Annotated in this window: 103 protein-coding genes and 6 pseudogenes (1 of these 109 cut by a window edge); 65 read left to right on the plus strand and 44 right to left on the minus strand. The window is 70.1% G+C overall.

Translation table 11 applies throughout. From position 1 onward, the window contains the following. Positions 1-110: 110 nt before the first annotated feature. The 13 genes from ACFU5O_RS05080 to ACFU5O_RS05140 all read right to left on the minus strand — a co-directional run bounded on the left by ACFU5O_RS05080 (position 111) and on the right by ACFU5O_RS05140 (position 13,694). A complete protein-coding gene (locus ACFU5O_RS05080) occupies positions 111-986 on the minus strand; it encodes a hypothetical protein (protein ID WP_384236554.1) in 876 nt (291 codons plus the stop codon). Positions 987-1,104: 118 nt separating this feature from the next. Continuing rightward, positions 1,105-1,656, minus strand: coding sequence for a hypothetical protein (locus ACFU5O_RS05085; protein WP_384236555.1), 552 nt, complete (start codon positions 1,654-1,656; stop codon positions 1,105-1,107). After that, on the minus strand, positions 1,653-2,936 hold the full coding sequence (locus ACFU5O_RS05090) for an MCE family protein (protein ID WP_384236557.1): 1,284 nt from the start codon (positions 2,934-2,936) through the stop codon (positions 1,653-1,655). The genes ACFU5O_RS05085 and ACFU5O_RS05090 overlap by 4 nt, the downstream gene beginning before the upstream one ends. Continuing rightward, positions 2,933-4,267, minus strand: a complete 1,335-nt coding sequence (locus ACFU5O_RS05095; protein ID WP_384236559.1) for an MCE family protein — start codon at positions 4,265-4,267, stop codon at positions 2,933-2,935. Before ACFU5O_RS05095 ends, ACFU5O_RS05090 begins: the two co-directional genes overlap by 4 nt. Further along, positions 4,264-5,397: an MCE family protein gene (locus tag ACFU5O_RS05100; protein WP_384236560.1), complete on the minus strand. Its 1,134-nt coding sequence runs from the start codon at positions 5,395-5,397 to the stop codon at positions 4,264-4,266. Before ACFU5O_RS05100 ends, ACFU5O_RS05095 begins: the two co-directional genes overlap by 4 nt. A gap of 17 nt (positions 5,398-5,414) precedes the next feature. Further along, on the minus strand, positions 5,415-6,392 hold the full coding sequence (locus ACFU5O_RS05105; protein WP_384237729.1) for an MCE family protein: 978 nt from the start codon (positions 6,390-6,392) through the stop codon (positions 5,415-5,417). 20 nt (positions 6,393-6,412) lie between these two features. Beyond that, positions 6,413-7,429 carry an MCE family protein gene (locus ACFU5O_RS05110; RefSeq protein WP_384236561.1) on the minus strand — a complete coding sequence of 339 codons (1,017 nt, stop codon included), beginning with the start codon at positions 7,427-7,429 and terminating at the stop codon, positions 6,413-6,415. Continuing rightward, positions 7,426-8,670: an MCE family protein gene (locus ACFU5O_RS05115; RefSeq protein ID WP_384236562.1), complete on the minus strand. Its 1,245-nt coding sequence runs from the start codon at positions 8,668-8,670 to the stop codon at positions 7,426-7,428. The genes ACFU5O_RS05110 and ACFU5O_RS05115 overlap by 4 nt, the downstream gene beginning before the upstream one ends. Before the next feature lie 5 nt (positions 8,671-8,675). Then, positions 8,676-9,494, minus strand: a complete 819-nt coding sequence (locus tag ACFU5O_RS05120; protein WP_384236564.1) for an MlaE family ABC transporter permease — start codon at positions 9,492-9,494, stop codon at positions 8,676-8,678. A gap of 11 nt (positions 9,495-9,505) precedes the next feature. Then, the gene (locus ACFU5O_RS05125) at positions 9,506-10,276 is read right to left on the minus strand and encodes an MlaE family ABC transporter permease (RefSeq protein WP_384236566.1); all 771 of its coding nucleotides are present in this window, start codon (positions 10,274-10,276) and stop codon (positions 9,506-9,508) included. Further along, a complete protein-coding gene (locus ACFU5O_RS05130) occupies positions 10,273-11,232 on the minus strand; it encodes an ABC transporter ATP-binding protein (protein ID WP_384236568.1) in 960 nt (319 codons plus the stop codon). Before ACFU5O_RS05130 ends, ACFU5O_RS05125 begins: the two co-directional genes overlap by 4 nt. A gap of 178 nt (positions 11,233-11,410) precedes the next feature. After that, the gene (locus tag ACFU5O_RS05135) at positions 11,411-12,508 is read right to left on the minus strand and encodes a sigma-70 family RNA polymerase sigma factor (protein WP_384236570.1); all 1,098 of its coding nucleotides are present in this window, start codon (positions 12,506-12,508) and stop codon (positions 11,411-11,413) included. A 133-nt stretch (positions 12,509-12,641) separates the two neighbouring features. Next, positions 12,642-13,694 (minus strand): lytic transglycosylase domain-containing protein, encoded by a 1,053-nt coding sequence (locus ACFU5O_RS05140; RefSeq protein WP_384236571.1) that lies wholly within the window; start codon positions 13,692-13,694, stop codon positions 12,642-12,644. Between the two features lie 218 nt (positions 13,695-13,912). Here ACFU5O_RS05140 and ACFU5O_RS05145 point away from each other — a divergent pair, with 218 nt between their 5' ends. The 7 genes from ACFU5O_RS05145 (at position 13,913) to ACFU5O_RS05175 (ending at position 20,052) form a co-directional block, all read left to right on the plus strand. Next, positions 13,913-14,218 (plus strand): hypothetical protein, encoded by a 306-nt coding sequence (locus ACFU5O_RS05145; protein ID WP_384236573.1) that lies wholly within the window; start codon positions 13,913-13,915, stop codon positions 14,216-14,218. Continuing rightward, complete coding sequence (locus tag ACFU5O_RS05150) at positions 14,215-14,592, plus strand: helix-turn-helix domain-containing protein (protein WP_384236574.1); 378 nt, start codon at positions 14,215-14,217, stop codon at positions 14,590-14,592. The genes ACFU5O_RS05145 and ACFU5O_RS05150 overlap by 4 nt, the downstream gene beginning before the upstream one ends. Before the next feature lie 165 nt (positions 14,593-14,757). Then, positions 14,758-15,270 carry a 2-oxo-4-hydroxy-4-carboxy-5-ureidoimidazoline decarboxylase gene (uraD, locus tag ACFU5O_RS05155; RefSeq protein ID WP_384236576.1) on the plus strand — a complete coding sequence of 171 codons (513 nt, stop codon included), beginning with the start codon at positions 14,758-14,760 and terminating at the stop codon, positions 15,268-15,270. Beyond that, a complete protein-coding gene (gene uraH / locus ACFU5O_RS05160) occupies positions 15,267-15,695 on the plus strand; it encodes a hydroxyisourate hydrolase (RefSeq protein WP_384236579.1) in 429 nt (142 codons plus the stop codon). Before uraD ends, uraH begins: the two co-directional genes overlap by 4 nt. A 6-nt stretch (positions 15,696-15,701) precedes the next feature. Next, positions 15,702-16,649: a factor-independent urate hydroxylase gene (gene pucL, locus ACFU5O_RS05165; protein ID WP_384236582.1), complete on the plus strand. Its 948-nt coding sequence runs from the start codon at positions 15,702-15,704 to the stop codon at positions 16,647-16,649. A 285-nt stretch (positions 16,650-16,934) separates the two neighbouring features. Then, entirely contained in the window at positions 16,935-18,326 is a 1,392-nt protein-coding gene (locus tag ACFU5O_RS05170) for an 8-oxoguanine deaminase (RefSeq protein WP_384236585.1), read from the plus strand. A gap of 376 nt (positions 18,327-18,702) precedes the next feature. After that, a complete protein-coding gene (locus ACFU5O_RS05175) occupies positions 18,703-20,052 on the plus strand; it encodes a nucleobase:cation symporter-2 family protein (protein WP_384237731.1) in 1,350 nt (449 codons plus the stop codon). 131 nt (positions 20,053-20,183) lie between these two features. Here the strand turns inward: ACFU5O_RS05175 and ACFU5O_RS05180 are convergent, their stop codons facing one another. The 5 genes from ACFU5O_RS05180 to ACFU5O_RS05200 form a co-directional block, all read right to left on the minus strand. Beyond that, the gene (locus tag ACFU5O_RS05180; protein WP_384236587.1) at positions 20,184-22,067 is read right to left on the minus strand and encodes a serine/threonine-protein kinase; all 1,884 of its coding nucleotides are present in this window, start codon (positions 22,065-22,067) and stop codon (positions 20,184-20,186) included. Positions 22,068-22,331: 264 nt separating this feature from the next. Further along, positions 22,332-23,180, minus strand: coding sequence for a chitosanase (locus ACFU5O_RS05185; protein WP_384236590.1), 849 nt, complete (start codon positions 23,178-23,180; stop codon positions 22,332-22,334). Between the two features lie 136 nt (positions 23,181-23,316). Then, positions 23,317-24,417, minus strand: a complete 1,101-nt coding sequence (locus tag ACFU5O_RS05190) for a catalase family protein (protein WP_384236593.1) — start codon at positions 24,415-24,417, stop codon at positions 23,317-23,319. Between the two features lie 248 nt (positions 24,418-24,665). After that, complete coding sequence (locus ACFU5O_RS05195) at positions 24,666-25,106, minus strand: MarR family winged helix-turn-helix transcriptional regulator (RefSeq protein WP_384236594.1); 441 nt, start codon at positions 25,104-25,106, stop codon at positions 24,666-24,668. 10 nt (positions 25,107-25,116) lie between these two features. Then, entirely contained in the window at positions 25,117-25,728 is a 612-nt protein-coding gene (locus ACFU5O_RS05200) for a 3'-5' exoribonuclease domain-containing protein (protein ID WP_384236598.1), read from the minus strand. A 263-nt stretch (positions 25,729-25,991) separates the two neighbouring features. Between ACFU5O_RS05200 and ACFU5O_RS05205 the strand changes: the two are divergent. Further along, positions 25,992-27,164, plus strand: a pseudogene (locus ACFU5O_RS05205) (MFS transporter); the annotation flags it as partial. A 295-nt stretch (positions 27,165-27,459) separates the two neighbouring features. On the opposite strand, the gene ACFU5O_RS05210 reads toward ACFU5O_RS05205, so the two are convergent. Together ACFU5O_RS05210 and ACFU5O_RS05215 are read right to left on the minus strand one after the other, a co-directional pair. After that, positions 27,460-28,161: a trimeric intracellular cation channel family protein gene (locus tag ACFU5O_RS05210; RefSeq protein ID WP_384236600.1), complete on the minus strand. Its 702-nt coding sequence runs from the start codon at positions 28,159-28,161 to the stop codon at positions 27,460-27,462. Between the two features lie 196 nt (positions 28,162-28,357). Continuing rightward, the gene (locus ACFU5O_RS05215; RefSeq protein WP_384236603.1) at positions 28,358-28,963 is read right to left on the minus strand and encodes a TIGR03086 family metal-binding protein; all 606 of its coding nucleotides are present in this window, start codon (positions 28,961-28,963) and stop codon (positions 28,358-28,360) included. Between the two features lie 214 nt (positions 28,964-29,177). On the opposite strand from ACFU5O_RS05215, the gene ACFU5O_RS05220 reads away from it, so the two are divergent. The 3 genes from ACFU5O_RS05220 to ACFU5O_RS05230 all read left to right on the plus strand — a co-directional run bounded on the left by ACFU5O_RS05220 (position 29,178) and on the right by ACFU5O_RS05230 (position 33,076). Then, positions 29,178-31,328: a hypothetical protein gene (locus tag ACFU5O_RS05220; protein WP_384236605.1), complete on the plus strand. Its 2,151-nt coding sequence runs from the start codon at positions 29,178-29,180 to the stop codon at positions 31,326-31,328. Positions 31,329-31,498: 170 nt separating this feature from the next. Then, entirely contained in the window at positions 31,499-31,960 is a 462-nt protein-coding gene (locus tag ACFU5O_RS05225) for a hypothetical protein (protein ID WP_384236607.1), read from the plus strand. A 150-nt stretch (positions 31,961-32,110) separates the two neighbouring features. Beyond that, positions 32,111-33,076: a fibronectin type III domain-containing protein gene (locus tag ACFU5O_RS05230; RefSeq protein WP_384236610.1), complete on the plus strand. Its 966-nt coding sequence runs from the start codon at positions 32,111-32,113 to the stop codon at positions 33,074-33,076. A gap of 300 nt (positions 33,077-33,376) precedes the next feature. Here the strand turns inward: ACFU5O_RS05230 and ACFU5O_RS05235 are convergent, their stop codons facing one another. The 4 genes from ACFU5O_RS05235 to ACFU5O_RS05250 form a co-directional block, all read right to left on the minus strand. Next, positions 33,377-33,952 (minus strand): TetR/AcrR family transcriptional regulator, encoded by a 576-nt coding sequence (locus ACFU5O_RS05235; protein WP_384236614.1) that lies wholly within the window; start codon positions 33,950-33,952, stop codon positions 33,377-33,379. Positions 33,953-34,096: 144 nt separating this feature from the next. After that, positions 34,097-34,486, minus strand: a complete 390-nt coding sequence (locus ACFU5O_RS05240) for a hypothetical protein (protein ID WP_384236617.1) — start codon at positions 34,484-34,486, stop codon at positions 34,097-34,099. Beyond that, a complete protein-coding gene (locus ACFU5O_RS05245) occupies positions 34,483-35,322 on the minus strand; it encodes an NAD(P)H-binding protein (protein WP_384236620.1) in 840 nt (279 codons plus the stop codon). The genes ACFU5O_RS05240 and ACFU5O_RS05245 overlap by 4 nt, the downstream gene beginning before the upstream one ends. Then, complete coding sequence (locus ACFU5O_RS05250) at positions 35,319-35,744, minus strand: nuclear transport factor 2 family protein (RefSeq protein WP_384236622.1); 426 nt, start codon at positions 35,742-35,744, stop codon at positions 35,319-35,321. Before ACFU5O_RS05250 ends, ACFU5O_RS05245 begins: the two co-directional genes overlap by 4 nt. Before the next feature lie 537 nt (positions 35,745-36,281). Between ACFU5O_RS05250 and ACFU5O_RS05255 the strand changes: the two genes are divergently transcribed. From ACFU5O_RS05255 to ACFU5O_RS05275, 5 genes and pseudogenes are all read left to right on the plus strand, one after another. Further along, complete coding sequence (locus ACFU5O_RS05255; protein ID WP_384236625.1) at positions 36,282-38,030, plus strand: ABC transporter substrate-binding protein; 1,749 nt, start codon at positions 36,282-36,284, stop codon at positions 38,028-38,030. A 251-nt stretch (positions 38,031-38,281) separates the two neighbouring features. After that, positions 38,282-39,172, plus strand: a pseudogene (locus ACFU5O_RS05260) (ABC transporter permease); the annotation flags it as partial. After that, the gene (locus ACFU5O_RS05265) at positions 39,169-40,155 is read left to right on the plus strand and encodes an ABC transporter permease (protein WP_384236627.1); all 987 of its coding nucleotides are present in this window, start codon (positions 39,169-39,171) and stop codon (positions 40,153-40,155) included. The pseudogene ACFU5O_RS05260 and the gene ACFU5O_RS05265, both read left to right, overlap by 4 nt. Next, the gene (locus ACFU5O_RS05270; protein WP_384236630.1) at positions 40,155-41,168 is read left to right on the plus strand and encodes an ABC transporter ATP-binding protein; all 1,014 of its coding nucleotides are present in this window, start codon (positions 40,155-40,157) and stop codon (positions 41,166-41,168) included. Before ACFU5O_RS05265 ends, ACFU5O_RS05270 begins: the two co-directional genes overlap by 1 nt. A gap of 83 nt (positions 41,169-41,251) precedes the next feature. Then, positions 41,252-42,208 carry an ABC transporter ATP-binding protein gene (locus ACFU5O_RS05275; protein ID WP_384237733.1) on the plus strand — a complete coding sequence of 319 codons (957 nt, stop codon included), beginning with the start codon at positions 41,252-41,254 and terminating at the stop codon, positions 42,206-42,208. Positions 42,209-42,240: 32 nt separating this feature from the next. Here ACFU5O_RS05275 and ACFU5O_RS05280 read toward each other — a convergent pair whose 3' ends face one another. The 4 genes and pseudogenes from ACFU5O_RS05280 to ACFU5O_RS05295 all read right to left on the minus strand — a co-directional run. After that, positions 42,241-42,822: a hypothetical protein gene (locus ACFU5O_RS05280; RefSeq protein WP_384236631.1), complete on the minus strand. Its 582-nt coding sequence runs from the start codon at positions 42,820-42,822 to the stop codon at positions 42,241-42,243. A gap of 47 nt (positions 42,823-42,869) precedes the next feature. Next, a pseudogene (locus tag ACFU5O_RS05285) lies at positions 42,870-43,229 on the minus strand (TetR family transcriptional regulator); the annotation flags it as partial. Between the two features lie 105 nt (positions 43,230-43,334). Next, on the minus strand, positions 43,335-43,535 hold the full coding sequence (locus ACFU5O_RS05290) for a DUF397 domain-containing protein (RefSeq protein ID WP_384236633.1): 201 nt from the start codon (positions 43,533-43,535) through the stop codon (positions 43,335-43,337). Next, a pseudogene (locus ACFU5O_RS05295) lies at positions 43,532-43,960 on the minus strand (DUF5753 domain-containing protein); the annotation flags it as partial. The pseudogene ACFU5O_RS05295 and the gene ACFU5O_RS05290, both read right to left, overlap by 4 nt. Before the next feature lie 74 nt (positions 43,961-44,034). Here ACFU5O_RS05295 and ACFU5O_RS05300 point away from each other — a divergent pair. Then, complete coding sequence (locus ACFU5O_RS05300) at positions 44,035-44,802, plus strand: type 1 glutamine amidotransferase domain-containing protein (RefSeq protein ID WP_384236635.1); 768 nt, start codon at positions 44,035-44,037, stop codon at positions 44,800-44,802. Between the two features lie 423 nt (positions 44,803-45,225). Here ACFU5O_RS05300 and ACFU5O_RS05305 read toward each other — a convergent pair whose 3' ends face one another. Then, the gene (locus ACFU5O_RS05305) at positions 45,226-45,660 is read right to left on the minus strand and encodes a hypothetical protein (RefSeq protein WP_384236636.1); all 435 of its coding nucleotides are present in this window, start codon (positions 45,658-45,660) and stop codon (positions 45,226-45,228) included. Positions 45,661-45,729: 69 nt separating this feature from the next. Continuing rightward, entirely contained in the window at positions 45,730-46,731 is a 1,002-nt protein-coding gene (locus ACFU5O_RS05310; protein WP_384236639.1) for an amidase domain-containing protein, read from the minus strand. A 471-nt stretch (positions 46,732-47,202) separates the two neighbouring features. Between ACFU5O_RS05310 and ACFU5O_RS05315 the strand changes: the two genes are divergently transcribed. Beyond that, positions 47,203-47,586: a PIN-like domain-containing protein gene (locus tag ACFU5O_RS05315; protein ID WP_384237736.1), complete on the plus strand. Its 384-nt coding sequence runs from the start codon at positions 47,203-47,205 to the stop codon at positions 47,584-47,586. A 6-nt stretch (positions 47,587-47,592) separates the two neighbouring features. Here the strand turns inward: ACFU5O_RS05315 and aceB are convergent, their stop codons facing one another. Both aceB and ACFU5O_RS05325 read right to left on the minus strand, forming a co-directional pair. Then, the gene (gene aceB, locus ACFU5O_RS05320) at positions 47,593-49,224 is read right to left on the minus strand and encodes a malate synthase A (protein ID WP_384236641.1); all 1,632 of its coding nucleotides are present in this window, start codon (positions 49,222-49,224) and stop codon (positions 47,593-47,595) included. A gap of 221 nt (positions 49,225-49,445) precedes the next feature. Then, positions 49,446-50,057, minus strand: coding sequence for an NTP transferase domain-containing protein (locus ACFU5O_RS05325; protein WP_384236644.1), 612 nt, complete (start codon positions 50,055-50,057; stop codon positions 49,446-49,448). A gap of 223 nt (positions 50,058-50,280) precedes the next feature. Between ACFU5O_RS05325 and ACFU5O_RS05330 the strand changes: the two genes are divergently transcribed. The 4 genes from ACFU5O_RS05330 (at position 50,281) to ACFU5O_RS05345 (ending at position 52,461) form a co-directional block, all read left to right on the plus strand. Then, entirely contained in the window at positions 50,281-50,634 is a 354-nt protein-coding gene (locus ACFU5O_RS05330) for a DUF5955 family protein (RefSeq protein ID WP_384236647.1), read from the plus strand. 11 nt (positions 50,635-50,645) lie between these two features. After that, positions 50,646-51,374, plus strand: coding sequence for a class I SAM-dependent methyltransferase (locus ACFU5O_RS05335; protein WP_384236650.1), 729 nt, complete (start codon positions 50,646-50,648; stop codon positions 51,372-51,374). Positions 51,375-51,553: 179 nt separating this feature from the next. Continuing rightward, a complete protein-coding gene (locus ACFU5O_RS05340) occupies positions 51,554-51,973 on the plus strand; it encodes a phage holin family protein (RefSeq protein WP_384236653.1) in 420 nt (139 codons plus the stop codon). After that, positions 51,970-52,461: a DUF3618 domain-containing protein gene (locus tag ACFU5O_RS05345; RefSeq protein WP_384236656.1), complete on the plus strand. Its 492-nt coding sequence runs from the start codon at positions 51,970-51,972 to the stop codon at positions 52,459-52,461. Before ACFU5O_RS05340 ends, ACFU5O_RS05345 begins: the two co-directional genes overlap by 4 nt. Before the next feature lie 79 nt (positions 52,462-52,540). Here ACFU5O_RS05345 and ACFU5O_RS05350 read toward each other — a convergent pair whose 3' ends face one another. Beyond that, a complete protein-coding gene (locus ACFU5O_RS05350) occupies positions 52,541-53,350 on the minus strand; it encodes an IclR family transcriptional regulator (protein WP_384236659.1) in 810 nt (269 codons plus the stop codon). Between the two features lie 337 nt (positions 53,351-53,687). On the opposite strand from ACFU5O_RS05350, the gene allB reads away from it, so the two are divergent. Both allB and alc read left to right on the plus strand, forming a co-directional pair. Further along, a complete protein-coding gene (gene allB / locus ACFU5O_RS05355; RefSeq protein ID WP_384237738.1) occupies positions 53,688-55,076 on the plus strand; it encodes an allantoinase AllB in 1,389 nt (462 codons plus the stop codon). Positions 55,077-55,080: 4 nt separating this feature from the next. Next, positions 55,081-56,202, plus strand: coding sequence for an allantoicase (alc, locus tag ACFU5O_RS05360; RefSeq protein ID WP_384236662.1), 1,122 nt, complete (start codon positions 55,081-55,083; stop codon positions 56,200-56,202). A 149-nt stretch (positions 56,203-56,351) separates the two neighbouring features. Here alc and helR read toward each other — a convergent pair whose 3' ends face one another. Together helR and ACFU5O_RS05370 are read right to left on the minus strand one after the other, a co-directional pair. Further along, the gene (gene helR, locus ACFU5O_RS05365) at positions 56,352-58,505 is read right to left on the minus strand and encodes an RNA polymerase recycling motor ATPase HelR (protein ID WP_384236664.1); all 2,154 of its coding nucleotides are present in this window, start codon (positions 58,503-58,505) and stop codon (positions 56,352-56,354) included. A gap of 481 nt (positions 58,506-58,986) precedes the next feature. Continuing rightward, positions 58,987-59,208 carry a hypothetical protein gene (locus tag ACFU5O_RS05370; RefSeq protein WP_384236667.1) on the minus strand — a complete coding sequence of 74 codons (222 nt, stop codon included), beginning with the start codon at positions 59,206-59,208 and terminating at the stop codon, positions 58,987-58,989. 112 nt (positions 59,209-59,320) lie between these two features. Here ACFU5O_RS05370 and ACFU5O_RS05375 point away from each other — a divergent pair. Together ACFU5O_RS05375 and ACFU5O_RS05380 are read left to right on the plus strand one after the other, a co-directional pair. Further along, a pseudogene (locus ACFU5O_RS05375) lies at positions 59,321-59,680 on the plus strand (response regulator transcription factor); the annotation flags it as partial. Positions 59,681-59,912: 232 nt separating this feature from the next. Further along, positions 59,913-61,493: a serine/threonine-protein kinase gene (locus ACFU5O_RS05380; protein WP_384236670.1), complete on the plus strand. Its 1,581-nt coding sequence runs from the start codon at positions 59,913-59,915 to the stop codon at positions 61,491-61,493. Positions 61,494-61,652: 159 nt separating this feature from the next. On the opposite strand, the gene ACFU5O_RS05385 is transcribed toward ACFU5O_RS05380, so the two are convergent. Then, positions 61,653-62,036 (minus strand): cupin domain-containing protein, encoded by a 384-nt coding sequence (locus tag ACFU5O_RS05385; RefSeq protein WP_384236673.1) that lies wholly within the window; start codon positions 62,034-62,036, stop codon positions 61,653-61,655. A gap of 144 nt (positions 62,037-62,180) precedes the next feature. Continuing rightward, positions 62,181-62,621: a 4-oxalocrotonate tautomerase family protein gene (locus tag ACFU5O_RS05390; protein WP_384236675.1), complete on the minus strand. Its 441-nt coding sequence runs from the start codon at positions 62,619-62,621 to the stop codon at positions 62,181-62,183. Positions 62,622-62,726: 105 nt separating this feature from the next. On the opposite strand from ACFU5O_RS05390, the gene ACFU5O_RS05395 reads away from it, so the two are divergent. Both ACFU5O_RS05395 and ACFU5O_RS05400 read left to right on the plus strand, forming a co-directional pair. After that, a complete protein-coding gene (locus ACFU5O_RS05395) occupies positions 62,727-63,314 on the plus strand; it encodes a TetR/AcrR family transcriptional regulator (protein WP_384236677.1) in 588 nt (195 codons plus the stop codon). A gap of 175 nt (positions 63,315-63,489) precedes the next feature. Continuing rightward, positions 63,490-64,683 carry a cytochrome P450 gene (locus ACFU5O_RS05400; RefSeq protein WP_384236680.1) on the plus strand — a complete coding sequence of 398 codons (1,194 nt, stop codon included), beginning with the start codon at positions 63,490-63,492 and terminating at the stop codon, positions 64,681-64,683. A 7-nt stretch (positions 64,684-64,690) separates the two neighbouring features. On the opposite strand, the gene ACFU5O_RS05405 is transcribed toward ACFU5O_RS05400, so the two are convergent. Then, positions 64,691-65,695: a Gfo/Idh/MocA family oxidoreductase gene (locus ACFU5O_RS05405; protein WP_384236682.1), complete on the minus strand. Its 1,005-nt coding sequence runs from the start codon at positions 65,693-65,695 to the stop codon at positions 64,691-64,693. Between the two features lie 155 nt (positions 65,696-65,850). On the opposite strand from ACFU5O_RS05405, the gene ACFU5O_RS05410 reads away from it, so the two are divergent. The 5 genes from ACFU5O_RS05410 to ACFU5O_RS05430 all read left to right on the plus strand — a co-directional run bounded on the left by ACFU5O_RS05410 (position 65,851) and on the right by ACFU5O_RS05430 (position 70,824). Further along, positions 65,851-66,570 (plus strand): GntR family transcriptional regulator, encoded by a 720-nt coding sequence (locus ACFU5O_RS05410; protein WP_384237740.1) that lies wholly within the window; start codon positions 65,851-65,853, stop codon positions 66,568-66,570. A 118-nt stretch (positions 66,571-66,688) separates the two neighbouring features. Beyond that, positions 66,689-67,684, plus strand: a complete 996-nt coding sequence (locus tag ACFU5O_RS05415) for a sugar ABC transporter substrate-binding protein (RefSeq protein ID WP_384236685.1) — start codon at positions 66,689-66,691, stop codon at positions 67,682-67,684. Positions 67,685-67,827: 143 nt separating this feature from the next. Further along, positions 67,828-68,841 (plus strand): sugar ABC transporter substrate-binding protein, encoded by a 1,014-nt coding sequence (locus ACFU5O_RS05420; protein ID WP_384236688.1) that lies wholly within the window; start codon positions 67,828-67,830, stop codon positions 68,839-68,841. After that, positions 68,838-69,905 (plus strand): ABC transporter permease, encoded by a 1,068-nt coding sequence (locus ACFU5O_RS05425; protein WP_384236691.1) that lies wholly within the window; start codon positions 68,838-68,840, stop codon positions 69,903-69,905. The genes ACFU5O_RS05420 and ACFU5O_RS05425 overlap by 4 nt, the downstream gene beginning before the upstream one ends. A 106-nt stretch (positions 69,906-70,011) precedes the next feature. Further along, positions 70,012-70,824 (plus strand): ATP-binding cassette domain-containing protein, encoded by an 813-nt coding sequence (locus tag ACFU5O_RS05430; protein WP_384236693.1) that lies wholly within the window; start codon positions 70,012-70,014, stop codon positions 70,822-70,824. A 65-nt stretch (positions 70,825-70,889) separates the two neighbouring features. On the opposite strand, the gene ACFU5O_RS05435 is transcribed toward ACFU5O_RS05430, so the two are convergent. Beyond that, positions 70,890-71,684: a YhjD/YihY/BrkB family envelope integrity protein gene (locus ACFU5O_RS05435; protein ID WP_384236695.1), complete on the minus strand. Its 795-nt coding sequence runs from the start codon at positions 71,682-71,684 to the stop codon at positions 70,890-70,892. Positions 71,685-72,160: 476 nt separating this feature from the next. On the opposite strand from ACFU5O_RS05435, the gene ACFU5O_RS05440 reads away from it, so the two are divergent. The 10 genes from ACFU5O_RS05440 to ACFU5O_RS05485 all read left to right on the plus strand — a co-directional run bounded on the left by ACFU5O_RS05440 (position 72,161) and on the right by ACFU5O_RS05485 (position 83,265). Further along, positions 72,161-72,808 (plus strand): GAP family protein, encoded by a 648-nt coding sequence (locus ACFU5O_RS05440; RefSeq protein WP_384236697.1) that lies wholly within the window; start codon positions 72,161-72,163, stop codon positions 72,806-72,808. A gap of 174 nt (positions 72,809-72,982) precedes the next feature. Then, complete coding sequence (locus ACFU5O_RS05445; protein WP_384236700.1) at positions 72,983-73,444, plus strand: DUF6325 family protein; 462 nt, start codon at positions 72,983-72,985, stop codon at positions 73,442-73,444. A 51-nt stretch (positions 73,445-73,495) separates the two neighbouring features. Beyond that, a complete protein-coding gene (locus ACFU5O_RS05450; RefSeq protein ID WP_384236703.1) occupies positions 73,496-73,774 on the plus strand; it encodes an SHOCT domain-containing protein in 279 nt (92 codons plus the stop codon). Between the two features lie 118 nt (positions 73,775-73,892). Beyond that, positions 73,893-75,284: a chloride channel protein gene (locus tag ACFU5O_RS05455; RefSeq protein ID WP_384236705.1), complete on the plus strand. Its 1,392-nt coding sequence runs from the start codon at positions 73,893-73,895 to the stop codon at positions 75,282-75,284. 11 nt (positions 75,285-75,295) lie between these two features. Continuing rightward, positions 75,296-76,210, plus strand: coding sequence for a cyclase family protein (locus ACFU5O_RS05460; RefSeq protein ID WP_384236708.1), 915 nt, complete (start codon positions 75,296-75,298; stop codon positions 76,208-76,210). A gap of 88 nt (positions 76,211-76,298) precedes the next feature. Continuing rightward, complete coding sequence (locus ACFU5O_RS05465) at positions 76,299-77,882, plus strand: GMC oxidoreductase (RefSeq protein WP_384236711.1); 1,584 nt, start codon at positions 76,299-76,301, stop codon at positions 77,880-77,882. A 187-nt stretch (positions 77,883-78,069) separates the two neighbouring features. Then, positions 78,070-78,864 (plus strand): SDR family oxidoreductase, encoded by a 795-nt coding sequence (locus ACFU5O_RS05470; RefSeq protein ID WP_384237742.1) that lies wholly within the window; start codon positions 78,070-78,072, stop codon positions 78,862-78,864. 42 nt (positions 78,865-78,906) lie between these two features. Continuing rightward, positions 78,907-80,412, plus strand: a complete 1,506-nt coding sequence (locus ACFU5O_RS05475; RefSeq protein WP_384236713.1) for a cytochrome ubiquinol oxidase subunit I — start codon at positions 78,907-78,909, stop codon at positions 80,410-80,412. Further along, positions 80,409-81,461 (plus strand): cytochrome d ubiquinol oxidase subunit II, encoded by a 1,053-nt coding sequence (locus ACFU5O_RS05480; protein WP_384236715.1) that lies wholly within the window; start codon positions 80,409-80,411, stop codon positions 81,459-81,461. Before ACFU5O_RS05475 ends, ACFU5O_RS05480 begins: the two co-directional genes overlap by 4 nt. 13 nt (positions 81,462-81,474) lie before the next feature. Next, positions 81,475-83,265 carry a cation:proton antiporter gene (locus tag ACFU5O_RS05485; RefSeq protein ID WP_384237744.1) on the plus strand — a complete coding sequence of 597 codons (1,791 nt, stop codon included), beginning with the start codon at positions 81,475-81,477 and terminating at the stop codon, positions 83,263-83,265. A gap of 4 nt (positions 83,266-83,269) precedes the next feature. On the opposite strand, the gene ACFU5O_RS05490 is transcribed toward ACFU5O_RS05485, so the two are convergent. Next, positions 83,270-85,150, minus strand: a complete 1,881-nt coding sequence (locus ACFU5O_RS05490; protein ID WP_384236718.1) for a glycoside hydrolase family 15 protein — start codon at positions 85,148-85,150, stop codon at positions 83,270-83,272. Positions 85,151-85,237: 87 nt separating this feature from the next. Here ACFU5O_RS05490 and ACFU5O_RS05495 point away from each other — a divergent pair, with 87 nt between their 5' ends. From ACFU5O_RS05495 to ACFU5O_RS05525, 7 genes are all read left to right on the plus strand, one after another. After that, positions 85,238-86,599 carry a DUF2254 domain-containing protein gene (locus tag ACFU5O_RS05495; protein ID WP_384236721.1) on the plus strand — a complete coding sequence of 454 codons (1,362 nt, stop codon included), beginning with the start codon at positions 85,238-85,240 and terminating at the stop codon, positions 86,597-86,599. A gap of 140 nt (positions 86,600-86,739) precedes the next feature. Further along, entirely contained in the window at positions 86,740-87,945 is a 1,206-nt protein-coding gene (locus ACFU5O_RS05500; RefSeq protein ID WP_384236723.1) for an ROK family glucokinase, read from the plus strand. After that, on the plus strand, positions 87,942-88,517 hold the full coding sequence (locus tag ACFU5O_RS05505; RefSeq protein ID WP_384236726.1) for a hypothetical protein: 576 nt from the start codon (positions 87,942-87,944) through the stop codon (positions 88,515-88,517). Before ACFU5O_RS05500 ends, ACFU5O_RS05505 begins: the two co-directional genes overlap by 4 nt. A gap of 28 nt (positions 88,518-88,545) precedes the next feature. Then, entirely contained in the window at positions 88,546-89,841 is a 1,296-nt protein-coding gene (pcaC, locus tag ACFU5O_RS05510; RefSeq protein ID WP_384236728.1) for a 4-carboxymuconolactone decarboxylase, read from the plus strand. A 120-nt stretch (positions 89,842-89,961) separates the two neighbouring features. Further along, complete coding sequence (locus ACFU5O_RS05515; RefSeq protein ID WP_384236731.1) at positions 89,962-90,594, plus strand: MBL fold metallo-hydrolase; 633 nt, start codon at positions 89,962-89,964, stop codon at positions 90,592-90,594. Positions 90,595-90,680: 86 nt separating this feature from the next. Next, complete coding sequence (locus tag ACFU5O_RS05520; protein WP_384236734.1) at positions 90,681-91,460, plus strand: exodeoxyribonuclease III; 780 nt, start codon at positions 90,681-90,683, stop codon at positions 91,458-91,460. Between the two features lie 88 nt (positions 91,461-91,548). Further along, a complete protein-coding gene (locus tag ACFU5O_RS05525) occupies positions 91,549-91,992 on the plus strand; it encodes a DUF6278 family protein (protein WP_384236737.1) in 444 nt (147 codons plus the stop codon). Positions 91,993-92,231: 239 nt separating this feature from the next. On the opposite strand, the gene ACFU5O_RS05530 is transcribed toward ACFU5O_RS05525, so the two are convergent. After that, positions 92,232-93,809, minus strand: a complete 1,578-nt coding sequence (locus tag ACFU5O_RS05530) for a CocE/NonD family hydrolase (RefSeq protein ID WP_384236739.1) — start codon at positions 93,807-93,809, stop codon at positions 92,232-92,234. Between the two features lie 112 nt (positions 93,810-93,921). Next, positions 93,922-95,172 (minus strand): Ig-like domain-containing protein, encoded by a 1,251-nt coding sequence (locus tag ACFU5O_RS05535; protein ID WP_384236742.1) that lies wholly within the window; start codon positions 95,170-95,172, stop codon positions 93,922-93,924. Positions 95,173-95,380: 208 nt separating this feature from the next. Here ACFU5O_RS05535 and ACFU5O_RS05540 point away from each other — a divergent pair, with 208 nt between their 5' ends. Together ACFU5O_RS05540 and ACFU5O_RS05545 are read left to right on the plus strand one after the other, a co-directional pair. After that, the gene (locus tag ACFU5O_RS05540) at positions 95,381-96,151 is read left to right on the plus strand and encodes an alpha/beta fold hydrolase (RefSeq protein ID WP_384236744.1); all 771 of its coding nucleotides are present in this window, start codon (positions 95,381-95,383) and stop codon (positions 96,149-96,151) included. Further along, positions 96,148-97,437: pseudogene (locus ACFU5O_RS05545) on the plus strand (cytochrome P450); the annotation flags it as partial. The gene ACFU5O_RS05540 and the pseudogene ACFU5O_RS05545, both read left to right, overlap by 4 nt. Here ACFU5O_RS05545 and ACFU5O_RS05550 read toward each other — a convergent pair. Continuing rightward, positions 97,421-98,200 (minus strand): hypothetical protein, encoded by a 780-nt coding sequence (locus ACFU5O_RS05550; RefSeq protein WP_384236747.1) that lies wholly within the window; start codon positions 98,198-98,200, stop codon positions 97,421-97,423. The pseudogene ACFU5O_RS05545 and the gene ACFU5O_RS05550 overlap by 17 nt on opposite strands. 105 nt (positions 98,201-98,305) lie before the next feature. On the opposite strand from ACFU5O_RS05550, the gene ggt reads away from it, so the two are divergent. The 5 genes from ggt (at position 98,306) to ACFU5O_RS05575 (ending at position 103,873) form a co-directional block, all read left to right on the plus strand. Then, positions 98,306-100,111 carry a gamma-glutamyltransferase gene (ggt, locus tag ACFU5O_RS05555; RefSeq protein ID WP_384236750.1) on the plus strand — a complete coding sequence of 602 codons (1,806 nt, stop codon included), beginning with the start codon at positions 98,306-98,308 and terminating at the stop codon, positions 100,109-100,111. Positions 100,112-100,237: 126 nt separating this feature from the next. Continuing rightward, positions 100,238-100,870, plus strand: a complete 633-nt coding sequence (locus tag ACFU5O_RS05560) for a hypothetical protein (RefSeq protein WP_384236751.1) — start codon at positions 100,238-100,240, stop codon at positions 100,868-100,870. 124 nt (positions 100,871-100,994) lie between these two features. After that, a complete protein-coding gene (locus ACFU5O_RS05565) occupies positions 100,995-101,228 on the plus strand; it encodes a ferredoxin (protein ID WP_384237746.1) in 234 nt (77 codons plus the stop codon). Further along, complete coding sequence (locus ACFU5O_RS05570; protein ID WP_384236753.1) at positions 101,218-102,612, plus strand: NAD(P)/FAD-dependent oxidoreductase; 1,395 nt, start codon at positions 101,218-101,220, stop codon at positions 102,610-102,612. The genes ACFU5O_RS05565 and ACFU5O_RS05570 overlap by 11 nt, the downstream gene beginning before the upstream one ends. A 28-nt stretch (positions 102,613-102,640) precedes the next feature. Next, positions 102,641-103,873 (plus strand): cytochrome P450, encoded by a 1,233-nt coding sequence (locus tag ACFU5O_RS05575; RefSeq protein ID WP_384236755.1) that lies wholly within the window; start codon positions 102,641-102,643, stop codon positions 103,871-103,873. Between the two features lie 25 nt (positions 103,874-103,898). Here the strand turns inward: ACFU5O_RS05575 and map are convergent, their stop codons facing one another. Next, on the minus strand, positions 103,899-104,666 hold the full coding sequence (gene map / locus ACFU5O_RS05580) for a type I methionyl aminopeptidase (RefSeq protein WP_384236756.1): 768 nt from the start codon (positions 104,664-104,666) through the stop codon (positions 103,899-103,901). Between the two features lie 41 nt (positions 104,667-104,707). On the opposite strand from map, the gene ACFU5O_RS05585 reads away from it, so the two are divergent. The 8 genes from ACFU5O_RS05585 to ACFU5O_RS05620 form a co-directional block, all read left to right on the plus strand. Then, positions 104,708-104,959, plus strand: coding sequence for a helix-turn-helix domain-containing protein (locus ACFU5O_RS05585; protein ID WP_384236758.1), 252 nt, complete (start codon positions 104,708-104,710; stop codon positions 104,957-104,959). Positions 104,960-105,058: 99 nt separating this feature from the next. Then, positions 105,059-105,448, plus strand: coding sequence for a PPOX class F420-dependent oxidoreductase (locus ACFU5O_RS05590; protein ID WP_384236760.1), 390 nt, complete (start codon positions 105,059-105,061; stop codon positions 105,446-105,448). Between the two features lie 94 nt (positions 105,449-105,542). Beyond that, on the plus strand, positions 105,543-107,039 hold the full coding sequence (locus ACFU5O_RS05595; RefSeq protein ID WP_384236762.1) for a UL36 very large tegument protein: 1,497 nt from the start codon (positions 105,543-105,545) through the stop codon (positions 107,037-107,039). A gap of 169 nt (positions 107,040-107,208) precedes the next feature. Next, positions 107,209-108,051, plus strand: a complete 843-nt coding sequence (locus ACFU5O_RS05600; protein ID WP_384236764.1) for a nitrilase-related carbon-nitrogen hydrolase — start codon at positions 107,209-107,211, stop codon at positions 108,049-108,051. Continuing rightward, positions 108,048-109,355, plus strand: coding sequence for an aspartate aminotransferase family protein (locus tag ACFU5O_RS05605; RefSeq protein WP_384236766.1), 1,308 nt, complete (start codon positions 108,048-108,050; stop codon positions 109,353-109,355). The genes ACFU5O_RS05600 and ACFU5O_RS05605 overlap by 4 nt, the downstream gene beginning before the upstream one ends. A 28-nt stretch (positions 109,356-109,383) precedes the next feature. Beyond that, positions 109,384-110,787: a dihydropyrimidinase gene (gene hydA / locus ACFU5O_RS05610; protein ID WP_384236768.1), complete on the plus strand. Its 1,404-nt coding sequence runs from the start codon at positions 109,384-109,386 to the stop codon at positions 110,785-110,787. Between the two features lie 27 nt (positions 110,788-110,814). Continuing rightward, a complete protein-coding gene (locus ACFU5O_RS05615; protein WP_384236770.1) occupies positions 110,815-111,816 on the plus strand; it encodes a TIGR03842 family LLM class F420-dependent oxidoreductase in 1,002 nt (333 codons plus the stop codon). Positions 111,817-111,849: 33 nt separating this feature from the next. Continuing rightward, positions 111,850-112,869, plus strand: partial view of an NCS1 family nucleobase:cation symporter-1 gene (locus tag ACFU5O_RS05620; protein ID WP_384236772.1) — the 5' portion only. The gene runs 600 nt beyond the window's last position; 1,020 of the gene's 1,620 nt are visible here — the first part of the coding sequence; the start codon lies at positions 111,850-111,852; its stop codon lies off the right edge, out of view.

The following is a 112,869-nucleotide window of genomic DNA, read 5'->3' on the forward strand; positions in this document are numbered from 1 at the left end:
ACGAAGCCGCCACGAAGACGACAAAAAGGCGCCTCCCGAGCGTGGGACGGGGGCCGTGTCCGGCTCTCTCGTCCCGGCTCGGGAGGCGCCAGGGCGCGTCCCGCGGCGGACTACAAGGCGTCGACGGCTGCCACCTTCCAGCCGCCGGAGGTCGGCTCGAGCGTCATCCGCACCCGGTTCAGGTCGACGCGGGGCCCCTCGACCTGAGTGCTCCGCGTCACCTGATTGACGAAGAGCAGCACCACCGCCTTGTCCGGCGAGGCAGACACCACCGATGCGGCAGGGGCGCCGCCTCCGGGTGGTGTCACGACCGTCGCCTTGACCACCCCCTGGTACTTTCTCGCGGTCGGAGCCACCACGGCCTTGGTCGTCCTGAGGTACTCGTCACGGAAGGACCCGGTGAGATGCCCGCGCGCCGCGGCGAAGTCGCGGTCCAGATGCCGGTAGTCGTACGACAGGACGACAGGCGCCGCCTCCCGCGCGGCCGCCAGCGCCTGGTGCCGTGCCTGCTCCGCCTGCCGCCCGTGCTGGTGGTCCAGCCCGAGCACGACGGCCCCGACCAGGCCGGACAGCGCCAGGACGGCAAGCAGGGCGATCACCAGCAGGCGCCGCCGCACGCCCGAAGGCGCCCCGTCGGCCTCTGCCTCTGCCTCCGCCTCCGAGGCGTTCTGCTCCGCCTCCGGTGTTCCTTCACGGGCCGGATCTGCCAGGTCCGGATCCCCGAGGTCCGGATGCTCCAGGTCCGGGTCCTTCCAGTCCGGCGCCTCCCAGTCCGGCTCGCCGGTGTCCTCGACCCGCTCCTCAGCGCGCAAGGTCCGTCCGGAGACCGGCCCGAGGGGCAACTGTCCGGTCGGCTGGTTCTCGGGTGTTTCCGGGGCGGGGCTGCCGACGCGCGCGGTGCGCTTTGCCGCCGCTCGGGCGGCCGCGGTCATCGAGCGGCGAGCGGGGGAGCCGACGCCGCGGCCTCGGGTGATCGGGTTCGCCACGGGTTTTCTCCTCACTGGTGGTACGGGTGTGCGGGGGCGCGGTGCGGGGCCGGGGCCTCTCGGCCGGCAGCCGGAACGCCTGACGATTCCCCGCCTGCGGCGGGCTCCGGGGCGCCCGTCAGCCCACGAACTCGACGTTGGACGTCAGCCAGCGACCGCCCTCGTGCACGAGGTCGAGCTGCAGTCGGTAGGTGCGGGCCTGGCCCTCGGGGGACGCGGTGTTGGTCACCTTGCTGTCGGCGACCACGAGGACCCGGGCCGTGCTGTCGTCGGCCCGGGTGATGCCCGCTTCGAGCACCTGCCCCTCGGAGACCGACTTGTTCGCCGCGACCAGCTTGGTCAGCTCCGCCGTCTGGGCAGCGAACTCCTTCTTGAAGTCGCCGGTGGCGCCCTTCAGCACGTTCTCGCTGTCCTGCTTGTAGTGCCGGTGGTCGAGCGAGGTGAAGTTCAGGGCCGACTGGCGGGCCGCCGCCAGGATGTCCTGGCGGCGCTGTTCCTCGGCTCGCTGCTCCTGCACCTGAAATCCCAGCCAGACGGCGAGGACTGTCGTGACGACGGTCGCCGTCGCCAGCGACACGGGCATCGCCCTGCCACGGACGGCGGCTTCCGTCGCCCTCGACCACAGCCCGCGCAGCCGCTGCGTCGCGCGTGCCGCGAGACTTCCGGTCATGCCATCGGTCCGACGAGCAGCCATTGCCACGAGTCCTTTCCGAATACGCTCTGTTCGCCGCCCGTCGAGCCGATCTCGACAAGCGTTCCGTCCGGTCCGGCGGCTGTGCCGGTCTCGGGGTCGTACGGGGTGACGTGTGCGGTCCGGTCCGCGCCGCCGGAACCGGTGCGCGACGAGGAGCCGGGGACGTTCTGCGCCCCCCGCACCGAGGTGGGGCCGCCGCGCGGGGCCGCACAGCGCGCCTCGGTGTTCGCGGGCCGCTCGCTCGTGTCCGCCGGGTCGCGCCGCTGCGTCCCGTATCCCTGTCGGCACGGCGGCGGTTCGTCGGCGTTGACGACCATCCCGAAGTGGGTGGTGCCGTCGCCCGGGATCACGGTGTAGCTGCCCGCCACCACCACGGGGAAGGTGACCAGGGCCTGCTCCACACCGGGCAGCCTTGCCACCGTGATCTGGCCGCCGCTGATCAGATTGCCGAGTAGCACGGGCAGATGGGGCCGCGTGTCCGTCAGCAGTGAGTTGACCTCATGGGCGGCAGGGGCGCCCGAGCCGACCAGCCTGCGGATGTCACCGTCACTGGACTTCAACTCGGCGGTGAGAGCCGCCAGATCGCGCGAGAAGGACGTGATGGCCGAGCCCTGGTCGGTCTGTGTCTTCAGGACCTTCCGTGAGTCCTCGATCAGCGAGACCGTCTGCGGCAGCGAACGGGAGGCCGACTCGACCAGTGCGTTGCCCGAGTCCACCAGGCGGCTCAGCTCGGGCCCGGTGCCGGCGAACGCCTTGCCCAGTTCGTCGACCGTGATCCGCAGGTCCTTCTTGCCCACGGACGTCACCAGCCGGTCCAGGCCCAGAATGAGATCCGTGGTGGGCAGTGGCACCCGTGTGTCGTTGCGGGCGATGGTGCTGCCGTCCCGCAGATACGGTTCCCCGGCGGTGCGCGGCTGCAGATCCACGTACTGCTCGCCGACCGCCGAGCGGTTCGCCACCACGGCCACGGTGTCGGCGGGGATCCCCGGCCCGTCCTCCTTGATGTCCAGCGCCACGGAGACCCCGTCCCGGCCGGTGAGCCGCAGCTCCCCGACGCGGCCCACCGGCACACCGCGGTAGGTGACCTCGGCCCCCGGGAAGATCCCCCCGGAGTCCGCGAAGTCCGCCCGCACGGTGTAGTCGCGGTCGAAGAGGATGTCGGCCAGCGCCGTGTAGCGGGCGCCGACGTACGACACACCGACGGCGGTGACAGCGGCGAAGGCGAGCAGCTGGGCCCTGACCGTACGTGTGATCATGGCTGCATCCCCTTCAGCATCAGTTCCGCGAGAGCGAGATCGACTCCGGTCGGATAGCGGCCTTCACTCCCGGTGTCGTACGACACCTGACTGCCGGTGCACACCGGCGGGCACAGCGGCGCGTTGCCGCCAGAGGGAGGCGAGGGGGTACCGGGCGCGTCCGGCGTGCCGGGCTTCGGCAGGGACGTCGGGCGGGGGATCCCGGGCACCTCGGGTACTCCGGGAATCCCGGGCACGGGAACGTCGGGGATTCCGGGCTTCTTCGGGCCGCCCGGCTTCCCGGGCCTGCCGCCTGGACTGCCGTAAAGGCTCGCCAGATCGAGATCGGCGGTGATCTTGAGGTTGACGTAGTCGCCCTTGACGGCGTCCGTCGCGTTGCGCGGGAACGGATACGTCGTCAGCAGTTCCAGAGCGCCCGGGAGATCGTTGCCGGCCTTGTTCAACTGCTGGAGAACCGGCTGGAGACTGCGCAGATTGGCGATGACATCGTCGCGCGAGGCGTTGACCACTTCGGTGCCGGTCCTGCCGAACTCCGAGAGTGCGGTGAGCATCGACGTCAGCTTCCGGCGCTGGTCGGCCAGTACCTTGAGGGCGGGCGGCATGGTGTCGACGGCCTGGGCGATCGTCTTCTTCTCCTGGCCGAGACGCTTGGTGAGCCGGTCGATCCCGTTCAGCGCGCGGATGATCTCCTTGCGCTGTCCGTCGAGCCCGCCGACGAAGGTGTTCAGCTCCGTCAGCAGGGACTTGACGCGGCTCTCGCGCCCCTCCAGAGCGTTGTTGAGTTCCGTGGTGATCGTCTTGAGCTGGGCCACCCCGCCGCCGTTGAGCAGCGCCGACAGCGCGGACAGCACCTCCTCGATCTCCGGGTTGCGACCGCTGCGTGACAGCGGGATCGTGGCGCCGTCGCCGAGCCGGCCGACGGGCGCGGTGTCCACCGGCGCCGACAGCGCGACGTACTTCTCGCCGAGCATGCTGGTCTGCCGCAGCTCGGCGACCGCGTTGCCCGGCAGTTTCACCGAGTCCGAGATGCGCAGCCGTACCCGGGCGTGCCAGCCGTTCAGCTCCACGGACTCCACCGAGCCCACGGTGACGTCGTTGGCCTTCACCGAGGACTGCGGCACCAGGTCCAGGACGTCCCTGAACTCGACGGTGACCCGGTGGGCATGGCCGTCGGTCGCCGCGCCGCCGGGCAACGGGACGTCGTACAGACCCTCGAAGTCGCAGCCCGCCAGCAGCAACGAGCCGGCCGCCGCCCACACCGCCGTGCTCATACGCAGCACGCTCCTGCGCTCCACGCTCCTGCGCTCCACGCTCCTGCGCTCCGCACTCATGCGCCGGCCTCCAGGATTCCGCCCAGGGTCCGGTCGGCCGGACCGGACCCCGATACCGGCCGCGCGGCACCAGGCCCGAGCTCCGGCAAGGAGTCGAACAGCTTCTGCCAGTCACGGCAGTCCCCGGCCTTGCCCTCGCCGGTCGTCCTGAGCAGCGAGCACAACAGGGCTCCCGGGTCCTGCGGCTGTTCAGGGTTGTTGCGGGTGTCGAGGGTTCCGGAGGACGGGTTGTAGGCGTTCTGCAGATTCGACAGCCCCGCCGGGGCGACCTCCAGGAGCTCGGCCAGCGCGGCACGCTGGGTGACCAGCACCTTGGTGACCTTGCTGAGGCCCTCCACGTTCGACGTCAGTGACTTCTTGTTCTTCCTGACGAAGTCGGACACATCGGCGAGTGCGATCCCGAGATGCCGCAGCGCGGCCGCCAGGTCCTTGCGCTCCCCGGCGAGCTGTTCGGCCACGTTCGCCAGACTGTCGTTGAACGAGCGGACGTTCTTGTCGTCGGCGGCCAGTACCGCGGTGAACACCTGAAGATTGCGGACGGTGCCGAACATGTCCTGCCTGCCGTCGGCCAGGGTGGTCACGGCCAGTGAGAGATCCTCCACCGTCCGGTGCAGGTTCTCGCCCTGTCCTTCGAGGTTGTCCGCGCTCACGCCCAGCAACCGGGACAGCGAACCCTCCTTGTTCGCACCGCGTGGACCGAGCGCTTCGGACGTCGTGTGGAGGCTGTCGAAGACGCGGTCCAGTTCGACCGGTACGGCTGTGCGCTTCTCCGGGATGACGTCGCCGCTGCGCAGGGCAGGCCCGTTCCGGTAGACCGGCAGCAGCTGGAGGTAACGGTCGCTGACCACGGAGGAGTTGATGATCGCCGCCTTGGCGGCGGCGGGGACCTTGCGCCCGGCGTCGTACTCCAGCTCCACCCGCACCCGGCCGCCCTCCGGAGTGATCTCCTTGACCTCGCCGATCCGCACGCCGAGCACCCGCACGTCGGAACCGGGATGGATGCCGACCGTCCGGGGGAAGTACGCCGTGACCCGGACCGGTTCCGGATGGGGCCGGAGCACCACGGCGACCGCCGCGACGACGGCTATTGCGGTGACCACCGCGGCCCGCCGCAGCAGACGCCTGCTCATCACGAACCTCCCTTCCATCACGAACCTCCCGTTCGCGGGACCACCGGAGTGGCGACCATGTTCTGGATGTAGCTGTCGAACCAGCGGCCGTTGCCGAGGGCGTTGGTGAAGACCCGCACATAGGGCGCGAGAAGCCTGACGCTGCGGTCGAGCGCGGACTGATTGCGTTCCAGCATCGTGACCACCGTGTTCAGGCCCTTGAGCGCCGGACCGATCTCCGCGCTGTTGTCCTCGACCAGGCCGGAGAGCTGGATCCCGAGCGCGGCCGAGCTCTTGAGCAGCGCGTGGATCGCCGCCCTCCGCCTGGAGATCTCCTTGAACAGCGCATCGCCGTCCTTGACGAGCGTGGAGAACTCCCCGGAACGCGCGGCGAGGACTCCGCTGACCCCGTTGGCGTGGTCGAGGAGTTCACGCAGCGCCTGGTCGCGGGAAGCGACCGTACGCGAGATCTTCGACAGGCCCTTGATGGAGGCCCGCACCTCGTCGGGGGAGTCCTCGAAGGTGGTGGAGATCGTGTCCAGGGCTGTCGCGAGCCGCTCCGTGTCGACCTTCTCCGTCGTGGTGGTCAGATCGCTGAAGGCCGCCACGACGTCGTACGCGGGAGTCGTCCGGTTCAGTGGGATCTCGCTGCCCGGCTCCAGCCGACCGGATCCCTTCGGCTCGAGTGCCAGGTACTTCGCGCCCAGGATCGTCTTGACGCGGATGGCCGCGCCCGTCCTGGTGCCGAAGCCGGGCTCGCCCTTGACCCGGAAGACCACCTTGACGTGGTCTCCGTCCAGGTCCACCTCGTCGACCTTGCCGACCTTCACCCCGGCGATACGGACCTCGTCGCCGGCCTTGAGACCGCCCGCCTCCGAGAACGCCGCGCTGTACGTCTCTCCGTCGCCGATCAGCGGGAGACTGTCGGCGTTGAACGCGGCGACGGTCAGCAGCCCGAGCGTGGTGAGGCCGACCGCCCCGATCACCACGGGGTTCCGCTCCCGGAACGGCAGCATGCGCGCCTTCATACGGGGCTTCACGCGCACCTCGCACGGGCGACATGGAGCTCGGGAGTGAGCACCTCCCTGGTCTTCGGCAGCACGACCCGGCCGTCGAAGTCACAGAGGTAGAAGTTGAACCACGAGCCGTACGAGGCGGTCCCCGTCAGCTTGTTGAGCTTGTTCGGCAGCCGCTTCAGCACACCCTCCACCGTCTTCTCGTTCTTGTTGAGCGTTCCGGTGAGATCCCTCAGCCCGGCGATGTCGTCGCGCAGCGGCGGGCGGGCGTCCTTCAGCAGGCCCGAGGTGGCCTGCGTCAGCTCCCCGATGTTCACCAGCGAGTCACCGATGGGCTTGCGGTCGGCCGAAAGGCCGGAGACGACCCGCTGCAACTGCTTGAGCAGCTCCGAGAAGCGGGCGCCCCGCTTGTCGAGCGTTCCCAGCACCGTGTTGAGGTTGTCGATCACGGAGCCGATCAGCTGGTCGCGGTCCGCGAGCGTGGTGGTGAGCGAAGCGGTGTGCGCGAGCAGGCTGTTCACCGTTCCGCCCTCGCCCTGGAGCGTCTTGACGATCTCGGTGGCGAGCTGGTTCACGTCCTTGGGGCTCAGCGCCGCGAACAGGGGCTTGAAGCCGTTGAGCAACGCGTTCAGATCCAGTGCCGGCTGTGTCCGGGACAGGGGGATCCGGCCGCCGGGCGGCAGCCTGGTGCCGTCTCCCGCGCCCTCGGTCAGCGCGATGTACCGCTGGCCCACCAGGTTGCGGTAACGGATGACGGCGCCGGTGCTGGTGAGCAGCGGCCGGTCGCGGGAGACGGCGAAGGTGACCTCCGCCAGCGTCCGGTCCTTGATGCGGATGTCCTCCACCTCGCCGACCCGTACCCCGGCGACCCTGATGTCGTCGCCCTTCTCGAGGCTGGTGACGTCGCTGAACACGGCGCGGTACGTGTGCTCCGGAGTGAAGGAGATGTTGACGATCGTGGCCGCGAGCAGGGTGGTCGCCAGCACGGTCACCACTGCGAAGAGGCTGAACTTGATCAGAGGGGCCGCTGCCTTCATGCGACGCTCACCGCCGTTCCCCGGACCATCGGACCGAAGAGCAGCGTCGCCACCGCTGGCACCTCATCGGCCGGTACACCCATGACAGGGGCCACGAGAGAGCCGACAGCACGCTGCTCGGACTCGGTGGCGGACACCTCGGTGGCGGACCCCTGGGAGGTTGCCCTGGACGTACCGTCGTCCAGCTTGGTGGCAGGTGCCGGGACCTGTGGACGTGGCATGCCGTGGCAGTCGGGACCCGAGCGCTCGGCGTAGCGCGGTTCCTCGCCCGGCCGGTACGCGGGCCGCGGGCGGACGACTTCGAGGGTGATGCGCATCTCCCCACCTCTGAAGGCCTGTTCGGAAGCCGCCTCCTGCCTGACCAGGCCGTTGAGGAGGCAGGGGTACTCCGGCGCGTAACGGGCGAAGAGCGCCAGCGTGGGACGTGAGACACGACCGAGGGTGATGATCCGCCCGGCGTTCTCGTCCAGGACCGCGTCGGCGGTCCCGGCGACGGTGGCCGTGGAGGTGAACAGCGCGGAGAGTTGCTCCCGCTTCTCCACGACCGTGCGGCTCGTGGTGATCGTGTTGCGCAGGATCCGCATCAGATCGGGTGCGGCGTCCCCGTACACCTCGGCGGTGTCGGCGAACCGCGAGATGTCCTCCTTGATCGAGGGCATGTGCGGGTTGAGCCGGCTCAGATAGTCGTCGACGCGGGTGAGGTTGCCTCCGATCCGGTCGCCGCGGCCCTCGAGCGCCGTCGCGAACGCCGACAGGGTGGCGTTCAGTTCGGCCGGCCGTACCGTACGCAGCAGCGGCAGCAGGTCGTTCATCAGATGCTGCACCTCGATACCGGCCCTGGTGCGGTCCTGCGTGATCACCTCCCCGGCACGGATGTGCCGCCCCGACGGCTGCGGGGGCGGGACCAGGTCGACGTACTTCTCGCCGAAGAGCGTCTTGGGCAGCAGTCGCGCCCTGACATCGGACGGGATACGGGAGACATGCTCCGGCTTGAGCGCCAGGACGAGCGTCGCCTTCGCGCCGTCGGCGCGCACCTCGCGCACCTCGCCGACCAGCAGCCCGCGCAGCTTGACGTCGGCCCGCGGCTCCAGCTGGTTGCCGAGTGTGTCGGCCTCCAGCGTGATCCTCACGACGGAGACGAACACCTGCTGGTACACGGCGACGGAAAGCGACAGCAGCAGCGCGATGACGACGATGAAGACGATCCCGTACACCCTCAGTCTGACGACCCGTGTCCGCATCGGCCCTACCCCGCAATCCGTACGGTCGTGTTGGCGCCCCAGATCGCCAGGCTGAGGAAGAAGTCCAGGACGTTGATCGCGACGATGGAGGTGCGCACCCCACGGCCGACCGCGACGCCGACGCCGGCCGGCCCGCCGCTCGCGTGGTAGCCGTAGTAGCAGTGCACCAGAATGATCACGACGGCGAAGACGATCACCTTGCCGAAGGACCACAGCACGTCGACCGGCGGCAGATACTGCTGGAAGTAGTGGTCGTAGGTGCCGGTGGACTGCCCGTAGTAGCCGGTGGTGATGGTCCGGGCGGCGAAGTACGAGGACAGCAGCCCGACCACATAGAGCGGGATCACGGCGACGAAACCGGCGATCATCCGGGTGGTCACCAGGAACGGCAGCGAGGGAACGCCCATCACCTCCAGCGCGTCGGTCTCCTCGCTGATCCGCATCGCGCCGAGCTGGGCGGTGAATCCGGCCCCGACCGTCGCGGACAGCGCCAGCCCGGCCACCAGCGGTGCGATCTCGCGGGTGTTGAAGTACGCCGAAAGGAACGCCACGAAGTTCGAGGTGCCCAGCTGGTTGAGGGCCGCGTAGCCCTGGAGGCCCACCTCGGTGCCGGTGAAGAACGACAGGAAGGCGATGACCCCGACGGTTCCGCCGACCACGGCCAGCGCGCCCCGCCCGAAGCTCACCTCGGCCAGCAGCCGGAGGACCTCCATCTTGTAGCGGCGAAGAGTGCGGCCGGTCCAGGCCAGTGAGCGTCCGTAGAAGGACAGTTGGGTCCCGAGCTCCTCCAGGGAGCGGAGCGGGCGCCCCACGAAACGGTTCATCAGAGCCACGGTCAGCCCCTCTGCGGAACGACTTGGAAGTACACGGCGGTCATCACGAAGTTCGTCACGAACAGCAACATGAAGGTGATCACCACCGACTGGTTCACGGCATCGCCCACGCCCTTCGGCCCGCCCTTGGCGGTCAGCCCCTTGTACGAGGCGACGACGGCCGCGACAGCGCCGAACACCAGGGCCTTCAGCTCGGCCGCCCACAGGTCGGAAAGCTGGGCGAGGGTGGTGAAGGAGGCGAGATACGCCCCCGGTGTGCCGTTCTGCAGGACCACGTTGAAGAAGTAGCCGCCTGCCACGCCGACCACCGACACCAGGCCGTTCAGCAGCACCGCCACCACCATCGAGGCCAGCACCCGTGGCACGACCAGCCGGTGGATCGGATCGATGCCCAGCACCTGCATCGCGTCGATCTCCTCACGGATCTTGCGCGCCCCGAGGTCCGCGCAGATGGCCGTGCCGCCCGCCCCGGCGATCAGCAGCGCGGTGACGATCGGCGAGGCTTCTCGCAGCACCGCGAGCACCGAGGCCGCGCCCGAGAACGACTGTGCACCCAGCTGACGGGTCAGGCTGCCTATCTGGAGTGCGATGACCGCCCCGAAGGGGATGGAGACCAGCGCCGTGGGCATGATCGTGACGCTCGCGATGAACCACGCCTGCTGGATGAACTCCCGCAGCTGGAACGGACGCCTGGGCAGCGTCCGTGCGACGTCCAGGGCCATCGCGAACAGGCTTCCCGTATGCCGCAGCGCCGCGTTCGGTGACAGGCTCATACCTCCGCCGCCCTTCCGCGGACCGCGGCCCGCACCTGCCGCAGTGACTCCCGGTCGGCGATCGCCTCCCAGCGCGGCGGCCGGGTGATCCCCGCGCTGGGCAGCAGACGCGGGGGCAGGTCGGGTATCCCCGGTGGCGCCGCGTCCGCGCCTGCCTCGAGTTGCGCCAGCTCCTGCTCGACCTGGGCCGCGTCCTTCTCCTCCGCCATTCCGATCGGGCCCTGCATACGGCCGTTCAGGAACTGCCGCACGACCGGCTCCTCGCTGGTCAGCAGCTCCTCCCGGGGACCGAACATCACCAGTTCCCGCCGGAAAAGCAGCCCGATGTTGTCCGGGACCTGCCGCGCCGATGCAATGTCATGGGTGACGATCAGAAAGGTGGCGTCGATCTGCGCGTTGAGGTCGACGATCAGCTGGTTGAGATAGGCCACCCGGACCGGGTCGAGTCCCGAGTCCGGCTCGTCGAACAGAATGATCTCCGGATCGAGCACCAGCGCGCGCGCCAGCCCGGCTCGTTTGCGCATACCGCCGGATATCTCTCCGGGCAGCTTCTCCTCCGCCCCGATGAGCCCGACCATGTCCATCTTCTCGAGGACGATGCGCCGGACCTCGCTCTCCGGCTTACGGGTGTGCTCACGCAGCGGGAAGGCGATGTTGTCGTACAGATTCATCGACCCGAACAGCGCGCCGTCCTGGAACAGCACTCCGAAGAGCTTCCGCACCTCGTAGAGATCGTGTTCGCGCAGGGTGGTGAGGTCCGTGCCCGCGATCCGCACCGACCCGCGGTCGGGCCGCAGCAGCCCGACGAGCGTCTTCAGGAACACCGACTTGCCCGTGCCCGAAGGGCCGAGCATCACCGAGACCTCCCCGGCGGGCAGCGTCAGGGAGACGTCCTGCCAGATGACCTGGTGGCCGAAGGACTTGGTCAGTCCTTCCACACAGATCTCGACACCCATACCGGTTCACCCTTCAGCCGTGGAGCGGTCCGACATCTGCTCTACGGGGAGGGAGGGCCCGTCCGTCGCTGCTGGGTGAGGAATTTTTTGCCAGCCCGGAACCGGGAGGCAATGAGCGCGCAATCAGGCGGTCAACCGGGCGAAGCCGTTGCCGAGCCCGGCGACGCGCGCCGGAAACTCAGGGGGTCGGAAGCACCCGGGGCTGCGCGGGCGTCTGCACCCCGGATGCGCTCGTGTCCGGCGCCCGGCGGGGCAGCGGCTGCTCCCGCACCGGCTCGGAAGCCAGATCCGGCGCCGACGTAGGGGCAGGCACCCCGGCCACGTCCTGTGCATCGGGCACGTCCGGTACGTCAGGCAGATCCGGGGCGGAGGTGAGGCCGGGGACCGAGGATAGGCCGTCCAAGGGGACCTCCGGCACAGCCGTCACCTCCGGGACGTCCGGCACGGCGGGCGGGGACAGCGGCAGTCCGGGCAGCTCCGGCAGTGCGGGCACCACGGCCCCCGGAGCGCCGGACTGCGTCCAGGCGGTGGCGGCCGGTCCGGAGGTCTCACGGCTGCCGGGCGCAGACGCTGTGGTGCCCGCACGCGGTGACATGCCGTCCGACGCCCGCGACACCGCGGGGGACGGGGGCCGGGAGGAGGGGGCGTCCGCGTCCTGGGCGTACGGCAGGATCAGCCCGGCCACCGCCAGAGTCGCCGCGGTCGAAGCCACCGCCACCGCCTGGGCGTTGCCGCCCTGCGGCCGGCCGCGTCCGATCACCCAGAGCGCCAGGCCCAGTGTGGCGGCCAGCGAACTGCGGAGCGTCCGGCGGGCCCGCGCCAGCAGGGACTCGACGGTCCGATAGCTCAGTCCCATCTTCGTGGCGACCTCGCTGACGTCCAGGTCCTCCGACTTGAGCCACAGGGCCTCGGCCTGTCGGGCGGGCAGTTCCTCGCTCCGTACGGCCAGCCACATCGCCTCTGCGCGGTCGCAGACCGCCTCCTCCACCGGCACCGGAACCGGCGCGACGAGCGTGGGGCTGCTGCGTACCTCGGTCTCACGATGCACCTGCCGGTAGCGGTCCACGCACAGCCGCATCGTCACGGTCGTCAGCCAGGCGCCGAGCCGCTCGTCGTCGAGATGAGGGTGCTCGGCGGCACGGAGCATCGCCTCGTGCACGGCGTCCTCGGCGTCCTCCATGCTCATCGACCTGCGGCGCGCCACTTTGAGCAGCTGCTCGCGGTGGCTCCATGCGCGCTGCCACCGTTCGCGGGCCGCGTCAGTGTCCGTCGTCATGAGGGCCCCTTCGCTCTCACTCGTCCGGGCAGGTGCTGGGCCCGGCGCGGGGGAGATTACCGTCGGGTATCCCGGCTTGTGGAGGGGGAGACGCTTATCGATTCCTTTCCGTTGCCGACCTGTCCGCCGCTGGTCAGCGTGCCGGTACGGTCAGGGTGCCGACGACGGGCACGCCGGACGGCCCGGCGACGGGCCCTGGGACGGGAAGCCGCGGCGCCCCGGGCACCACGCCACCGTCCCCGCTCTTCGAGGGCGAGGGCGAGGCCGAAGTGGTGGGGGCCGGCGCGGGGGCGGGCGGGGGAGAGCCCCCGTCAAGGCCGCCCGCGGGGGCGGATGGCTCGGATCGCTTCGAAGGCCGCGGCGTACGCGGCGTATCCGGTGTCCCGGGTTCCGGGCCGTCGGCCGGTCCGGAGCCGAGGTCCGGCACCACCCGGTGGCCCCCGAGGAAGTGGGCGAACCAGGCCAGCACCGTGCGCAGATACGCCATGGAGTGGTTGTAGCCGAGGATCGCCCGGTCCAGGTCGGCCGGGTCGGAAAGGTCCCTGCCGCCCGCGCACAGATAGCGGGCGGCGGCGAGTGCCGCGTCGTGGATGTTGCCGGGATCGCTGTGGCCGTCGCCGTTTCCGTCGGCTCCCCAGACGGCCCAGGTCGAGGGGATGAACTGCATGGGGCCGACGGCGCGGTCGTAGACCGTGTCCCCGTCGTGGACGCCGCCGTCGGTGTCCGTGATCGTGGCGAACCCGTCGCCGTCCAGCCGCGGACCGAGGATCGGGCTGAGGGTCGTGCCGTCCGCGGTGAGCCGGCCGCCACGCGCCTGCCCCGACTCCACCTGGCCGATCGCGGCAAGGAGCTGCCAGCGCAGCCGGCAGTCCGGGGTGCTGCGGGCGAGCTCCGCCTCCGCCCGTCGGTAGGCGGCCAGCACCGTGGCGGGCAGGACGCCGCCGGCCGTCACGGCGGACCCGCCCGAACCGGGGTCCGCTTCGGAGACCGCCGCGTCCCTCGTCCGCAGCGGCGGGAGTTCGGTGCGGTAGAGGGAGTCGCCGGAGACGCTCGGTCCGGGGGCCGCCCGAACCGGTTTCGCGGGTGCGGAGGCCAGGGCCCCCGGTGCCTGCGACGCGGTCATGGCCGCCATGGCCACCGCCGCCACAGCAGTTCGCTTGACAGCCCTGTGCGTGTGCCCTGTCATGCCGTGCACCCCTCCCTGTCGCTGCGCCGTACCGGGACCGAGGTTCCTGGACGGCTTCCGTCAACCGCTCTACGCGGGAGGGCGGTCCGTCCGTCGCGCGGATCGGGAGGAAGGCGGAACGAGGGCGGAACGGGAGGACGGCGGAACGGGGGGGCGGAGCGGGAGGAAGGGACGGGCCGAGCGGCGGACGGCGGCACGGGCAGGCTTAACGTGAGGGCATGCGATTGCGAGTGGAGTTCACGACGGAGCCCTTCGACCTGGACGAGGCGCCCGCCCATGCCCTGGTGGCCCGTGAGGTCATCCAGGCGGCCGATCTGGACGACGTGGACGTCGGGCCCTTCGGCAATACGGCGGAGGGCGAGGCGGACGCGCTGCTCACCGCGGTCGATTCGCTGCTGCGGCAGGCGCTGGGGGCCGGCGCCACCCGGGTGTCGCTTCAGGTCAATGTGATCGGGGACGGCCAGGGTGGCGGAGACGCCGCAGAGGTCGCGGACGGTCGGGGCAGCGGGGAGGGCGAGCAGTGACCGAGCCCGGGGACCACCCCCTCGTCGCCGCGGTGAAACCGCTCGTGGACGCCATGGGCGCGCAGATTCTGCTGCCGGAGGCGGCGAAGGCCGACGATGTCGTCCTGGCCTGGGAGGGCGAGGAGGTGCTGGCCGTACGGCTGCCCCAGCTCTCGGACTCCCTGGACCACATTCTGGCCGCCATGGAGCGCACGTACGGCATGCCGCTCTCCGCGCTGGACCGCAAGACGAAGCAGTCGGTCGTACGGACCCTCGAGGCGCGCGGGGCGTTCTCCGTGAGGCACGGTGTGGAGACCGTGGCCGGCGCGCTCGGTGTCAGCCGCTTCACCGTCTACAACTATCTGAACCGGGACAACGGCACCAAGAGTGATTGACCAGTAACTCTCCGGGGTGAGCCGCCGTCCGGATGCCGGGACAGCGGCTTTTGTGCCGACTTCCGCCCGCTGGATTTCAACAAAGTGTTGACGGGGTGTCGGTGGAAGGCGTTAGCTGTCCGCAGCCCGTCCGACGCACAGTGCAGAACAGCCACGGAGGCTCCCGTGACTTCGACTTCCGTACCGGGCCTCGCCCGGTTCAACACCTCGGCGGACAGTGAGGCCCAGGCCGCACTGCACGAGGTGTGTGCCAGTTCCGCGTGGGGGAGCAAACTGCTCGCCCAGCGCCCGTACGCCACCGTGGAGGCCCTCTTCGCCGCGAGCGACGCCGCCATGGCCGAGCTGACCGAGGACGATCTGGCCGAAGCGATGGCGGGGCACCCGCCGATCGGTCGCCCGAAGCCGGGGGATCCGACCTCCTCACGCGAGCAGAGCGGGATGGCCGGCGCGTCAGACGAGCTCAAGGCCGAGATGCTGGAACTCAACCTGGCCTACCAGGACAGGTTTGGCCATGTCTTCCTGATCTGCGCCACCGGAAGGACGGCCGGGCAGATGAGGGATGCCGTCCGCGAGCGGATCCACAACACCCCCGAGCAGGAGCGCGAGATCGTCCGCACCGAACTGGGCAGGATCAACCGCATCCGGCTGAGCCGTCTCGTGGAGGAAGAGAGCGCATGAGCACCGGGACTGCGGCATCGCCGCACACCTCCGTGTCCACCCACATCCTGGACACCAGCATCGGACGCCCCGCCGCGGGTGTCGCCGTCTCGCTGTCGGCCCGCAAGGGACCTGGCGGTGAGTGGGTGGCGCTCGGAGGATCGGCCACCGACGCGGACGGGCGCTGCAAGGACCTGCCGTCGCTGCCGGAGGGCACGACCCATGTACGTCTCGACTTCGAGACCGAGGCCTATTTCCTCGGTTCCCCCGAAGTCGGCAAGAAGCAAGCCGATGCGCAGCAGGACGCCCCCGCGAATCGGGACAGCGGTGCGCCGGGTGTGTTCTTCCCCGAGGTGGCGATCACGTTCGCCGTCGTTGCGGGCGAGCACTACCACGTACCGCTGCTGCTCAACCCGTTCGGCTACTCCGTTTACCGAGGGAGCTAGCAGACAATGACAGCCCATTCCCGGCCCGCCCGTCCTGTGATTCTCGGCCAGAACCAGTACGGCAAAGCAGAGAACCGCGTCGTCAGGATCACGAGGGACGGCGCAACCCACCACATCAAGGACCTCAACGTCTCGGTCGCCCTCTCCGGTGACATGGACGACGTGCACTACTCGGGCTCGAACGCCAACGTCCTGCCGACGGACACCACCAAGAACACGGTGTACGCGTTCGCCAAGGAGCACGGCATCGAGTCGGCCGAGCAGTTCGGCATCCACCTCGCCCGGCACTTCGTGACGTCGCAGGACCCGATCCACCGTGCGCGTATCCGTATCGAGGAGTACGCGTGGGAGCGCATCGAGGCCTCCGACGCCAACTCCAGGTTCATCGGTGCGGACGAGGTCAAGCACTCCTTCGTCCGCAAGGGCCAGGAGACCCGGGTCACCCAGATCACGTACGACGGTGCGGAGTGGGAGGTCGTCTCCGGCCTCAAGGACCTCACCGTGCTGAACTCGACGAACTCCGAGTTCTGGGGGTACGTCAAGGACAAGTACACGACACTCCCGGAGGCGTACGACCGCATCCTGGCCACGGAGGTGTCCGGCCGCTGGCGGTTCAACTGGACCGACGACGAGCAGCGGATGCCGAACTGGGAGAAGTCCTACGAGCAGGTCAGGAAGCACATGCTGCAGGCCTTCGCGGAGACCTACTCCCTCTCCCTGCAGCAGACGCTGTACCAGATGGGTGCACGCATCATCAACAATCGCTCGGAGATCGACGAGGTCCGCTTCTCCCTGCCGAACAAGCACCACTTCCTCGTCGACCTCGAGCCCTTCGGCCTCAAGAACGACAACGAGGTCTACTTCGCGGCCGACCGCCCGTACGGCCTGATCGAGGCCACGATCCTGCGCGACGGCGTCGAGCCGAGGATCCCCGTCGACACGACCAACCTCTGACGTCGGGCCGGCACGCGGCCCCGCCACCACCCCTGGCGGGCGACGGCCGGGGCCCGTGGACCGGCGAAGGGCGGGTCCGGACACCGGAGTGGTTTGCTTGATGACAGATGTATGCCGCACACAGCCGCCGAGGTGTACGCCGCACCGGTCGCCACGGCGTACCCCCGCACCGGTTCCGCCCCCAGCTGTACCCCTCTCGGCACCCACGGCCCCCGGCCGTGGCACTCAAATCCCCCGGGTCCTGCCGTGCCCTCACCGCCACTGAAAGACAAAGGACGCACCGCCATGGCAGCTTCGGCAGCAGCCCCGCGCATCGTCATCGAGAACTGTGCGATCGCGACCGTGGACGCCGACGACACCGAGTACGCCGACGGCCACGTGGTCGTCGCCGGCAACCGGATCGAGTCGGTCGGCGCGGGCAAGGCCCCCGAGAACCTGGAGAACGTGGTCCGCCGCGTCGACGGCACCGGTCACCTCGTCACCCCCGGCCTGGTCAACACGCACCACCACTTCTACCAGTGGATCACCCGCGGCCTCGCCACGGACCACAACCTCTTCAACTGGCTGGTGGCGCTCTACCCGACGTGGGCGCGCATCGACGAGCAGATGGTCCACTCGGCCGCCCAGGGCTCGCTCGCGATGATGGCCCGCGGCGGTGTCACCACCGCGATGGACCACCACTACGTCTTTCCGCGGGGTTCCGGAGACCTCTCCGGCGCGATCATCCGCGCCGCGTCCGGGATGGGCGTCCGCTTCACCCTCGCCCGCGGTTCCATGGACCGCAGCGAGAAGGACGGCGGCCTGCCGCCGGACTTCGCCGTGGAGACCCTCGACGGCGCGCTCGCCGCCACCGAGGAGACCATCGACCGGCATCACGACGCCTCCTTCGACGCGATGACCCAGATCGCCGTCGCCCCCTGCTCCCCCTTCTCGGTCTCCACCGAACTGCTCAAGCAGGGCGCCGAGCTCGCCCGCCGCAAGGGCGTGCGGATGCACACCCACGGCTCGGAGACGGTGGAGGAGGAGAAGTTCTGCCACGAGCTGTTCGGCATGGGCCCGACCGACTACTTCGAGTCCACCGGCTGGCTCGGCGACGACGTGTGGATGGCCCACTGCGTCCATATGAACGACTCCGACATCGAGGCCTTCGCCCGTACGAAGACCGGTGTCGCCCACTGCCCGTCGTCGAACGCCCGCCTCGCCGCCGGCATCGCCCGCGTACCGGACATGCTCGCCGCCGGTGTTCCGGTCGGCCTGGGCGTCGACGGCACCGCCTCCAACGAGTCCGGCGAGCTGCACACCGAGCTGCGCAACGCGCTGCTGATCAACCGCCTCAGCACGGTGCACCGTGAGTCCGCGCTCAACGCCCGCCAGGCCCTTCGCCTCGGCACGTACGGCGGCGCCCAGGTCCTCGGCCGCGCCGACCAGATCGGCTCGCTGGAGCCCGGCAAGCTCGCCGACCTGGTGCTCTGGAAGCTGGACACGCTGGCCCACTCCTCCATCGCCGACCCGGTGACCGCTCTGGTCTTCGGCGCGGCGGCCCCGGTCACGCTCTCGCTGGTGAACGGCCGGCCGGTGGTCGAGGACAGCCGCCTGCTGCATGTCGACGAGGACGCCGTCGCCCGTTCCACGCGGGCGGAGGCCCAGCGTCTGGCGCGGATCGCCGCGCAGGCCTGACACCCCCGGAAGTCCGGCAGAGGGGGACGGCCCTCGGCCGGCGGCCGTGGACCCGAGCGGGGTCCACGGCAGCCGTCACCGGAGGGTGCGTGCGCCAAAGGTACGTACCCTCCGGGGCGGTGACTCGTGTCGTCACTCGCACCGGCACATGCTCATGGGCGCACTTCAGCACATCACCTGCACCACGCATCACTTCGCAGCACCTCCCTGACACCCACGTCACCGCCGACGTGTTACCAGACCGGAGGAACAGCCCGTGGCCGCACAGCCCAGGATCGACACCGACACCGACACCGACACCGACACCGACACCGACACCGACACCGTGCCCGAGGGCCGGAAGCATCCGGTCGACGAGACGCTCCCGCCCTTCAGGATGTTCACCAGCGGCCTGCAGCACGTGGCCGCCATGTACGCGGGCGTGGTGGCCCCGCCGATCGTCGTCGGTGCGGCCGTGGGCCTCTCCGGCACCGAACTCACCTTTCTGACCGGCGCCAGCCTCTTCACCGCCGGTCTCGCGACCTTCCTCCAGACGCTCGGGGTGTGGCGGATCGGCGCCCGCCTGCCGTTCGTCAACGGCGTCACCTTCGCGGGTGTCGCGCCCATGCTCGCGATAGTCGACACGACGAAGGACAAGGCCGACGCGCTCCCCGTCATCTTCGGGGCGATCATCGTCGCGGGAGTTCTGGGCTTCGTTGCCGCCCCCTACTTCAGCAAGCTGGTGCGGTTCTTCCCGCCGGTGGTCACCGGAACCGTCATCACCCTCATCGGCATCTCGCTGCTGCCCGTCGCCTTCGGCTGGGCCCAGGGCCCCGACCCCGCGGCGGACGACTACGGTTCGACCACCCATCTCACCCTCGCGCTCATCACGCTGCTCGTCGTCCTGGCCCTGCGCCGCTTCACCCGCGGCTTCCTGAAGCAGATCGCCGTACTGCTCGGCCTCGTCCTCGGCACGCTGATCGCGATCCCGTTCGGCGTCACCGACTTCGACCCGGTCGCCGACGCGGCTCTCATAGGCTTCCCTGCTCCCTTCCACTTCGGCGCCCCGCAGTTCGCGCTTGCCGCGATCGTCTCCATGTGCGTCGTCATGGTGGTGTCGATGACCGAGTCGACCGCCGACATGCTGGCGCTCGGTGAGATCGTCGAGCGGCCCGCCGACGAGCGGACCATCGCCGCCGGACTGCGCGCCGACACTCTGGGCTCTGCGCTCAGCCCGCTGTTCAACGGCTTCATGTGCAGTGCCTTCGCGCAGAACATCGGTCTGGTGGCGATGACGAGGATCCGCAGCCGCTACGTGGTCGCCTGCGGTGGAGGCTTCCTCGTCCTGATGGGCCTGTGCCCGATGGCCGCATCGCTGATCGCCGTCGTACCGCGCCCTGTTCTCGGCGGCGCGGGTGTCGTGCTCTTCGGTTCGGTCGCGGCGAGCGGCATCCAGACGCTGGTCAGGGCCGGCCTGGAGAAGGACAACAACGTGCTGATCCTGGCCGTCTCGCTGGCCGTCGGCATCGTTCCGATCAGCGCGCCGGAGTTCTACCACGCCTTCCCGGAGACCGCGAAGATCATCCTTGACTCGGGCATCTCGACCGGCTGTGTCGCCGCCGTGCTGCTGAACCTCGTCTTCAACCACCTGGGCAGGGGCCGTGACACGGACGACGTCACGGCCCCGATGGAACCGGGCGAGGAACTCTCGCAGACGCGGTCACCGAAGTCGCTGCCCGTGCACTGACCGTCGGGTCGGGCGGGCGCCCGGAGCCGACGCTCGGAAACGCGCCTCCTCACCAAGCGCGCCGCCGTACGAAACGCGCCCCGTACGAAACGCGCCCCGTACGAAACGCGTCGCCTCATCGATGTCCGGCCTCAGGAACGCGACACGGAGAAGCTGCTGCAGCCGGGTCCTTGCACGGCGCCGTCAAGATGCTCCGGTGTGCCGGGGTCGTACCGGGCGGCCAGGCCGACCATCAGGAAGTCGGGGGGCTGTTCGATCCAGTAGTCGCCGGCGAGCGACAGCTCACCGTCCAGATACGTCCCGGTCATCGCGAACGAGCCTCGGGGCACCAGTGGATTGGAGGGGGCGGGGAAGAAGCTGAAGACGGCAGAGACATCTCCGTCGCCCTGGTCCTCGATGGTCAGCGACAGGCCGGTGATGCCCTGGTTGCAGACATAGCTGCCGAGCCATCGCCCGGTGACCGCCTCGACGCCGTTGTCCTGGGACGGCTCGGGCTCGGGCTCGCTGCTGCTCGTCTCCGCCAGGGAGGTCTCGGACGCACCACTGTCAGGAACGGACTCCTCTGTCGCGCTCTCCGTCGGTGAGGGTGCGTAGGAGGAGGTCTGCGACGGGGTGGCCGAGTACTCCGTCGCCGAGGAGTAGGGGGAGGCGCCCGCCGAGTCATCGGGGGAGTTCCCTGAGCCGAAGATCGCCTCCGCCTGCCATGCGAAGACGCCGATGAGCACCACCGCCGCGGCGGACGCGAGGGCCAGGCGCCGCCGTGTCGGGTGAGGGGAGGGAGAGGTCCCAAGGCCGCCGGATCCGGGGCCCACCGTGCCGGTTCCCGACCCATGACCGTGCGGCGGCTCGGCCGCGGGTGACACGGAAGGTGCCGAAGCCGGCGGTGGTGCGGGCGGTGGTGCGGGCGGTACGGACGGTGGAGGCGTGGGCGGTACCGAGGGCGTCGGCGGTACGGGAGGGGGCGACGAGGTCCGGCCGCCCGGCAACGCGGTGCGCGTCTCCGCGTCGGCCTGCTGCGAGCCCGAGCCCGAGCCCGAGCCCGAGCCGGAGGCCGAGCCCGAGCCCGAGCCGGAGGCCGGGACGGCGCCACCGGCACCGGCGCCCGCCTCCTCGGCGACGGTCTGTGCGTACTCCCGGACCGTGCGGGCGACGGACTCCGGCAGCCATGAGGCACTGGTGAACAGCAATGTGGTCTGCGAGGCTCCCGCGGCGTCGGTCAACTCCGAGAGCAGTTCCCCGACCGGGGGCCGCTCGCCGGGCTCCTTCGCCAGGCAGCGTGCCACGAGCGGACGCAGCCCGGGCGCCACGGCGTCCAGCTCCGGCTCGGCGTACACGATCCTGAACATCAGGCCCTGGGCCGAGCCTGTGCCGAAGGGACCCGTGCCCGACGCGGCGAAGGCCAGCACGGCCCCCAGCGCGAACACATCGCTCGCCGGGCCGACATGACCACCGGTCAACTGCTCGGGCGACATGAATCCCGGTGTGCCGATCACGGCGCCGGTACGCGTGATGGCACTCAGCTCGCTCGCGACGGAGATCCCGAAGTCGATCACCCGCGGGCCGTCCGGCGCCAGCAGGACGTTGGACGGCTTCAGGTCGCGGTGAACAAGTCCCGCCCCGTGGATCGCCTCCAGTGCCTCCGCCAGCCCGGCGGCCAGGGAGGTCACCGGCCCTTCGGGCCACGCACCCGAACGTGCCACCGCCACATCGAGGGACATGCCCGGCACATACGCGGTGGCCAGCCAGGGCGGATCGGCGTCGGGGTCGGCGTCCACGACGCCCGCGGTGAACACACCGTTCACCCGTCTCGCCGCCGCCACCTCGCGCGCGAAGCGCTGCCGGAACTCGTGATCCTCGGCGAGTTCGGGCCGTACCACCTTGACCGCGACGGCCCGTCCACCGCGCGAACGGCCCAGATACACCCGGCCCATTCCCCCCGCTCCGAGCCGCGCCACCAGCCGGTACGGGCCCATCTCGCGCGGATCGCCCCCGCCCAGCGGTTTCAGCGATTCCATCGCCCCACCCCCCAAGTCCGCGTGTGCGCACCGCAGATGGCTGACATGGTGCAGCAGGCAAGCGCTCACATGGGCAGTTATGCGGAAATGAGGCACCCGACCGGGATCCGGCCCCGGACGGGACGGGTCGGCACCGGCCTCGTCGCGTCGGCGTCCGGTCAACGCAAGGGCGTGCGGGCGGACATGGGGCCACGGGACCGGAACGCGCCGTGAGCGCGCGCACGGCGCCCCTCGAGTGCCGTACGCGCGCTCCGGGGCGCCGGATCAGTCGATGTGGAAGCTCTCCCCGTACACCTTCCAGTCCAGAGGCGTGCGGAGGTCGAGATTGCGCTTGTCGAGGAACACCCGCTGGGCCGTGTCCACGCGGCTCGTGTCCTCGTGGGCCTCCTCCTGCTTCATCGCCCAGACACGGGCGTCGAGGAAGGCGTGCAGATACGTGACCTCGTCGCCGCCCTGGGCCGGCGGCCTGGCCTTCGCGAGGGCCTTCCTGCGGATGCTGCCGAAGCTGGTGCTGTCGCCGCCGTCACCGTGCATGACGATGGCGTCGTAGTAGATGAACTGGCCGAGGGTGCCGATCCCGTCGTCCTTGCCGCGCCTGACGGCCGGGTCGAAGTAGACGCGGTCGCGCTCGTCGTTCTGCGCCCGTTGGAACTCCGGGTCCTGGGCCGCCCTCTTCCAGTCCCTGGTGAAGTTCGGGTCGAGCCCCTGGTGCGAGTCGGTTCCGTCGACCTCGCGCAGCGCCGGTAGGTACCTGGCGAGGACGTTGCCGGGCCTGCGGTCGGTGTAGAGCTCGACCAGGTCGAGCATGTCACCGGTGCCGGAACAGAATCCGATGATGCCGGCCGTGTAGCCGCGGCCGTCGTCGATGTCCTCGATGTACTGGTACTGGGCCTTCCAGTCCAGCGAGGAGTTCTCGGCGCTGGACACCAGTTGCATGGCGATCTCCTTCTTCGCCGGGTCGTCGAGACCGGTGGCCCGTGTCTGCGGGGCCTGCGTCACTCCTGCCTCCGGGGCCGCGCCCGCCGTGCCCGGCAGGGCCGTGAGGCCGAGACCGAGCAGCGCGGCGGCGAGGACCGTACGTCGTGCGGTGGTGCTTCGGTGGGGGACGTGCACCTGTGACCTCCAAAGGGAGTTCAGTGTTCCGCGGTTCTGTTAGGAAGCTTTCCTATCAGAGCCTCCCCGGCCCGTACACCCCCTCTGCCCGCCCGAATCGAGCGGCGCGCCCGTGAGCGGGCCGAGGGTGTGACGCTCAGCCCAGGAGCTCGGCGCTGCCCGTCGGCTCCTGGCGCCGCTGGCCGTTGAGACGGTGGCGCTCGATCGAGGAGCGGCGGTAGACCTCCTCGCGCACGCGCTGGATCTCGCCGATGGGGCGGTGGTCCTCGCGAGTGCGCCAGGGGGTGATCGAAGTGCCGTCCGCGGCGGTGAGGTTCTCCTCGCCGCCGATGTCCTGGCGGGGAAGGTCTATCCGGGCCACCGTCACCCAAGGGGAGAGCTGCTCCGGCCACTCCACGGAGGTGTTGTCCACGGGCATCCGTGCGAGGTCGGCGTTCAGCTGCACCTGCAGCTCGAAGGCGTGGTCGCGCGCGGCGGCCTCTGCCACGAGGGTGTTGCGGAAGGCCTCACCGTCGGTGCGCACATCGACGTCGAGGTGCGCGACGGATGAGACCGGGACCGTACGGATCTTGGCGATGTGGTCGCCGTAGCGGAACGCGCCCATGCTGTTGTAGGTGTACGAGAGCAGGTTCCGCCGAGGCACCTGGGTGAACGACAGCATCGCGAACAGCTCGTCCCACAGCCACTCGTCCGCGGTCGCCAGTGAGCCGCGCCGGGTCAGGAACTCTCCCATCCAGGACTTCCGCCGCGCCGGGTTCACCAGGGCGTCGGGAAGCTCGGCGAAGAGCTCCTCGATGACCATGTAGTCGTACGCCGTGTTGGCGAAGAACACCTTGTTGTTGATCAGGTTGAGATCGAAGGTGCCGGCGTCCGGCTCGTCCGCCAGCAGGGAGGTGCCGGGCACCCCGAACATCTTGATTCCCATGCCGCAGGCCGCGCCGAGCAGGGAGTCCGCCCGCAGGTGGCCGAGCCCGTTGGAGTAGCGCACGACCGCGTCGTAGGTCGCGGGACGGGCGAAGAGTCCCTGGGCGTACGGGTCCGGGATCTCACCCACCGTGACGGTGGCCTTCATCAGGCCGTAGGTCTTGCCGTGCGCCGTGCGGACCGCGCGCCCCACGCCCTGCCGCTCGACGGACTCCTGTGTCCGCTGCGCGACACTGCGCACGACCTCGTCCAGCTCCTGCTGGTAGCCGGGGCGCTCGGCGGGGGTGTACGTGTCGTACCTGACGAATGCCATCGCAGGCCCTCCTTCTGGCTCGCTGTGAACGGTGCTTGTCGACGAGTTCGAAGGTAGCGCACAACTTAATTGTGCACGATGTAACTGCATGTGAGGATTCCCACTCGGGGTGGAGGCGGGGCCACCCGGGCTGCCGCCGTTTCACCGGCGTGGGGGCTCGGGTCAGAAGGGTGGGTGGCTCGGGTCAGAGGGGTGGCGGTCAAGGCCGGCGAAGTGGGGCGGCTCGGGCCGGTCGCTCGCCTCGCGGATCAGCTCAGCCGGTCCATCAGGGCGCGGAGCTGCTGCCGCAGCTGTCCCGCTTCGGCGGCCGTCATCCCGTACATCCGCCCCATCGTGCCCGGTACACCCGCGGCTCTCTCCCGCAGAGCCCCGCCCTTTTCCGTCGCCTCCACGGTCACCGCGCGCTCGTCGTCGGCCTGGCGCTCCCGGCGCAGCAGCCCAGCACCCTCCAACCGCTTCAGCAGCGGAGACAGCGTGCCGTAGTCGAGACCCAGCATCGGGCCCAGCTCCTTCATCGGCACCGGGCCGCGGTCCCACACCGCGAGCATCACCAGATACTGCGGATACGTCAGCCCCAGCTCGGCCAGCACCGGCCGATAGGCCGCCGTCACCGCCCGCGAGGCGGAGTACAGCGCGAAGCACAGCTGATCGTCAAGCGTCATGGACGCCGGGGTGTCGTTCTCTCCCATGCCCTCATTCTCACTCCGCCACGGCGGGGTCCCAGGTCATGAGGTTGCTGAACAGCTCCGCCTGCTCAATGGCGTCGTCCAGGGCGTGATGTGTGTGCCGCCGCCGGGAGAGCAGCTCCTTCGGCATCGCTCCCTTGGCGACGGCCCGCAGCGGCAGCCGTGCCTTCGTCGCGTACAGGGTCTTCATGTCGAGACAGCCCGAGTGCCCGAAGGGGCTCGCGCCGGTGAAGCGGATCAGATACCAGTACAGGAACGTCCAGTCGTACGAGGCCGGATAGCCGCACATCACCGGCTGCGCGGTCCCGGCCACTTCCCGCACCCATGCCGTGAACTCGGTCATGGCGGCGACAGGGTCACAGCCCTCACGGACCAGCCGGTCACGGTCGAGGCCGCTCACCGCGAGCGCTTCCGGTACGAACTCCTCGCTGATCGGCCGCAGCTCGCGGTAGAACGTGTGCGCCTCGGGATCCCCGGCCGGGACGTACCCCTGCTCGTCCTGCCGCCCGGCGACCGCCGCGCCAAGACTGATCATCGAATACGGACCCGGGATCGGACCGTCGGCCTCGATGTCGACGGAGATGTACAGGCTGGGCTTGACACGACGTGCCGTACGTGGAGACATGGGACGAGCCTGACAGGCCGACAGCCCCCGAAGCACCGGGTTTTCCGGCCGCCGGGCCTTCGGCGGACTCGCCGCACACCCGGGAACGACCCGCTCTGCCGGTACCCCGGAGCACCGGCGGGGGCACCTTTGGGCCCTCCCGGGGACCGGTCGGCGGCGTCACCCGGGCGGCCCGCAGTCGGCTGCGCGGTACCCCGTGGCCCGGGACACTGGCCGTTGACATGGGCAGTCTCGGGGAACTGACGCCGCGCCAGCGTGCGGCCATGGCCGCCACCGTGACGGCGAGCGCCTTGCTGTTCTCCAGTCTGACCAGCGTCGTCGTCGCTCTGCCCGCGATCCAGCGGGACTTCGGCATCAGCAGCTCCACGCTGCACTGGGTGATCGTGGCGGCACTGCTGCCCCTGTGTGCCGTGGCCGTGGTGAGCGGTCGGCTCGGCGACGTGTGGGGGCGTCGGCGGGTGTTCCTGCTCGGCATGCTCTGTTTCGGCGTGGGCTCGACACTGTGCGCCGTCGCCCCCGACGGGTACTTCCTGGTGGCGGCGCGCGCCGTGCAGGGTCTGGGGATCGCGCTGGCCGTGCCGCTCGCCCTGGCGAATCTGACGGCCGCACTGCCCGGGCACAGGCTCGGCTGGGCGATCGGCGTACAGACCGCTGTGTCGACCCTCTTCGGCATCGTCGTACCGCTGGGCATCGCCGTGCTGGTGGAGTACGGGAGCTGGCGGTGGGCGTTCGCGGCGACCGTCCCCGTCACCGTGCTCGTCGTCGCCCTGGCCCGGCGATACCTGGAGGAGACCCGCGGGCCGGCCGGGGCCTCGACGGACGTGGCGGGATGCGTCCTTCTGGGCACCGGGCTCACCCTGGTGGTCCTCGCCTGCGAGCGGTCGTCGGACTGGGGCTTCGGCGGGACCGGCACCCTGCTCCCGCTCGCCGCGGGCATCGCGCTGCTCGGCGTTTTCGTCCGGGTCGAGCGGCGGGCCGCCGACCCGCTGCTCGACCTGCGCCCGCTGCGGCGCCCCGAGGCCTCCGTACCGATGGCCGCCCTCGTGCTCGCCCAGTGCGCAGCTCTCGGCCTGGTCGTCTATGTGACGTTGTATCTGCAGCATGTGCTCGACTTCGGCGCGCTGCGTACGGGCCTGCTGCTCGTCAGCACCAGCCTGGGCACCGTCGCGCTCTCGCCGTTCGTCGGACGGCTGACCGACCGCGGCCACGGCCCCTGGCTGATCGTCACCGGCCTGGCTGTGCTGGGTCTGGGCCTGCTCTGGCTCGCCTACGGGGTGACGCACCGCCACGACATGCTGCTCGTACCGGCACTGGTGCTGTTCGGTCTCGCGCCGCCCCTGGTCTATCCGTCGTCGACCGGGCTGATCATGGCGGCGGTGCCCGACTCCGCGCGGGGCGTGGGGGCGAGCCTGTCGGTGCAGAGCCGGCAGATCGGCGCGACACTGGGGCTCGCGCTGATGAACGCGCTGTTCACCACCGTCGAATGGCAGCAGCGCAACAGTCTGCTGAAGGGCCCGGGCGCCGCCTTCACCGCGGACGAACAGGACGCCTTCGACGACGCCCTGTCGCAGGAGCAGGCGGGAGGCGACCTGCTGGTCCGGCTGCCCGGTGAGTCCCAGGACCGGGTCCGTGCCGCGGCCGACAGCGCCTTCGTCACGGCGATCGAGGTCAGTTTCCTGGTGCTCGCCGGACTGCTGCTGCTCGGAGCCCTGCTCGCGTGCGCCGTCTTCCTCAGCCGGTCCGCTGCCTCCGCTGCCTCCGCTGCCCGGCCCCGGGTGAAGCCGGGGAAGCCTCGCTCCTCCAGGCGAGCGGGCCGCACCAGCCGTAACGGAGAGCCAGCAGCCGGAGGCCGAAGGTGGCGAGCATGGCGGCGCCGCTGCTGATCGGTCCCAGCAGACCGAACTCGAGGAGCACGGCCACGGTGCCCGCTCCGAGGACGGAGGGCAGCGCGTACATCTCGCGATCGCGCCGTAGGAGAGAGGGGATCTCCCCCGCGAGGAGATCCCGTAGGACGCCGCCACCCACGGCGGTCGCGACACCGATGGCGGCCGCGTGGAACGGTTCGATGCCCCACACGGCGGCCTTCACGGTGCCCGACACGGAGAACAGCCCGAGCCCGGCCGCGTCGACGACCTGGACCGCGCCGCCGATGCGGTTGATCGTCGGGTGCAGGAAGAAGACCACCGCGGCGGCGACGAGCGGCGTCATGAAGTAGCCCATGTCCTTGAAGGCCGCGGGCGGTACGTCACCGATGACGAGATCGCGGAACACCCCGCCGCCCAGAGCGGTGATCTCCGCCAGGGCAGCGATGCCGAAGATGTCGAAGCCCTTGCGGACGGCCACCAGTGCCCCGGTGACGCCGAAGATGAAGATGCCCGAGAGGTCCGCCACCGTGTGCACCGAGTGCTCGAAGATCTCGTAGACATTCGACACTCGGGATGTCTTCCTGGCGTACGCGGCCGGGAAGCTCCGCCATTGGGGCGGCAGGCGGCAGGCGGCAGGCGGCACACGGCGGGGAGCGGCGGGCGGCAGACGGCGGGGAGCGGCACACGGCAGGGAGCGGGGCCCCCGGTCGCCCCTCCGTCCCTTCGTCGCGAGCCCCGCCGCCTCCTGCGTCACCGCTCCTGCGTCACCGCGCGGAGTCAGGTGCCCAGTCGGGCCTCCGCCCGCTCAGCCCGATCACCCGGTCGAGCAGCGGAGCCTGCTCGGGGACCTCCACGACCGGCCCGAAGGGGCCTCCGCGCCCCCCGTCGTCCACCGTGGCTTCCAGCAGGCCGTACGACACCCGGAGGCTCGCCCCGTCCGGGTCGTAGTCCTGGCCCGTGGCACGGGCCAGGTCCCAGCCGTGGACGAGCAGTTCGTTCAGCGCGAACCGGCCGGCGATCGCGGCGGGCAGAGCGACTCCGCCCGCCCGCGTCCCGCCCTCCCAGGCCGCCGGGACGCTCCACGCCGTGACCAGCTCCTCCAGCCTGCGCGGCAGCGCCGTGCGCCAGTCGTCCCGCAGCACCAGGGTGGCCTTGCGGGGGTCCGTGTCCGTCGTCGGGCCGAGGTCCTTGCGCGCCGCGTCGCGGAAGGCCGTGGACAGCCCGATGACATGGGCGAGCAGGTCCCGTACCGCGTACTCGGGGCAGGGCGTCGGATCCCCGAGCCTCACGTCGCCGACTCCCTCCGCGAGGCGCGCCATGCCGGCGGCGGCCGGCCCCAGGTCCACAAGGTTCATCCTGTTCGTCTCCATGACCGGCAGACCTTCCACGGTGCGAGAACTCATCGCTCACCGGCCGGGACGGGGCCGTGGCGTGGCGTGGCCGGCCGGGAACGGCCGGCGACGTGGTGTTGCGGCCGTGCAGCGTGGCGTGTCGACGGCGACCCGGCGCGACCGTACGCCCGATCGGGCTATGCGCACGTGGCAGGACGCGCCGGGCGTGCCCGGCCCCCATACGCTCCCGTGGGTGACCCGTACCACCCGTACCAGTGCCCTGAACACCGGCCTCGGCGACTTCCTCGCCTGGGCGGAGGCGGAGCGGGGTGCCGTGCTGCCCCCACGTCCCGCCGACGCGGTGCTGACGCTGCTCGCCCTGCGCGGCGCGGACCGCAGGGCGGGCGTGCCCGAGCCGACACCGGAGCTCGTGCGCCGCGTGCTCTTCGAGGACCTGCCGCTGCTCCTCCACGCGACCGCGGACGAACTCGCGGCCGTGCCGAGCGTCCTCACCGCCCTCGCCGACCGTGTCCGCGCGGCGAACCGGCTCAACGCCAAGCGCCACGAACGGCTGCTCGCCGCCGTTCAGGACGCCCTCCACGAGTTCGGGCGGGCCATGAACGACCCGCGCAATCTGACCTGGCACCGCTGGTACGCCTCGCTGATGCGCGCGGACGGGGTCGATGCCGACGACGCCCGGGCTGTACGCGACTGGCTCGCGGCGCTTGACGCATCGGCGCACGAGGAACGGCCCGGCCTCCCGTCCCCGCTGCACCGTTCCGACGTCACGGCCGCCACCTTCGCAGCCGGCGTCCGGCTCACCGAGGCGCTCCTGGGCGCCTTCGCCCGTGACGTCGAAGGCCCCACGCCGTCCGGCCCCCTGCTGCCCGCCACGCCCGCGCTGTCCGCGGACCGCCCTGAGGAGGCGCTCACGGACGAACTGGAAGGCCTTGCCGCCGACCTGACCGACCGCTGGACCGCCGCGGGTCTCAGCGCCGCTCTCAGCGGTCCCTACGAGGGTCTCGCCCCCGGCCCCGAGGCGCTGCCCCACGTCGTCCTGGCCGACCGTCTGCTCGACGAACACCTCGATTACTACGGCGACCCCGCCGTCCCGCTGCCACCCCCCGCCGTCCTGCCGTCACCCGACGAGATCAAGGCGCTCCTCCACATCGCCCCGCTGCCCGCGGCGCTGGCGGCCGGATCCGACGACGCACACGAACTCGCGGAGCTGTGCGGCTTTCCCGGCCCGGCCGCCGCCGTCTGGACCGGTGGTACCCCGGGGGAACTGACCGAGCTTGCCGCCGACATCCTGGCCGCAGAGGTCGAACGCATCGCCGCCGGTTCCGGCCCCGACGAGGAGGATGCCCTCGACGCGGCCCATGTCCTCTACGCGCTGTACGAGCGCGGATGCACACCCGACTCCGTGGCAAGGAAGGCCTCCGACCACTCCGACTGGCTGGTCGCCCCCGAACTGGAGGACGCCCCGGTACGGGTCCCCGACACCGCGCCCGCCGCGTACACGACTCCCACGCCCGCCGAACTCTCCGACCTGCTGGGCCTGCCGGGCCTGACCGAGGACGACCGAACCGAGCTCGACGGCCATGCCCGCGCCCTGGCTGCCGTCATCGACCGCCTGGCCGGGACGGGGTGCGTCTTCCGTACCGGTGACACCTACGGCCTCACTCCGCTCGGCGGCGCCGTCCTGCGGCACGTACTGGCCGTGGGCCATGTCGCCGCGCCCGACGACACGACGGCATCCACCTGGGACGCCGCGGGGACCGTCGCCGCCGTTCAGCACTGGCCCGAGCACATCGCTGCTGTCACCCTGAAGAAGTGGGCCGAGGCGCGCGGCGGCACCGAGGAGGTCTGGAGCGAGCTCCTCGAGGCGGCCTCCGCCGGCCACCCGTCGATCGGCCTGTCCGACACCTTCGACCGGCTCGCCCGCGCCGGCATCCCCGCCCCGCCGCTGCGTGCAGCCCTCAGCGATCCCGTGACCGCCGCCTACGCACGCCGTACCCTCTCCGGGCGCGGCGAGGACGTGCCGTGGGAGAACATCCCGCCGACGGCCCGGGCGACACTGGTCCTCGACGAGCTCTCCGCCCGCGCGGCCGAGGACATGCGAGCCTTCGTGGACGCCGCCGCAGAGGACCGCGAACCGGCCCGGGCCCCGACCGCCCTGCTCGACGCCTTCGACCGGACCGCGTCCGACTGGCCGGGCGGTGCGTCCGCTCTTCTCACGGCCCTCGCCGGCGCGGATCCGTCCTCGTCACTCCGCGTCCTCGAGGACCTGCGCGACCGTCATCCGGAGATCGGGGTGGCGGACCTGGCGTCCCACGCGGCGAAGACGGCACGGGCGGCGGGGCGTTCACGGGAGGGCGGGCGTACCGGGAAGCGGCGCGGCTGAGTCCGCCGAAGGGCGGCCGCCCTCCCGGCCCGATGGCGGCGCGCAAGCCGGGCGGGGCGGTTTACTCTCTGCTGCCCTCGGCAAGGGTATGCGCGACAAGGGCGTTGGCCTGGCCATCACCCGGTCCGGCCAAGGCGGGTTGTCCGGGCCGCAGTTGTCAGGGGGGCACAATGGAGCTCTGGACGGGAATCATCGCGGTCTCCGGCACACTGCTGGGCGCAGTCGTCTCGCACGTCCTGCAGACCCGCACGGCCAACCGGCTCCACACGGGTGTCCTCGATGCCGAGACCCGGAGGGAACTCCGCCAGGCGACCGCCCGGCTGCTCGCCTCCGAGACCGTGTTCCGTCGGCTCCAGTACGACCGGTGGGGGCAGCGTGACGCCCCCGTCCGGGACAAGGAGGCAGCAACGGCCGCCGCGCTCGAAGCTCGCTCCGGAGTCATCGCAGCCCTCGCCGAGGTCCAACTGCTCACCGAGGACAGCGGGATACGCAGGCGGCTCGCCGAACTGGCCGACGCGACTTTCACCCTGCACCATGCCACCGACCAGGAGGACCTGGCGACCCGCTCCACCCGGACCCGGGCCGCAGCCGATGCCGTGGTCGACGCGGTCGGGCGCGTGGTGCGTTCCTGACGGAACCCGCCCGGCCGGAAGCACCCTGTTGCGCGCCCGCGCCTTGCGTGCCGCGCATCGGTGGACAGTGACTGCACGGACTCTTGCCGAGCGGTCCCGACTGTGCCATACAGGTCTGGACCATTGCCCGGCTGGGACGGAGGCGGTCCGGTGCAGCGCTCCCTGCGAATGCCCGTAGTGATGTGCGCGGCCGCCCTGCTTCTCTGCGCCTGCGGTGACAAGGAGGCCAAGGACACCCGCAGCCCCTCCGTGCCGCGTGGTGTCAGCGTCCATGCGAGCAGTGCCGGCTCGGTGCATGTGATGTGGGAACGGGCCGACGACGACAGGGGAGTGACGACTTATGAGGTCTTCCGCGCCGATGCGAAGGTGAAGTCCGTCCCCGCCGCCAAGTACATGATCGATGTCGACGGGCTGTCCGCCTCGACCGCGTACTCCTTCACCGTCCGCGCCCTGGACGCCGCGGGCAACGCCTCGCCCCACAGCGCACCGGTCGCCGTCACCACGCTTCCCACCGCCGTCGAGGACCACCGCGCGCCGACCCGCCCGGGCAGCCCGAAGGGCCGCGTCGACGGTACGAGTTCGGTCACGCTCATGTGGGGCGCGTCCACCGACGACACGGCCGTGACCGCGTACGACGTGTACCAGGCCGACTCCCGGATACACACCGTCCCCGGCACCACGAACACCGCGCGCCTCAACGGTCTGCGTGCGGGGACGGTCTACTCCTTCACGGTCCGGGCACGGGACGCGGCCGACAACTCGTCGCCCGACAGCCCCGCGCTCGACCTCACGACCGAACCCGCCCCGGGCGAGGGCCCGAGCACCGCCCCTACGGCACTGAAGGTCGCCGTCCATGCCCACGGCGCCGCCCACACCGTCGACCTCACCTGGGCACCGCCGAAGACGGGCGCCCCGGTCAAGGAACACCAGCTGTTCCTCAACGCCGAGCTCGCCACCACCATCGTCTGGGGTACCCAACCCCCGCCCGGGCGTGTCCGGTACAGCTTCTCCGTCACGGACAAGCCCGGCACCCGCTATTCGGTCAAGCTCCGTGCCAAGCTCCCCGACGGGAACTGGGGCGACTTCTCGGCGCAGCGCACGGTCGTCGTCCGTTGATGCACCGCGGAGCGCGATTCGCCCGGAGGTTCGACCCGGCAGAAGGTTCCGTGAGGGAGCCGCCATGGCCGACGTACACAGTGGGCGGTATGCGCTCGGCGACGGCACGCACGCGATCTTCGGGCCGTAGCGGGGCCGGCAGGCTTCGAGGACGTGCCTGCGGGGAGGGCCCGCCGACGGTCCGGTGGTCCGGTGGTCCGGAGGTCCGGTGAGCCGACGGTCCGACGGTCCGACGGTCCGGTGAGCCGTCGGCCGCGTCTCGGCGCAGGACTGCTGTCCGTCGGCCCGCTCAGGGGGTGCTCAACCGGCGCCGAGGACGTTGTCGATGTGCGCCGCGAGCGAGGACCGCAGGCCTTCGGGCGACATGTTCCGATCGTCGATCAGGTGCGCCACGAGGTCGGCGCGGATGGCGGCCAGCAGTGCGTGGGCGGTGAAATCCGCGTCGTGGACGCCGGGCACCTGATCCAGTGCCAGACGAAGGTTTTCGTGCCACCAGCCGTAGTGCTCGGCCTGGTAGGGGCTGCTGAGTCCGGCGTCCTCCGCGGCCGACATCAGGTGCCGGTTCTCGATCTTGAAGCGCAGTGAGGCATCGAGGAGATCCATCACCCGCTGCCGCGGCGAGGACCCGGCAGCGTCCTGCGCTTCCCGCACGGCTTGCTGCAGGGGTTCGAGGCGGGAGGCGATCACGGCGCCGATCAAGCCGGCACGGTCGCCGAAGCGGCGGAAGAGGGTGCCCTTGCCCACCCCCGCGGCCGCGGCGATGTCGTCCATCGACACGCTGTGGGGGCTGCTGCTCTCGGCGAAGAGGGCGTCGGCGGCAGCCAGGACGGCTTCCCGGTTGCGCAGCGCGTCTGCGCGCTCTGTGCGCCGAACCACGAGTCCTCCTTGGTCGTCGGCCTGTCCAGGGCCCCTGGAACGGGTTCTGGTGTCCGGTCGGGTCGCGCGAGTGGTGGCTCGCGCTCGGCCGCGCCTCCCGCACGCGGGAGGCGGCAGCCGATGCTCTGCACGGGGTGCAGCGGGTCAGATGGTGTTGTCGAGCCAGTCGAAGATACGCGCGACCGCCAGGCGGAGGGCGCCCGGGTGGCAGTGGGCGTCGCCGCCTTCTTCCTCGGTGAAGCTCAGGAGTGTCTTCGGTGCCGTGAGATGCCGGTACAGCTTGCGCGGATCGGACACCTCGGTGGCACCGTCGAATCCGTTGTGCATCACCAGTGCCGGCTTCGGGCCTTCGCCTGCCGCCCGGTAGAAGTAGCCGCGCAGCACGGTGTCCTCGTACGGGATCTCGACGGGCGTGATGCCGGGGAGGTGGGCGATGGCGTCGCCGACGTCCGAGCCGCCGTAGACGGCGAGGCCGAGGTTGCGCATCGTCTCGAACCAGAACGGTGGATCGTCGTGGAACATCAACTGCTTCATGACACCTCCCGTTCGGCGAAGGCGCGGAAAGTGCCCGGCGGCCGGCCGGTGAGCCGCTGGACGGTGTCCGAGGTGCGGTCCTCCGCGCCCTCGGCGATGGCGCGGTCCATGCCCGCCAGCATGGTGGCGAACTCCAGCGGTATCTCGGCCGCCCAGCGGTCGCGCAGCTGCTCGAACGTCAGATGCCTGTGCACCACGGGCCGACCGGTGACCTCGGTGATGATCGCGGCGACGTCGCCGTAGCTCAGTGTCTGCGGCCCGGTGAGGATCAGGTCGGTGTTGGGGGCCTGTTCGTCGGTCAGGGCGTGTACGGCGACGGCGGCGATGTCCTCCGCGTCGATGAACCCGACGCGGCCGTCTCCCGAGGCCGTGAGGATGGCGCCGTGCTCGCGGATGCTGCGCGCGTGGGGGGTGGAGCCGGTGAAGTTCTGCATGAACCAGGAGGGCCGCAGCACCGCCCATTGCTCGAACAGGCCGGGCAAGGCCTGGTGGATCTGTCCCACCGCCGGACCGCCCGCGGGGATCGCCGATGAGCTGAGCAGCACCGCGCGGCGTACGCCTGCCGCGCGGGCCTGGCGGAGGAAGGGCAGCATGACCGCGGCCGGGTCCGAGGAGCCGATCGGCGGGATGAGGTAGACGCGGTCGACGCCGTCGAGGGCCTCGCCGAAGGTCGCGGGCTCGTTCCAGTCGAAGCGCACGGCCTGGGCGCCCTCCACCGGGGTGGCGCTTCGGCCGGCGGCCTTGACGCGACGGCGCTCGGCGATCAGCCCGGCGACGACACGGCGGCCGGTGGTGCCGGTGGCCCCGATGACCAAGGTGGTGCTGGTGGCGGTCATCGGGTCGCTCCCACGAAGTCGGCGCCGGGCTGCTGAACGGCGATGGGGTTCCAGTAGTCGCGGTAGGAGATGATGCGCCCGTCCTTGACCGTGACCACGGCGATGTAGGTCATGTCGAAGGGGCTGTCGGTCACCACCAGGCGGCCCACCCCGCGCATCTCGACCACGATCGTCTCCGAGTCTGTGGTCCGGTGGATCTTCACGTCGGGGAAGTCGTGGACGTCGACGTGGTCGGGGTAGTGGCGCATGTAGTCCGCGATGGCCTGCCGGCCCTCCAGCCGCTCGGGCCAGCCCTGGGGCGCGAAGGGGAACTCCAGGACGCCGTCCTCGTCCCACAGGTCCACCCAGGCGGGGATGTTCTTCTCCAGCAGCAGTCGCAGACCGTGGCGGTACAGCTCCGCGGGTGCCATGGGGATTGTCATGATCAAGGCTTCCGTTCTGCTCGAAGACACAGCGATCCCGGCCCGTCGGGCAACGGCCTGTCGTCACGAGAAGCTCGATACATCCACTACATCCAGCACATCCGGTAGCGGCGGTTCCTCGTGACGGGCGCCCGAACGAAAGCGGACCGGCAGTCCGTATGAATGGAAGCATACGGACCGTCGGTCCGCTTCGCAAGCCTGGGTGCGCCCGGTGCCGCGATCAACCGGGCCGGGTCGCCGGCTGGGTACTGCAACCTGTCGGTGCCGTGCGTTGAGCGGATACCGCGACCAGCCCGTATATGACAGCGCCCCGCCCCTGTTTCGCGACCAGTGGCGGGGCACCAGAGCGTTGCCGCGCCGGTCCGGGTGTCGTGGTGGGCGGCGCTGAGGGCAAGTCAACGGGGCTCGGTACGGGCGTACTTGGACGCGCAATGGATACGGCCGGAAAACGGCGGTGCAGACGTCTTGTCAGTGCAATTTCACATTACTATGTTACAGGTCACATCGTGAGTGAGGCCCTCACCGGAAGTGACCTACATGACCAAGCGCACTCAACTCGCCCTCGCCGCCGCCCTGGTGACCGCAGTGACCATCGTCGCCTCGGGCTGTTCCCAGGCGACGAGGAAGGCGGACGGCGGTGGCGGCGGGAAGAACCCCGCCGCGGCCAACGAGGGCAGGATCCTCGGCGGGACCCCGGCCAAGGGCGGCACGCTGACGGTCCTGTCCAACCAGGACTTCGCCCATCTCGATCCGGCCCGCAACTGGGTCATGCCGACGATGGACTTCGGCACGCGCCTGCTCTACCGCACTCTCGTCACCTTCAAGTCCGAGCCCGGCAAGGTCGGAAGCCAACTCGTCCCCGATCTCGCCACCGATCTCGGTACCCCCTCCAACGGAGGCAGGACCTGGACCTTCACCCTCAAGGACGGGGTGAAGTACGAGGACGGCTCACCGGTCACCGCCCAGGACGTCAAGTACAACGTGGAGCGTTCCTTCTCCCCGGACCTCACCGGCGGCCCCGACTACGCCGCCCGCTATCTCGCCGGGAGCAAGGGCTACACCGGCCCCCTGACCGGCAGGCATCTCGGCTCTGTGAAGACTCCGGACGCGCGCACGATCGTCTTCGAACTGGGCCGTCCCGTCGCCGACTTCGCCGCGACCGCGACCCTGCCGACCTTCGCTCCGGTGCCGCCGTCGCGGGAGCAGGGCGCCCGGTACGACGCCCGGCCGTTCTCCTCAGGCCCGTACAAGGTCGAGTCGTACGACCGCGACAAGAAGCTCGTCCTCGTCCGCAACGAGCACTGGGACCCCACGACCGACCCCGTCCGCAAGGCCTACCCGGACAGGTTCGTGGTCCTCATGGGCCTCAAGGGCGGGCAGATCGACGACCGGATCATCGCGAGCGGCGGCGCCGATGCCTCCACCGTGCAATGGTCCGACCTGCGCCCCGAGAGCGTGCCGAAGGTGCTGGGCAAGGCCGGCATCGGAAAGCGTCTGCTCGCCGAATCGCAGGGCTGCACCGAGATGCTCCAGCTCAACACGTCCCGCGCTCCGTTCGACGATCCCAGGGTCCGCGAGGCCATGCAGTACGCCGTCGACAAGGAGGCCCTGCTCACCGCGGGCGGGGGCCCGGCGCTGGGTGACATCGCCACCGCCTACCTGCCGCCCGCACTGACGGGTGGGGTGCAGGCGGACACCTTGAAGATCGCTGCGGCCGGCGACCCGGCGAAGGCGAAGAGCCTGCTCAAGGCCGCCGGCAGGGAGAACGGCTTCGACGCGACGATCGTCGTCTCCACGGGTGACAAGACCAAGGCCGAGGCGATCCAGCAGGGTCTGGCCCGCGTTGGGGTGAACGTCACCATCGACACCGTGGACCCCGGTGCCTACTACGACGCCATCGGCGACACCAAGACCGCACCCGACATGGTGATGGCGGGCTGGTGTCCCGACTACCCGTCGGGCTCGACCTTTCTTCCCTTCGTCTTCGACGGCCGCACCATCAAGGAGAAGGGCAACTCGGGCAACTACTCGCAGTTCCGCGACGAGCCGACCGACAAGCGGATCGACGAGATCAACGCCATGACGGACGCCCGGGCGGCCAACCGGGCGTGGATCGACCTGGACGCGCGCATACTCGCCAAGTCCCCGGCCGTACCTCTGCTGCTGAAGCGCAAGCCGCTGCTCGTCGGCACCAACATCGCGGGGGCCTTCGGTCATCCCGTCTGGGCGGGCCAGCTCGACTACGCGACGGTCGGTCTCAAGGACCCGTCGAAGAGCCAGGGTTGAAGGGACGCCGGCACATGACCGCGCCTTCATCCGGTCCCGGCCCCGCGTCCGTATCCGGTCCCGGTCCTGCGTCCGGTCCCGGTGCGTCCGGTCCCGGCCCCGCGCCCGGCCCTGCGCCGTCGCCGGGGCCTGCGACAACCGTCCCCGGCCCGGCCCAGGTACCCGCACCCGCACCCGGCCCGGCCCAGGTATCCGCTCCCGGCGGCGGTCCCGATCCTGCCGCCGCCGCGACCGCCGTTCCCCCCGGCAGCAGCCCCCGGCACCTCGTCCGGAAGGAGCTGCGACGCCGTCCGTCCGCCCGGATCAGCCTCTACGTCGTCGTCCTCTTCGTCCTCATGGCCCTCACAGCTCCCTGGCTGAGTGCGCTCGGCGGCTGGGCCCCCGACGAGTTCGACAAGACGGCCGTCGACCCCTATCTCGGCGGACTCCCGCTCGGCCCCTTCGGCGGAGTGAGCCCCGACCACTGGCTCGGCGTCGAACCCGCCACCGGCCGGGACCTGTTCGCCCGTGTCGTGCACGGCGCCCAGGTCTCCCTCCTCATCGCCTTCACCGCCACCGCCATCGTGGTGCTCGTGGGCACCGCCGCAGGCATCGCGGCGGGGTACTTCGGCGGCCGGACCGACACCGTCCTCAGCCGCCTGATGGACCTCACCATGTCCTTCCCGTCCCTCATCTTCATGATCGCGGTGATGTCGGTGGCGAAGGACGTCAACCGGATCGTGCTGATGACCGCGGTCATCGGGCTGTTCGGCTGGCCCGGCATCGCCCGCGTCGTACGCGGCCAGACACTCTCCCTCAAGCACCGCGAGTACGTCGACGCCGCACGCGTCGCGGGAGCCGGTCCCTGGCGGATCCTCACCCGTGACATCCTCCCGGGCGTCTCGGGCCCCGTCATCGCGTACACGACCCTGCTCGTCCCGGGGATGATCAGCACCGAGGCCGCCCTCAGCTACCTCGGCGTCGGCGTCCGGCCGCCCACCCCGTCCTGGGGCCAGATGATCGCCGAGAGCGTCGCCTTCTACGAGACCGACCCGATGTACTTCTTCATACCGAGCACCTTTCTCTTCCTGGCGGTGCTCGCCTTCACCCTGCTCGGGGACGCGTTGCGCGACATCCTCGACCCGAGGGGCGGCCGCACGTGATCCTCTACCTCGCGCGCCGCCTGGCCGCCGTGGCGGGCGTCCTGCTCGCCATCGCCGCCGCCACCTTCGTCATCTTCTACGTCCTGCCGTCGGACCCGGCCGCGGCGGCCTGCGGGAAGACGTGCAGCCCGGAACGGCTCACGGCCGTACGCCGGCACCTCGGACTGGACGAGCCGCTGTGGCGGCAGTTCGCCGACTTCCTCGCGGGACTCTTCACCGGCCGGACCCTGGGCAGCGGGCAGTACGCCATCCGGTGCGACTTCCCGTGTCTCGGCTACTCGTACGAGAACTCCGTGCCGGTGTGGGACCTGCTCCTCGACCGGCTCCCCGTCTCCGCGTCCCTCGCCGTCGGCGCCGCCGCGCTGTGGCTGCTGCTCGGGCTCGGCGCGGGCGTGACCGCGGCCCTGCGCAAGGACACGTTCACCGACCGCGCCCTGATGGTCGGCGCGGTCGCCGCCGCCTCCCTGCCCGTCTACTTCACTTCGGTCGTACTGATCCACGGCGTCATCCGCACCGCCGGGCTGCTTCCCTACCCGGCCTACCAGGAGTTCTCGGACGATCCGCTCGGCTGGGCGTCCAACCTCCTGCTGCCGTGGACGGCGCTCGCCCTGCTGTACGCGGCCATGTACGCCCGGCAGAGCCGCGGTTCGATGATCGAGGCGATGGCGGAGCCGTACATCCGTACGGCCCGCGCCAAGGGACTGCCCGAGCGCACCGTGATCGTCAAGCACGGACTGCGCTCGGGGATGACCCCGATCCTGACCATCTTCGGCATGGACCTCGGCGGACTCCTCGCGGGGGCCGTGATCACCGAGTCCATCTTCGGACTGCCGGGCGTCGGGCGGCTCTTCTACGGAGCCCTCGTGAGCGCCGACCAGCCCGTGGTCCTGGGAGTCACCCTGCTCGCCGCCTTCTTCATCGTCGTCGCCAATCTGGCCGTCGACCTCCTCTACGCCGTCGTCGACCCGAGAGTGAGGTACTGATGCCGCCGCTGCTCGAAGTACGCGACCTGCAGGTCACGTTCACCACCGATGCCGGGCCGGTACGAGCCGTCGACTCCCTCGGCTTCACCGTGGAAGCCGGCCGCACCCTCGGAATCGTCGGCGAATCCGGCTCCGGGAAGTCCGTCAGCTCGCTCGCGGTGATGGGGCTGCACCGCGGTGCGGTCCGCGTGACGGGTTCCATCGCCTTCGACGGCCGGGAACTGACCCGGATGCCGGAGAAGGAGCTGTCCGGGCTGCGAGGACGCCGAATGGCGATGGTCTTCCAGGACCCGTTGTCCAGCCTGCACCCCTACTACACGGTCGGCGAGCAGATAGCGGAACACTTCCGCGTCCACTTCCGCTCCGGCCGCGCCGCCGCCCGCCGCCGCGCCGTCGACATGCTCGGCGAGGTCGGCATCCCCGAACCGGCGCGCAGGGCGGGGGAGTACCCGCATCAGTTCTCCGGCGGCATGCGCCAGCGCGCCATGATCGCCATGGCACTCGCCTGCGAGCCCGACCTGCTCATCGCCGATGAACCGACCACCGCGCTGGACGTCACCGTCCAGGCACAGATCCTCGAACTCATCGTCCGCTTCCAGGAGGAGCGCGGCCTCGGCGTCGTCCTGATCACCCATGACCTGGGGGTGGTGGCCCGGGTCGCCCACGAGGTGCTGGTGATGTACGGCGGCCGAGCGGCCGAACAGGCCCCGGTGGACGAGCTGTTCGGCCGCCCCTCCCACCCGTACACCCGAGGTCTGCTGGACTCGCTGCCCCGTCTTGACGACACCGACGAAGCCCCGCTGCGCTCGATCCCGGGCGCCCCGCCCTCACTTCTCACCCCGGCACCCGGCTGCGCCTTCGCGCCTCGCTGCGCGTCGGCGGCCGCGGCCGGCGCGGAGGAACGGCAACGGTGCGCCACCGAACGACCTGCTCTCGAACCCTTCGACGGTCCTCACCATCTGACGGCATGTCATCTGCCGGTGCTGGTGCCGCTGAAGGAGGTGGCCCGTTGACCGGGACCAGGGGCGGGAGGACCGTGACCTCGCTCGCGGCTCCACGGGCCGGCGACGTCCTGCTGTCCGTGCGGGACCTCGCCATGTCCTTCCCCGGAAGGCGCGGGCGCACCGGCAGACGCGGTGCCCCCGTGAGGGCCGTGGACGGCGTCGGTTTCGACGTGGCGGCGGGGGAGACGCTGGGCCTGGTCGGGGAGTCGGGCTGCGGGAAGTCCACGACGGGACGGATGATCGTCCGATTGCTGGAACCCACTTCCGGGTCGGTCACCTTCGACGGCCAGGACATCAGCCATCTGCCGGCGGGCAGGCTGCGACCCCTGCGCAAAGACCTTCAGATGGTCTTCCAGGACCCGCACTCCTCCCTCAACCCCCGCCAGACCGTTGCCCGGATCATCGCCGACCCGTTGCTCGTGCACGGCTGGACCCGGGCCGAGGCGCGGCAGCGCGCGGCCGACCTCATGGAGCTCGTCGGCCTCATCCCGGAGCACCTCGACCGCTATCCGCACGAATTCTCCGGCGGCCAGGCGCAGCGCATCGGGATCGCCCGCTCGCTCGCCACCAGCCCCCGGCTCGTCGTCGCCGACGAGCCGGTCTCCGCCCTCGACGTGTCGGTCCAGGCCCAGATCGTGAACCTCATGGAACGGCTGCGCCGCGAACTGGGCCTCGCCTACGTCTTCATCGCGCACGACCTCTCCGTGGTCAAGCGGGTCTGTGACCGGGTCGCCGTGATGTATCTCGGCCGGATCGTCGAGATCGGTGGCAAGGACCAGGTGTACGGAAATCCTCAGCACCCCTACACCCGGGCGCTGTTGTCCGCCGTGCCGCTGCCCGACCCGGCGGCCGAGCGGCGGCGGCAGCGCATCACCCTCCTCGGCGACCCGCCGAGCCCGGCCGCGCCGCCGTCCGGCTGTACGTTCCATCCGCGCTGCCCCAAGGCGCGGGCAGTCTGCCGGACCGAGCAGCCGCTGCTGCGGATCGGCGGCCCTGGTGAGACCCCTGGTGAGACCAGGCAGGTGGCGTGCCACTTCCCCGGCGACTGAGTACATGGCGTCGGGACCTCGGGTTCGCCGGTTCAGTCCGACTGTGCCCCGCCGCCCTCGTCGGAGGATTCCGTCTCCTCCGACTGCTGTGGTGCCGCGTCAGGGCCCTGCGCCCGGACCCGTTGCACCTGTTCCAGCGAGTCGCGCAGGTCGCTGAGCCAGTCGTCGGCGTGGCGCTGGACGAGTCGTACGCACCAGGCGAGTGCCTCGCTGCGGCTGCGGGCGACGCCGCCCGCGATCAGCGTGTCCAGGACCTGTCGCTCGGGCTGACGCAGACGGGTCATGACGGGGGCTGCGACATGGGTGAAGAGGGCGCGGGTTCCGTCGCACTCCACGCCCCACGAGACCTTCTTGCCGAAGCGCGACTCGGCCTCGCGGGCCACGGCGATGCGGTCGTCACGGGTACGCTCCCGGAACTCCTGGATCCGGCCTTCGACCGCCGCCTCCTTCTCGGCGGCGGAGGCGTCCCCGGCCAGGTGCGGTTCGGGGATGCGCCCGACAACGGTGATCTCCTCACGGTCCACCGTCACGTCCAGCAAGGACGCGTACACGTCTTCCGGCAGGCGGCCGGCGAACCAGCCGCGAAGCTTCTCACGCTGCTCGTTCGTAATCATGTAATCAGCATTACTCGTATACGGCTGGGCGGCAACAGGTCGCGCGTTCACTGTCGCGGGGTCGGGTGACCCAAACCGTGCTCGAGCAGCGCGAACGCATGCTTGGCGTCATTCACCGCACCCGGATACCGCTCGTCGGCGGATTCCCCGTAGGCCATTCGTTCGGCGTTGTCCTGTGCCAGTGCCCACTGCACCGCGACGAGCTGGACGGCGGCCAGCCGCGCGGTGAGGTCCGGGGCTTCCGCCGTCTCGCGCAATGCCTCGGCGAGTGTGCGTTCGGCGGCGGTCTTGAACCGCGCCGTCCGGGCGACCAGGGACGGAGTGTCGAGGATCATCCGGTGGAGCGCGCGCACCTCGGGCCTGTCGTTGAGCCCGGTGATCGGGTCACGCTCGCGCAACCCCCTAACAGCGCGCTGAGCTCGACCTCGCCGAAACGCACACAGGCGCGTACAAGTAGACGCCCCGCCACCGGATCGCTTCCGGTGGCGGGGCGCGCCGTCGTTCGTGTGCGCTCAGCCTTGCGCGGCGAACTCCACGAAGGCCGACCAGCCCTCGGAAGCAACTCGCAGGGTTGGCCCCGCCATGTCCTTCGAGTCACGGAGGTGGACGGTGCCGGGACCGGCCGCGACCTCCACGCATTCGCCGCCTTCGGCTCCGCTGTGGCTGCTCTTGAACCAGGTCAGCTCAACTGTGTTGGTCTCCGCAGTGTTCATAGCACTCCCAGCAACTTCTCGATGAAGGCAAGTGACTCCCGTGGCGTGAGAGCCTGCGCCCGGATGATCCCATAGCGGGCCGCCAGGGCGCGGACCTCCTCTCGATCGCTCACAAGGGTGCTGCGTCCTTGCACCTCCAGATACGCGATCTGCTCCTGGCACCTGCGCGTGATCAGTGTGAAAGGCCCGTCGACGCCTGCGTTGTCCTCACGGTCCAGCGGCATCGCTTGAATCTCAACATTGCGCTTCTCGCCGATGAGCAGCAACTGTTCCAACTGGCCACGCAGAGCGCTCTTGCCGCCGAAGGGGCGGCGAAGCACTGCTTCCTCGATGGCGAAGCTCACCAAAGGGGCCGGCCATCGGTTGAAGATCTCTTGCCGCGCCAGACGAGCGGCGACTCGCTGCTCGATGGTCTCCTCGTCAAGCGCTTTGACGAGGACGGTCGCATCTGCTGCCGCCCCGCCCACCTGCTCGCCGAGATGCCTGCCATGATGCCGGGATGCGTGTGCTGATGCCGGTTCCGGACCGCGACTTCGATGTCACCGAGGTGGCCGTGCCCTGGCGGATCCTCACCGAGGCGGGGCACCAGGTCATCTTTGCCACCGAACGCGCGGGAACGCTCCCCGCCGCGGATCCGCGGCTGCTGACAGGGGTGCTCTTCGGGCAGCTCGGTGCCGAGGCGGAGCCCAAGGCCTTCTACGAAGAGCTCACCCGGGCCGAGGAGTTCGCGTCGACAGCGGCGTGGGCGGATGTGGATGTGAGCAGGTTCGACGGGCTGATCCTGCCCGGCGGGCATGCTCCGGGGATGCGGCAGTACCTCGGGTCGGGGGCGCTGCAGCAGCAGGTCGCCAGGTTCTGGGGCCTCGGTCGGCCAGTCGGGGCGATCTGCCACGGCGTACTGGTCCTGGCGCGGTCACGTGACGCCGACGGCCGCAGCGTGCTGGCGGACCGCCGTACGACCTGCCTGCCGAAGTACATGGAACGCACGGCGTACCTGACGACGGTATGGCGTCTCGGGCGCTACTACCGTACGTATCCCCAGTACGTGGAGGACGAGGTCAAGGACGCACTGAGCGATTCCGGCGCCTTGTTCGAACGCGGACCGCGAGCGCTGACCGCGCGGGGCACCGCGACCGACGACTCACCCGCCTTCATCGTGGAGGACGGCAACTACCTCTCGGCCCGCTGGCCAGGGGATGCGTACCTCTTTGGCCGTCGCTTCCTCAGCATCCTGGAAGCCGCCCAAGATGGTCCACAGGTGCCCTGACCACCGACCCGCCGCGCCGGCCACCGTGTGCAAGCCGCCGACGAACGGCAGGAGCAGGAGGCGAAATTCGAGGTCGAGGTGAAGAAGGTCGCCGGCCAGTGCGGACACCTGTCCGGCGGGGCGGACGGACTGTTCTGTCGTGTGGAGGGTCCGGGCAACCCAGCTCGGAGGGACACGCGCGTTGCCGGGCCCGGCCGATGAGTAAGTGCGCGTAGCCGGCTCGAGGTTCGGGTCCTGGATAACCCCAAGGTGCTCCGATGCAGGGCGTGTTGGGGTCACGAGGGGACCTGTCCCGCAACGGCGTGAACGGAGCTCTCTCCACCACTGAAAGGCTCCAGTCACGCCTCTGGCTCGGCGCACGGTGGGTCATCGCCGTGCGCCGGCCCCCTTGCCTTGTGGGCTCTCGGCCCACCTCACCCGATGTCAGGGCTTACTGGTCTCCGCCGGGGACTTGTCGCGGCCCTTCGGGTTCTCCCCGATCGCCACGTACCAATGGCCGGAACTCCTGCTCAATGTGAGGTCGTCAAGCAGCTCCTTGCCGTCCTTTCCGCGCGAAACGACGTGAGCTGCCGCGAAGTCAGGACCGAACTCATGACTGATGTCCACGCTCTTGATGGTCAGCGATCGGCCACCCTTCGCGCCGACGAGAGCGGCCGCTTCCCTCGCAGCCTCATTGCCGGGAGGGGCCAGGTCGGCAAGCGCGTCAGTGTCTCTCGCATTGAGTGCGGAGATATAGGCATCGACCGCGCCACGCTCGCTCTTTGCCCCTGCGGGAGCGCCGGCGTCGTCGTCCGAACATCCTGCGACCAGGAGTGCAATGACTCCCGCGACGGCTGCGGTCAGGAGATACTTCTTCACGATGCTCTCCACTGTATGGGTGAACGCAGCCGAAGCAAACGGGCACTGCGACTGTCGTCCTCCGGTTTTTCACGTGCGGTGCACGTACCACCAGGCGCTCCTGTGCGATGCGAGGAGCGAGCTCAGCTTCCTGTTGTGCGTGTTGCTCGACCTGTACGTGAGATAGCGCTCGCCGTTACCCGACTTCGTGACGATCATCGAGTGATCGATGGTGTTGTCGCGGTTCCAGTCGGCCTGAAGAACATCCGAAGGCTCGAGCTTCCACACGTTGTTCAGCAACTTGGTTCGCTTGGAGTGTTTCGAGGCGAACCAGTACCAGGGCTCCGCACCGGCCCACGTGTAACTGGTGGTCGATGCGAGTGGCCCGTAGAACCACCTCTTACGGTCCTTGCGTGTGAAGTAGTTGCCATCGACGATCTTCCAGCCGCCGGCTCTCATGGCCTGTGAGATGAAGTTCGTGCAGTCGCTGTCGTATGTGCGGTATGCGGTGTTGCGGTTCTTCCAGTACCGATTGGCGTAGTCCACCATCTTGTTGTAGGAGTACGCGCGAGGCTCTGGCGTCGACGTGTCCGGCGGGATCGACTCCACCGAAGCAGGGGGCCCCTTGGGGTCTTGGGCTTCGGACTCGTCGCCCGCCCCTTCCTCGCCGGGTGAGGGGAGGGCGGGCATCGGGGCATCTGCCTCCGGGCCGGCTTCCAGTCCGTCTGTGGCTTCCCTTGCTGTCCGCGGTGAAGGGTACGTGCGGACGTGCGTGGTGGGTACCGGAGCGTTCTGGTCCACATGGGGAGTGTCCTGGCTGAGAAGCCATTCGCCACCCGTGAAGGCGAACGTGAAGGTATGAGGAATTGAGTATTCCTCGAACTCGGGGTCGCCGGGTACGACATGGGGAAAGTGCAGTCGCCCGTCTTCCCGTACGGTGAGGGTCGCTGTCTCCCCGTCTACCTGGAGCGTGTCCTGGGTCAGAGTCACCTCGGCACGCGTGTATCCGCCGTTGACATCCTTCAGGATGCTGCCTCGCTGGGCGAGCATTGATGAATCGGCCTTGAGTTTTGTGCCCATGGCGTCAGTCATCCGCCCGGTAGGCGTAGCGGAGCGCGCGGAAGGCGTCTGCGTGGTGACGGCCGAGGCCTTGTTCTGCAGGTATGCGCGAGCGGTTTCCGTGAGGGTTGCCTGATCGGGCGGCAATGCGGTGCCGGAAGAAAACTCGCCGCCGGTGGACGGTGACGCGGCGCCTACGAGCAAGCCTGCCGCCAGCGCCGTGGCCGCAGAGACGCAAACCGTGCGCCGTAAGAGACGTAGCGATCTCGATGCAACCGAATCGGTTGATTGTATATTTCCCCCTGGTACTTCGTATCCGAAGGCAGCGGCCTCCGATTGGTCTGTGCATGCTTACCTGAGAGTGAGGTGCGTGAAGGGAGGGGAGGGTGTATCTGTCTTGATCACGACCATCCGATGGCCGACATGCCTCGCGGGCAGAAGCCAGTTCAGCGGAATTCACTCATCCGCCCGCGGCGCCTTTACGAGCGAGTCTTCCAGTCCGGGATGATCGTCCTGGACACGAACGTGCTGCTCAATCTCTACCGTTACAACGCCCGCACGCGTGAGGACACCCTGGCTGTACTCAGCAGGCTCAGGGCCCGGCTGTGGGTGCCGCACCAGGTGCTCACCGGGTTCCGGCGCAACCGTGAGCTGAGGTCCGTACGCCATCACCACAGCACCAAGGCGAAGGAGACCTCCGCGGCCCTCGACAAGGCGCGGCGTGGTGAGGCGGACCGAGGTGACGACGGCGCAGAGGCCGGCTGGACCAGGCAGTCCCATTGCGGTTGTCGTCCTTGCGGGCCTGCTGCACCAGACGGTGCAGGGGCTCTTGAAGGTCGCGCCGCCCCCGGTGCTGTGCGGTACCGGGGGCGGCGGTCTCGGCGGTGAGGGACTTCAGCCGACCAGCTGCTCGTACGCGGGGAGGGTCAGGAAGTCCGCGTAGTCGGCGTCGAGCGCGACATGCAGCAGGAGGTCATGGGCCTGCTGCCACTTGCCCGCCGCGAAGGCCTCCTCGCCGATCTCCTCGCGGATCGCGGCCAGTTCCTCGGCCGCGACCTTGCGGGCGAGCTCGGGGGTGGCCCTCACGGTCTTTCCGGCGTGCTCGAATTCGACACCCGCGTTGATCCACTGCCAGATCTGGGAGCGGGAGATCTCCGCGGTGGCGGCATCCTCCATGAGGTTGAAGATGGCGACGGCGCCGAGGCCGCGCAGCCATGCCTCGATGTACCTCGTACCGACCTGGACCGCGTTGCGCAGACCCTCGTAAGTGGGCTTGGCGTCAAGGGAGTCGATGGCGATGAGGTCGCCGGCCGCGACGGCGACGTCCTCGCGGAGCCGGTCCTTCTGGTTGGGCTTGTCGCCGAGTACCGCGTCGAAGGAGGCCATCGCGATCGGGACCAGGTCGGGGTGGGCCACCCAGGAGCCGTCGAAACCGTCGGCGGCCTCACGGTCCTTGTCGGCCTTGACCTTCTCGAAGGCGACCTTGTTCACCTCGGCGTCGCGCCGGGACGGGATGAAGGCCGCCATGCCGCCGATGGCGTGGGCCCCGCGCTTGTGGCAGGTGCGGACGAGGAGTTCGGTGTACGCGCGCATGAACGGGGCCGTCATCGTGACCGCGTTGCGGTCGGGGAGGACGAACTTGGCGCCGCCGTCCCGGAAGTTCTTGACGATCGAGAAGAGATAGTCCCAGCGGCCGGCGTTGAGCCCCGCGGCGTGTTCGCGGAGCTCGTAGAGGATCTCGTCCATCTCGTACGCGGCCGTGATCGTCTCGATCAGGACGGTGGCGCGGACCGTGCCCTGGGGGATGCCGACGTAGTCCTGGGCGAAGACGAAGACGTCGTTCCAGAGGCGCGCCTCCAGGTGCGACTCCGTCTTCGGGAGGTAGAAGTACGGACCCTTGCCGAGGTCGATGAGCCGCTTCGCGTTGTGGAAGAAGTACAGCCCGAAGTCGACCAGCGCACCCGGGACCGGGCGGCCCTCGAGGCGCAGGTGGCGCTCGTCCAGGTGCCAGCCACGGGGGCGCATGACCACCGTGGCCAGTTCCGCGGCGGGCCTGAGGGCGTACGACTTGCCGGTGCGGGCGTCCGTGAAGTCGATGCGGCGCTGATAGGCGTCCATCAGGTTGAGCTGGCCGAGGACCACGTTCTCCCAGGTGGGGGCGGAGGCGTCCTCGAAGTCGGCGAGCCAGACCTTCGCACCCGAGTTCAGGGCGTTGATGGTCATCTTGCGGTCGGTCGGACCGGTGATCTCGACGCGTCGGTCGTTCAGCGCGGCCGGGGCCGGTGCGACCTTCCAGCTGTCGTCCTCGCGGATCTGTGCGGTCTCCGGGAGGAAGTCGAGGGTGCTGGTGCGGGCGATCTCGGCGCGGCGCTCCGCGCGGCGGGCGAGGAGGTCGTCACGCCGGGGTGTGAACCGCCGGTGCAGCTCGGCCACGAAGGCCAGTGCCGCGTCGGAGAGGACCTCTTCCTGCCGGGGCAGGGGCTCGGCTTCGACGATGGCCAGCGGGGACGGCGCTGGTGCGGACATGAGCTGTCACTTCCTTCAGCGTGCTTCACGGTCGGGCGGGCGGCCGCAGGAGCGTGACATGGCACTCGGTGCCAGGGCTCCGGGATGCGTCCGCCGGCGCTGTTCCGGGGTACGGGGCCTTCTGATCAGTGGATAGTAGTTACCGCATGGTGGAAGTTCAATGGTTTGTTGATGTCGAGATTCTCCGGGTCGACAGACCGTGGCGCTCGGTGCCAGGCACCTCACTCAAGGTGCGCCAGATCGGCGGGCGTGTCGATGTCGTACGGCTCCGCAACATCGCCGCACTCGACCAGCGTGATCTCGTTCTCGTGTTCCCGCAGATAGTCCCGGGCGCCGCGGTCGCCCGACGCGCGCTCCGCGACCGCCTCCCAGCGGGTGACGCCGAACAGGACCGGATGGCCGCGTCTTCCCTCGTACGCCGCCGACACGAGCGCGGAGAGCGAGTCGCACGCGGCCACCACGCGGGCGACGGCAGCGGCCCCGATGCCGGGCTGGTCCACCAGCGAGACCAGGGCCGCGTCCGGATCCCCGTCCGCGGCGCCGAGCGACGCGAGGCCGGTTCGGAGCGAGGAACCCATCCCCTGCTCCCAGTCCGGGTTGACGGAAACGACACAGCCTGAAAGATCGGCCCGCCGCAGCACTTCGTCCGCCGCCGCGCCCAGGACCACGTGCACGGAACGGCAGCCGCCCGCCCGGAGCACGCGCACGGCGTTCTCCACCAGGGGACGGCCTCTGTGTTCGAGCAGTGCCTTCGGCCGACCACCGAGCCGCCGACCGCCGCCGGCTGCCAGAACCAGCCCCGCCACATGCGGTTTGCCTGACGTGTGAACCATGATCCCTGCTTACCTCATCGCATCGGACCCCGGCACCTGCATCACGGTCGACCCGACGGTGTGGCGTCGCAAGGAGCTCGAAGTCGACACGTCGAGCTGAATTTCGCACCGCGGAGTGGCGAAGTCCGCACGTGATGGCGTTAACTTGCCCGCGGCCCCAGGCGTCCGACCACCGTCCGGTGGGCCGTGCACCGGGCAGATGGACGTGCGAGGGGGGCGAGCTTTGTTGCGGAGCGTGGGGCAGACGCAGGTGACACGAAGCGGCGAGGACCCGAGGGTGACGGAGCTGCGCTCCGCCGTCTCCCGGCTACGCCGTGAACTGGCCGGATACCCCGCCGAGTTCGCCGACCGCGGGATCGCGGAGGACGAGCTGGCGGCGATGGAAGCCATGGCGGTCAGCGGGGTCCCGGAGATGCGGCGGCTGCGCCGTTCCCTCCTTCTGATCGTCGGCTCGATCGGCTCGGTGAGCGCGCTCGCGCCCGGGCTGACGAGCGTACGGAACGCGGTGGAGCTGTTCGGCGAGCCGGCCACAGGCGGAATCCACGGTGACCCGACCGGTGACGCCCGTTCTGACTAGGCTGAGCGGTGATGTCCACCGATCAAGGTCCCACGTTCCGTGAGCTCACCGTCCAGGCGCTCTCCTCCGTCGAGCGCGGGTACGACCTGCTCGCGCCGAAGTTCGACACGACCCCCTTCCGTACACCGGAGCGGATCCTGGACGAAGTCGTCCGCACCCTCCGGCCGCTCGGACCGTTCGGGACCGGGCTCGATCTGTGCTGCGGCACGGGAGCCGGCACCCGCGTCCTGGGGGAGGTCTGCCGGGAACGGGCCGTCGGCGTCGACTTCAGCGCGGGCATGCTCGACGTCGCGCGGAGCACCCGGGCTGCGCGGAGCACCCGGAAGAACGCCCAGTGGATACGGGGCGACGTGCGGGCCCTGCCTTTCGCGCCGGCCTTCGACCTTGCCGTGAGCTTCGGGGCGTTCGGGCACTTCCTGCCGAAGGAGCGGCCCGGACTGTTCGCGCAGGTCCACTCGGTGCTCCGTCCGGGAGGCATCTTCGCCTTCCCCGTCGGTGCTCCGCCGCGCCCCGGCTCATGGCCGTATTGGGCGATGCTCGGCTTCGACGCGGCGATGCGGGTGCGCAACACGATCTGGTGGCCCCGCTTCGTCATGTACTACCGGACCTTTCCGCTCACGGAGGTGGGTCCCGAGCTGGAGCGGGCCGGATTCGGGGTGGAACTGCTTCCGATGTCCGGACTGGGGCACCGGAAGGACGGCAGCCCGCGCGCCGCACTCCTCGTCGCGCGCCGGGTCTGATCGCGGAGCAAGCTCGTAGGGGTGCACTTTGTGCTGGCAGCCCAGGGCCGTGTCCGGTCTGTGGTGCCCGCCTCACCTCACCCCACTCTCGTGTTCCACCCCGTCCTGCCGTGATTTCGGGTTCATGCGACGGATCGGGGTTACCCGTAGGGCATGGTCATGAAAGGCAGGTCACGACGATGACCAGTCAATTGCATCGACCTGCGGCCCACACGTCCGAGGAGTCGGTCGGCGCGCTGGTCAAGCAGGCAACGGAACAGATCTCCGAGCTGATGCGGCAGGAGCTGCGGCTGGCACAGGCGGAGATGCAGGAGAAGGCCAAGCGGTTCGGGCGGGGCGGCGGCCTGTTCGGCGGTGCCGGTGTCATCGGGTTCGTCGCGCTGCAGGCCCTCGCGGCCACCGCGATCGCCGCGCTGGCACTGGTGCTGCCGGTATGGGCTTCGGCTCTGATCGTCTGCGCCGTGCTGGCGGCGATCGCCGGCGTACTGGCGCTGACGGGCAAGAAGCAGGTGTCACGGGCGGCACCGGCGAAACCCGAGAGCGCCATCGAGAGCGTGAAGGCAGATGTCGCCGAGATCAAGGAGAGGGCACACCGATGACGGACAGGACCCGCAGGAACGGCTCCACTCCGACCCCGGACGAGTTGCGCGAAGAGGTGCAGGGCACGCGCGAGCAGCTCGGGCGGACCGTCGAGGCGCTGGCGGCGAAGACCGACGTCAAGGCGCAGGTCCAGGAGAAGGTCACCGCCGCCAAGGGCAGCATCCAGGACAAGGCGGTGCACGCGAAGGAGCAGGTCCGGGACAAGAAGGAGCAGGTCCGGGACAAGGCGGTGCACGCGAAGGAACAGGTTCACGACAAGGCGGTGCACGCGAAGGAGCAGGTTCACGACAAGGCGGTGCACGCGAAGGAACAGGTCGCTCACACCGCGGCAGGACTCGGCGGGCAGGTCACGGCCCACACCCCGGACCCGGTGCTCCGGCAGGCGGGCAAGGCCAGGGGCGCCGTACGGCGCAAGCCGCTGCTGTTCGCCGTTCCTGCCGTCGCGGTCGTCTGCTGGGTGGTGTACCGCGTCCGCAGGGGGCGGTGACGCGTCCCGTCGCCTTGTACGGAGCCGGTCGACCCAGTGCGTCAGCTACCGGCTCAGCCCTGCGGCTCAGCCCTGCGGCTCAGCCCTGTGGCGGGGCCGACGTGCTCGCCAGCGCCGCGGCGAGCTCCTTCGCGACGGTCTGCAGGACCGGGACGATCTTCTCCGTCGCGGCCTCGGTCACCCGCCCCGCGGGTCCCGAGATCGAGATCGCCGCGGCCGTCGGGGCGTCGGGCACCGGGACCGCGAGGCAGCGGACACCGATCTCCTGCTCGTTGTCGTCCACCGCGTACCCGGCGCGGCGGACCTGCTCCAGGGCGTCCAGGAAGCCTTCGGGCGTGGTGATCGTCTTCTCGGTGGCGGCCGGCATCCCGGTGCGGGCGAGCAGGGCCCGTACCTCATCCGGAGAGGTGTTCGCGAGCAGCGCCTTGCCCACGCCGGTGGAGTGCGGCAGGACCCGGCGGCCCACCTCGGTGAACATGCGCATCGAGTGCTTGGACGGCACCTGCGCCACGTACACGACCTCGTCCCCGTCGAGCAGCGCCATGTTCGCGGTCTCGCCGGTCTCCTCGACGAGGCGGGCCAGATACGGGCGGGCCCAGGTGCCGAGCAGCCGGGAGGCGGACTCGCCGAGGCGGATCAGGCGCGGGCCCAGGGCGTAACGCCGGTTCGGCTGCTGGCGGACGTAGCCGCAGGCGACCAGGGTGCGCATCAGCCGGTGGATCGTCGGCAGCGGAAGCCCGCTGCTCACGGAGAGTTCGCTCAGCCCGACCTCGCCCCCCGCATCGGCCATCCGCTCGAGCAGATCGAAGGCGCGCTCGAGGGACTGAACGCCACCGCTGTTCGCGGCGGGCTTGGCGGCGTCGGTGGTGCTGGCGCTGGACGACGGCACGTCAACGGTCCTTTCAGGCGGGCGGGCAAGTTGTCAGCCTACCGGGCGGCCGTGTGCGGCACATCGCCCCCGTCGCGGCGTCTTTGCCGGTCAGGCCGTGTTTGTCCATGGTCGGCGACCTCCTCCTGCGCTCTCCAGAGGCCCCGCCACCGTGCACAACTGCGTTCTGCTTCACGAAACTGTATTTCCACTTCATGGAAACGTCCATGGTGATGGCCAAGTCGGCGGACGGAGGCGGGGAGGTCTTGACGGACCGGGTGCCGCGAGTGAGACTCCTTCAACAGTTCGTTGAATCTCTCGCTCTGCGGAATGGAAGTGAGGACCACGGGTGTCCGACATGGACGTGGACGGCAAGAGCGGTGTGGGCGGTGTGGGCGGCGTGCAGGGCGCGAACGACGTGACCCTGGTGCTGCGCTCCACACGCGTCATCACTCCTGAGGGAATGCGCGCCGCAACGGTCGCCGTGGCCGGCGGACGGATCGCCGCGGTGCTGCCGTACGACGCCGTCGTACCGCCCGGCGCCCGGCTCGAGGACTTCGGCGACGACGTCGTCCTCCCCGGCCTCGTCGACACCCACGTCCATGTGAACGATCCCGGCCGCACCGAGTGGGAGGGTTTCCGGACCGCCACCCGTGCGGCGGCGGCAGGCGGTATCACCACACTGCTCGACATGCCCCTCAACTCGCTCCCGCCCACGACCACCGTCGGCAACCTCCGTACCAAGCAGGAAACGGCCGGACCCAAGGTGCACGTCGACACCGGCTTCTGGGGCGGGGCCGTCCCCGGCAACGTCAAGGACCTGCGTCCGCTGTACGACGCCGGCGTCTTCGGCTTCAAGTGCTTCCTGTCCCCGTCGGGCGTCGAGGAGTTCCCCGAGCTCGACCAGGAGCAGCTCGCACGGTCCATGGCCGAGATCGCCGGCTTCGGCGGGCTGCTGATCGTGCATGCGGAGGACCCGCACCATCTGGCCGCCGCGCCGCAGAAGAGCGGCCCCGCCTACGCCGACTTTCTCGCGTCGCGTCCGCGCGACGCCGAGAACACCGCGATCGAGAACCTCATCGCACAGGCCAGGCGGCTGAACGCACGCGTACACGTGCTCCATCTGTCGTCCGCCGACGCGCTGCCGCTGATCGCCGCGGCGAAGGCGGAGGGCGTGCGGATCACCGTCGAGTCCTGCCCGCACTTCCTCACCCTCACCGCCGAGGAAGTCCCGGACGGGGCGACCGAGTTCAAGTGCTGCCCGCCGATCCGTGAAGCGGAGAACCAGGACGCCCTGTGGGAGGGCCTGGCGGACGGCACGATCGACTGCGTCGTCTCCGACCACTCGCCCTGCACCACCGACCTCAAGACCCCCGACTTCGCCTCCGCCTGGGGCGGTATCTCCTCGCTCCAGCTGGGACTCCCGGCCATCTGGACCGAGGCCCGCAGACGTGGCCACACCGTGGAGGACGTCGTCCGCTGGATGTCGTCCGCGCCGGCAGACCTTGCGGGGCTGGCACGCAAGGGGGCCATCGAGGTGGGACGCGATGCCGACTTCGCGGTTCTCGCCCCGGACGAGACCTTCACCGTCGACCCGGCCGAGCTCCACCACCGCAACCAGGTCACGGCCTATGCCGGAAAGACCCTGCACGGTGTCGTGAAGTCGACATGGCTGCGCGGCACGCGGATCGTGGAGAACGGCACCCTCGCCGAGCCGACCGGCCGGCTGCTCGAAAGGAACAACTGAAACCGTGGCGATACCGTCCTTCACCGGTGACGCTGGCCCGTACGGCGGCGGAGACCCGTACGCGGACTACCGCACGCCCGGCCCGTCGGGATTCCCCTTCACGCACCACGCCGATCTCGCCGACCGGCGCCTCGGCGCGGGCGTCATCGCCGCCAACGACGAATTCTTCGCCGAGCGCGAGAACATGCTGAAGCCCGGGGCCGCCGAGTTCGACCCCGAGCATTTCGGCCACAAGGGCAAGATCATGGACGGCTGGGAGACTCGCCGGCGGCGTGGTGTCTCGGCCGGACAGCCGCACCCGGCGGACGACGACCACGACTGGGCACTGGTACGGCTCGGTGCCCCCGGTGTCGTGCGCGGCATCGTCATCGACACCGCCCACTTCCGCGGCAACTACCCGCAGGCGGTCTCCGTCGAGGCCACCGCGGTGCCGGGCTCGCCCTCGCCGGAGGCCCTGCTGGGAGACGACGTGAAGTGGACGACCCTCGTTCCGCGCACGGCGATCGGCGGCCACGCCGCCAACGGCTTCGCCGTCGACGTCGAGCAGCGGTTCACCCACCTCCGCGTCAACCAGCACCCGGACGGCGGCATCGCGAGACTGCGGGTGTACGGGGAGGTCGCGCCGGACCTGCGGTGGCTGGGCGCGCTCGGTACGTTCGACCTCGTCGCGCTGGAGAACGGCGGCCAGGTCGAGGACGCGTCCGACCGCTTCTACTCGCCGGCCACCAACACCGTCCAGCCGGGGCGCTCCCAGAAGATGGACGACGGCTGGGAGACGCGTCGCCGCCGCGACAAGGGCAACGACTGGATCCGCTACCGGCTGGTGGAACAGTCCGAGATCCGCGCGGTCGAGATCGACACGGCGTACCTCAAGGGCAACAGCGCGGGCTGGGCGTCGCTCTCCGTCCGCGACGGCGAATCGGGTGAGTGGACCGAGGTGCTGCCGCGCACCCGACTCCAGCCCGACACCAACCACCGCTTCGTGCTGGACACCCTTGCGGTCGGTACACACGTCCGGATCGACATCTATCCGGACGGCGGCATCTCGCGGCTGCGGCTCTTCGGTTCCCTCACGGACCAGGGAGCGGCCCGCCTGAGGGCCCGCCACCAGGAACTGGGCGGCTGACGGTACTTCGCGCCGCAGCAGCGTGGGGTGCCCCCGGCGCAGAACAATGTCGGGGGCCCATGCGGCAACGGACGCGTCGGGCCGTGCCCGGACACCGGCGGAGGCTCCGCGCACGGAGGGTGTGAGGCGGGGCAAGCGTGTGGCCGACGTCAGGAGCTCGTGAGGATGACGAGTTGCCGGGTCGCTCGGGTCATCGCGACATAGCGGTCGACGGCTCCTTCGATGCCCTCGCCGAACGTCTCCGGGTCGATGAGGACGACCAGATCGAACTCGAGCCCCTTCGACAGTTCCGGCGTCAGCGACCGGACGCGGGATGTCGCCCGGAACGTGGGGTCGCCGATGACGCAGGCGATTCCGTCGGCATGTGCGGCGAGCCAGGTGTCGAGGACCGAGTCCAGATCCGCAACAGATCCGTGCACGACGGGGATGCCGCTGCTGCGGATGGAGGTCGGCACATTGGCGTCCGGGAGCACGGCGCGGATGGCCGGCTCGGCTTCCGCCATGACCTCTTCCGGCGTGCGGTAGTTGATGCTCAGGGAGCGCACGGTGATCCGGTCGAGCCCGACCCGCTCGAGCCGTTCCTGCCACGACTCCGTGAACCCGTGCCTGGCCTGGGCGCGGTCACCGACGATGGTGAAGCTCCGGGACGGGCAGCGCTGCAGCAGCATCTGCCACTCGGCGTCGGTCAGTTCCTGGGCCTCGTCCACGATGATGTGCGCGAACGGGCCGGCGAGAGGTTCCGGGTCGGTGCCGGGCAGTGCGCTCTCGTCGATCAGGGTGTCCTGCAGGTCCCGTCCGTGCAGCATCCCCACCGCGCCTTCGCTCTCATCGATCACGACGTTCTGCAGCAGGCTGTCGATGGCGTCGGCCCTGCGCGCACGTTCGGCGGCGACAGAGGCTTCGTGCCGACGCTTGCGTACCGACGACTCCGGGTCGCCGAGCCGCTGCCGTGCCGCGTCCAGGAGCGGCAGGTCGGACACCGTCCAGGCCTGGGCGTCCTCGCGCTGCAGTTTGCGAACGTCGTCGGGGCCGAGCCAGGGAGCGCACTTGCGCAGGTAGGCGGGCACCGTCCACAGATCCCCGACGAGGTCACTCGCTTCGAGCATCGGCCACGCACGGTTGAGGGTCCTGATCAGATCCCGGTCCTGCAGCAGCGACCTCCGGAGCAGCTCGGGCGGGGCGTCACTGTCGTCCTTGTCCATCAGGATCGTGAGCAGCTCCTCCCGGATCTGGTCGCGCGCCTCGTTGTGCGGAGTACCTGGTTCCACTGCTTCGAACGCCGCCGCCCAATCGTCGGCGCTCAGCCAGATGTCGGACCAGTGGCTCGAGACCGTCATCCCCTCGGTGGGCGGCTCCTCGTAGATGCCGACGGCCGGTCCGATCGCCTTCACCAGATCCGCGGACGACTTCAGGAGGGCCACGCCCGGGTCGGTCTCGATCGCTGCTCCGGCTCCCTCGGTGACGAGGTCGCGCAGGGTGCAGGTCTGCACGCCCTCCTCGCCGAGGCTGGGCAGGACATCGGCGACGTAGGCCAGGTAGGGCTGGTGCGGACCGACGAACAGCACGCCGCCCCGACGGTGACCGAGGCGAGGGTCGGAGTAGAGGAGATGGGCGGCGCGGTGCAGAGCGACGACGGTCTTGCCCGTACCCGGACCGCCGTCGACGACGAGAGCGCCGCGGGATCCCGCCCGGATGACGGCGTCCTGGTCGGCCTGGATGGTGCCGAGCACGTCGCGCATCCGAGCCGACCGGTTGCTGCCCAGGCTGGCGATGAACGCGGACTGGTCGTCGAGAGCGGCATGCCCCTCCAGTCCCTCGGCGGTGAATACTTCGTCCCAGTAGTCGCTGATCCGGCCGCGGGTCCAGCGGTACCTGCGGCGGCTCGCCAGACCCATCGGGTTGGCGTGGGTCGCCGCGAAGAACGGCTCGGCCGCAGGGGAGCGCCAGTCGAGCAGCAGCCGACGCCCCGCGCTGTCGGTGAGGCCGAGGCGTCCGATGTACACGGGCTCGGGGCTGTCCGTAGGGACGACGTGTCCCAGGCACAGGTCCAGACCGAAGCGACGCAAGGTGCGCAGGCGACCGGTCAGGCGGTGGATCTCCGTGTCCCGGTCCATCGCCTCCCGGCCGATGCCGCCGGGCGCCTTGCGCTCGGCCTCGAGGCGGTCGGACAGTTCGGCGATCGTCTGCTCGAGGCTCTCCGAGATGTTCGCGAAGTGCTGCTCGTCGCCGTCGATCAGCGCCGGGTCGGCCTTGGGGGAGAGGTGGTCGGGAAGGTCGAACGCGCTGGTGATCAGAGGGTTCATGTCATCAGCTCCGGACTGAGGTCGCTGCCGCGACGGCAGGCGGCGCGCACACCCGCATCTCGGTGCCGAGGGCCCGCACCCGCAGTGGGCGTCCCACCGCTGACTCGACGTCACCACACGACCAATGAACCGACAAAAGCACACGCACTTCGTGAATCTCCCGTTTCCGCAGGTTCTGACCTCGGCCCGCGATTCTGCCCCACGACCGGGGCCTTGCCGCAAGACCCCCAGTGCGCTATAAGTTGAGAGTGGCAAGGAGTGGGTACTCCCCTTTGCCTTTATCGTCCCTTCCGGACGGACAAGCCCTCCGCGCATCACGACGCACCATGGGGCGTGCGGCCCACCGGCTTCGACAAGGGAACCTACAAGCGCCGCAACGAAGTCGAGCCAACCCCCTGCACTCCGTGTGGCATGCCACCTCGTGCAGCCCGTCCGCAGGCGACCGCGCGCCCGCGCCACGCCACCTCGTGCCTCCCGTGCACTACGCCTTCTCGTACCGCCCGCCGAGGCACATCACCGCGAAGCCGAACGCCGAGATCACGATGTGCGCATAGAGCTCCCTGCCCTCCAGGAACCCGATCGGTTCGATGATCCACCGGGTGAAGCCGAAGAGGGCGAACCAGCCCCCGGTCAGCTCACGGAGCACTCCGCAGATGCCGACGACGAGCAGGCCCATGCCGACGGACTCCAGCAACTTCTTCATGCCGTGATCGTCGCCCGCTCGAGCGCCCCGCCGCGTCCGACGTCGGCATACGCTGCCGGTCCGAAAGTCTCGAGCCGCGTGACGAAGGTCTGGGATCGCGCGACTTCGGTAGCTGAAGGACACCCCGCCGGCCGAGATCGTCGCAGCGGTGCGGCGCGTGGCGGGCGGCGATCCGGTGCTCTCCCCGGCCATCACCCGCCAGTTGATGGCCCAGGTGGCCGGCACCGCACCCGACGACCGGACCGGCCGGGCCCGTACCCGCATCGGCACGCTCGCCGAACGTGAACGCGAGGTCGCCCTCGCGGTCGGCCGCGGCCACTCCAACGCGGAGATCGCGGCCACTCTCCATATGAGCGTGCCGACGGTGAAGACCCATGTCTCCCGCATCCTGGCCAAACTCGACCTCAACAACCGTGTCCAGATCGCTCTGCTGGTCCATGACGCCGGACTGATCGACGAAGGGGCGGCCTAGCGTCTGTCGTCACATGAAGCCGTCCACGGGCCTGGACGACGTCGGCTCCGCCGTCTCTGCGGTCCCCGGCCCGGACACGTTGTCACTGGCCATCGGTGGGTGCGGCAGGTGATGCTTGGTGTGGGTGCTACGGATGCGACGCTCGCTTGGGCCGGTCCGGGGGCTGAACCTGGTTGGCAGTGTGTAGTGGTGTAGGTGTGTAGGTGTGTAGGTGTGAGGGGGCGGCGGGGGCGTGGAGTTGCTGGACGGGTCGGATCCGGGGGCTATCGGTGGCTATCCACTGCTGGCGCTGCTCGGTGAGGGGGGCATGGGGCGGGTGTATCTGTCCCGGACGGTGTCGGGGCGCCCACTGGCGTTGAAGACGGTGCGTGCCGAGTTCGGACGGGAGCCGGGATTCGAGGAGCGCTTCGCGCGTGAGATCCGTAACAGCGACCGGGTGCGCTCCCCTTGGACCACCGCGGTGGTGGACTACAGCCCGGTGGGGCAGCGCCCGCAGTGGCTCGCCACGGAGTACGTGGCCGCGCCGTCCCTGGCGGAGTGGGTGCAGCGGTACGGCCCGCTGCCCGAGCGGTCCGTACTGGCTCTGGCGGCCGAGCTGTCCGGGGCGCTGGGCGCGGTACACGGGGCGGGGCTGGCCCACCGGGACGTCAAGCCGTCCAATGTGCTGTTGGGCCGCCGTAGTCCATTGCTCATCGACTTCGGGATCGCGCGCGCCGCGGAGGATTCGCGGCACACGATGACCGGCGGTGTGATCGGTTCTCCCGGTTATCTGGCGCCGGAGCAGGCGGCTGCCGGGGGATCGGGTGCGCCGGGTGATGTCTTCTCCATGGCTGCGGTGCTGGTGTACGCGGCGACGGGACTGGGCCCCTTCTCCCACCCGGACGAGGAGGTCTCGGCCGCGGCGTTGCTCTACCGCATCGTGCACGAGGAGCCGAAGCTCGACGGTGTTCCGGCGGCCCTGGTCTCGCTGCTGCGGTCCTGCCTGGCCAAAGAACCCCAGCAGCGGCCTACGGTCGGGGCCGCCGGCGCGCTGCTGGAACGCCTGGGCGGCCGGACCGGTACCTGGCCGCAGCTGCTGCCCGAGGCGCTGGAGAGGGAACTCGCCGTGCGGGAGGAGGAGGCGCACGCGCTGGTCTCCGCAGCAGTGCAGCCGCTGTCTGTGGCGGATGTGCCGCGCAGGCCCGAAGTCGGCCCGGCAGCGCGAACGGCTTCTGACGGCGCAAGGACCGCCGCCCCGCCGGCTGCCGGTTCCCTGCGTCGGTGGCTGTCCGGCCGTACCGGCCGGGCGGTCGCAGGGACGATCGCCGTGGCCCTGATCGCCGCGGCGGGCACGCTCGTCGTGCAGCATCTCTCCGGCAACGACGCATCCGGCAATGACGCATCCGGCGGGACGCCTTCGCCGTCGTCCACCGCCGCTTCGCTTCCCGCGTCCTGGGCCGGTACATGGGCCGGCACAGGCCCGGGCACCCCGACCGCCGACGGCATCACCCAGGCCCGGACCGACCGGTTCGCCGTCACCCTGACCCTCCACCCGGCACTGCGGGGTGAGCTGACGGGCAAGCAGGTGAGCAAGGTGGCCGAGGTGGGCACCGGCCGTGAGCTGGGATGCACCGAGGCCCTGCAACTGCGGGAGGTACGCAGGACATCGATGGTCTTCGAGGCGGTCACCAGCCACCCCACCGACCAGTCGGCCGCCGTCTCCTGCCCCAAGGGCAATATCTACGTCGTCACGATGACCGGCCGCGACACCCTGGACCTGGGCGACGAAGGTGCCCAGTCCGCCGGGGCGCCGTCCTCCCTCGCCAGACGCTGACGGACGAGCCCGACGGCCGGGCGGTGCCGGGTTCCAGGGGGCGCCAGGGCACGCGAGCCCGGCAGGATCCGGACGAGAGGCCTTGGCTTGATGCCCGCCGCACGGCCAAGGCCGTGGGGGCCCGGACCGCCGCGGTCAGGGCCCCCACCCGGCCGGGGTTCAGCCGCTGGTGACGACGGTGAACTTCCGGCTCGGCCGGTAGACCTCGCAGACCCCTTCGTGGCCGGCGGGCAGGGAGATGGCGTCGCCCGCGTGCATCTCGTAGCGCTCCCCGGTGTCCAGGGTGATGGCGAGGTGGCCCTCGAGGAGGACGAAGGCCTCGTCGTTGACGAAGTGCCAGCGGAAGGTGGACGGCTCGGCGGTGAAGAAGGCGACGACCTTGGTGGGAGTGCGCACTCCGGTCGTGCGCAGCACCTTGGTCTGCGTGTTCGGCTCGCCGTTGATGGTGTCGTCACCGAGCGGGTAAGGGCTCCAGGTGCCCTGGTCGAGAGAGGCGGTGGTGACCGTGTCGGGGTGGGCGGGGATGGCGACGGGGCTGGTCATGAGGGCTCCTTCAGGTGAGTGGGGGCGGCGAGGTCGCGTACGGGGACGGGCTCGAGCCGGCGTCCGGGGTGGGCGGCGGGGAGGCCGGCAGGGAGGTCGCCGGGGAGGTCGCCGGCCTCGACTCTCCGGGCAGCGCCGGTGAGTTCACGCACCGGACGTCTGCTCCCGCTGCTCGTTGGCCAGCGCCACGAGCTCGGCGAAGCGCACCACCGAACCGCCCGCGCCCCAGGTCCCCTCGGGCTGCTCGCGGATCAGCACCCACACCCGTAGCGCCTCGGCCTCTCCCAGCCCGGCCGCTGCCAGGACGGTCGAGGTGACGTCGGCGATCAGCCCGGCCTTGCGGCGCTCGGACAGGGCCCCTTGCGGGACGGTGACCTCCACCCGGAAGCGCGGGGCCGAGTCTTCGGCCGTGGTCTGGGCCCCTGCGGGCAGCTCGTGCAGACAGGTCCAGGTCAGGCTGCGGAAGAACGCGGTGTCGGGCGCGCCTTCCCAGTGCATCAGCACACCGGCGAGGCCTTGCTGGACGCTCTTTCGGCCTTCGGGCGACAGCGCGCCCTCGGGGGCGGTGAGCTCGATCATGGGCATGGCGCTCTCCTCGGCAGTCCGGCGACCGTCGGAATTATGACAGTCGTTATAGCGATGGCTCACGCTAGACTATGACGAGCGTTATAGCCAAGAGGGGAAATGCAGATGACCAAGCCGAACCCGCAGGCCCGTGAGCGGATCGTCGCCGGGGCAGCCGACATGATCAGCCGCCGGGGCCTGAACGCCACGAGCGTCCGGGAGCTGGCCAAGTTCGCCAAGGCCCCGCTGGGCTCGACGTACCACTACTTCCCCGACGGCAAGCAGCAGCTGGCGACAGAGGCGGTCCGCTACACCGGCGAGACCGTCTCGGCCGCCCTCGGCGAAGAGCTCCGGGAGGCCGGACCCGTCGCCGGTCTGCGCGCCTTTCTCGCCCTGTGGCGCGACATCGTCATCCGCACCGACTTCCGCGCCGGCTGCCCCGTCCTCGCCGTCGCCATCGAAGAACCACCCGGCGAGGACATCCCTGCCGCCCTGACCGCCGCGGCCGAGGTCTTCGACTCGTGGGAAACCCTCCTTGCCGACTCCCTGCGTGCGCACGGCACGGAACGGGAGCAGGCGGCGCAGCTCGCCACCCTCGTCGTCGCCGCCGTGGAGGGCACCGTCGCCCTGTGCCGTGCCAAACGATCCATCGAGCCCCTCGACCGGGTCACCATGCAGCTCGAAGCCCTGGTCGGCGCCTCCATCGGCGGCTGAGACCGGCAGGCCGAGACCCGACAGCCGAGACCCGACAGCCGAGACCCGACAGCCGAGACCGGACAGCCGAGACCTGACAGGCCGAGACCTGACAGGCCGGACCGGACAGTGGACCCGTTCTCCGTGGCTCCTCGTTCCGGGGGCCCCTCGGGATCGCAGAGCCTAGGCTGGGCTGATGGCTGTCATCGATCTGGGGACGTTGGGATCGGAGTTCACCGCCGACCCCTATCCGTACTACGCGAAACTGCGCGAGGCCGGACCGGTCCACGAGGTCGTCACGCCGTACGGCGACCGGCTCTGGCTCGTCGTCGGCCACGAGGAGGCCCGGGCGGCGCTCGCCGACCCGCGGCTGTCCAAGTCGCCCGGCACGGTGGGGCTGATGATGCTCGACGAGCAGGTCATCGGCCCGCACCTGCTGGCCGTCGATCCCCCGGACCACACCCGGCTGCGCGGGCTCGTCGCCCGTGGGTTCACCGTGCGCCGGGTCGAGGCCCTGCGCCCGCGCATCCAGCAGATCACCGACGAGCTGATCGACGCGATGCTCCCGTCGGGCCGCGCCGACCTGGTCGCCGCCCTCGCCTTCCCGCTGCCCATCACCGTCATCTGCGAACTGCTCGGCGTGCCCTCCTCCGACCGTGACCGCTTCCGCGCCTGGTCCACCGAGGTCGTCGCCCCGACCGGCGCCGAGAGCGAGCGCACCGCCATCCATGAACTCGGCGCGTATCTCGACGAACTCATCGAGGACAGGCGCTGCGGCGGCCCCGCGGACGATCTGCTCTCCGCCCTGCTGCGCACGAGCGCCGGGGACGACGACCGGCTCTCCGCGGCCGAACTGCGCGCCATGGCCTATCTCTTGCTCATCGCCGGACATGAGACCACGGTCAATCTGATCTCCAACGGCGTACGGGCCCTGCTCGCGCATCCTGCCCAACTGGCCGCGCTGCAGGACGACTTCGGTCTGATCGACGCCGCGGTCGAGGAGATGCTGCGTTACGACGGCCCTGTCGAGACCGCCACCATGCGCTTCACCCGCGAGCCCGTCCGCTACGGCGGGAGGGTCGTCCCAGCCGGTGAGGCGGTCCTCGTCGGCCTGGCCGCAGCCGACCGCGACCCGGACCGCTTTTCCGAGCCGGACCGTTTCGACATCCGGCGCGGCGGAGCAACGGGCAAGGGTCCGGGACATCTGGCCTTCGGGCACGGCATCCACTACTGCCTGGGGGCACCGCTCGCCCGCCTGGAGGCCCGCATCGCGATCCGCTCGCTGCTGGAGCGCTGCCCCGGCCTCGCCCCCGAACCCGAGGGCGGGCCGCCGGACTGGCTGCCGGGCATGCTCATCCGCGGCGTCCGCCGCCTGCCCGTCAGCTGGTGAGACGCTCTCAGAGCCCCGGGATCTCCTCGATCCGCACGGGCCTGTGCTCGCGGCGCGAGAGCTCGCAGGCCTCGGCCACGCGCAGCGCCTCCAGGGCCTCGCGGCCGTCGCAGGGGTTGTCCAGTTCGCCGCCCGCGACCCGGATGAAGGCGTCCAGCTCGGCCTCGTACGCGGGGGCGAAGCGCTCCAGGAAGCCGGGCCAGGGCTTGTCGGCCGGCGGCGGGCCCTTCGGTTCGGTGGAAGTGATCGGCGTACGGTCGTCGAGGCCGACGGCGACCGTGTCGGACTCGCCGCACAGTTCCATACGGACGTCGTAGCCCGCGCCGTTGCACCGCGTGGCCGTGGCGGAGGCGAGCGTACCGTCGTCCAGTGTCAGTACGGCCGCCGCCGTGTCGACGTCGCCCGCCGCACGGAACATCGCGGGTCCGGCGTCCGAGCCGGTGGCGTACACCTCCACGATCTCCCGGCCGGTGATCCAGCGCAGGATGTCGAAGTCATGGACCAGGCAGTCGCGGTAGAGGCCGCCCGACAGCGGCAGATACTCGGCGGGCGGCGGCGCCGGATCCGCGGTGATCGCCCGTACGGTGTGCAGCCGGCCGAGCCTGCCAGAACGCACCAGCTCCCGGGCCGTTCCGTAGCCCGTGTCGAAACGCCGCATGAAGCCGAGCTGGAGCACGGTGCCCGCGCTCTCGACCTCGCGCAGCGCGCCCAGGGTCCCGGGCAGGTCCACCGCGATCGGCTTCTCGCAGAAGGCCGGCAGCCCGGCGCGGGCGGCGCGGCCGATCAGATCGGCGTGGGCGGCTGTGGCGGAGGCGATGACGACGGCGTCCACACCCCATTTGAAGACCTCGTCGACGGAGGGGGCTGCGGTGGCGTCGATACGGTCGGCGACCTCACGCGCCCGTGCGGCGTCCGTGTCGGCGACCACCAGGGCGCCGACCTCGCGATGACGGCTGAGGACGCCCGCATGGAAGGCGCCGATCCGTCCGGTTCCGATGAGTCCGATGCGCATGGCCCCAAGGTGGAGTCAGCCCGGTGACCGTGTCAAGCATTTGTCCTGACAATCGAACTTCACAACTTCCGGTCAACAGGCCCGGCGACTACTCTCGCAGCGTGCCCAAGCAGCCCAGAGATACGACGGAAGCCACCGTTTCGCTCCAGCTCGGCGTGGACCGCACCAGTCCGGTCCCGCTGTACTTCCAGCTCTCCCAGCAGCTGGAGGCCGCGATCGAGCACGGCACGCTCACCCCGGGGAGTCTGCTCGGCAACGAGATCGAGCTGGCCGGCCGGCTCGGGCTCTCCCGGCCCACCGTCCGTCAGGCCATCCAGTCGCTGGTCGACAAGGGGCTGCTGGTGCGCCGCAGAGGCGTGGGCACCCAGGTCGTGCACAGCCAGGTCAAGCGGCCGCTCGAGCTGAGCAGCCTCTACGACGACCTCGAAGCTGCGGGCCAGCGCCCGGCCACCCGCGTCCTGCAGAACACCCTGGAGCCCGCCGCCGCCGAGGTCGCCGCCGCGCTCGGGGTGCCCGAGGGCAGCGAGGTCCACCTCGTGGAGCGGCTGCGGTACGCGCACGGCGAGCCGATGGCCCATCTGCGCAACCATCTGCCCGCCGGACTGCTGCCGCTCGACAACGAGCGGCTGGAATCCACCGGGCTCTACCGGATGATGCGGAACGCGGGAATCACCCTGCACAGCGCCCGGCAGTCGGTCGGGGCGCGCGCCGCCACGGCCGAGGAGGCCGGACAGCTGGGGGAGGAGCCGGGGGCGCCGCTGCTGACGATGCAGCGCACCACCTTCGACGACACAGGGCGCGCCGTCGAATTCGGTTCGCACGTCTACCGGGCGTCGCGGTACGCCTTCGAGTTCCAGCTCCTTGTGCGGCCGTGACGGACCCCTGGTGGGAATCCGCGTAAGAATGTTCGGACAAAGTATTGACGGGGTGGCGTGGCACCCGTAAAAACTCACCCAGCCGCAATCGGGCGGCCGGAAGAGAAGGCGGACCACCATGCGCACACCCCGCACGGCAGCAGTCCTGCTTGCCGCACTCGCACTCGCCGTGGCCGGATGCAGCAGCTCCGGCGGCAAGGACTCCGAGGCCGAGCCCGAGGGCGGCGGGGGCGGCGGCAAGCCCGCCACGACCGAGCGGCTGAAGATCGCCATGGTGACCCACTCCGGCGAGGGCGACACCTTCTGGGACATCGTCCAGCGTGGCGCCAAGGACGCGGCGGCGAAGGACAACGTCGAGTTCCTGTACGCCGCGAACAAGGAGGGCAAAGAGCAGGCGCAGCTGGTCCAGACGTACATCGACCAGAAGGTCGACGGCATCGTGGTCACGCTCGCCAAGCCGGAAGCGGTGAAGGAGGTCGTCAAGAAGGCGGTCGCGGCCGGCATACCCGTCGTCACGATCAACTCCGGCGGACAGTTCTCGGCGGAGGCCGGCGCGCTGAGCCACATCGGCCAGGACGAGTCGGTGGCCGGTGAGGCCGTCGGCGAGGAGCTCAACGAGCGAGGGAAGAAGAAGGCCGTCTGCGTCATCCACGAGCAGGGCAACATCTCGCTCGAGGACCGCTGCGCCGGGGTGAAGAAGACCTTCAAGGGCACCGTCGAGAACCTCAATGTCGACGGCACCAACATGCCCGCCTCCACCTCCTCCATCGAGGCGAAGCTGCAGAGCGGCAAGGACATCGACGCGGTCGTCACCCTGGGCGCGCCGTTCGCCGCCGCATCCGTGCAGGCCAGAGAGGGAGCCGGCTCCACCGCGGAGATCGACACCTTCGACCTGAACGCCGAGGTCGTCAAGCGCCTCAAGGCCAAGGAGGTCGGCTTCGCCGTCGACCAGCAGCCGTATCTCCAGGGCTATCTCGCCATCGACGAACTCTGGCTCAACAAGACCAACGGAAATGTCATCGGCGGCGGCAAGCCGGTGCTCACGGGACCGGCGCTGGTGACCGAAAAGGATGTGCCCGCCCTCGAGAAGCTCACCGCCGACGGCACCCGGTGACGTACGCCCTGACGTACCGGCCGGCCGGCCCGGCGTCGTACCCGCCCACCTTCCTTCCGGCAGACCCGCCCTCCGTCCCCGCGGTCGTGCTCAGCGATACTGACCGCGGAGTACAACAGACGGAGCAAGAGGGGCACGGCGTCGTGGCACGGGTTCGGACAGGGGTACGCACGGTCGGCGCGGTGCTCGCGGCGGTGCTCGCAGGCTCCCTCGCGGGGTGCAGCGCGACCGGCGGGAAGCGGGCAGAGGACGCCAGGAAGGCGGCAGCGGCCGAGGGCCGCGCCGCCGTCACCACCCCGCGCTGGACGTTCGCGATGGTCACCCATTCGGGTGCGGGCGACACCTTCTGGGACATCGTCCAGAACGGTGCCGGGCAGGCCGCGGCCAAGGACAACATCAACTTCCTGTACGCCAACAGCGACGAGGCGCAGCAGCAGGCCCAGCTCGTCGACTCCTACATCGACAAGAAGGTCGACGGGCTGATCGTCACTCTCGCCAAGCCCGACGCCATGAAGGCCGTCGTCGCCAAGGCCACCAGGGCCGGCATTCCGGTGATCACCGTGAACTCCGGCTCCGAGCAGTCCAAGGCCTTCGGCGCGCTCAGCCACATCGGCCAGGACGAGACCATCGCCGGCGAGGCCGTCGGCGACGAGCTGGACAAGCGCGGCAGGAAGAAGGCCCTGTGCGTCCTGCACGAGCAGGGCAACGTCGGCCATGAGCAGCGCTGCGCCGGAGCGAAGAAGACCTTCGAAGGGTCGCTCGAGAACCTTTACGTCGACGGCACCAACATGCCCGACGTCCAGGCGTCCATCGAGGCGAAGCTCCAGGCAGACCCGTCCGTCGACGCGGTCGTCACCCTCGGCGCGCCTTTCGCGGACACCGCCGTTCAGGCGGCGCGGAACGCGGGGAGCAAGGCGGAGATCGACACCTTCGACCTGAACGCCAAGGTGGCCACTTCCCTGAAGGACGGGAAACTCGGCTTCGCCGTCGACCAGCAGCCCTATCTCCAGGGCTATGAGGCCGTCGATCTGCTGTGGCTCCACCGCTACAACGCCGATGTTCTCGGCGGCGGACGGCCCGTCCTCACCGGACCGCAGATCATCACCGGCAAGGACGCCGCCGAACTGAAGGACTATACGGAGCGGGGGACCCGATGACCGCGACCGCACCACCCGAGCACGACAGGCCCGACAAGTCGGCAGTCACCGACGAGCGCATCCTGCGCACCTCGCCGCTGAAGAAGCTCCTCGGCAGGCCCGAGCTCGGCTCGGTCGTCGGCGCCGCGGCCGTCTTCGTCTTCTTCTCGATCGTCGCCGACAGCTTTCTGCGCGCCTCCAGCCTCGGCACGGTCCTGTACGCGGCGTCCACGATCGGCATCATGGCCGTGCCCGTCGCCCTGCTGATGATCGGCGGCGAGTTCGACCTGTCCGCGGGTGTGCTCGTGACCAGCTCGGCGCTGATCTCCTCGATGTTCAGTTACCGGATGACGGCGAACGTCTGGGCCGGCGTCCTGGTGTCCCTCCTGGTCACGCTTGCGATCGGTGTGTTCAACGGGGTCATGCTGACCCGCACGAAACTGCCGAGCTTCATCATCACGCTCGGTACGTTCCTGATGCTCACCGGTCTCAATCTCGGCTTCACGAAGCTGATCAGCGGCACCGTGTCGACGAAGACCATCGCCGACATGGAGGGCTTCGAGTCCGCCAAGCAACTGTTCGCCTCACAGCTCACCATCGGTGACGTGGACCTCAAGATCACCATCCTGTGGTGGATCGTCCTGGTCGCCGTCGCCACCTGGATCCTGCTGCGCACCCGCTTCGGCAACTGGATCTTCGCGGTCGGCGGCGGCGCCGACGCGGCCCGCGCGGTCGGTGTACCGGTGACAAGGACCAAGATCGGGCTGTACATGGGCGTGGCGTTCTGCGCCTGGATCTCGGGACAGCATCTGCTCTTCTCGTTCGATGTCGTCCAGTCCGGCGAGGGTGTGGGCAACGAGCTGATCTACATCATCGCGGCCGTCATCGGCGGCTGCTTGATCACCGGTGGCTACGGCTCCGCGATCGGGTCCGCGGTGGGTGCGTTCATCTTCGGCATGACGAGCAAGGGCATCGTGTACGCGGAGTGGAACCCGGACTGGTTCAAGTTCTTCCTCGGAGCGATGCTCCTCCTGGCCACCCTGCTGAACGCATGGGTCCGCAAGCGCGCGGAGGCGACGGCGTGAGCGACGCGCGCGCGGCAGCCGGGCCGCAGCCGACCACGATGCCCGCACCTCCGCGCCGCGCGGGCGGAGAAGCGCAACAGGGAGAAGCGCAACAGAAGGAGGCGTCGTGACTGCCCTCGTGGAGCTCGACAACGTCAGTAAGTACTACGGCAACATCCGCGCGCTCGAAGGCGTCTCCCTCGAGGTCCACGCCGGCGAGATCAGCTGTGTCCTCGGGGACAACGGCGCAGGGAAGTCCACCCTCATCAAGATCATCGCGGGCCTGCACCGGCACGACGCCGGCACGTTCTCGGTCGAGGGGGAGAAGACCACCCTGGCCTCTCCCCGTGAGGCCCTCGACCGCGGTATCGCCACGGTCTACCAGGACCTCGCCGTCGTTCCGCTGATGCCCGTCTGGCGGAACTTCTTCCTCGGCTCCGAGCCGACGAAGGGGGCCGGTCCCTTCAAGCGGCTCGACGTCCGGCTGATGCGCGAGACGACCCGCTCCGAGCTGCTGCGCATGGGCATCGACCTGCGCGACGTCGACCAGCCCATCGGCACGCTCTCCGGCGGTGAGCGGCAGTGCGTCGCGATCGCCCGGGCCGTCTACTTCGGCGCCAAGGTGCTGGTCCTGGACGAGCCCACGGCGGCACTCGGCGTCAAGCAGTCCGGTGTCGTGCTCAAGTACGTGGCCGCCGCGCGGGACGCCGGGCTCGGCGTTGTGCTGATCACCCACAACCCCCATCACGCCTATCTCGTCGGCGACCGGTTCGTCCTTCTCAAGCGCGGAACCATGTCCGGCAGCCACACCAAGCAGGAGATCACCCTGGACGAGCTCACCCGCCAGATGGCGGGCGGCAGCGAACTCGAGGACCTGCGCCACGAACTGGAACGCGCCCCGGCGCCCCGGCATCTGGGCGGCCACGGCCGGGAGGGTTAGGGCCTCTCGCTCGGATCCTGCCGGGCGGCCTGATCAGGAAGAGACGCCCTGTGGCAGGACACGCCCTACGGTCCGGCCGGCGTCTCGTGCCAGGGCCGGGGCGTGCCCAGGCGGCGGGCCAGCCACGGTTCCTTCGCCAGCACCGCCCCCACGGTGATGCCGATGGCGATGGCCACGCAGAGCACGATCAGCCACGACAGGAGTGTGAACACCGGCCCGACGGAGCCGTACTCGGCGTGGCTCCGGTTGAGTGCCCGGGGCATGTAGTACCGGCTGCTGACCGACAGCGCGGTGACGGCGAGAGCGGTGAGCAGTGCGCCGGGCAGCAGCGGCAGCCAGCGGACGAGCCCACCGAGGAGCAGGTGCTGGCTCCACCACCACAGGAGGACCTGGGACACCAGGGTGACCGGGATGGCCAGCCAGAGGCCGACGCCGAACCCGTTGCGCAAGGGCCCCTGCAGGATCAGGACGCTCAGCCACACCCCGATCCAGGCGAGCCAGCGCCACGCGGCGATCCCGGTGCCGGACCTCGGGATCTGCCAGGCGCGCTTGCACAGCCGCTGCATGGCCCGGCTGCAGGCCGTGGCGGACAGAAACACCATCAGTGCGCCGACCACTCCGGTGGCTTCGCGCAGATTGTTGTCGGTGGACCGGTACACCTGCGCCAGCTCTTCCTCGGCGGCGCCGGTCAGCCCGAAGACCGCTCCGACGGAACTGATCAGCTGGTTCTGCACGCTCTCAGGAGCGAAGGAACCGACCACGAACAGCAGAGGGACAGCGGTCAGGAAGCACTGCGCGGCCAACCGGGTCGCGGAGTCGAAGATGTCCACCGTGATCATACGGGCGGTCAGGTGGGTCACGACGGGAAAGCGCGCCTCGGTTCGCGAGGCCAGCGAGCGCAGGGACTCCTTCCACGCATGAAAACGAGTCGTCCACCACGACGGGCGGAGGAACGCGGCCCGGCGCCGCGAGTTACCGGTAGAAGGAGGGGCCGGCATCAGCGGCCCGGAAGGGCACCCGGATTCCGCGAAGCACCGCGCACGGCGGACGGCGCCCGTCCGGAAGTCGTCATGGCGTTGCTCCTTCCCTGCGTCCAGGGTGGTGGACGGCCCCGGCACCGGCATCTCGGCGATCAGGGCAGAGGCAGAGGCAGAGGCAGAGGCGGACGCGGACGCGGTGGCAGGGGACCGGCTCGCCGTACGGGCCGGCAATTCCTGTTTGCGGGGTCCTGTCACCGGGGGTGACGATGGATGTGTGAGCGGGCCGGCCGCCGGGACGGCGTGAGCGCCCGGCGCCCGCGACGGGGCGCGGACGGAACCCTGCGGAGGGGAGCGTCATGGTCCTTGACCTGCTCCTCATCGGCATTGCCATCAACATCGATCCGCTGCCCCTCATGGCCTTCGTCCTGGTGCTGTCGGCGCCCAAGGGCATCTGGAAGGGCCTGGCCTTCATCCTCGCCTGGCTCGCCTGCCTCGTCGCGGTGATCGCCGCGGTCCTGCTGCTGACCGGTGGACAGCCGCCGCCGCCCAGGTCACCGCCCTCGACGGCCGGGCTCGCGGCCAAACTGGCCATCGGCGTCGCTCTGGTCCTGTACGCCGAGTACAAGCGGCGACATCGAGGCGTGCCCCACAAGCGCTCCTCCTCCCCCACCTCCCGGATGGACCAGGTGTCCCCCTGGTCCGCGGCGGCTCTCGCCGTCTTCCTGCAGCCCTGGGGCATGGTCGCCGCGGCCGCCACGGTCGTCGTCGAGGCCGATCTGTCCCATCTCTCCTCGTATCTGGCTCTGTTCGGATTCTGTGTTCTCGCCACCGCCACCCTGCTGGCGGCGGAGCTGTACACGGTGTTCTCGCCGGAGGCCGCCGCGGTGCGGCTGAAGCGCCTGCGTGCCTGGCTGCACCGTCACCAGGACCCGGCCGTCGTCGTCGCCTGTCTGCTGCTCGGACTGTGGCTGGTGGGCAACAGCATCTATCAGCTGACAAGTTGACTGCCGCGCATTCCCTCGGGCCCGACGACCGCCATGACGCCGGGCCGTCGGCCGAAGGTGCGAAGCACCCGGCCGAGTGCTGCAATGGCAATCAGGGTGCCGTGCGCCCGTTGACGGGCCGCGCCGTGGCCACCGAGCCGCCCCGGACCGCAGATGCGTTCGCAAGGAGTGGTCATGAGCGATGACGTCGAAGAAATGGGCCCCGTCGACTACCTGGTCGTGGAGTTCCCCGGCAACCGCATGACCGGGGAAGGCTTTCCCCTGCTCGTCGACCTGGTGGATCGCGGCATCATCCGCATCCTCGACCTGACGTTCGTCCGCAAGGACACCGATGGTTCCGTCACGGCCATGGAACTGTCCGACGTCGGTGAGGGGGAGATGGACCTCACCGTCTTCGAGGGCGCGTCATCGGGTCTGCTCGGGCAGGACGACATCGCAGAGGCGTCGGCAGCCGTGGAGCCGGGCAGCTCCGCCGCGGTGCTGGTGTACGAGAACACCTGGGCCGCTCCGCTGGCCCGGGCCATGCGCCGCAGTGGCGCACAGCTGGTGGCCGGAGGGCGGATTCCTGTGCAGGCCCTGCTCGCCTCACTGGACGCGGCCGAGAGCATGCCGGAGCAGGGGTCGTCCGCCGCCTGAGTCAAGGGCGCACGTGACCACCCGCACCCTTCACACGCAAGGGAGAAGAACATGCCAGGCCTGATCCGTGGTGTCGCCCGAACCGCCGTCGTCGCCGGAACCGCCACGGCGGTGTCCAACCGTGTGTCGCGGCGGCAGGCGGGCCGTTGGTCGCAGCAGCAAGAACCGCAGCAACAGCAGCAGGCCACTGCTCCCGCCCCGCCACCGGCCGCGCCCGCCGACGAGATGTCCAGCAAGATCGACAAGCTCAAGGAGCTCGGCGAACTGAAGGCCCAGGGAGTGCTCACCGAAGAGGAATTCGCGGCCGAGAAGCAGAAGGTTCTCGGCTGATTCCGGACGGCTGACTGCGGACGACCGACTGGGGACGGCTGCTTCCGGACGGCTGACGCAAGGGCTGTCGCCGTACGGGCGGCACGGAATGCGGGGGGCCGCGAAGGGATACCGCCCCATGACTCAGCCGGAGCCGAAGCCCCGGGCCGCCGCTGCCGGCAGCGGAACCCAACCGGAGGAGGCGGACCGACTGCGCGAGATGCTGCGCAGCCCCGGTTACCTCAGAACACTCGTCTTCTGCGGCCTCATCGGCATCCCCGTGTCGCTCGTCGCGTTCTGGTTCCTTGTCGCGCTGCACGAGCTGGAACACCTGATGTGGTCGGACCTTCCCGAGGCGCTGGGCCGGTCAGGTCCGCCGTGGTGGTGGCCGCTGCCGCTGCTGCCGGTTGCCGGAGTCCTCGTCGCCCTGGTCGTCACCCACCTCCCAGGCGCCGGCGGCCATATCCCGGCGAAAGGCCTCCAGCCGGGCGGAGCCACCTCGAAGGCGCTGCCCGGAGTGATCATCGCTGCCCTGGTCGGTCTGCCGCTCGGCGCGACGCTGGGCCCGGAAGCACCCCTGATCGCCCTCGGCGCCGGTCTCGCCATGCTGTTCCGGGACCTCGCACGGGCGCCCGCGACCCCGCAGACCATGGCCCTTCTCGGCGCGGCCGGCTCCGCGGCGGCCATCGCGGTGATCTTCGGTAACCCTCTGATCGGCGCGGTCCTGCTGATGGAGGTGGCCGGAGTGGGAGGCCCGCAGCTGTTCGCGGTCATGCTGCCCGCCCTGCTCTCCAGCGGGGTGGGGGCCTTGGTGTTCACGGGTTTCGACCGCTGGACCGGACTGGATACCGCCGGGCTCCGCCTGGAGCTGTCCGGGCCGTTTCCGCACCTGGACACAGGGGATGTCGTCTGGTCGTTGCTCATGGCCGTCGTCATCGGCGTACTGGTACATCTGGTCTTCGCGGGAGGCCGGCTCGCCGCCTCCTTCGTCGCGGCGCGACCCGTTGCGGCGCCCGTCCTCTGCGCACTGGGCGCCGGAGTGTGCGGGGCCCTGTACGCCGTGATCACCGGCCGCTCGCCGGGGGAGGTCGCCCTTTCGGGCCAGGCCACCATGGCGCAGATGTCGGCCGACCCCCATGGCTGGGGCGTCGGGGCCCTCATCGCCGTGCTGGCGTTCAAGGGCGCCGCCTACGCCCTCTGTCTGGGCAGTCTGCGGGGCGGCCCCGTGTTCCCCGCCCTGTTCCTGGGAGCTGCCACCGGTGTTCTCCTGGCGCCTCTGCCCGGCCTCGGCGTCATTCCGGGCATGGCCGCGGGAATGGCGGCGGCGTCCGCTGCCGCACTCAAGCTGCCCGTCAGCAGTGTGGTCCTCGTGGCGATGCTGCTCGGCAGCACCGCCATGATTCCCGTGGTGATCCTGGCGGCCGTCGTCGCCTTCATCACGACGGAACTGTTGCCTCCCGGCCACGGCATTCCGCCGGCGGGGACGCCGATGCGGCCCGCAGGGGCCCGGGCACCTGGAAGCCACGCCTGATGAGCGTCCGTATGACTTCCGAGGCGTTCCGGAGCCTGTACGAGCGGCTGCGCGACGAGACACGCCGGAGCCCGGACGACAGACGCGGCGCGCTGGACCACATCACCGCGGAGCGGGTGGTGGCGGCAGCCGCAGAGGTCCGCTCCGGGCGCACGGTTTCGCTCGCCGCAACGGTGGAGACCCGGACGGGCCCGGACAGCCCCGAACCGGCGGACCACCGTATGACGGGCCCGGACCCCGGCGACGTCGCGGCGAAGGGGCTGTACTTCGCGCGCGACCACATCGCCATGAACGTGCACGGGGACGCCGACAGTCACCTCGACGCGCTGTGCCATGTGATCTACGACGGTTCGCTCTACAACGGTGTGGCGGCGAGCAGTGTGACACCGGATGGTGCCACCGCCCTCTCCGTCGATGTCGTCCGGGACGGCATCGTGGGCCGGGGTGTGCTCCTGGACATTCCGCGGCTGAAGGGCGTGCCCTGGCTCGAGCCCGGCGACCTGGTCACGAGCGAGGACCTGCTCGCCGCAGAAGCCGCCCAGGGAGTACGGGTCGGTGCGGGCGATCTGCTGCTCGTCCGGGTGGGCCACCGCCGCCGGCGCCGTGAACTCGGGGCCTGGGACTCCTCCCGGTCCCGCGCCGGCCTCCATCCGGCGGCCATGGGATTCCTCGCGGAGCGGCGCGTCGCGGTGCTCGGCAGCGACGGCAACAACGACACGGCCCCGACCCCGGTGGAGGGGGTCGACTTTCCCGTCCATGTGCTGGCCATCCATGCCATGGGAGTGCATCTGATGGACTATCTGCAGTTCGAGGAGCTGGCCCCGGCCTGTGAGTGCGAGGGCCGCTGGAGCTTCCTGTGCGTGGTCGCACCGCTACGGCTCCGCGCGGCAACCGGCTCCCCCGTGAACCCGATCGCCATCCTGTGAGCGCCACCTGCGAGGGCCCCGGTCGCAACACCCCGAATCCACCGATATGTTCGATACGTAGGCCAGAACCGTGAGGACGGTGGCTGCCGTGAACGACTTCCCTCACTACGACGTCATCATCATCGGCTCTGGCGCGGGCGGGGGCACCCTTGCCCATCGCATCGCCCCGTCAGGGAAACGCGTACTCATTCTCGAACGCGGGGACTACCTTCCCCGGGAGCGGGACAACTGGGATTCCACGGCCGTCTTCGTCAAGGGCAAGTACCGCGCCCCCGAGTTCTGGTACGACAAGCACGGCAACAGCTTTCCGCCGGAGGTCAATTACTACGTCGGCGGCAACACCAAGTTCTACGGCGCCGCCCTGTTCCGGCTGCGCCCAGAGGACTTCGGCGAACTGCGCCACCACGACGGCATCTCCCCGGCCTGGCCCATCCGTTACGAGGACCTGGAGCCGTACTACACCCAGGCAGAGCACCTCTATCTCGTACACGGCCAGCACGGCGAGGACCCCGGCGAGGGCCCGGTGAGCGCGCAGTACGCGTACCCGCCCGTCGAGCACGAGCCGCGCATCCAGCAGTTGAGCGACGACCTCGAGAAGCGCGGACTGCACCCCTTCCATCTGCCCATCGGGGTCAATCTGGTCCAGGACGAGAACGGCCGGGCCACCCACTCCAGCGTCTGCATCCGCTGCGACAGGGTCGACGGCTTTCCGTGCCTGGTGCGGGCGAAGTCCGACGCCCAGGTCATCTGTGTCGAGCCCGCCCTGCGGCACCCGAACGTCGAGATGATCACCAACGCCCATGTGGTGCGTCTGGAGACCGACCCCACAGGACGCAGCGTCCGTACGGTCGTCGCCCAGGTCGGCAACGGTGCGCCCGCGCACTTCTCCGCCGATGTCGTCGTCGCCGCGTGCGGCGCCGTCAACTCCGCGGCCCTGCTGCTGGCATCGGCGAACGACAAGCACCCGCACGGCCTGGCCAACAGCTCGGACGTCGTGGGACGGCACTACATGCGGCACAACAACCTGGCGCTGATGGCGGTGTCGAAGGAGCCCAACGACACCCGGTTCCAGAAGACCCTCGCTCTTCACGACTGGTACCTGGGAGCCGACGACTGGGACCACCCGCTGGGCGGCATCCAGATGCTGGGCAAGTCCGACGCCGAGCAGATCCACGGCGAGGCCCCGCGCTGGGCCGGGTCCGTGACACCCGACATGCCCTTCGAGGTGCTCGCCCACCACGCGGTCGACTTCTGGCTGTGCGGCGAGGATCTTCCCCTCCCGGAGAACCGCGTCACCCTGGACCGGGACGGCGGCATCCATCTCGCCCTCGACGAGAAGAACAACATCGCCGGTCTGAACAGGCTGCGGCACAAGCTGCAGAGCATGCTGGGCCACCTGGGCATGCACGAGCACCATCTGCTGTCGCACAGCATCTATCTGCACAAGGGCATGCCGATCGGCGCCACCGCACACCAGGCCGGGACGGTGCGCTTCGGTGACGACCCCGCCGGCTCGGCCCTGGACGTCAACTGCAAGGCGCACGATCTCGACAATCTCTATGTCGTCGACACGAGCTTCTTCCCGAGCATCGGCGCCGTCAATCCGTCGCTGACGGCCATCGCCAACGCCCTGCGGGTCGGGGACCACATCGTGGAGCGCCTGGGCGGTTGAGCCGACCGGGGGAAGATCGGCCATCCAACGGCTCAACGGACAGTGCGCTGTTCTCCTGGGCAGGTGCGCAGGTGGTTCCGTGGCGCGAGGTCTGGTCCGCGCCACTGCGGCCCGCGGGACCGGAGGGACGTACCCAGGAGGCATCGTGAATTCCCACGACAGTGCGGCGCAGTACGCGATCCCGCCGCTGCTGAAAGGGCAGAAAGCCCTGGTCACCGGTGCGAACTCCGGTATCGGCAGGGCCACGGCCATCGCGCTCGGCCGGGCCGGAGCCGATGTGGTCGTGAACTATGTCGCGGGCCGCGAGGAGGCCGACGAGGTCGTCAAGGAGATCACCGGATCCGGGGTGCGCGCCGTCGCCCACGAGGCGGATGTGTCCAAGGAGGACCAGGTCGTCGGCATGGTCGACCGGATGGTCAAGGAGTTCGGGACGATCGACATCATGGTGTGCAACGCGGGCCTCCAGCGGGACGCCCCGTTCACCGAGATGACGCTCGCCCAGTGGCAGAAGGTGCTGGACGTCAATCTCACCGGTCAGTTCCTGTGCGCACGCGAGGCGACCAAGGAGTTCCTGCGGCGGGGTGTCGTCCCCGAGGTGTCGCGCGCCGCCGGAAAGATCATCTGTATGAGCTCCGTGCACCAGATCATCCCGTGGGCGGGCCATGTGAACTACGCCTCCTCCAAAGGCGGCGTGCAGATGATGATGCAGACGCTGGCCCAGGAACTGGCGCCTAAGAAGATCAGGGTGAACGCGGTCGCACCAGGTGCCATCAAGACCCCGATCAACACCGACGCATGGGACACCCCCGAGGCCGAGCGGGAACTCCTGAAGCTCATCCCCTACGACCGGGTCGGAGAGCCCGAGGACATCGCCCATGGCGTCGTGGCCCTGGCCTCCGACCTGATGGACTACGTCGTGGGTACCACGCTGTACGTGGACGGCGGAATGACCCTCTTCCCCGGATTCGCCACCGGAGGCTGACGCGCGCCCGATCCGAAGGGGGCCCGACCAGCGAAGGCACGTATGCACAATCCCGTCCACCTGCTCGCGGACGCCGGTCTGCTGGCCGACGCACCCGCCCAGCTGCTCCCGGCCAGGGAGTTGATGGCCTTCACGCTGGCCTCCCACATCATCCTGGTCCCAATGGGGGTGGCTCTTCCGCTGATCACCCTGATCATGCACTACCGCGGAATGCGCAGGAACGATCCGGTCGCCTTGTTGCTCGCCCGGCGCTGGTCGGCCGTCATGGCCGTCCAGTTCGCCGTGGGCGTCGTGACCGGCACGGTCCTCTCCTTCGAGTTCGGCCTGCTCTGGCCGGGCCTGATGGGCAGGTGGGGAGATGTCTTCGGCATCGGATTCGGGGTCGAGGCCTGGGCGTTCTTCCTGGAGGCCGTCCTCATCGCCATCTATCTCTACGGCTGGCGCCGGCTGAGACCACGGACCCATTTCCTGCTCGGCCTTCCGCTGCCCGCGACCGCGCTGCTCGGCGCGTTCGGCATCCTCGCGGCCAACTCCTGGATGAACACGCCCCAGGGCTTCACGCTCGACGCCGACGGCAACCCGGTCGACGTCGACATCTGGAAGGCGATCTTCACCCCGATGTTCGGGCCGCAGTACTGGCACTTCGTCGTGGCGATGCTCGTCACGGCCGGATACGTCGTCGCGGGCGTCTACGCCGTCGGCTGGCTGCGCGGCCGCAGGGACCACTACCACCGGCTCGGATTCACCGTGCCCTTCACGCTCGCCGCGGTGTTCACCCCGGTGCAGTTCATGCTCGGTGACTCCATCGCCCGCTCGGTCTTCCACAAACAGCCCGTGAAGTTCGCCGCGATGGAGATCGTCTGGAAGACGGACACCCATATGCCGGAGTACCTCTTCGGCCGGCTCCACCCCGACGGAAGCATCTCCGGGGGCATCAAGATCCCCCAACTCGACTCGATCCTCGCCGGGTTCAGTCCCGACACCAAGGTCACGGGGCTGACCTCCGTCCCCGCCTCCGACCGGCCGAACGCCACGCAGGCCACCATCGCCCACTGGGCCTTCGACCTCATGGTCGTCATCGGCTCGCTGCTGGTGCTGCTCGCCCTCTGGTACGGCTGGTGCCGTCTGCGGCAGCGCCGGCTTCCCGCCTCCCGCTGGTTCTGGCGCAGCGCGGCATGCGCCGGGGTCGCCTCGGTCGTCGCGGTCGAGTGCGGCTGGATCACGACCGAGGTGGGACGCCAGCCCTGGATCGTCTACCAGAACATGCGGGTTGCCGAAGCGGTGACGGCGACCCGGTCGAGCAGTCTGTGGATCATGTTCTGCCTGGTGATCGTCGTGTACGTGTTCATCTTCGGCTCTTTCCTCGCGGTGCTGCTGAAGATGCGGACCCGGTGGAGACTCGCCGATGAGGCAGCGGCGGCGGGGCACCCGGTCGAGGGGCCGGAGAGCGACACCCCCTACGGACCCCGCCCGGAGCCGCCGCCGGGCGGCGACGCCCTGGCCGGACGCGGCACCCGGTCCGGCCCGGGGGAGGGCGGCACGTCATGACACTCGCGGGGCTCATCGCCTTCGTGCTGCTGCTCGCGGTGGCCGCCTATGCCTGCGCCGGCGGCACGGACTACGGAGCCGGATTCTGGGACCTGTTCGCCGGCGGCGCGGAACGCGGCAAACGGCCCCGTTGGCTGATCGACCACGCGATGGCGCCCGTCTGGGAGGTCAACAACGTCTGGCTGATCTTCGTCCTGGTCCTCATGTGGACCGGATTCCCGGTGATGTTCCAGACGGTGTTCTCCGCGATGTGGCTGCCGCTGGCGCTCGCCGCTGTCGGAACGGTCCTGCGCGGTGCCGGATTCGCGCTGCGCAAACCCATGGAGCGGATCGCCCGACGGCGCTTCTACGGTGCGGTGTTCGCCCTCTCCTCGCTCCTCACGCCGTTCTTCCTCGGTGCGGCCGTCGGCGGTATCGCCTCCGGCCGGGTGGCGCCGGGAACCGAGGCGTCGGCCGATGCCTGGGCCAACCCGACCTCCATCTTCTTCGGACTGCTCACCATCGCCGCGACCGCCTTCCTGGGAGCGGTGTTCCTCGCCTCCGACGCCGCGCGCTTCGACGCCCCCGATCTCGTCGACTACTACAGGTTCAGGGCACTCGGCAGCCTCGTCGTCGTGACTCTGATGGGAGCGGCCGCGTTCGCGGTCACCCGGGACGACGCCCCTCATGTCTGGCACGGACTCACCCATGGAGCGGGCCTCGTCCTCGTCATCGTGGCGGCGGTGTGCGCCGTCGCCACGGGGTGGCTGCTGCTGAGGGCCCGGGGCCCGTGGTCCCGTATCACCGCCGCCGGTGTGGTCGCCGCGGGCGTGCTCGCCTGGGGGGTCGCCCAGCGCCCCTATCTCATCCCGACCTCCCTGACCGTGAGGGACGCAGCGGGCGATCCCACGACGCTGAAGTGGCTGGCCTTCGTCACACTCGTCGCGGTGATCCTCGTCGCCCCCGCCGTCATCCTGCTCTACTGGCTGGACACCCACGGCGAGCTGGAATCCCTCACCGAGGCCGACCTGCGGCAGAGCGGGGCCGGGGGCCCGGCCGAAGAGCGGTGACAGGTCAAGTGTGCTGACCGCTGACGAGTTCCTCCTGGGCATCGGGCTGACCGTGCTGCTCGCCGTCGGCTCCCAGATCCTGGCAAGCCGGCTCCGCATCCCGGCACTGATCCTGCTCCTTCCGGCCGGCTTCACCGCGGGTGCCCTCACCGATGTCGTCCATCCGGACAAGCTGGCGCCGGGGAACTTCTCGTCCCTGGTCTCGCTGTCCGTGGCGGTGATCCTCTACGACGCCGGTCTCGGCCTCGATCTGCGCCATCTCAAAGGCGGCACCCGCTCGGTGGTGGCCCGGCTGCTGCTGCTCGGGGTGCTGATGACCTGGGCCGCGGTCACCGCCGTCGGCCCGGTGCTGTTCGGGGTTCCGCTCGCCGTGGCCGTGATGCTGGGCGTCATTCTCGTCGTGTCGGGACCGACCGTGGTCGGTCCGCTGCTCGACTACGTCCGGCCGTCGGAACAGGTGCGGCGCATCCTGATCTGGGAAGGGTCGCTGGTCGACCCGGTCGGTGCCATCCTCGGGGCGCTCGTCTTCCACTCGATCCTGACCGGCGGACCGGGGGTGGACAAGGGGTTCCACTTCGGCGAGTTCTGCGTCAGCACGGCCGTCGGGCTGGCCGGCGGTGCGGTGGGCACCGTGCTGCTCTGGCTGGCCCTGCACAAGTTGGGGCTCGGCGAGACGCTGGGCACCCTGGCCCAACTGGCCACCGTCGTCGCGGTGTCGGCGGGCTGTGACGTCCTTCGCGACGACACGGGACTCATCGCCGCCATCGTGACCGGGCTGGCGGTCGCCAACCTCCGGGGTCTCGACATGCCTGCCCGCCGGCCCTTCTTCGAGACCCTGGTCCAGCTGATCATCGGTCTGTTGTTCGTCTCCATCTCGGCCGGTGTCGCGCCCTCGTCCGTCACTCCCGTGCTGCTGCCCTCCCTCGGCCTCATCGGTGTCCTTGTGCTGGTGGTGAGGCCCCTCGTCGCCTGCTTCGCCACCCACGGAGCCGGACTGACCGCCGGAGAGCGGGCGTTCATCGGCTGGATGGCGCCGCGGGGCATCGTCGCCGCCGCCACCGCCTCGACCTTCTCCGGCAGCCTGGACGAAGCGGGCCTGGCGGGCGCCTCCAAGATCCTCCCGGTCACCTTCCTGGTCATCGTCGGGACGGTCCTGGTGTATGCGCTGACCGCGGTGCCGGTGGCCAAGCGCCTCGGGGTCGTACGGTCGGCACGCACCAGGCCGCTGCTGGTGGGCGGCGACCCCTGGGCGATCGGGCTGGGGAAGTGTCTGCGGTCCGCGGGGCTCGACGTGCTGATGTGGGCGGGGCCCGAGGAACAGCGGCAGCGGATCAGAGATGCCGGGATGGCTCTGGCTCCCGGAGAGCTGCTGGCGACGGCCACCGCCCCCGGTGCGGAGCTCGAAGGCGTCACGGCGGTCTATCTGCTCACGGACGACGACGACTTCAACGCCCTGGTGTCGGTCGTGGCCGAGGACAGCGTCGAGGAATCGGTCCACCGGATCGGTCCGCCCGAGGACAGCCCCGCCGCCGTCGCCCACTACACCGACAAGGACATCCTGTTCGGACGGGGCCTCGTCCACCATGCCCTGGCCGTCCGCTACGAACAGGGTGCGCGCTTTGTACTGAAGGCCCCTGGCGAAGAGACTCCGGCCGGGTACGACACCCTGTTCGTCGTACGGGCCGACGGCCGCCTCGACCCCGTCACCGGGTCCGGCACGGTGGAGCCGGGCGCAGGGGACGCCGTCGTGCTGCTCGGCCCGGCACCGGACGGTCGGACAGGGACCGCCGGGGCCGGGCCGTGACCGCTCAGAGATAGGACTCGGGAGGGGCCTTGGACTTCGCTGCCCCGTTGCTCCGGGCCTTGTTCAGCTCGCAGTCCAGGGTGAGGGCCGTGTCGATGAACGCGAGATGGGTGAAGGCCTGGGGGAAATTGCCGAGCTGACGTCCGGTCAGGTCGATCTCCTCCGAGTACAGGCCCAGATGGTTGGCATAGGTGAGCATCTTCTCCAGGATGAGCCTCGACTGGTTCAGTCTGCCGGCCCGCGCGAGCGCGTCGACATAGATGAACGTGCACAGGGAGAAGGTGCCTTCCGAGCCCTGCAGGCCGTCGGGCGACGCCTCGGGGTTGTAACGGTAGACCAGGCTGTCGTTCACCAGCTCCCGGTCCATGGCGTCCAGGGTGGAGATCCACATGGGATCGTCCGGGGTGATGAAGCCCACGGTGGACATCCGCAGCAGCGACGAGTCGAGCACCTTGGTGTCGTAGTGCTGCACGAACGCCTGCCGTTCGGCGTTCCAGCCGCGCGTCAGGATCTGCTGGTAGAGCTTGTCGCGCTCGGCGCTCCAGCGCGCGAGTGACGCCGGGCGCCCGCTCGCGGCGGCGAGCCGCAGTGCCCGGTCGAAGGCGACCCATGACATCACCCTGCCGTAGGTGAAGTCCTTGCGTCCTCCCCGGGTCTCCCACAGCCCTTCCTCGGGCTGGTCCCAGTGGTCGCTGAGCCAGTCAAGGAGGGTGCGCAGGGACGTCCAGCCGCCGTGGTCCAGCTGGATGCCGCGCTCGTGGGCGAAGAAGATGCTGTCCAGAGCCTCGCCGTAGATGTCCAGCTGGAGCTGGTCGGCCGCTCCGTTACCGATCCGCACGGGACTGGAACCCGCGTAGCCCTCCCAGTGGTCGAGGGTCTCCTCGACGAGGTCGGAGGAGCCGTCGACCCGGTACATGATGTTGAGCGGTCCCGTGTCGCCGTCGCAGCCCGCCTTCTCGTGGACACGGTCACGCAGCCAGCCGATGAACGCCTGTGCCTCCTCGGTGAAGCCGAGGCCCAGCAGGGCGTAGACGGAGAAGGAGGCGTCGCGGATCCAGGTGAAGCGGTAGTCCCAGTTGCGCTCGCCGCCCAGTTGCTCGGGCAGTCCCGCGGTCGGCGCCGCGACGAGGGCGCCGCTCGGCGCGTACGTCATCAGCTTCAGCGTCACCGCAGAACGCTCGACCGCTTCCCTCCAGCGGCCGGAGTAGCGGGACTGGCTCAGCCAGTTGCGCCAGAACTCCACGGTGCCGTCGAAGAGTTCCATGAACTCGACGTGCTGGATGTGCCGCGGTGGGCCGTCGGCGAAGGACTCGAGGACCACCCCCCGCTCCTGACCGGCTTGCAGGGCCAGGGTGAAGTGCATGTCGTGGTCGCCCAGATCCTGGGGGACCAGCCGCACGTCCCCCGGTTCGCGGACCGCGTGGACGGTCAGCTCCAGCTCGTCGGTGACGAACACGGCCCCGCCTTCGGTGTAATGCAGTTTGTGCTGGGTGCGGCCGTAGTTGAACCGTGGAGCGATGTCCACCTGGAAGGTGAGGGTGCCGCGTACGCACCGCAGCAGCCGGACCAGACGGTGACGGCTCGTGGCCGTCGTTCCCGTCACCGGCATGAAGTCGACGACTTCACCGGCACCCGCCTCGGTCATGAACCGGGTGACGAGAACCGCGGTGTCGGGCAGATACAGCTGCTTGGTGGCGTACGTCTTGTCCACCGGCGCGACCTTGAAGAATCCGCCCTTCTCGCTGTCCAGGAGGGACCCGAAGATGCTGGGTGAATCGAAGCGCGGGGAGCAGTACCAGTCGATGGTTCCGTGGGTGGTGACCAGCGCCGCGGTCTGCAGATCACCGATGAGTCCGTGGTCCTCGATGAGGGGGTAGTCGCCCATCCCGAGCCCCTTTCGCCCTGGGTGCGCGGCAGATGCCACCCCATCAGCTTAGACACTCCGCGCAATTCGGGCTTTTCGGGGCAATTCGTGCACCATGATGATCGGCTCTACCGTGAGAAGGAGAATGCCCACCAGGGAGAACCCGGGGGTGCGTGCACGATGGTGTCCTGGGCGACGGTGTTCCGGCTGCGGCAGTACGTCAAGGCCAGTCTGTGGATCCTCCCGTTGTTCGGCCTCCTGCTCGGTGTGGTCCTCGCGGATGCGGCGGTGCGGCTCGACGGGTCGGTGGATCTGCCGTCGGACTGGGAGTACTCGCCGTCGACCGCGAGCAGTGTGCTCAGTTCGATCGTCGGAGCGATGATCGCCCTGCTCGGCTTCGTCGTGACCATCGGCGTCCTCGTGGTCCAGCAGGCGACGGGAACGCTCTCACCGCGCTACATGCGCCTGTGGTACCGGGACCGGCTCCAGAAGGCCGTGCTCGCCACCTTCACGGGGACATTCGCCTTCGCCTTCTCCCTGCTGCGCAGCATCGAGACGGATTTCGTCCCCGATGTCGGCGTCACCCTGGCCGGAGCGGCCGTCGCGGTGAGCCTCCTCCTGCTGCTGATGTATCTCAACCGCTTCATCCACAACCTGCGGCCCGTGGCCATCGCCGGCCTTGTCTCCCGGGCGGGGCAGGAGCTGCTCGCCCGCGGGACGGCGCTGGCCGACACCGGGCAACTCCGCGCCTCCGACCCGGCGGAGCGGCTCCCGGGCGGCCCGGTGACCCTGGTCCGCACCGAGAGGGGCGGTGCGATCCAGGGCCTTCACGTGTCACGCCTGAAGGCTGTCGCCGAGCGCAACGACTGCGTACTCGTGCTGGTCCACCCGGTCGGTGACTCCGTCCCGCCCGGCGCCGCGCTGATCGAGGTCCACGGAGGGGCGCCGCCCGCTGACCGGACCCTGGCCGGGCTCGTCGCCCTGGGGGACGAGCGGACCATCGAGCAGGACCCCGCCTTCGCGATGCGCATCCTCGTCGATGTCGCGATCAGGGCGCTCTCCCCGGCCGTGAACGACCCCACGACCGCCGTCCAGGTCCTGAATCACATCGAGGCACTGCTGCACGCCGTCGGCAAGGCGGATCTGAGCCGTCGCTACACCCTCCTCGACGGCCATGGCAGGCCCCGGCTGGTGGTCCCCGGTCGGTCCTGGGAGGACTTCCTCCAGCTGGCCGTGGTCGAGATCCGCGAGTACGGCTCGACCTCCGTGCAGGTGTGCCGACGGCTCCGGGCGTTGCTGGAAGGCCTGCTCGGCGCCCTGCCCGAGCGGCATCTCGCCGCCGTCCGCACGGAGCTGCTGCTCCTGGACGAGGCGGTGGCGCGCGCCTTCCCCGATCCCGTCCGGCGGGCGAGGGCCCTGACTCCCGACCGCCAGGGCATCGGGAGCGGGTCCGGCAGCGTACCGGGGTGAGCGGTGGCCGCGCGGGGCCGCTCGCGCACGTCGCGTAACCGCGGACGGCCGCCCCGTGCCCCTGATGGCACAATCGGGCACGGCGGGCGCCGTCCGCCTCCGCCTGAGCGGACCGCCGTTCCATCACCCGCAGGGACGCCGTGAGCACGTACCGTGACTTCGCACACCGGGGCTCCGCCCGCGCCACCGTCCTGCGGACCGTCGGCACCCGTGAGCGGCGCTCGCATCTCACCGCGCCCCGCGTCCCGACGGTGGGGATCGACATCGGCGGTACGAAGGTGATGGCCGGTGTCGTCGACGCGGACGGGATCATCCTGGAGAAGGTCCGCACCGAGACCCCGGACAAGTCCAAGAGCCCCAAGGTCGTCGAGGACACCATCGTCGAGCTCGTCCTCGACCTCTCGGACCGGCACGATGTGCACGCCGTCGGGATCGGTGCAGCGGGCTGGGTCGACGCCGAGCGTTCCACCGTGCTCTTCGCACCCCATCTCGCCTGGCGCAACGAACCGCTGCGCGACTCGCTGCAGAACCGTCTCGCCGTGCCCGTCATGGTCGACAACGACGCCAACACCGCCGCCTGGGCCGAGTGGCGCTTCGGTGCGGGCCGCGGCGAGGACCACCTCGTCATGATCACGCTCGGTACCGGCATCGGCGGCGCGATCCTGGAGGGCGGACAGGTCAAGCGCGGCAAGTACGGAGTCGCCGGTGAGTTCGGTCATATGCAGGTCGTGCCCGGCGGGCACCGCTGCCCCTGCGGCAACCGCGGCTGCTGGGAGCAGTACAGCTCCGGAAACGCCCTCGTCCGCGAGGCCCGCGAGCTGGCCGCCGCCGACTCCCCGGTCGCCTACAACATCATCGAGCGGGTCAAGGGCAACATCCCGGACATCACCGGACCGCTGATCACCGAGCTGGCCCGGGAGGGCGACGCCATGTGCGTCGAACTGCTCCAGGACATCGGCCAGTGGCTCGGGGTCGGTATCGCCAACCTCGCCGCCGCTCTCGACCCCTCCTGTTTCGTCATCGGCGGCGGCGTCAGCGCCGCCGACGACCTGCTGATCGGCCCCGCCAGGGACGCCTTCCGCCGCCATCTCACCGGCCGCGGCTACCGGCCGGAGGCCCGGATCGCGAAGGCACAGCTCGGCCCCGAAGCCGGTATGGTCGGCGCGGCCGACCTCGCCCGGCTGGTCGCCCGGCGCTTCCGGCGCGCCAACCGCCGCCGCGTCGAGCGGTACGAGAGATACGAGCGGTACGCCCAGGCCCTCCGCAACCCGGGCGGCATCGCCAACAGCAGCGGCGGCGACCCCGCCGGTACCACCCGCACCACCCCTCAGGAACCCTCCACATGACCCTGCCCCGACAGACCGCTCACCCGGACGAGACCGTGCGCCCGACGGAGAACCGGCGGCACATGATCTTCCGCCGCTGGCTCACCGCCATCACCATCGTGCTGCTCGTCGGCGTCCCGGCCGGCTATCTGGTGATCTCCGCGGAGCAGAGCCGGGACAGCGGCCGGGACAAGGAGCGGGAGTCGTCGGCGACCGGGATGAGGGACAACTGGCCGTCCAAGATGAAGCGCAGGGTCTTCGAGGTGCCCATCCCGGCGAAGTCCACAGAGGTCGCCTACTACGAGACGTCCAACTGGAAGTCCAGCCGGCTCTACGTCACGTTCCGGACCACCGCCGCGGGACTCGACCTCTTCCTGAACAAGCTCGGTACCAGCCGCTCCGAGCTGAGGACGGGCGAGGTCACCATCGGAGAGCGTGACGCCTCCACCGCGGGGTGGACCTTCCCTCCCCGGTCCTCCTGGTCGGGCACCACGCACCGGCAGAAGGAGCCCAGGCCCACACAGCACATCACCGCCGATCTGACCGATCCGTCCTCGCCCTTGGTCTTTGTCGTCTCGACTGCGACCCCCTGACCCGGAACGGGTGCTTCCGCTCGCTACTGTGGAGCGAGTGAGTGAGACGCAGACGCAGCCGCACCCGAAGACCCTGCAGTACCGGATCGACGGTCCGGACGACGCACCCGTTCTCGTCCTCGGGCCCTCGCTCGGCACCACCTGGCACATGTGGGACCGGCAGATACCCGAGCTGTCCCAGCAGTGGCGGGTCCTCCGCTTCGACCTGCCCGGCCACGGCGGCGCCCCCGCCCACCCCGCGGCCTCTGTGGCCGATCTGGCCGACCGCCTGGTGGCCACCCTCGACGAACTCGGCGTGCAGCGCTTCGGGTACACAGGGTGCTCCATCGGCGGCGCGATCGGCATCGACCTCGCACTCCGGCTGCCGCACCGGGTCGCCTCGCTGGCGCTCGTCTCGACCTCGCCCCGGTTCGGCAGCGCCGACGAGTTCCGGCAGCGCGGAGTGATCGTCCGCACCAACGGCCTCGACCCGATGGCACGCACCGCACCCGACAGCTGGTTCACGCCCGCCTTCGCCGCCGCGCAGGCCGCGATCGTCGAGTGGGCCGTCCAGATGGTGCGCACCACGGATCCCGGCTGCTACATCGCCGCCTGCGAGGCGCTCGCCGCCTTCGACGTACGCGCCGGACTGGGCCTGGTCGGCGTACCGACCCTGGTCCTGGTCGGCTCGGACGACCAGCTCACCGGGCCCGCGGAGGCCCGCACCCTCGTCGCCGGCATCCCCGACGCCCGCCTCGCCCTGGTCCCCGGAGCCTCCCATCTCGCGCCCGTGGAACAGCCCGCGGCCGTCACCGACCTGCTGATGCGGCACTTCTCCCTGGCATGGCAGGACACACTCGCGGCGATCCCCGCGCCGCCGGTGCCTCCTGTCTCCGCGCCCGTCACGCCGGTCGCCGAGATCGCCCCGGCGGTCGAGCAGCCGCGAGCGGTCGGCGTGGCCCGTCCCGACCCGTACGAGATCGGGATGAAGGTCCGCCGCGAGGTGCTCGGCGACGCCCATGTGGACCGTGCTCTGGCCACGGCGGACGACTTCACGGGCGACTTCCAGGAGCTGATCACCCGGTACGCCTGGGGTGAGGTCTGGACGCGCGAGGGCCTGGACCGCCGCACCCGCAGCGCCGTCACGCTCACCGCCCTGGTCGCGGGCGGGCACCTCGACGAGCTGGCCTTCCACACCCGCGCCGCACTGCGCAACGGCCTGACCCCGGTCGAGATCCGTGAGGTCCTCATCCAGGCGGCGGTCTACTGCGGCGTACCGGCGGCCAACTCGGCCTTCCGGGTCGCCCAGGCGGTGATCCGCGAGGAGACGACGCCGTACGAGTAGGCGGCGGAAGGGGGCGGACCTCCTGGCGAAGCCCCGGGGCGCTGTGGGAGAGATCCACGGGGCGGGTCCCGGCGGTAAAGTCAGGAGGGGTCCGCGGCACCCGAGAGAGAGGTCACCCCGGTGAAACTCACGAAGAAGTCGCACGCCTGCATCCGGCTGGAGAAGGACGGGCGGACACTCGTCATCGACCCCGGTGTCTTCAGCGAGGAGGACGCCGCCGCGGGCGCGGACGCCGTTCTCGTCACCCACGAGCACCCGGACCACTTCGACGAGGAGCGGCTGAGGGTGGCCCTGGACGCCAACCCGGCCGCTGCTGTCTGGACCCTGAGCAGTGTCGCCGGCCGGCTGTCGGCCGCCTTCCCCGGCCGCGTGCACACCGTCGGCAACGGCGACACCTTCACCGCCGCCGGATTCGACGTCCAGGTGCACGGCGAACTGCACGCCGTGATCCACCCCGATCTGCCCAGGATCACCAATGTCGGCTTCCTCGTGGACGGTTCGGTGTTCCACCCGGGTGACGCCCTGACCGTCCCGGAGGAGTCCGTGGATACGCTGATGCTCCCCGTGATGGCTCCCTGGAACAAGGTCTCCGAGGTCATCGAGTACGTACGCGAGGTCAAGCCGCGCCGCGCGATCGACATCCACGACGCACTGTTGACCGATCTGGCCCGGCCCGTCTACGACACCCACATCGCCAATCTGGGGGGCGCAGAGCACAGCAGGCTCGCCTCCGGGGAGTCGACGGACCTCTGAGACGGACGTCCGATCCGGCTCCGCGCCCGTGCGCGCAGCCTGCCGGCGGACCCCTGACTGTCACCCCCCGCGGTTACGCTTGCGGCATGCGCATCGCCACGTTCAACGTCAATTCGATCACTGCCCGGCTGCCGCGGCTGCTCGCCTGGCTGGAGAGCAGCGGCACCGACGTGCTGTGCATCCAGGAGACCAAGTGCACGGCCGAGCAGTTCCCCGCCGACGCGCTCAAGGAGCTCGGCTACGAGTCCGCGGTCAACGCCGACGGCCGGTGGAACGGCGTGGCGGTGCTGTCCCGGGTGGGGCTCGACGAGGTCGTCATGGGTCTGCCGGGCGGCCCCGCGTACGGCGGTGTGCAGGAGCCGCGTGCCCTGAGCGCCACCTGCGGCCCGGTCCGCGTCTGGTCGGTGTACGTGCCCAACGGCCGGGAGGTCGCACACGAGCACTACGCGTACAAGCTGGCCTGGCTCGAGGCGCTCAAGGGGGCGGTCGCCGATGACGCCGCCGGCGACCGTCCGTTCGCCGTCCTCGGTGACTACAACATCGCGCCGACCGACGACGATGTGTGGGACCCGTCGTTCTTCGAGGGCATGACCCATGTGACCCCGCCGGAGCGGGCCGCGCTCGAGGGGCTGCGGGAGGTGGGACTCACGGACGTGGTGCCGCGTCCGCTGAAGTACGACCATCCGTTCACGTACTGGGACTACCGTCAGCTGGGCTTCCCCAAGAACAGGGGCATGCGCATCGATCTGGTGTACGGCAACGAGCCGTTCGCGAAGGCCGTCAAGGACAGTTACGTCGACCGCGAGGAGCGCAAGGGCAAGGGTGCGTCGGACCATGCCCCGGTCGTGGTCGATCTCGATCTCTGAGGCTCCGGGACCCCGGAGGCACAGCCTCCGGGGCGCGTCCCGCGCGCCCTGTGGTGCGCCCGTCCATGGGAATGCGAGGCTGATCGGTATGAACATCCCTTTCTTGGACAACTGGCGCAAAAGGCGTGGCGGTGATCCGGGCGGTCAGGTGCTGGCATCCGCTGTCGGCGGCGACCCGGACGGCGTTGCGGAGCTGCTCGCCGAGTGTGAGCTGCTGCGCGTCCGGGCGGGACAGCAGGGGCTGGAACTGGACGACACCCCCCACTCGTTGGCGGAGCTCGACCAGTTGCCGCCGCGCTGGCGTGACGACCCCGAGGAGCTGCCCTGGCTGGGCAATGACGCGGGCCTCTATCTCGGCACGGTGATCGTGCGGACCGTCCGGGGTGCCGCGTGGCATGTCTGGCCCGGTGGCCATCCGGTGGTGCGTCTTGCCTCTGGCCGCGAGATCAATGTGGTGGAGGCGGGGCTGGGCTGGGCGGTGCACGGCTCGCCCGAGCTGTCCCAGGTGTATGCGGAGGCGGCGGAGGCCTGACTTTCCTACCGCTTATGCCGTATTTATGCGTGTTGGGCGTGAAGTGCCCTATTGCTGTGGATAGTTTGCGCTGACCTCGACCGCCGAGAATGGGGCAGGGCAGCGTATGGCCGTCGATCCTTTGATCGAGCTGTGTGACGTGAACAAGTGCTACGGGCAGGGGTCCCCCCACGCCCCAGGGGGCGCAGGGGGAGTGCGGTAGGCCAGGAGCGCGAGCCCGTTCCGGCGAAAGCCGGAGATCACTTCTTGCCCAGCGGGACCGACACGTACGAGGGGTCCTCGGTGGGCGAGGAGAAGGTCAGCTGTGCGCCGGACGGGTTGTGCTCGATGTAGAGCGGGTCGACGGTGTCGACGACCAGGGCGAGCCGATGGCCGGCCGGCACGTCGTAGGCGGTGGAGAACAGCTCCAGGTCCACGGCGAACGGCCGGCCCGGGGTCGTGCCGTGGAAGGTGTAGGGCGCGGTGCTGACCAGCTTGCCGAAGCCGAGCGGGCCCACGTCGTAGAGATAGGCGACGAGGGTGCCGCTCTCCTTGTTGCTGGTGACCGTGGTGTGCAGCTTCGCCGTCCCTCTGACCCGCTGCTCCGAGTCGCTCCGCTCGGACTGCCAGACGGCGGCGAACCGGCGCGGCAGCAGGGGGATCGATGCGATCGGGGGGAGCTTCAGGAACTGGTCGAGCGCGCTGGAGAGCAACACGATGCCGCCGTTGGCGCCCGAGTCGATGTTCGCATGGATCTTCTTCGTGCCGCCGAGTGCGAACGTGCGGGAGTCCGCGCCCACCGACTTCCAGTCCGGGTAGGTCTCGTAGCCGCCGCTGGAGCGGGATTTGATCCGGACGGGCTGCTCGCGGTCCACGCCGTTGTCGGCGCCCTTGAGGTAGTGGTCGAACCAGCGGTGCGTGCTGGTCCAGGTGTCGTTGGGCAGTCCGAGCAGCCCGGTGCCCTCGGCGGTGGCGTGGTCGCCGGGGCGGAACTCGAGCCGCTTGGGGACGGTGAGCCGCTCGTAGAACTCGGCGTACTGATTCGGCGGGAAGATGGTGTCGCCCCAGGCGTTGCCGAGCATCACGGCGGCGCCGTTGCGGTTGATCCGGTCGACGTAGCGGGCGGGGGAGCGCTTCTTCCCCCAGGCGATCATCTCGTCCTCCTTGGCCAGGTTCGAACCCCAGAAGTCCTTGGTGAACTGCTGGAGTTCGGGGCCGGGCCGGCCGGTGAGATAGCCAGCGCCGACGAGGAAGGCGGTGGCCTGGAGGTGCTGGGTACGGCCGCTGTAGATGGAGTCGGTGAGGTCGGCCCAGCCGCTGAGCGCCGCGACCGCCTTGATCCGCGCGTCGTGCGCGGCGGCGAGCAGGCTGATCCCGGCGGCGTACGACATACCCGCCATGCCGACCTTGGACGGGTCCGCAGGGGTGTTCGCGAGCGTCCAGTCGATGACCTTCGACGCGTCGGCGATGTCCGGCGGCCCCGCCACCTCGATCTCGCCGCCGGACTGCCAGAAGCCGCGCACGTTGTAAGTGACCACGACATAGCCGGAGTCGGCGAGCTTTCTGGCCTGGGCGAGGTACTCGACCTGCGGCGTTGCCCAGCTGGTGGGCAGCACGATCGCGGGGTAGGTGCGTGAGCCGTCGGCGTCCGCCGGGGTGACGACATTGGCCTTGAGTACGGTGCCGCCGTCGCCGTGGATGTCCACGAAGCGTATACCGGGGTGGGCGTCGGCAGCCGCCGGAGCGGCCGGAGCCAGCCCGAAAGCCGCCCCGGCCAGCAGGGCCGCCGTGACGGTCCCGGTCGTCGAGGTGCGCAGGGCTTTACGGGGGTGTCCCATCGGTCACTCCTGACTCGTGCCAGTCCCAAGGTGACCCGACGGTAACCGGCAACGCTTACCTGAAGTAACTGGTCGGTAAGTTACGTGACGGTAACGATTGTTGAACGCCATGTCAGCGAGGGGGCCGTGGGGGAACGGCGGGTGACACATCGGCAGCCGACCTCAGTGCGCTCCTCGCCCGCCAGTCGGTCCAGCTGACGTTCCATTCGCCGTAGCCGTTGTTGAGGGCGATCGTGCCCTTCGCGTCATCGCCGGTGATCTCGAAGGGGTCTCCGGGCTGCACCGCGTCATAGACCGCCGTCGCGTCCGTGTCGCTCATTCCGACGCAGCCCGAACTGCGGTTCGCGCTCCCGAAGTAGGCGGCGTTCCAGGGCGCGGCGTGCGCGTACATCCCCGACCAGGTCAGTCGCATCGAGTGGTCGACCATCTTGTCGTACGCGTCACCGAGACCTACGGTCTCGGACCGCATGTTGATCGTGCCCTCCTTGGCCATCAGCACTGCCGTGCCGCGCCATGAGGCCTTCTCGCCGCCCGGGGTCCCCGCCGACACCGGGACATCCCTGACCTGCACTCCGTCGCGGTACAGCGTCAGCCGGTGGTGGTCGAGGTCGACCTTCACCAGCTGCTTCCTGCCGACCGTGAAGCCGGTGGCGTAGTCGCGGACGAACCAGCCGCCGCCCGAATCGACGCCGTTCAGTTCGGCGTTCAGAGTGACCTTGGTGCCCGGCTTCCAGTAGGCCTTCGGCCGCCAGTCGACGCGGGACCTGCCGGACCAGTCCTCCATCCAGCCCCACGAGCCCTCTGTGCCGTCCGAGGTGGTCACCTCCAGGTGCTTCTCGACCTCCGCCTTGTTCGTCACCGGATGGTCGAAGACGAGCGACAGCGGCTGGGCGATCCCGACCGTGGAGTTCTTTCCGGGGGTCAGGGCCAGCTTGTTGACCTCGTCCGGAGCGGCCGTGGCGAACCGCGCTGTCGCCGTCCCGCCCATGTCGTCCCGTGCCTGCACGGAGTACGCCGTACCCGGGGCGGCCTTGCGGGCCGAGGTCCAGCTGCGGCCGTCCGCGGACACCGCCCCGGAAAGCCGGCCGCCCCTGGAATCGATGACGGTGACCTCCTCCAGCTTCCCCGCCGCGAGCGTCACCTTCACGGGCTCGCCCGCCCTGGCCTGCTCGCCCTGCAGATTCACCGTGATGCGGGTCGGCCGCTTGCCGCCGTCCTCACCCTTGTCGTCGGTCGGGGTGACGCCGGAACACCCGGTGAGGGCGACCGCGAGGGCCGCGGCACCGACGGACGCGGCGGTGCGGGTGATGCTGCGCGGGCGTACGCGTACCCGGACGCGGCTGCTGTTGCGGCTGCGGCTCAATTCGAAAACCTCCGTTGCGCTCTCTTCCGCCGGTAGAGAGCGCCAAGGAAACGGGAAGGTTGCGTAAATGCCGGGCATTTCCGCTGTTGCGGATGTGCGGTGTCCGACAGTGCGCCGGTTCTGCACCCTGGTGATTCCGTGAGGAGCAGGCCACGGTGGTGGCGTACCAACGCAGTTTTGTACTCCGCCGCCCGCGAACGGAGAAGTCGTGACCCCTTATCAGCTCCCGCACACGCTGCTCGGTGAAGGACCGCACCGCGTCATCGCCGTGCACGGCTGGTTCGCCGACCGCGACGCCTACGCACCCCTGCTCCCCGATCTCGACCTGGCCGCGTTCACCTATGCCTTTGTCGATCTGCGCGGCTACGGCGAGGCGAAGGGCACGCCCGGTGCCTACACCACCGGTGAGGGCGCTGCCGACGTGCTCGCACTTGCCGGGCAGCTCGGCTGGGACCGCTTCTCGCTCATCGGCCACTCCATGGGCGGGTCCGTCGTCCAGCGGGTGACGGCCCTCGCGCCGGAGAAGGTGCGGCGGCTGGTCGGCATCTCACCGGTGCCGGCCGGGGGACTGCCGATGCCCCCGGACCAGTGGGCCCTGTTCGCCGACGCGGCCGACCGTCCGGCGAACCGCCGCGCCATCATCGACATCACCACCGGCTCCGTACGGCCCGCCGCCTGGCTCGACCGCATGGTGCAGCGTTCGCTGCGCCGCAGCGACCCCAAGGCGTTCCGGGCCTGGCTCGACTCCTGGGCGGTCGAGGACTTCCACGGTGACGTCGTCGGTACGACCGTCCCGGCGCTCGCCGTCGTCGGTGCACTCGACCCCGCTCTCGGTTCGGGCCTGATGCGGGACACCTGGCTGCGCTGGTACGCACAGGGTGAACTGGCCGAACTGCCCGCGGCCGGGCACTACGCCATGGACGAGAGCCCGCTCCAGCTGATCCGTACCGTCGAGGACTTCCTGCGGGCCGACGGATGAGCAGTCTCAGGGGCGCGAGTGCGCGCAGACCGGACACGCCACCCGTCCCCGACGTCTTCGACCCGCGGATCTATGCCGCCGGGCTTCCGCATGACGCGTTCCGGGTGCTGCGCGCCCACCATCCCGTGGCCTGGCAGGACGAGTACGAGGTGCTGGGCTGGCCCGCGGGCCCCGGCTTCTGGGCGGTCACCCGGCACGCCGACGTCGTACGGGTGCTCAAGGACGCCGGGACCTTCTCGTCCTGGCTCGGTGCGACCCAGATCCGGGATCCGGATCCGGCCGATCTGCCGTTCATCCGCCGCATGATGCTCAATCAGGACCCCGCTTCCTCCGCCCGCCCCGGCCGCGCGGGTCCCACCCCGGACCACGGCCGGCTGCGGCGACTGGTGAGCCGCGCCTTCACACCCGGCCGTATCGACCGCTTCACCGCCGCCGCGCGGGCCCGTGCCCGGGAGCTGCTCGCGGTCGCCCGGGACTCGGGGCCCGTCGTCGATCTCGTCGCCACCGTCACCGACGACTACGCCCTGCTCAATCTCGCCGACCTGCTCGGGGTGCCGGAGAGCGACCGAGGACTGCTGCTCAGGTGGACCGAACGTGTCATCGCGTACCAGGACCCCGAGGAGCCGCCCGTCCTGGACAGCGAGGGGAAACCGGTCGATCCGCGCTCGCCCGGGATGCTGCGGGAGATGTTCGACTACGCCCAGGAGCTCGCGGAGTACAAGCGTCGTGTGCCCGCCGACGACGTCATGACCGCGCTTGCCGCGCCGGGCCTGTCGGACGGGGAGCTGGAGATGTTCTTCTTCCTGCTCACGGTCGCCGGGAACGACACGGTCCGCAGCGCCGCGCCGGGCGGCTTCCTGGCGCTCGCCGAACATCCGGACGAGCAGCGGCGACTGCGCGCGGGGGACGTGGGCGTCGACACCGCCGTCGACGAGCTGCTGCGCCGGCATCCACCGGTGCTCTCGTTCCGCCGGACGGCGACCTGCGACACGGCTGTCGGCGGCCAGGAGGTGCGCCGAGGCGACAAGGTCGTCGTCTTCCACGCCTCCGCCAACTACGACGAACGGGCCTTCACCGACCCGTACCGCCTGGACCTGTCCCGGTCCCCGAACCCCCATGTGTCGTTCGGAGACGGCCCGCACGTCTGTCTCGGGGCGCACTTCGCACGTCTCCAGCTGCGCGTACTGCACGAGGAGGCACGGGATGTGCTGCCGTTCGTCGCCGTCGCGGAGCCGCCCACGCGGCTCGTCTCCAACTTCATCAACGGAATCAAGAAGCTGCCTGTGAGTGCCGTCCCCGAGAGGCCCTGGCCGACGGCGCGGCGGGAGTTTCGGACGACGGGAGGGCGGACCGGGCCTGCTGTGTCACATCGGCCACCAGTTCGACCACATCGGGCCCGTACGCCTGGCTGTTGACGACCTTCAGAAGCAGGACGAAGGAATTCGATCCGTGTTTGCGGGCCAGCTTCACATGGTGACGGGCGAGATAGCGGGTGGCCGCCTGGTTGGTGATCGCCCGCTGGCCGCAGAACAGGAAGACGGGTCTGCCGCCCTCGCCCGCGGTGAGGCGCGCCAGAAGGACGTACTCGGTGGTCCCCGACTCCAGGCGGTAGTGCTCGGAGCCGATCTGGAACGCGCCGCGGTCCGGACCCGGTTCGACATCCGTGTTGATCTTCGCGCCCGGGAGCAGCGTGGCGAGATGGGCGGCCATCCTGCGGTTCGAGTACGGGCCGCCGACGCAGAACTCCGTGCGCTCGCCGAAGCCCTGCTGGGCGACGTCGTGCTGGATCATCTGGGCCTGCGCCCCGCACTCCTTGACGAGCGCGGAGAGCTCGAGCAGCGCGAACACGTCGAAGCGGTGCACCGCGCCCTCGCTGCCCGCCTCGCGGTTGACCACGAGCAGGCACTCGGAGTTCCCGGGCAGACCGAAGAAGGCCTGCTTGCGGCGCAGTCCCCTTCGCCACAGGTAGTTGCGGGCGAGCCAGCCGAGCGAGGCGCTGATACCGGCGGCCGCGACGCCCAGTACGAGGTTGCGCAGGTCGTCATTCATGGGCGCGCATGCTAGCGGTCCTGATGGAACAGTGTTCGATGTAGGCCTGACGGGGGACCGGAGGTGGCGTTACGCTGCGCGCACGTTCGTCGACTGGAGGTACGGATGCGTCGTGGTACCGCTCGTCTTGTCACGATTCCGGCCATCGCGGTGGCCGTCCTCTCGGTGGGTGCGGCAGGACCGCCTGCCCCGGCCGCGACCGTCCCCGCGAAGGTACCTGTGGCCGTCGGCCGCGGAGGAGCGGTCGCCAGCGTCGACGCGGACGCCTCCGCCGCCGGCATCGAGGTGCTGCGCAAGGGCGGCAACGCGGTGGACGCCGCCGTGGCGACCGCCGCGGCCCTGGGGGCGACCGAGCCCTACTCGGCAGGGATCGGCGGAGGCGGCTTCTTCGTCTACTACGACGCAAAGTCGCGGAAGGTGCACACGATCGACGGGCGCGAGACGGCGCCCGGCTCTGCGGACGCCTCCCTCTTCCTGGAGGACGGCAAGCCCATACCCTTCGAGGAGGGCATGACCAGCGGTCTCGGCGTCGGCACGCCCGGCACTCCGGCGACCTGGGACGCGGCGCTGGACGCGTGGGGAAGCAGGCCCCTTCGGCAGCTGCTGAAGCCGGCCGAACGACTGGCGAAGGACGGGTTCACCGTCGACGAGACGTTCCGCGCCCAGACCCGCGCCAACGAGGCACGTTTCCGGGACTTCCCGGCCACCGCCGAGCTGTTCCTGCCGGGTGGAAAGCTGCCGGTGGTGGGGTCCGTGTTCAGGAACCCCGGGCTCGCGCGTACGTACGCGGAGCTCGGGCGCAAGGGGACGAGGGCGCTGTACCGGGGCCCGATCGCCGAGGACATAGTGAACACCGTTCGGAAGCCGGGGGTCCGGGACAGCGCCACGCGGGTGGTGCGCCCCGGTGATCTGACCACGCAGGACCTGGCGTCGTACGAGACCGAGCGGCGCCGGCCGACGAAGCTCTCGTACCGTGGACTCGACGTCTACGGCATGGGGCCGGCGTCCTCGGGCGGTACGAGCGTGGGTGAGGCACTCAACATCCTCGAGCGGACGGATCTCTCCGAGGCCTCCGCGGCCGGATATCTGCACCGGTACATCGAGGCGAGCCGGATCGCCTTCGCGGACCGCGGGCGGTGGGTCGGCGACCCGGCGTTCGAGGACGTGCCGGTGCGGGAGCTGCTGTCCCAGCGCTACGCGAACGCGCGGGAGTGCCTGATCCGGGACGACGCCGTGCTCAAGAGCCCGCTGGCTCCCGGCGACCCGCGGAAACCGGCGGCCTGCAAGAGCGGGGGGAAGGCGGCGCCGACGACCTACGAGGGCGAGAACACGACGCATCTCACCGTCGCCGACAGGTGGGGCAATGTCGTCGCCTACACGCTGACCATCGAGTCGACCGGCGGCAGCGGCATCACCGTGCCCGGCCGGGGCTTTCTGCTCAACAACGAGCTCACCGACTTCTCCTTCGCCCCGGCCGACCCGGCGGTGCACGACCCCAACCTTCCGGGTCCGGGCAAGCGCCCCCGCTCCTCCATCTCCCCGACGATCGTCCTCGACCGCCATGACCGGCCGCTGCTGGCCCTCGGTTCGCCGGGCGGCGCGACGATCATCACCACGGTGCTGCAGACCTTGACGGGCGTGGTCGACCGCGGTCTGCCTCTGGTGGACGCGATCGCGGCCCCGCGGGCCAGCCAGCGCAACCAGGCGACGACCGAACTCGAACCGGGGCTGTGGAACAGCCCCCTGCGGGCGGAGCTGGAGTCGCTGGGCCACGCGTTCCGCCAGAACCCCGAGATCGGCGCGGCGACAGGCGTACAGCGACAGCCGGACGGGCGGTGGCTCGCGGCGGCCGAGAAGGTGCGGCGAGGTGGCGGCTCTGCGATGGTCGTGCGGCCGGACGGTACCCGCTGATCCGGTCCTGACGTCGTAGGCGACCGCCTTCGCGCCGTACGCCACCGGGGTCACCCTCACGGGTGGCCCCGGTGGCGTACGGCGGCGGTCGGGCTGCTTGCTGGTAAGGACAGAAAGCGAGCAGCCATGGAATCGAACGAGCGACTGCGCACCCCGCGCGCTGCGGGACTGGCCGGGATCGTGTTCGCGGTGCTGATGGCAGCCGCGATCGTCCTGCTGCGGCTGGCCGTTCCCGAGGGCGCGGCCCAGACCAGCGCGCTCGGTGCCGACCAGCGGCGCGCGGTGCGAACGGCACTGGAACTCGTGCCGTTCGCCGGGCTGTTCTTCCTGTGGTTCATGGGCGCCCTGCGCGCCCAGGTGGGAGAGGCGGAGGACAAGTTCGTCGCCACGGTGTTCCTCGGCAGCGGAGTGATCTTCGTGGCCACGATGTTCGGGGCCGCCGCGGCGGCCGGCAGCATTCTGGACGAACAGCAGCCTTCGGCCTTCGGCCGCGATTTCGCGTACACCCTGCTGACCACCTACGCGATGCGGATGGCCGCCGTCTTCATCTTCACGACATCGACCATCGGGCACCGCCTCGGTGTGTTCCCGCGCCCGCTCGCGGTCGTCGGATATGTGGTCGGCCTGGTGCTTCTCGTCGCAGGGTCGTCCTTCCCCTGGTCGGAACTGCTCTTCCCGGCCTGGTGCGTGGTCGTCAGCGTCCATCTGGTCAGGGTGCGTCTGCGGTCCCGGCCCGAGCCCGCCGCCGACGTGGCGTAGCCGCCGCCGGTATCGCCTCGAGCCGTGCCGTCACTCCTCCGGCCCGCGCCGACGAGCGCGTCCGCGACCGCAGCCGCATGCTGGTAGCGGAGAGTGACCGGTCACGGGAAGGGCTGAATCCGTGGTGAGACTTGTCGTCGATCTCAACCGATGCCAGGGCTATGCGCAGTGCGCGTTCCTCGCACCGGACGTGTTCGAAATGCACGGCGAAGAAGCGCTGCTGTACAACCCCCGGGCCGACGAGGCACACCGGGACGAGGTGAGGCAGGCCGTGGCGGCCTGCCCCGTGCAGGCCATCCTCATGGACCGGTCCGACGAGACCGTGACGCCGGGGGAGGCGTCCCATCATGGCCGTTGACGGATACCTCGACCGGCTCAAGCACGAGGGCCGCATCGTCGTCGTGGGTGCCTCCCTGGCCGGCCTCAGAGGCGCGGAGACCCTGAGGGACGAGGGCTTCGCCGGGACGCTCACGATGATCGGCGACGAGCCCTACGAGCCGTACGACCGGCCCCCGCTGTCCAAGGGCGTCCTGCTGGGCAAGGCCACCGCCGACCACACCGCCCTGCCCCGGCGGCGCGCCCTGGACGCCGAGTGGCGGCTCGGGGTCCCCGCCTCCGGGCTCGACATGGCCGCCAAGCGGGTACGGCTCGCCGACGGCGACGAGGTGGAGTACGACCGGCTGCTGATCGCCACCGGCGTACGCGCACGGCCGTGGCCGCACGAGCGGGAGGCCGAGCTCGACGGGGTGTTCGTCCTGCGCACCCGCGACGACGCCACCGCGCTGCAGAAGCGGCTTGCGGACGGCCCCCGCCGGGTCTTCGTGATCGGCGCCGGGTTCACCGGCTCGGAGATCGCCTCCGCCTGCCGCGAGCGGGAGATCGAGGTCACCCTCGCGGAACGCGGCGCCGCACCCCTGGTGGGCGCGCTCGGCGGCGTCGTCGGTGAGGTCGCCGCCCAGATGCAGCGCGAGAACGGCGTGGACCTGCGCACCGGCGTCATGGTGACCGGTCTCGAGGGCGACTCGGCGGGCCGGGTGCGCGCCGCCCATCTCTCCGACGGCTCCAGCGTGGAGACCGATGTCGTCGTCGTGTCGCTCGGCGCGACGCGCAATACGGAATGGCTCGCCGGCTCCGGCCTGGGCGCGGGCCCCCGTGGCATCGCCTGCGACGCCGGCTGCCGGGCCTTCGACATCCGTGGCATCGTCACCGACGACATCTTTGTGGCCGGTGACGTGGCACGCTCCCCGCACCCGCTGTTCAACTACCAGTTCCTGTCCCTGGAGCACTGGGGCAACGCCGTCGTCCAGGCCGAGACCGCGGCGCACAACATGCTCTGCGACAGTGTGGACCGCCGCCCCCACATGTGGGTTCCGGCCTTCTGGTCCTCCCAGTTCGGCGTGAACATCAAGTCGGTCGGAGTGCCGTCCATGGGCACGGAGATCATCGTCACTCAGGGGTCGCTCACCGAACGCAGATTCGCCGCCGTGTACGGGTTCCAGGACCGCGTGATCGGCGCCGTCACCTTCGACGAGGCACGGTGGCTGCCGTTCTACCAGCAGCTGATCGAGACGACCGCGCCGTTCCCGCCGCAGTTCCCGACCGTGGACCGCCGTCCCGAGGGAGCGCGGCCGGTGTCCGCCGACTTCCCCGACCCGTCGGTGCCCACGCATGGCCCGACCGTGACCCTCAGTGGCTATTCACCGGCGGACCGGCGGCTCACCTTCACCCCCGGCCGGCACTGATCCGCGCGCGACCCCCAAGGAACTCGTCATGACCCAAGGCAATCTCCTGCGCCAGATCCTCGAGTACGGCAACCGTCCGAACCCGTATCCCCTGTACGCGGAGCTCCGCAAGACCCCGGTGCTCGACGAGGGGGACGGCGCGTACGTCGTGAGCACCTACTGGGAGATCCTGAGCCTGCTGCACGACCCGCGGGTCAGCTCCGACCCGCACAATCTGACCGTGACCGGGGGACCCGGGTTCGACCCGCAGGATGATTCGGGCCTGCCGCCGAGCTTCATCCGGCTCGACCCCCCGGAGCACGACCGGCTGCGCCGTATGACGAACACCTCCTTCGGGCCGCCCCACAAGCCGCGCCGCGTCCACGAGATGCGCGGCGAACTGGAGGAGATCGTCTCCGGGCTGATCGAGGGCATCGGGAACACGGACCGGATCGACCTGGTGGAGCAGTTCTCGTACCCGTTCCCGGTGACCGTGATCTGCCGGCTGCTCGGTGTGCCGCGCGAGGACGAGTCGCGCTTCCACACCTGGGCGGACACCCTGGCCGCCAGCCTGGACCCGATGCCGGGGCAGGACCAGACCGAGCGGAACAAGATCACTCAGCAGGCCCGTACGGAACTCGGCATGTATCTGGCAGGCCTCATCGAGGAACGCCGCAAGAACCCCGGTGACGACATGCTCTCCGAACTGGCCACGCTCCAAGGGCCGGACGGATCCATGTCGACCATGGAGCTGCTGAGCACCTCGGCCCTGCTGCTGATCGCCGGCCATGAGACCACGGTCAACCTGATCACCAACGGGATGCTGACCCTCTTGCGCAACCCGGACCAGCTCCAGCGGCTGCGCGAGGATCCGAAGCTGGCGGTTCCCATCGTCGAGGAACTGCTGCGCTTCGAGCCGCCGGTGCAACTGCTGCCGAACCGCACCACGCTCGCGGACATCGAGATCGCCGGCGTCACCATCCCCAAGGGCGCGTCGCTGTGGCTCGTCGTCGCCGCGGGCAACCGCGACCCGCAGCGTTTCACGGATCCCGAGCGGTTCGACCCGGACCGCGAGGACATCGAGCACCTGGGCTTCGGCAGCGGCATCCACAGCTGTTTCGGCGCGCCGGTCGCGAGGCTGGAGGCGCAGCTCGCGCTGAGCGAACTGGCGCGCAGGCTGGTGAATCCCCGTCTGCTCGAGGATCCGCCCGAGTACCGGCAGAACGCGGTCCTGCGCGGCCCCCGGCATCTGCCCATCGCCTGTGACGACATCCGCCCGTGAGCATCGCGTTCACGGAGCGGCGCGTTCAGGGTGCGGTGAGGATGCGAGGGCCCTCGTCCGTGATCGCCACCGTGTGTTCCGCGTGCGACGCACGGGAGCCGTCCGACGTACGGAGCGTCCAGCCGTCGCGTGCCGTGAAGTAACCGTCGCCACCGCCTCCGATGAGCATCGGTTCGATCGCGAGCACCATCCCGTGTCGTAGCGGCATGCCGCGGCCCGGGCGGCCCTCGTTGGGCACGCCCGGGTCCTCGTGCATCGTGCGGCCCACGCCGTGGCCGCCGTAGCCGGACGGGATGCCGTAGCCCGCGGAGCGGCACACCCGGCCGATCGCGTGCGCGATGTCCCCGATGCGGTTGCCGACGACCGCCGCGGCGATGCCCGCGTCGAGGGCCTCGTACGCCGTGTCGACGAGGCGGACGTCCTCGGGCGTGGGGCGGCCGACGGGGAAGCTGACGGCCGAGTCGCCGACCCATCCGTCCAGAACCGCGCCGCAGTCGACGCTGAGGAGGTCGCCGTCGCGCAGCCGGTAGCCGTCCGGGACGCCGTGCACGATCGCGTCGTTGACGGACGCGCAGATGACGGCGGGGAAGGGCGTGGGGGCCCATTCGGGGCGGTAGCCGAAGAACGGCGAGTCCGCGCCCGCCTCGCGCAGTACCGCGCGGGCGGTCTCGTCCAGGGCGCCGAGTGTGACACCCACGGCCGCCGCCTCCCGGACCGCGGCGAGGGTCCGGGCAACGACCCGGCCCGCAGCGCGCATGGCATCCAGGGCGGCATCTGTCTTGATCTCCACCATGCCAATTACTATACCGGTCGAAGCGGTATTAGAATGACGGCATGGTTCGAACCCCCCTGACCCCCGAAGAGCGCGAACGCGGCGAGCGGCTCGGCCGGTTGCTCCGCGAGGCGCGCGGCTCACGGAGCATGGTGGACGTCGCCGCGGCCGCCGGGCTCTCCGCGGAGACGCTGCGCAAGATCGAGACGGGGCGCGCCCCGACCCCCGCCTTCTTCACCGTCGCGGCGCTGGCCGGGACGCTCGGCCTCTCCATGGACGAACTCGTCACCCGCTGCGCGCTCGTGCCGGTGTAGTCGCCCGGCCGTGACGTGTGCGGCCGCGCTCTCGTCGTTCACCGCTCCCGGGGCTGCCTACGATTCCGGCGTGACGTGGCGAGGCGTAGTCTCGCGCCCGTGGACCTCAAGGAGCTCGACCGGGCGAAATACATCAGCCTCACCACCTTCCGGAAGGACGGGACGGGTGTCGCGACACCCGTGTGGTTCGCCGTCGACGGCGGGGAACTGTACGTCTGGACCCGCTCCGACTCATGGAAGGTCAAGCGGCTGCGCAGGGACAGCCGTGTCACCGTGACCGCGTGCGACGTGCGCGGCCGCGTCGCGGAGGGTGCGCCCTCTGTTGAGGGGGCGGCGCGACTGCTCGGCGACGCCGACATGAAGAAGGTTCGAAGGCTCCTTGCCCGCAAGTACACCTGGCAGTTCTGGCTCGTCGACCTGCCCGCCGCGGCCGTGAGGCTCGGCAAGCGCCCGCACACGGGCATCGCGGTGACGCTCCGGACACGTTGAGCTATCCGCTCCGTCCGCGAAAACTCCGCGTAGCCGTCCCGTAACACGACTGAGGTCGAATGCCTCCCAACCGGAGGCAAAGGGGCGGGCGGAGATGGTCGTGCATCAACTCCCCGTTGACGTAGGGGTGTTCGCGCAGTATCTGAGAGAACTGACCGAGCGTCTCGACCGGGACCGAGGCTGGTACGGAGTCTTCCGGCAGCGTGACCCCGACGGGCTGTTCGCCTGTCTCCAGGGCGCGGAGATCCCGCCCTGGGACGTGGTGGAGTCGCTGCTCCACGACCTCGCCGCGGGCCGGAGCGAGACCGCGCGAGCCCGTCTGCTCCACTCCGCCGCCGCGGTCGCGCACGACGGCCGACCGGGCGGTCGTCGGGCTCTTCAGGAACGCCTGGAGCTGATGCGCCGCGAACAGGTCTACGCGGCCGGCCGTGGCCAGGAGCTGCTGCAGCAGCTGACCGCCCTGCCCGAGGACACCCCTGAGTACCGGCGCCTGGCCGACGATCTGTCCTGGACCAACGACGACCACACCCGGGCGACCGCCCGCTGCGCCGAACTGGCCGCCCGCCTCGCCGCCCTGCCGCCGGACACGGGGACGTCCGGGTCCGGGCGGGCCCGGGTCGCGGACGCCCCGTGGCATCCGCCGTCCGTCCCCGCACCGGCGGACGGCGCGGGCCGACCGGCCCCGGCCCCGGCGGAGCGGATGGATCCGGCGGCCGCCCCTCAGGCCGGGCCCGAACCGGCGCTGACGGAAGGGTGGTTCCGTCCGGAGGCGGACGAGGGCGTGGCCGACCGCGAGCCTGCGGCGGGGCCGGCGGCGAGGGCCGAGGACTCTCCGCCGTCCCGCAGGGGCCGGGCGGCCCGATCGGGCGGGAAGCGGCGGTCGCGGGGTGCCCGCTACGCGTGGGCCGACACCGGGGTGGACGACGCCGTCGGCGTACCCGTGCTCCCCGTCGGTGACGCAGGCCCGCGCGGGGCGCGCTTCGGCCGCGCCGGGGCGGGTGCCGGCACGGGTGACGGGTCCCCGCCGTCCGCGCCCGCGCGGCAGGCCGAAGAGGACGCGCAGGCGGAGCGCGCCGCCGTCGAGACCGTCGCCACGCTCGGGAGGCTGCGCGCCGAGGGGCACAGCGGCGAGGCGCACGCGGTGCTGTGCGAGGCTGCCCTGCGTCCCGCGGCCTGGCTGCCGGTGCTGGCGGCGGAGCTCCACCGCGCCGGTCTCGGTGCCGACTGGGCGACTCTGCTCTGGGAAGCCGCCTCGCTGCCGCCGGGACAGCTCGCCGCCGCCGCGGGTGCACTCGCGGCGGCCGGCCGTACCGACGACTGCGGGCATCTGCTGCGTCAGGGCGTCGCGCGCCCCGCCGCAGAGATCGCGGACGCCGTGCTGGCGCTCGACGAGGCGGGCGGCCGGAGCGAGTCCAGCGCGCTGCTCACCGCGTTCGTGCAGGTCCGCACCGCAGAGGAGGCTGCGCGCATCGCCGCCCCTGACCCGCGAAGGCTCGTCCCGCAACTGCTCTCCGCGGCCCGCGCCGCGTCACGCGAGCGGGAGCGCGACCTGGTCCATGCCCTGCGTGTTGCGGGGTTCATCAGCGGTTGAAAAAGTACGGTATACGCTGTTTGTCGACCGCTAGGGTGCGAAACATGATCGACACTGCGGGTTGACGACGATGGTCTTGCCCCAGTGTGTGACGGGGCTTACGTTCTCCTCCTACGCATCGTGTCTACGTGCGTAGAGGCTCTCTGACGTCCTGTCGAAGGAGCAGCTCATGACCAATGTCGTACGCGCCGCACTCGTCCAGGCGACCTGGACCGGCGACACCGAGTCGATGATCGCCAAGCACGAGGAGCACGCCCGCGAGGCGGCCAGGCAGGGCGCGAAGGTCATCGGATTCCAGGAAGTCTTCAACGCCCCGTACTTCTGCCAGGTCCAGGACCCGGAGCACTACCGCTGGGCCGAGCCGGTCCCGGACGGTCCCACGGTCCTGCGGATGCGGGAGCTCGCCCGCGAGACCGGCATGGTGATCGTCGTCCCCGTCTTCGAGGTCGAGGGCTCGGGCTTCTACTACAACACCGCGGCGGTCATCGACGCCGACGGCACCTTTCTCGGCAAGTACCGCAAGCACCACATCCCGCAGGTGAAGGGGTTCTGGGAGAAGTTCTACTTCAAGCCGGGCAACCTCGGCTGGCCCGTCTTCGACACCGCCGTCGGCAAGGTCGGCGTCTACATCTGCTACGACCGCCACTTCCCGGAGGGCTGGCGTCAACTCGGGCTCAACGGAGCACAGTTGGTCTACAACCCGTCGGCCACCCACCGCGGGCTCTCCTCCTACCTCTGGCAGCTGGAGCAGCCCGCCGCCGCCGTCGCCAACGAGTACTTCATCGCCGCGATCAACCGCGTCGGCCAGGAGGAGTACGGCGACAACGACTTCTACGGCACCAGCTACTTCGTCGACCCGCGCGGCCAGTTCGTCGGCGACCTCGCCAGTGACAAGCAGGAGGAACTGATCGTCAGGGACCTCGACTTCGACCTCATCGACGAGGTCCGGCAGCAGTGGGCGTTCTACCGCGACCGCAGGCCCGACGCCTACGACGGGCTGGTGCGGCCATGAATCCCTTCCCTCCCTCGGATGCGCACCAGGCACTGCACGACCGGCACCGGTCCGTCATTCCCGACTGGGTGGCCCTCTACTACCGCAAGCCCATCGAGATCACCCACGGCGAGGGACGGTACGTCTGGGACGCGGACGGCAACCGCTACCTCGACTTCTTCGGCGGCATCCTCACCACCATGACCGCCCACGCCCTCCCCGAGGTCACCAAGGCGGTGAGCGAGCAGGCCGGGCGGATCATCCACAACTCCACGCTGTATCTCAACCGCCCCATGGTCGAGCTCGCCGAGCGCGTCGCGGCGCTCTCCGGCATTCCCGACGCACGGGTCTTCTTCACCACCTCGGGCACCGAGGCCAACGACACGGCCCTGCTGCTGGCCACGACGTACCGCAGGTCCGGCCAGATCCTCGCGATGCGCAACAGCTACCACGGCCGCTCGTTCTCGGCCGTCTCCATCACCGGCAACCGCGCCTGGTCGCCGACCGGCCTCTCCCCGGTGCAGACGCTGTACGTGCACGGCGGCGTCCGCAGCCGGGGGCCGTACGCCCAGCTCTCGGACGCCCAGTTCATCGAGGCCTGCGTCGCCGACCTGGAGGATCTGCTCGGCCACACCCATGACGTCGCCGCGCTGATCGCCGAGCCCATCCAGGGAGTCGGTGGCTTCACGTCGCCGCCGGACGGGCTGTACGCCGCGTTCCGTGAAGTCCTCGACCGGCACGGCATCCTGTGGATCTCCGACGAGGTGCAGACCGGCTGGGGCAGGACCGGCGACCACTTCTGGGGCTGGCAGGCCCACGCCGAGAACGGTCCGCCGGACATCCTCACCTTCGCCAAGGGCATCGGCAACGGCATGTCCATCGGCGGTGTCGTCGCCCGGGCCGAGGTCATGAACTGCATCGACGCCAACTCGATCTCCACCTTCGGCGGTTCTCCCGTCACGATGGCTGCAGGCCTCGCCAACCTCTCGTACCTCCTCGAGCACGATCTTCAGGGCAACGCCCGGCGGGTCGGCGGCCTGCTGATGGAGAGGCTCCGTGCGATCGGCGCCTCGGTCCCCGCCGTCCGGGAGGTACGCGGCCGGGGGCTGATGGCCGGCGTGGAGCTCGTCGAACCCGGTACGGACGAGGCGAACCCGGAGGCCGCCGCGACCGTACTCGAAGCGGCCCGCGAAGGCGGGCTGCTCATCGGCAAGGGCGGTGCGCACAACACCAGCGTGCTGCGGATCGCGCCGCCGCTGTCCCTGACCGTCGCCGAGGCGGAGGAAGGGGCATCGATCCTCGAACGGGCCCTGCGCAGCCTCTAGTTCACCGAAGCGAGGAGACCGCGAAACCATGAGCAACCGCACCCTGATCCGGGGCGGACTCGTCATCACCGCCACCGACGAGACCCACGCCGACGTACTGATCGAGGACGGCCGGATCGCCGCGCTCGCCACGCACGGAACCACCGTCGCCGAGAGCTGGACCGCCGATCGCACCATCGACGCCACCGGGAAATACGTGATCCCGGGCGGTGTCGACGCCCACACCCATATGGAGCTGCCGTTCGGCGGCACCTTCGCCTCCGACACCTTCGAGACCGGCACCCGCGCCGCCGCCTGGGGCGGCACCACCACCATCGTGGACTTCGCGGTGCAGTCGGTCGGACAGGGCCTGCGCGAGGGGCTCGACGCCTGGTACGCCAAGGCCGACGGCAACTGCGCCATCGACTACGGCTTCCACATGATCCTCTCCGACGTCAACGAGTCGTCGCTCAAGGAGATGGACCTACTGGTCGAGGAGGGCGTCACCTCCTTCAAGCTCTTCATGGCCTACCCCGGCGTCTTCTACAGCGACGACGGACAGATCCTGCGCGCCATGCAGCGGGGCACCGCCAACGGCGGACTGATCATGATGCACGCCGAGAACGGCATCGCGATCGACGTCCTCGTCGAGCAGGCCCTGGCCCGTGGCGAGACCGACCCCCGGTTCCACGGCGAGGTCAGGAAGGCGCTGCTGGAGGCAGAGGCCACGCACCGCGCCATCCAGCTCGCCCGCGTTGCCGGGGCGCCGCTCTACGTCGTCCATGTGTCGGCCGAGGAGGCCGTCGCCGAGCTCATCGCGGCCCGTGACAAGGGGCTCAACGTCTTCGGCGAGACCTGCCCGCAGTATCTGTTCCTGTCCACCGACAATCTCGCAGAGCCTGACTTCGAGGGCGCCAAGTACGTGTGCAGTACGCCGCTGAGGCCGAAGGAGCACCAGGCGGCTCTCTGGCGCGGGCTGCGCACCAACGACCTCCAGGTCGTCTCCACCGACCACTGCCCTTTCTGCTTCGTCGGCCAGAAGGAGCTGGGCCGGGGCGACTTCTCCAAGATCCCGAACGGAATGCCCGGCGTGGAGCACCGGATGGACCTGCTCCATCAGGCGGTGCTCGACGGGCACATCTCGCGCCGGCGCTGGATCGAGATCGCCTGTGCGGCCCCCGCGCGGATGTTCGGCCTCTACCCGAAGAAGGGCACGATCGCGCCCGGCGCCGACGCGGACGTCGTCATCTACGACCCGCACACCGAGCAGACCATCTCGGCCGAGACCCACCACATGAACGTCGACTACTCGGCGTACGAGGGGAAGCGGGTCACCGGCCAGGTGGAGACCGTGCTCTCGCGCGGCCGGACCGTCATCGACCGAAGGGCGTTCACGGGCCGGGCCGGCCACGGTGTGTACACCCCCCGGTCCGCCTGTCAGTACCTGAACTAGTCAGCACACCGACCGGGAGGTCGCCCCGTGGACTTCGGACTCGTCCTGCAGACCGATCCGCCCGCATCGGAAGTCGTCGGCCTCATGCGCCGCGCGGAGCGCAACGGCTTCCGCTACGGCTGGACCTTCGACTCGGCGGTGCTCTGGCAGGAACCATTCGTCATCTACAGCCAGATCCTCGAACACACACAGAAGATGCACGTCGGCCCCATGGTGACCAACCCCGGGACGAGGACCTGGGAAGTCACCGCCTCCACCTTCGCCACGCTCAACGACATGTACGGCAACCGCACCGTCTGCGGAATCGGACGCGGTGACTCCGCGATGCGCGTCGCCGGCCGCAGACCCAACACCCTGGCGCGGCTGGGGGAGGCGATCCCCGTCATCCGCGACCTCGCCGAGGGCCGGGAGGCCGTCGTCGACGGCCAGACGCTGCGGCTGCCCTGGGTGCGGGACGGAAAGCTCCCGGTATGGATGGCGGCGTACGGTCCGAAGGCGCTGGCGCTGGCAGGGGAGAAGGCCGACGGATTCATCCTGCAGCTCGCGGACCCCTACCTCACCGAGTGGATGGTGAAGGCCGTGCGCCAGGCGGCGGCGGACGCCGGGCGCGACCCGGACGCGGTCACGATCTGTGTCGCGGCCCCCGCGTACGTCAGCGACGATCTGGCGCATGCACGCGAGCAGTGCCGCTGGTTCGGCGGAATGGTCGGCAACCATGTCGCGGATCTCGTCGCCCGCTACGGCGAGCACTCGGACATGGTGCCGGAGGCGCTGACCGCGTACATCAAGGAGCGGCACGGCTACGACTACAGCCACCACGGACGCACGGGCAATCCGTCCACGGACTTCGTGCCCGACGAGATCGTGGACCGGTTCTGTCTGCTCGGGCCCGCCTCCGCGCACATCGAGAAGCTGGAGGCGCTGCGCGACCTCGGTGTGGACCAGTTCGCGGTCTACAACATGCACGACGCCAAGGAAGCGACGATCGACGCGTACGGCGCGGAGATCATCCCGGCACTCAACCGCTGAACGGCACCCGACCTCTGCTGAAGGGTCCAGGCCATGACCGCGACCGTTCCCCCGGCCCCCTCGTCCCCCGACTCCGAACAGATCACCGATGCCCAGGGCCGGGTGGAGCTCGCCCCCGGCGCGGTCCCCGCCGAGGGCCTCTTCGTCAACGGCGATCTGCTGCCCGTGCCCGTCGCCGGGCGGCACTGGACGACCTACAACTTCGCCGCCCTCTGGGTCGGCATGGCTCACAACATCCCGTCGTGGCTGCTCGCGTCGGGCCTCGTCGCGATCGGCATGGACTGGAAACAGGCCGTTTTCACGATCGCGCTCGCCAATGTGATCGTGCTGGTGCCGATGCTGCTCACCGGCCACGCCGGCCCCAAGTACGGCATCCCCTTCCCGGTGCTCGCGCGCGCCTCCTTCGGACTGCGCGGGGCCAATCTCCCGGCGCTCATCAGGGCCGGGGTCGCCTGTGCCTGGTTCGGCATCCAGACCTGGATCGGCGGGCAGGGCATCTTCATCCTGCTCGGCAAGATCTTCGGCGGCTGGACACGGGCGGCCGAGATCGCCGGCCAGCCCTGGACGCTCTGGCTCTGCTTCGTCATCTTCTGGGTGCTCGAACTGGCCATCATCTACCGCGGGATGGAGACCCTGCGGCGGTTCGAGAACTGGGCGGCACCGTTCGTCATCGTCGGCGCGCTCGTGCTGCTGGTGTGGATCGCGATCAAGGCCGGCGGTTTCGGCCCGCTTCTCGACCAGCCCTCCAAGCTCGGCTGGGGACCCGAGTTCTGGGAGGTCTTCTTCCCCTCCCTCATGGCGATGATCGCCTTCTGGTCCACGCTCTCGCTCAACATCCCGGACTTCACCCGTTTCGGTGCCGGCCAGCGCGCCCAGGTCTGGGGCCAGACGCTGGGACTGCCGACGACCATGACGCTGTTCGCCCTGCTGTCCGTGTTCGTCACCTCCGGCTCCCAGGCGGTGTACGGGGCGCCGATCTGGGACCCGGTCCAGCTCGCCGCCAAGACGGACAACGTCTTCGGCCTGCTCTTCGCCCTGGTGACCGTACTGATC

It is taken from the genome of Streptomyces sp. NPDC057445 (assembly GCF_042802855.1).
Taxonomy (GTDB): Bacteria; Actinomycetota; Actinomycetes; order Streptomycetales; family Streptomycetaceae; genus Streptomyces.

What these genes read in the sequence shown, in the direction of transcription:
- ACFU5O_RS05085 (WP_384236555.1), bottom strand. Translation starts at nt 1,656, where the DNA reads ATGACCGGAAGTCTCGCGGCACGCGCGACGCAGCGGCTGCGCGGGCTG.
- ACFU5O_RS05090 (WP_384236557.1), bottom strand. Translation starts at nt 2,936, where the DNA reads ATGATCACACGTACGGTCAGGGCCCAGCTGCTCGCCTTCGCCGCTGTC.
- ACFU5O_RS05095 (WP_384236559.1), bottom strand. Translation starts at nt 4,267, where the DNA reads ATGAGTGCGGAGCGCAGGAGCGTGGAGCGCAGGAGCGTGGAGCGCAGG.
- ACFU5O_RS05100 (WP_384236560.1), bottom strand. Translation starts at nt 5,397, where the DNA reads ATGAGCAGGCGTCTGCTGCGGCGGGCCGCGGTGGTCACCGCAATAGCC.
- ACFU5O_RS05105 (WP_384237729.1), bottom strand. Translation starts at nt 6,392, where the DNA reads ATGCTGCCGTTCCGGGAGCGGAACCCCGTGGTGATCGGGGCGGTCGGC.
- ACFU5O_RS05110 (WP_384236561.1), bottom strand. Translation starts at nt 7,429, where the DNA reads ATGAAGGCAGCGGCCCCTCTGATCAAGTTCAGCCTCTTCGCAGTGGTG.
- ACFU5O_RS05115 (WP_384236562.1), bottom strand. Translation starts at nt 8,670, where the DNA reads ATGCGGACACGGGTCGTCAGACTGAGGGTGTACGGGATCGTCTTCATC.
- ACFU5O_RS05120 (WP_384236564.1), bottom strand. Translation starts at nt 9,494, where the DNA reads ATGAACCGTTTCGTGGGGCGCCCGCTCCGCTCCCTGGAGGAGCTCGGG.
- ACFU5O_RS05125 (WP_384236566.1), bottom strand. Translation starts at nt 10,276, where the DNA reads ATGAGCCTGTCACCGAACGCGGCGCTGCGGCATACGGGAAGCCTGTTC.
- ACFU5O_RS05130 (WP_384236568.1), bottom strand. Translation starts at nt 11,232, where the DNA reads ATGGGTGTCGAGATCTGTGTGGAAGGACTGACCAAGTCCTTCGGCCAC.
- ACFU5O_RS05135 (WP_384236570.1), bottom strand. Translation starts at nt 12,508, where the DNA reads ATGACGACGGACACTGACGCGGCCCGCGAACGGTGGCAGCGCGCATGG.
- ACFU5O_RS05140 (WP_384236571.1), bottom strand. Translation starts at nt 13,694, where the DNA reads ATGACAGGGCACACGCACAGGGCTGTCAAGCGAACTGCTGTGGCGGCG.
- ACFU5O_RS05145 (WP_384236573.1), top strand. Translation starts at nt 13,913, where the DNA reads ATGCGATTGCGAGTGGAGTTCACGACGGAGCCCTTCGACCTGGACGAG.
- uraH (WP_384236579.1), top strand. Translation starts at nt 15,267, where the DNA reads ATGAGCACCGGGACTGCGGCATCGCCGCACACCTCCGTGTCCACCCAC.
- pucL (WP_384236582.1), top strand. Translation starts at nt 15,702, where the DNA reads ATGACAGCCCATTCCCGGCCCGCCCGTCCTGTGATTCTCGGCCAGAAC.
- ACFU5O_RS05170 (WP_384236585.1), top strand. Translation starts at nt 16,935, where the DNA reads ATGGCAGCTTCGGCAGCAGCCCCGCGCATCGTCATCGAGAACTGTGCG.
- ACFU5O_RS05175 (WP_384237731.1), top strand. Translation starts at nt 18,703, where the DNA reads ATGTTCACCAGCGGCCTGCAGCACGTGGCCGCCATGTACGCGGGCGTG.
- ACFU5O_RS05180 (WP_384236587.1), bottom strand. Translation starts at nt 22,067, where the DNA reads ATGGAATCGCTGAAACCGCTGGGCGGGGGCGATCCGCGCGAGATGGGC.
- ACFU5O_RS05190 (WP_384236593.1), bottom strand. Translation starts at nt 24,417, where the DNA reads ATGGCATTCGTCAGGTACGACACGTACACCCCCGCCGAGCGCCCCGGC.
- ACFU5O_RS05195 (WP_384236594.1), bottom strand. Translation starts at nt 25,106, where the DNA reads ATGGGAGAGAACGACACCCCGGCGTCCATGACGCTTGACGATCAGCTG.
- ACFU5O_RS05200 (WP_384236598.1), bottom strand. Translation starts at nt 25,728, where the DNA reads ATGTCTCCACGTACGGCACGTCGTGTCAAGCCCAGCCTGTACATCTCC.
- ACFU5O_RS05215 (WP_384236603.1), bottom strand. Translation starts at nt 28,963, where the DNA reads ATGGAGACGAACAGGATGAACCTTGTGGACCTGGGGCCGGCCGCCGCC.
- ACFU5O_RS05225 (WP_384236607.1), top strand. Translation starts at nt 31,499, where the DNA reads ATGGAGCTCTGGACGGGAATCATCGCGGTCTCCGGCACACTGCTGGGC.
- ACFU5O_RS05240 (WP_384236617.1), bottom strand. Translation starts at nt 34,486, where the DNA reads ATGAAGCAGTTGATGTTCCACGACGATCCACCGTTCTGGTTCGAGACG.
- ACFU5O_RS05245 (WP_384236620.1), bottom strand. Translation starts at nt 35,322, where the DNA reads ATGACCGCCACCAGCACCACCTTGGTCATCGGGGCCACCGGCACCACC.
- ACFU5O_RS05250 (WP_384236622.1), bottom strand. Translation starts at nt 35,744, where the DNA reads ATGACAATCCCCATGGCACCCGCGGAGCTGTACCGCCACGGTCTGCGA.
- ACFU5O_RS05255 (WP_384236625.1), top strand. Translation starts at nt 36,282, where the DNA reads ATGACCAAGCGCACTCAACTCGCCCTCGCCGCCGCCCTGGTGACCGCA.
- ACFU5O_RS05270 (WP_384236630.1), top strand. Translation starts at nt 40,155, where the DNA reads ATGCCGCCGCTGCTCGAAGTACGCGACCTGCAGGTCACGTTCACCACC.
- ACFU5O_RS05275 (WP_384237733.1), top strand. Translation starts at nt 41,252, where the DNA reads ATGTCCTTCCCCGGAAGGCGCGGGCGCACCGGCAGACGCGGTGCCCCC.
- ACFU5O_RS05280 (WP_384236631.1), bottom strand. Translation starts at nt 42,822, where the DNA reads ATGATTACGAACGAGCAGCGTGAGAAGCTTCGCGGCTGGTTCGCCGGC.
- ACFU5O_RS05290 (WP_384236633.1), bottom strand. Translation starts at nt 43,535, where the DNA reads ATGAACACTGCGGAGACCAACACAGTTGAGCTGACCTGGTTCAAGAGC.
- ACFU5O_RS05300 (WP_384236635.1), top strand. Translation starts at nt 44,035, where the DNA reads ATGCGTGTGCTGATGCCGGTTCCGGACCGCGACTTCGATGTCACCGAG.
- ACFU5O_RS05310 (WP_384236639.1), bottom strand. Translation starts at nt 46,731, where the DNA reads ATGACTGACGCCATGGGCACAAAACTCAAGGCCGATTCATCAATGCTC.
- ACFU5O_RS05315 (WP_384237736.1), top strand. Translation starts at nt 47,203, where the DNA reads ATGATCGTCCTGGACACGAACGTGCTGCTCAATCTCTACCGTTACAAC.
- aceB (WP_384236641.1), bottom strand. Translation starts at nt 49,224, where the DNA reads ATGTCCGCACCAGCGCCGTCCCCGCTGGCCATCGTCGAAGCCGAGCCC.
- ACFU5O_RS05325 (WP_384236644.1), bottom strand. Translation starts at nt 50,057, where the DNA reads ATGGTTCACACGTCAGGCAAACCGCATGTGGCGGGGCTGGTTCTGGCA.
- ACFU5O_RS05335 (WP_384236650.1), top strand. Translation starts at nt 50,646, where the DNA reads ATGTCCACCGATCAAGGTCCCACGTTCCGTGAGCTCACCGTCCAGGCG.
- ACFU5O_RS05340 (WP_384236653.1), top strand. Translation starts at nt 51,554, where the DNA reads ATGACCAGTCAATTGCATCGACCTGCGGCCCACACGTCCGAGGAGTCG.
- ACFU5O_RS05345 (WP_384236656.1), top strand. Translation starts at nt 51,970, where the DNA reads ATGACGGACAGGACCCGCAGGAACGGCTCCACTCCGACCCCGGACGAG.
- allB (WP_384237738.1), top strand. Translation starts at nt 53,688, where the DNA reads ATGGACGTGGACGGCAAGAGCGGTGTGGGCGGTGTGGGCGGCGTGCAG.
- helR (WP_384236664.1), bottom strand. Translation starts at nt 58,505, where the DNA reads ATGAACCCTCTGATCACCAGCGCGTTCGACCTTCCCGACCACCTCTCC.
- ACFU5O_RS05370 (WP_384236667.1), bottom strand. Translation starts at nt 59,208, where the DNA reads ATGAAGAAGTTGCTGGAGTCCGTCGGCATGGGCCTGCTCGTCGTCGGC.
- ACFU5O_RS05385 (WP_384236673.1), bottom strand. Translation starts at nt 62,036, where the DNA reads ATGACCAGCCCCGTCGCCATCCCCGCCCACCCCGACACGGTCACCACC.
- ACFU5O_RS05390 (WP_384236675.1), bottom strand. Translation starts at nt 62,621, where the DNA reads ATGCCCATGATCGAGCTCACCGCCCCCGAGGGCGCGCTGTCGCCCGAA.
- ACFU5O_RS05395 (WP_384236677.1), top strand. Translation starts at nt 62,727, where the DNA reads ATGACCAAGCCGAACCCGCAGGCCCGTGAGCGGATCGTCGCCGGGGCA.
- ACFU5O_RS05400 (WP_384236680.1), top strand. Translation starts at nt 63,490, where the DNA reads ATGGCTGTCATCGATCTGGGGACGTTGGGATCGGAGTTCACCGCCGAC.
- ACFU5O_RS05405 (WP_384236682.1), bottom strand. Translation starts at nt 65,695, where the DNA reads ATGCGCATCGGACTCATCGGAACCGGACGGATCGGCGCCTTCCATGCG.
- ACFU5O_RS05415 (WP_384236685.1), top strand. Translation starts at nt 66,689, where the DNA reads ATGCGCACACCCCGCACGGCAGCAGTCCTGCTTGCCGCACTCGCACTC.
- ACFU5O_RS05425 (WP_384236691.1), top strand. Translation starts at nt 68,838, where the DNA reads ATGACCGCGACCGCACCACCCGAGCACGACAGGCCCGACAAGTCGGCA.
- ACFU5O_RS05440 (WP_384236697.1), top strand. Translation starts at nt 72,161, where the DNA reads ATGGTCCTTGACCTGCTCCTCATCGGCATTGCCATCAACATCGATCCG.
- ACFU5O_RS05445 (WP_384236700.1), top strand. Translation starts at nt 72,983, where the DNA reads ATGAGCGATGACGTCGAAGAAATGGGCCCCGTCGACTACCTGGTCGTG.
- ACFU5O_RS05450 (WP_384236703.1), top strand. Translation starts at nt 73,496, where the DNA reads ATGCCAGGCCTGATCCGTGGTGTCGCCCGAACCGCCGTCGTCGCCGGA.
- ACFU5O_RS05455 (WP_384236705.1), top strand. Translation starts at nt 73,893, where the DNA reads ATGACTCAGCCGGAGCCGAAGCCCCGGGCCGCCGCTGCCGGCAGCGGA.
- ACFU5O_RS05460 (WP_384236708.1), top strand. Translation starts at nt 75,296, where the DNA reads ATGACTTCCGAGGCGTTCCGGAGCCTGTACGAGCGGCTGCGCGACGAG.
- ACFU5O_RS05475 (WP_384236713.1), top strand. Translation starts at nt 78,907, where the DNA reads ATGCACAATCCCGTCCACCTGCTCGCGGACGCCGGTCTGCTGGCCGAC.
- ACFU5O_RS05480 (WP_384236715.1), top strand. Translation starts at nt 80,409, where the DNA reads ATGACACTCGCGGGGCTCATCGCCTTCGTGCTGCTGCTCGCGGTGGCC.
- ACFU5O_RS05490 (WP_384236718.1), bottom strand. Translation starts at nt 85,150, where the DNA reads ATGGGCGACTACCCCCTCATCGAGGACCACGGACTCATCGGTGATCTG.
- ACFU5O_RS05505 (WP_384236726.1), top strand. Translation starts at nt 87,942, where the DNA reads ATGACCCTGCCCCGACAGACCGCTCACCCGGACGAGACCGTGCGCCCG.
- ACFU5O_RS05520 (WP_384236734.1), top strand. Translation starts at nt 90,681, where the DNA reads ATGCGCATCGCCACGTTCAACGTCAATTCGATCACTGCCCGGCTGCCG.
- ACFU5O_RS05525 (WP_384236737.1), top strand. Translation starts at nt 91,549, where the DNA reads ATGAACATCCCTTTCTTGGACAACTGGCGCAAAAGGCGTGGCGGTGAT.
- ACFU5O_RS05530 (WP_384236739.1), bottom strand. Translation starts at nt 93,809, where the DNA reads ATGGGACACCCCCGTAAAGCCCTGCGCACCTCGACGACCGGGACCGTC.
- ACFU5O_RS05550 (WP_384236747.1), bottom strand. Translation starts at nt 98,200, where the DNA reads ATGAATGACGACCTGCGCAACCTCGTACTGGGCGTCGCGGCCGCCGGT.
- ggt (WP_384236750.1), top strand. Translation starts at nt 98,306, where the DNA reads ATGCGTCGTGGTACCGCTCGTCTTGTCACGATTCCGGCCATCGCGGTG.
- ACFU5O_RS05560 (WP_384236751.1), top strand. Translation starts at nt 100,238, where the DNA reads ATGGAATCGAACGAGCGACTGCGCACCCCGCGCGCTGCGGGACTGGCC.
- ACFU5O_RS05570 (WP_384236753.1), top strand. Translation starts at nt 101,218, where the DNA reads ATGGCCGTTGACGGATACCTCGACCGGCTCAAGCACGAGGGCCGCATC.
- ACFU5O_RS05575 (WP_384236755.1), top strand. Translation starts at nt 102,641, where the DNA reads ATGACCCAAGGCAATCTCCTGCGCCAGATCCTCGAGTACGGCAACCGT.
- map (WP_384236756.1), bottom strand. Translation starts at nt 104,666, where the DNA reads ATGGTGGAGATCAAGACAGATGCCGCCCTGGATGCCATGCGCGCTGCG.
- ACFU5O_RS05585 (WP_384236758.1), top strand. Translation starts at nt 104,708, where the DNA reads ATGGTTCGAACCCCCCTGACCCCCGAAGAGCGCGAACGCGGCGAGCGG.
- ACFU5O_RS05595 (WP_384236762.1), top strand. Translation starts at nt 105,543, where the DNA reads ATGGTCGTGCATCAACTCCCCGTTGACGTAGGGGTGTTCGCGCAGTAT.
- ACFU5O_RS05600 (WP_384236764.1), top strand. Translation starts at nt 107,209, where the DNA reads ATGACCAATGTCGTACGCGCCGCACTCGTCCAGGCGACCTGGACCGGC.
- ACFU5O_RS05605 (WP_384236766.1), top strand. Translation starts at nt 108,048, where the DNA reads ATGAATCCCTTCCCTCCCTCGGATGCGCACCAGGCACTGCACGACCGG.
- hydA (WP_384236768.1), top strand. Translation starts at nt 109,384, where the DNA reads ATGAGCAACCGCACCCTGATCCGGGGCGGACTCGTCATCACCGCCACC.